Genomic DNA, 112,247 nt, shown 5'->3' with positions numbered 1-112,247 from the left:
TCAGCCTCACTCAGCGTTTCAACGACAGCGGCATCGCCGGCTGCCTGACCGTCACGCCGTATTACAACCGTCCGACCCAGGAAGGGCTGTTCCAGCATTTTAAAGCTATCGCGGAGCATACCGACCTGCCGCAGATCCTCTATAATGTGCCGTCCCGTACCGGTTGCGATATGCTGCCGGAAACCGTTGGCCGTCTGGCGAAGATTAAAAATATTGTCGGTATCAAAGAGGCGACCGGGAACTTAAGTCGCGTTCACTTGATCAAAGAGCTGGTCGCTGATGATTTCGTGCTGTTAAGCGGCGATGACGCCACGGCGATGGATTTCATGCAGCTTGGCGGTCATGGGGTGATTTCGGTCACCACTAACGTGGCGGCGCGCGATATGGCCGATATGTGTCGGCTCGCGGCAGAAGGGAAGTTTGACGATGCGCGCATCATCAACCGTCGTCTGATGCCTTTGCACCATAAATTATTTGTCGAACCCAATCCGATCCCGGTGAAATGGGCCTGTAAGGAGTTGGGACTTGTGGCGACCGATACGCTGCGCCTGCCAATGACGCCGATCACCGATATGGGTCGCGACGCTGTTGGTTCCGCGCTTAAGCATGCCGGCCTGCTGTAAAGTTTAGGGAGATTTGATGGCTTACTCAGTACAGAAGTCGCGTGTGGCGAAAGTAGCAACCGTATCGCTGGTGATGCTGCTTGCCGCCTGTAGTTCCGATTCGCGCTACAAGCGTCAGGTGAGCGGCGACGAGTCCTATCTGGACGCGGCTCCGCTGGCAGAACTGCATGCTCCGGCCGGGATGATCCTGCCGGTGCAGAACGGCGACTATAACATTCCGGCCACCCGTACCAACGGCCCGGTCGGCAAGCAGCTTGATATTCGCCCGCCGACGCAGCCGCTGGCGCTGGTGAGTGGCGCACGCACCCAGTTCACGGGCGACACCGCCTCGCTGTTGCTGGAAAGCGGCCGTAACGGTGCGCTTTGGCCGCAGGTCGTAAGCGTAGTGCAATCGCTCAATTACACCATTGAGAAACGCGACGACGCCTCCCAGACGCTCAACACCGACTGGGTACAGTGGAACCGCGCCGATGAAGACCAGCAGTATCGCGGTCGTTATCAGGTCAGCGTGAAGCCGCAGGGCTACCAGCAGGCGCTGGTCGTGAAGCTGGTGAATCTTGAGCAGGATGGCAAACCGGTCGCCGATACCGCGTCGCTGCAGCGTTACAGCGCGGAAATGCTGAACGCTATCGCCTCCGGGCTTGATAAAAACGACACCGCGCGTCAGAACGTCGCCGATAACCGTACCGCGTCGCAAATCGACGTGACCAGCGGCGCCGACGATGTCGGTCTGCCGGTGCTGGTGGTTCGCGCGCCGTTTAACGCCGTGTGGAACCGCCTGCCGGATACGCTCGCGAAAGTCGGTATGAAAGTGACCGATTCCACGCGTTCAACGGGCAGCGTCGCCGTGACCTACAAAGCGCTGTCTGACAGCGACTGGCAGGCGCTGGGCGCACGCGATCCGGGCCTCTCCAATGGCGATTACAAACTCCAGGTCGGCGATTTAGACAACCGCACCAGCCTGCAGTTTATCGACCCGAAAGGCCATACGCTGACCCAGTCGCAGAACGACGCGCTGGTCGCTGCCTTCCAGGCCGCATTCAGCAAGTAATACTCAAGGCCGGATCGCTCCGGCCTTTTTTTCTGACGTCGACGCAAACGTGTGCGTCGCCAGAATCTCGCGAATTTTGTGATAAATCATCAGGCCGCGCGAGCGGTCACCATACCTGGAGTAATAAAGATGCAAAAGCAAGCTGAGTTGTATCGTGGCAAAGCGAAAACCGTCTACAGCACCGAAAATCCGGATCTGTTGGTACTCGAATTCCGCAATGATACGTCAGCAGGCGACGGCGCCCGCATTGAGCAGTTTGACCGCAAGGGAATGGTGAACAACAAGTTTAACTATTTCATCATGAGCAAACTGGCCGAAGCGGGCATCCCGACGCAAATGGAACAGCTGCTTTCCGATACCGAAGCGCTGGTGAAAAAGCTCGACATGGTGCCGGTGGAGTGTGTTATCCGCAACCGCGCGGCGGGCTCGCTGGTCAAGCGTCTTGGCATTGAAGAGGGCATCGAGCTTAACCCGCCACTGTTCGACCTGTTCCTGAAAAACGACGCCATGCACGATCCGATGGTCAACGAATCCTACTGCGAAACCTTCGGCTGGGTAAGCCAGGAAAACCTCGCGCGTATGAAAGAACTGACCTACAAAGCCAACGACGTGCTGAAAAAGCTCTTTGACGACGCGGGTCTCATCCTGGTCGACTTTAAGCTGGAGTTTGGTCTGTTCAAGGGTGAAGTCACGCTAGGCGATGAATTCTCGCCGGACGGCGCGCGTCTGTGGGATAAACAGACCATGGATAAAATGGATAAAGACCGCTTCCGCCAGAGCCTCGGCGGCCTGATTGAAGCCTATGAAGAAGTGGCGCGCCGTCTTGGCGTAAACCTCGACTGATCCCCGTTTTGCTCGCCTCTTACGCAGGGTACGGCTTGTACCCTGCGCCTTCCCCCGTTTTCTTATGGTAAAGCGCGCCTGAACCACCTACGATCAATATCATAGCGATTGATAATGACGAGGTCAGAGTATGCGTTGGCAAGGACGTCGCGAAAGCGACAACGTCGAAGACAGACGAAACAGCAGTTCGCCGATGACGGGCGGACGTGGCTTGCGCCTGCCTGCCGGTAAGGGCGGGCTGGTGCTGCTGGTGATTGTCGTGGTGGCAAGCTATTACGGTGTGGATCTCACAGGGCTTATCTCCGGCGGCGCGCCGGTGAGCCAGCAGACGTCACGCTCCATCAGCCCGAACGAGGACGAGGCGGCGAAATTCACCTCGGTTATCCTGGCCACCACCGAAGAGAGCTGGGGCCAGCAGTTCCAGAAAATGGGGCGCACGTATCAGGACCCGAAACTGGTCATGTATCGCGGCGCGACCCGCACCGGATGCGGCACCGGCCAGTCGGTCATGGGGCCGTTCTACTGCCCTGCGGACAGCACGGTCTACATTGACCTCTCCTTCTATGACGAAATGAAACAGAAGCTTGGTGCCGACGGCGACTTCGCACAGGGCTACGTCATCGCGCACGAAGTGGGGCATCACGTCCAGAAGCTGCTCGGCATCGAGCCGAAGGTACGCCAGCTCCAGCAGAACGCGTCGCAGACTGAAGTGAACCGCCTGTCGGTGCGCCTGGAGTTACAGGCGGACTGCTTCGCGGGCGTCTGGGGCAACGCCATGCAGAAAGAGGGCGTGCTGGAAACCGGCGATCTCCAGGAGGCGCTGAATGCCGCGCAGGCTATCGGCGACGACCGTCTCCAGCAGCAGAGCCAGGGCCGCGTGGTGCCGGACAGCTTCACGCATGGCACCTCCGATCAGCGCTACAGCTGGTTTAAACGCGGTTTTGACAGCGGCGATCCGGCCCAGTGCAACACCTTCGGTAACGCGCTGTAACATAAGGCGATGGTCGTGAAAGAGAGTATCGCCGCGCTGACGGCGCAGATGGACGCGGCGGGCATTCGCCGCCTGCTGGTGTTAAGCGGCGATGAAGCGTGGAGTTCGCAGCAGGCGCAGCTGCTCGCGGGTAGCCTGCCGGGCGACTGGCTCTGGGTGGGTAGCGCGCCGGAAATGGCGCTCAACGTCGCACCGGGCGCTATCAACACCCTACTGGGTCGCGAATATCTGCATGCGGTGTTTGACGCCCGCAGCGGTTTTGACGCCGCCGCCTTCGCGGCGCTCGCAGGTACGCTGAAAGCCGGCAGCTGGCTGGTGCTTCTGGCGCCGCCGTGGGCGGCCTGGCCCACGCGCGTTGATAACGACGCCTGCCGCTGGAGCGACAGCCGCGAGCCTATCGCCACTCCACACTTTATTCATCATCTCCAGCGCCTTTTTGCGCACGACCCGGACGTGGTCTGCTGGCGGCAGGAGCAGCCGCTGCATATCGCGGCACGGCCCGAGCGCCCGGCATGGCGACCGGCCAGCGGCGAGCCGCAGCACGAACAGGCGCAACTGCTCAACGAACTGTTAACGACCCACAACGGCGTGACGGCGATCACCGCCGCGCGGGGGCGCGGGAAATCGGCACTGGCCGGTATGTTCATTCGCGCGCTGCCGGGCAGGGCGCTGGTTACCGCGCCGACCCGCGCGTCGGCGGACGTTATCGCCGCCCACGCGGGCGATAAATTCCAGTTTATGGCCCCGGACGCGCTGCTGGCGGCGCAGGAGGCGGGGACGCTCGCGCCCGGCGACTGGCTGGTGATTGACGAAGCCGCCGCGCTGCCCGGCCCGCTGCTGCAAAAGCTTATCCGGGCGTTTCCCGCCACGCTTCTGACCAGCACTATTCAGGGCTATGAAGGCACCGGGCGCGGTTTTTTACTGAAATTCTGCGCCGGTATCGACGGCCTGCGCTATCGCAGCCTGAACGCGCCGGTGCGCTGGGCGCAGGACGATCCGCTGGAGCGGCTGGTCAGCGAGGCGCTGCTGTTCGAGGACGACGATTTTGTCGTAACACCCGCGGGGCCGGTCAGCCTCTGTCGCGTTCAGCAGGCCGACTGGCAGACGGCGCCCGCCCGCGCGGCCTCGGTCTACCGGCTGCTTGCGGGCGCGCACTACCGCACCTCGCCGCTCGATCTGCGCCGTATGATGGATGCGCCCGGTCAGCGGTTTTTTGCGGCGTGCGCGGGTGACGACACCGTCGGCGCGCTGTGGCTGGTGGAAGAGGGCGGCCTTGAGGCGGCGCTGAGCCAGGCGGTGTGGGCCGGTTTCCGCCGTCCGCGCGGCAATCTGGTCGCGCAGTCGCTCGCGGCGCACGGCGGCGACCCACTCGCCGCCACGCTGCGCGGGTTGCGCGTCAGCCGCGTGGCGGTTCATCCAGGCCGCCAGCGCGAAGGGATTGGCCAGCGGCTGATTGCGCAGGCGCGTGAACAGGCCGCGGGCCGCGTTGATTATCTCTCCGTCAGTTTCGGGTATACGCCCGCGCTGTGGCGTTTCTGGCAGCGATGCGGTTTTACGCTGGTGCGTATTGGCAGCCACCGCGAGGCCAGCAGCGGCTGTTATAACGCGATGGCATTGCTGCCGCTGACAGACGCAGGCGCACGGCTCGCCGATGCCGAACATCAGCGCCTGGCGCGTGACGCAGACGCGCTTCAGCGCTGGGTGGACGAGCCTCTGCCGCTGTCGCCTGCCCACCAGGCTACCCTTAATGAGGATGACTGGTTAGCGCTCGCGGGTTTTGCGTTCGCCCATCGGCCGCTGGAAACCTCGCTCGGCCCGCTGTACCGGCTGCTTGACGCAAGCCCGCAGGCGTTACAGGCCCTGCGCGGGCGGCTGGAGCGGCAAACGCCGGTCGAGGCATTGTGCCGTCAGCTCAGGCTGTCCGGACGCAAAGCGCTACTGGCGGCGCAGCGACAGGAGACTGCGCTCGCGTTGCAGTCGCTCGATGGCGCGCGCGCCGCAGCGCTAAACGCGCAGATATTGCAATGGTAATTTTTCCACTAAGTCCATCAATACATTGCAATGGTCATCCGTTCAGGCCGGCGTAAACTGGCTGTAACCCATGAAGGAGAGTGCCATGAGACATGATCATTTTGTGGTTCAGAGCCCTGAACTGCCTGCCAGACAACTGCTGCTACTGTTCCACGGCGTCGGGGATAACCCGGTGGCGATGGGCGAGATAGGCAGTTGGTTCGCGCCGCTCTTCCCGGATGCGCTGGTGGTCAGCGTCGGCGGGCCCGCGCCGAGCGGCCCGGCACCTGGCCGCGAGTGGTTTCCCGTGCAGGGCGTCACCGAGACGAACCGCCAGCAGCGCGTGGATGAGATAATGCCCACGTTTATCGACACCGTGCGCCAGTGGCAGCGCGAAAGCGGCGTCAGCCCGGCGGCGACGGCGCTAATCGGGTTTTCGCAGGGCGCTATCATGGTGCTGGAAGGCGTGAAAGCCGAGCCGGGCCTGGCCTCGCGCGTGATAGCCTTTAACGGACGCTTCGCCGAGCTGCCCACGGCGGCAAGCACCGCGACCACCATACATCTCATCCACGGCGAGGATGACGAGGTCATTGACGCCCGTTACGCCCAGGCGGCGGCGGATGCGCTGCAGCGCGCTGGCGGTGACGTGACGCTGGATATCGTTGAGGATCTGGGCCATGCGATTGATAACCGCAGCATGCAGCTGGCGCTCGACCATCTGCGATATACCGTGCCGAAGCACTATTTCGATGAGGCGTTAAGCGGCGGTAAACCGGGCGATGACGACGTGATACCGATGATATAAGGCGGGATAAGGCGACGGAACGCTCCGTCAGGCGTCGCGCCTGACGGAGGGAGAAGAGAGAAGTAAGCAGGCGCTTACTTCTTCTTCGGCCAGTCGTCTTCGTCGTCCCACTTGTCGTTAAAATCGCGGTGGGGCGGCAGGTCCGGGCGGTTATCCATAAATTTCTTATGATCCACCCGTTTTAAGTCTTTAATCACGTTCAGCAGGACGCCGAGCAGAAACACCAGCACCAGCACCCACCAATATTTTCCAAGCCATTCCATGACGTCATCCTCGTTGGTGAAGCGCTCATCAGGCGACGAGCTGCTCCATAATGCGTTGATACATACGGGCCAGCAGCTGCAGATCGGACGCTTTCACGCATTCGTTGATTTTGTGAATCGTCGCGTTGACCGGTCCGAGCTCGACCACCTGCGCGCCCATGCGCGCGATAAAGCGCCCGTCTGACGTGCCGCCGGTCGTCAGCAGCTGCGGTTTAATTTCATTATAGTGGTGAACGGCATTAACGACCGCATCCACCAGTTTGCCGCGCGCGGTCAAAAACGGCTGGCCGGAGAGCCACCAGTCCAGCGTGTAGCGCAGCTGATATTTATCCAGCAGCGCCGCAACGCGCTGTTTAATCATCTCGTCGGTCAACTCGGTGCTGAAGCGGAAGTTAAACTGCACGTGGAGATCGCCCGGGATCACGTTATTGCTGCCGGTGCCCGCCTGAATATTGGCTATCTGCATGCTGGTCGGCGGGAAAAACTCGTTGCCGCGATCCCACTCGATAGCCACCAGCTCGTTGAGCATCGGCGCGGCGCGGTGCACCGGGTTATCTGCCAGATGCGGATACGCCACGTGCCCCTGCACGCCGTGGATGGTCAGGTTACAGGTCAGCGAGCCGCGACGGCCATTTTTCACCACGTCGCCCACCACTTCGCTGCTGGACGGCTCGCCCACGAGGCAGTAATCGAGACGCTCGCCGCGCGCCATTAACGTTTCCACCACTTTAACCGTGCCGTTCACGGCGCTCGCTTCTTCATCGGACGTTATCAGAAACGCCAGACGCCCGCGATGGTGCGGATGCTGCGCCACAAAGCGCTCGGCCGCCACAACCATCGCCGCCAGCGAACCTTTCATATCCGCAGCGCCGCGGCCAAACAGCATGCCGTCGCGAATAGTCGGTTCAAACGGCGGGTTTATCCAGCGATCGGTATCGCCTGCAGGCACCACATCGGTATGCCCGGCGAACGCCAGCGTTTCGCCGTTGCCGCGCCATGCCCAGAAGTTCTGCGTATCGCCAATAAGCATCGGCTCTACCGTGAACCCGACCGCGCGTAGCCGCTCAATCAACAGCGCCTGGCAACCCGCGTCATCGGGGCTAAGGGAAGGGCGACGAATAAGCTGCTGCGTCAGCTCAATAACCGGGCAAGACATAACACTAGACCTCGTTAAAATAGTGCTGGTACGTGGATTCGCTAAAACCAAGCAGCATAGGCTTACCCGGCGCGCAGAGCAATGGTCGTTTAATCATGGCGGGCATTTCCAGCATCAGCGCGCACGCGTGGTCGGCGTCGGTAATCGCCGCGCGGCGGGCATCGTCGAGCTTACGCCAGGTGGTGCCGCGCGTATTCAGCAGCGCCTCCCATCCCAGTTCAGCGATGAATTTATGCATCAGTTGTGCATCAAGGCCGTCGGTGCGGTAGTCATGAAACTGATAGGCAATCTGCTGGCTTTCTAACCAGCGTCGCGCTTTTTTAATGGTGTCGCAGTTCTTGATGCCGTACATTACGACCATATTTGAATCCTTTTGTCTGAAATCCGCTGACTTAAACAAATTATTAGAATAGATAACAGGTGAAACAGTAGCCTGCTAATATAACCCATCATTCACAAACATGCTTAACGTATATAACCCTGCTGATACATTTTGAATAATTTTTCATCGCTCGCGCAGACCATTCCGCTGGTCAATTCGCGGAATTGATATTTTTTATAAAAAGAGACTTTATCTAAAACGGCATAGATAAAAACTTTACCAAAAGGTAAAAGCTTTTCGAGAATGTCGTCCATTAACTGATTGCCAAAACCACGTCCCTGATAATCGGGATCGACAACAATATCCGCCACATAGCTCGACCAGGTCAGATCGCTAATCGCATGCGCCGTCGCTATCAGTTTTCCCTCGTAAAACCCATACCAGCAAAAGGTACTGTTGGTGTAAGAGCGCTCCACCTCGTGTGGCGCGCGCGCGCCAAGCCCGGCACGCTCAATCAGCGTGGCGAGCGCCTGCCAGTCGGGGTTTCCACTATTGTCGCGGGTCATAATAAGCATGCTTAGTTATTCCTCAATCGATAAAAATTTGTCGAATATTGCCTGGCGTCACATTACCGATAACTTATCCTCGTCATATTGAATTCAGTGCCGATAACAAATACATGAAGGGAGCTTATCAATTCGATTGGTTAAAGTATCTTCACTCCGGGCCGATATTTTTGTATCATGCAAACAATAATAAAGAGAGGTTATTATGATTGAACATGAACTGGGGAACTGGAAAGACTTTATTGAAGCAATGCTTCGTAAATAAATCCAGACATTAGCAAGAGCACATCGCTTTTATAGACACACAGCAGTGACTTCACTCACTGAAACTACCAAAAGGCGGCCTTCACAGGTCGCCTTTTTCTTTATAGCGCTTACTCCTCAGGCGCGGGGCGCAGCGGAAACCGCCTGCGGATCAACACAAAGAACAGCGGCACGAAGAAAATCGCCAGCAGCGTCGCCGAGATCATGCCGCCCATCACGCCGGTGCCGACCGCATGCTGGCTGGCGGAGCCCGCGCCGCTGCTGGTCACCATCGGCAGAACGCCGAAAATAAACGCCAGCGATGTCATCAGGATCGGGCGCAGACGCTGGCGGCACGCATCGAGCGTGGCGGCGATAAGCTCGTGGCCTTTACTGTTCATCTCGTTTGCGAATTCGACAATCAATATCGCGTTCTTGGCGGAAAGCCCAATCACGGTCAGCAGCCCCACCTGAAAATAGACGTCGTTTTCAAGCCCGCGCAGCCAGGTGGCGAGGAGCGCGCCGATAACGCCGAGCGGCACCACCAGCATCACCGAGAACGGCACTGTCCAGCTCTCATAGAGGGCGGCGAGACACAGGAACACCACCAGCAGCGACAGCGCGTAAAGCGCGGGGGCCTGTGCGCCGGAGAGCCGCTCCTGATACGACATCGCGGTCCATTCAAGGCCAAAGCCGGTCGGCAGCTGGCTGACCAGTTTTTCCATCACATCCATCGCGGTGCCGGTACTGACGCCAGGCGCTGCCTCGCCGACAATCTCCAGCGCCGAGTAACCGTTGTAGCGCTCAAGGCGCGGCGAACCGGTCTCCCAGCGCGACGTGGCGAAAGCCGAGAACGGCACCATCTCGCCCGCCTGATTACGCACATACCAGCGGTTGATATCGTCCGGCAGCATCCGGTATTTCGCGGCGGACTGCACATAGACCTTCTTCACGCGCCCGCGATCCATAAAGTCATTCACATAGCTTGAACCCCACGCCGTTTGTAGCGTGTCGTTAATATCGTCGATGGAAACGCCAAGCGCCTGCGCTTTGCGCTGGTCGATATCAATCTGCAACTGCGGGCTGTCATCGAGGCCGTTGTGGCGCACGCGGGTCAGCGCCGGATCTTTGCTCGCCATATCGAGCAGACGGTCGCGCGCCTGCATCAGCGCGTCATGGCCGAGCCCGGCGTGATCCTGCAGCTCCATATCAAACCCGGCGGAGCTCCCGAGGCCGCTGATGGCGGGCGGGCTGCTCGCAAACACGCGCGCCTCGTTAACGTGGCGAAAGGCGCGGGTGGCGCGCTCGATTATCGCGTCTGCGCTGCCCTGGTCTGCATCGCGCGCTTCCCACGGTTTCAGGCGGACAAATAGACGCGCCACGTTCTGGCCGTTGCCGCCAGGGCCGGAGCCGACGGTTGCGAACACCGAGGCGACGTTGGCTTTTTCTTTCTCAAAGAAATAGCGCTCCACCTTCTGCACTACTTTCAGCGTCTGCTGCTGGGTTGCGCCCGGCGGCAGCTGTACCGAGGTGATAAACATCCCGCGATCTTCCTGCGGCAAAAACGAGGTCGGCAGGCGCAGAAACAGAAACACCATACCGCCCAGTAGCAGCGCGTAAATCACTATCCAGCGCAGGCTACGGTGCACTATCTTCCCGACTGCCGATTCATAGCGCCGCGCGCTGCGCTCGAAGGAGCGGTTAAACCAGGCGAAAAAGCCGCGCGAGCCGTGATGCTCGCCTTTTTTTAGCGGCTTAAGCAGCGTGGCGCACAGGGCCGGGGTGAGGATCATCGCCACCAGCACCGACAGCACCATCGAGGAGACAATGGTGACAGAGAACTGGCGGTAAATCGCGCCGGTGGTGCCGCCGAAAAACGCCATGGGAATAAACACCGCCGACAGCACCATCGCGATGCCCACCAGCGCGCCCTGGATCTGGCCCATCGATTTGCGCGTGGCGGCGCGCGGCGACAGCCCCTCTTCGCTCATGATGCGCTCGACGTTCTCCACCACCACGATGGCGTCGTCCACCAGCAGCCCTATCGCCAGCACCATCGCGAACATCGTCAGCGTGTTGATGCTGTAACCGAAGCTGTAGAGCACCGCGAACGTGCCGAGCAGCACGACCGGCACCGCGATAGTCGGGATCAGCGTGGCGCGGAAATTCTGCAAGAAGAGATACATCACCAGAAACACCAGCGCGATGGCTTCGAGCAGGGTTTTGACGACGTCGGTAATAGAGGCTTTGACAAACGAGGTGGTCTCATAGGCCACCTTATATTCCAGCCCGTGCGGGAAATAATGCGACAGCTCATCAAGTCGGTTCAGCACCAGCTGCGCGGTTGCCATCTCGTTGGCGCCGGAGGCAAGCTTCACGCCGAGTCCCGACGCCGCTTTGCCGTTGTAGCGGCTCAGATTGTCATACTTTTCCGCGCCCATCTCGACGGTCGCGACATCGCCGAGCGTCACGGTCGAGCCGTCCTGATTCACGCGAAGCGTAATGGCGCGAAACTGTTCGGGGGTCTGCAACAGCGACTGGGCATTAATGGTGGCGTTCAGCGCCTGGTTATCCACCGACGGCGTGCCGCCAAGCTGGCCGACCGCTATCTGGCTGTTCTGGGATTTAATCGCCGCCACCACGTCGGCGGTGGTGAGCTGAAAGCTCGTGAGCTTGTCGGGGTCGAGCCAGATGCGCATCGCGTACTGCGAGCCGTAGGCGTCGATATCGCCCACGCCGTTGATGCGGCTCAGCGGCTCCTGAATATTGCTCGCCACATAGTCGGCGATATCCTGCTTATCCATGCTGCCGTCAGTGGAGACGAACGCGATGGTCAGGATATTGGTATCGCCGGTTTTGCGCACCGTCACGCCCTGCGTCTGTACGGCCTGCGGCAGCTTACGCAGCGCCGATTGCAGTTGGTTTTGCACCTGCTGCACCGCTTCATCCGGGTCGGTGCCGGCTTTAAAGTTCAGCGTGACCGACGCCTGACCGGTGGCGCTGCTCTGCGAGGACATATACATCAGGTTGTCGAGGCCGGTCATGTTCTGCTCGATGACCTGGGTGACGGTATTTTCCAGCGTCTGGGCGGAAGCGCCGGGGTAGTTGGCGGTAATGCGCACGTTAGGCGGCGCGAGTTCGGGATATTGCTCAACGGGCAGTGAAAAAATCGCCATCGTGCCGGTCAGGCAGATGAGGATCGCCAGCACCCACGCAAAAATCGGGCGATCGATAAAAAAATTCGCCATGCGAGTCAGGACCTCTTAAATGCTTCGCGTCGTTATTATTGGTAGCCGCAATCACTGTAGCCCCAGGCGGCGGGGCAAACGTGGAGAAAAAAAGGAGATAATGTAAATTATCTTGCGAATCATGCGCCCGCCGGGGCTTATGCGCCACGGGATTCGAAAAACAGAACCGTCGCCGCGACGCGTGAGCGCACGTTAAGTTTGCGCAGTAAATTACGAATGTGCACTTTTACCGTTTCTTCCGAGATGTGCAGCGTGGAGGCTATCTGTTTATTCGACAAACCGCGCGCCACCTCCTGCAATACGTCAAGCTCACGCTCCGTCAGCAGCGCGAACGGCGAGTGGGGTTTTTCGCCGGGCAGGCGCTGGCGCAGATAGGTCTCTACCTGCGCGCTGAATACGCCGTCGCCCGCTGCGCCGTCGCGTATGGCGGCAAGCAACATCTCCGGCTCGCTGTCTTTTAGCAGATAACCGTCAGCGCCCGCGTCCATCACCGCGTACACGTCGCTGCGCGCATCGGAGACCGTCAGCACGATAATCCGCGCGCTCACGCCGTCGCGGCGTAGCAGCGTCAGCGTATCCAGCCCGCTCAGGCCCCGCATATTCAGATCCAGCAGGATAATATCCGGCGTTAACTGATTCGCCAGCGCGATCGCCTCAGCGCCGCCGCTTGCTTCGCCCACCACTTTAAACTGCGCGTCGGTCTCCAGCAGTTGCCGGATGCCGCGGCGCATCAGCGGGTGGTCATCGACGATCATTACGTGCCAGGGGTCAGGTTGCGACATGCTCACTCCGGTTGGGTTATTTTCTTCTGCGCGCCTGCATAAACCATAGCCTGCGCGTCGGCTTTTCCGCCACGCGGTCGCTTTAGCCGCGGTTCCGGTAAGCGTATCGCCGGGCAGGCGCGCGCAATCCGCAGAATATCGTCCATTACGCGCCTGTTCCTGCCTTTACGCCGTCCGCCGGGGGCGACAAATGGCGTCGCGGGTCGTACTATTCACCCAATACCAGGCGTTTATGGAGTCGCTATGTCGTTAAATGTCGAACTGATTAAAGATAAAATTCTCTCGGAAAACTATTTCGTTCTGCGCAATATTACCTACGATCTGACGCGAAAAGATGGCGAAGTCGTGCGCCACAAGCGGGAAGTCTACGATCGCGGCAACGGTGCCGCCGTGCTGCTGTACAATCGCGAGAAAAAGAGCGTGGTGCTCATCCGCCAGTTCCGTGTCGCGACCTGGGTTAACGGCAACCCGGATGGCATGCTGATTGAGGCCTGCGCTGGTCTTCTGGATGACGATGAGCCGGAAGTCTGCATTCGTAAAGAGGCTATCGAAGAGACGGGCTATCGCGTCAACGCGGCGGAAAAAGTGTTTGAGCTTTATACTTCGCCCGGCGGCGTGACCGAGCTCATCCATCTGTTTATCGCCGAGTATGACGACGCCTCGCGTGCGAATGCGGGCGGCGGCGTGGAAGATGAAGAAATAGAAGTGCTGGAAATGCCGTTCCAGACGGCGCTTGAGCAGGTGAAGCAGGGCGTTATCCGCGATGCGAAAACGGTTCTGCTGCTTCAGTATCTGCAACTGCGCGGAATAATGGATTGATTTGACTCATAAATCAGAAGTGGTATTTCAGATAAATCTATCCGATAAATCCGATTGAGCCGCCCGCGCAGGGCAACGAAGATAGGCGCGTTTCTTCTTTTCGCTGTTAACGCCCGGGATACGCGCCGTCCATGCTTTTTCGTCTGCTGTCACTGCTTAGCTGTTCTCTGCTGTTCGCCTCGCCGCTTTATGCCGCGCCCGCGCAGAAGATCTTCAGCGACTGGCAGGTGACCTGCAATAACCAGAATTTCTGCTCTGCCCGTAATGTAGGCGATCATCAGGATCTCGTGATGACGGTCTCACGCAGCGCGGGTGCGAAAACCGACGCCACGCTTCGCATCGAAGCGGGCAAACCGGAAGCCGCCGTCAGTAAAGCGCCGCCGCTGGCGCCGCGCCTGCTGCTGGATGGCAAAACGCTGACGCCGGCGGGCCATAAGTGGCGCGACGCGCCGCGTCGCCTGTTCACCGACGATCCGTCCACCATCATCGATTTCCTCGATCAGATCAAAGAGTCTTCGGTCATTACGCTCAAAGACGGGCCGGGCCGCCTGTCGCTTGATGGGCTAAAAGCCGCGCTGCTGTTTATCGACGCCCAGCAAAAGCGCGTCGGCAGCGAAACCGCCTGGATTAAAAAGGGCAGTAACCCGCCGCTCAGCGTGCCGCCCGCGCCTGCGATAAAGGGCGTTAAGATAACCAATCCGACCCCGACGCCGCTCTCCCACGACGAGCTTAACGAGCTGCTGGATTACGGCACCTGGCGCATGACTAACAGCCAGTGCTCGCTGGATCCGATGCGCCGCGAAGTGCGTATCTCAGCGCTCTCCGACGACACGGCGCTGATGATAATCAGCTGCGAAGCGGGCGCCTATAACACGGTCGACCTCGCCTGGCTGGTGTCGCGCGAGAAGCCCTTCGCCTCGCGCATGGTGCGACTGCGCCTGCCGTTTGTGCCTGCCGATAAAGAGCAGGAGCTGGAGCTGATGAACGCGAACTTCGATGAAAAAACGAAGGAACTGACCACGCTTTCCAAAGGGCGCGGCCTCGGTGACTGCGGCGTGGCGACGCGCTGGCGCTTTGATGGCCAGCGGTTTCGCCTGGTGCGTTACGCCGAAGAGCCAAGCTGCGACGCCTGGCATGGCCCCGACGCCTGGCCGACGCTCTGGGTAACCCAATAATCGCGCTTCTGGCAGCGCGCGTTTTTGCGTATATTCCTCTGGCTTATCATAACCAAATATAACGGCAGGGAATTTATGGCATTAACACAGGGGCTGCGTGCGCTCTTCGGGCTGGCGCTGGCAGGGTTTACGTTGTCTGCGAGCGCCGTGATGACGCCGCAGGACGAACGCGACGCCAGCGCGCTGATCGCGCGCTGGAACGACTTTAAAAATCATCCCACCGCGCAGGCTGGCGCGTCGCTCTACGGCGAGCAGGTGAGCTGGTACGGCAAAGCGCTCGCGCCTGCGGCGGTCATTGCGGAAAATACCGCTTTCCTGCAAAAACACCCGCACTATACCCAGCGCATCGTCAGCAATATTACGCTTACCGAACAGGACGGGCAGCCGCTCGCCGTGCAGGCTACGTTCGTCAAGCAGGCGGGGCTGGAGGCGCAGACGCCGCGCAACTATCCGGCGCAGCTCACCTTAACGAAACAGGCCGCAGGCTGGCGCATCAGCGAAGAAACCGACTGGATAACCGAAGCCAACCGGCAGAAAACGCGCGATTACCGTCTGGCGGGCGGGCGCTTTAACGGCACGGCGAAAAGCTACGCCTGGCTGACGGCGCACGATCCGAAAACCAACGGCGTATGCGATGAGAGCGGCGACTGCGAGTGCCAGCTCTGGAACAGCGATCCGACGGTGAAACCGGCCTCCATTGCCTCGTGCATCGGCGGCGGCGTAGAGGCGCTCTCAACCCTTGACGACAGCGGGCGCGATCGCGTGCTTATCTACCCGGAGTGGTGGAGCAGCGCCTGGCGGGCGACCTACCTCTATGACGTGCAGCAACAGCAGTGGGTGGAAGCGATCCCTTCGTTTTCGATGAACCTGAACGTGCAGGAAGATGTCGAGGGCAAAACGCTGGTGGCGCGCGACCCGCAGCATCCGGGGCAGGTGATTGTGGCCGAGGCGAAATGGGATGAGAAAACGGAAGATATTGTTATCAGCAAAAGCGCGCAGCCGCTGAAGGTATTGAAGTAAGCCGTACCGCGCGAAATAAAAAAGCCAGCCCATTGGGCTGGCTTTTTTGCAGGCTTATTTGCCGAGGACTTTACGCGCTTTTTCCACGATGTTTTCGACCGTAAAGCCGAAGTACGGGAAGAGTTTCTCGGCAGGCGCTGATTCGCCATAGCCGGTCATGCCGACGATAGCGCCTTTCAGGCCGACATATTTGTACCAGTAGTCGGCGATGCCGGCTTCCACCGCCACGCGCGCGCTAACGTCAGACGGCAGCACCGATTCACGGTACGCCTCATCCTGCGCGTCAAACACGTCGGTCGACGGCAGTGACACCACGCGTACCGCCACGCCGTCACCGCGCAGCTGTTCCGCCGCCTGCACGGTAATCTCCACTTCCGAACCGGTGGCAATGAGGATCAGATCCGGTTTGCCGCCCGCGTCTTTCAGAATGTAGCCGCCGCGCGCCACATCTTTCAACTGCTGCGGCGAGCGCTCAATCTGCGCCAGATTCTGACGGGAGAGGATCAGCGCCGTCGGGCCGTTATGGCGCTCGATAGCGGCTTTCCACGCCACCGCGGTCTCGACCTGGTCGCACGGACGCCAGGTGCTGAAATTCGGCGTCAGGCGCAGGCTCGCGAGCTGCTCCACCGCCTGGTGGGTCGGGCCATCTTCGCCAAGGCCGATAGAGTCATGGGTATAAACCATGATCTGGCGCGCCTTCATCAGCGCCGCCATACGCGCCGCGTTACGGGCGTATTCGACGAACATCAGGAAGGTGGCGGTGTACGGCACAAAGCCGCCGTGGTGGGCGATACCGTTGGCAATCGCCGTCATGCCGAATTCGCGCACGCCGTAGTGAATGTAGTTACCCGCCGGATCTTCTTTGAGCGAGGTCGAACCGGACCAGATAGTCAGGTTGCTGGGCGCGAGATCCGCCGAGCCGCCAAGCAGCTCCGGCAGTACCGGGCCATAGACGTTAAGCGCGTTCTGGGAAGCTTTACGGGAGGCGATTTTCGCCGGTTCCGCCTGCAGTTTTTCAATGTACTGCTGGGTGGTCTGCTGCCAGTTTTCCGGCATCTCGCCGCCCATACGGCGATTAAACTCGGCCGCCAGCTCCGGGTGCGCCTGCTGGTAGGCGGCGAACTTCTCTTTCCAGCTCGCCTCGGCCTGCTGGCCTTTCGCTTTCGCGTCCCAGCCTTTATAGACCTCGTCCGGAATTTCAAACGGCGGGTAGTTCCAGCCGAGCTGTTTGCGGGTCAGCGCCACTTCTTCTTCGCCGAGCGCCGCGCCGTGCGACTCCTCTTTACCCGCTTTGTTCGGCGAGCCGAAGCCAATCACGGTGCGACAGATAATCAGCGACGGTTTATCGGTGACCTGTTTCGCTTCTTCGATGGCGCGCTTGATGGCCTGCGGATCGTGGCCGTCAATTTCATGCACCACGTGCCAGTGATAGGCTTCGAAGCGTTTGGCGGTGTCGTCGGTAAACCAGCCTTCGGTCTCGCCGTCAATGGAGATGCCGTTGTGATCGTAGAAGCCGATCAGCTTGCCGAGCCCCAGCGTTCCCGCGAGCGAGCAGACCTCATGGGAGATGCCTTCCATCAGGCAGCCGTCGCCCATAAACACATAGGTGTTGTGGTCGACGATCTCATGGCCCGGACGGTTAAACTGCGCCGCCAGGGTTTTCTCGGCAATGGCGAGGCCGACCGCGTTCGCGAGCCCCTGACCGAGCGGCCCGGTGGTGGTTTCCACGCCCGGCGTATAGCCGATCTCCGGGTGGCCCGGCGTTTTCGAGTGCAACTGGCGGAAGTTTTTCAGCTCTTCCATCGGCAGATCGTAGCCTGACAGGTGCAGCAGGCTATAGAGCAGCATCGAGGCGTGGCCGTTGGACAGAATAAAACGGTCACGATCATACCAGGTCGGGTTCGTCGGGTTGTGCTTGAGAAAACCGTTCCACAGCACTTCGGCGATATCGGCCATGCCCATCGGGGCGCCGGGGTGGCCGGATTTGGCTTTTTGTACCGCGTCCATGCTGAGCGCGCGGATGGCGTTGGCTAAAAGCTGATGAGACATATTTCTCTCCATGGCAAAAGTTAAAGTTTGGCGGCAAGCAGATCTTCAAGTGAACGCTGGTCGACCGCAAACTGGCGAATGCCTTCAGCCAGTTTTTCGACCGCCATCGGGTCCTGATTATGTTCCCAGCGGAATTCCGCTTCGGTCATCGGTGCCGGGCGGCTAAAGCCCTGCGAGGCCGGGATAAGCTTACGGTCAACCGGCGCGTCGCTCTCCTGGAGTTCTTTGAGCAGATTCGGGGAGATGGTCAGGCGGTCACAGCCCGCCAGCGCCAGGATCTGCTCGGTGCGGCGGAAGCTCGCGCCCATCACGATGGTCTGGTAGTTATGCTGCTTGTAGTAGTCGTAGATGTTACGCACTGACTTCACGCCCGGATCTTCATCCACGACATACGGGTCCATCGGTTTGCGGGTGTTGTACCAGTCGTAGATACGCCCGACGAACGGCGAAATGAGATAGACGCCCGCTTCGGCGCAGGCGCGCGCCTGGGCAAACGAGAAGAGCAGCGTCAGGTTGCAGTGGATGCCTTCTTTTTCCAGCTCCTCCGCCGCGCGGATGCCTTCCCAGGTCGAGGCGAGCTTGATCAGAATGCGTGATTTATCGATGCCCTGGTCCTGATAAAGCGCTACCAGATGGCGGGCTTTGGCGATGCTTTTTTCTTTATCGAACGACAGACGGGCGTCCACTTCGGTGGAGACGCGCCCCGGAATGCTTTTCAGAATTTCCGCACCCACATTCACTGCCAGTTTGTCGCTGGCCTGCGCCACGATTTCCTTCTGGGTGCTGCCGCGCTTCTTACCGTATGCCAGCGCGTCCTCGAACAGATGCTGGTAGTGCTCAAGGCTTGCGGCCTTCAACAGCAGCGATGGGTTGGTAGTGGCGTCTTCCGGCTGATAGCTGCGAATCGATTCAATATCGCCACTGTCGGCGACTACGGTGGTGAATTGTTTAATACCTTCGAGTTGGTTCATTTTGCTACTCCTTGAAAAGCAAAGATTTTGAGGGGCGCTGTCAATGTCGCCCGCCGGGATCTCATCAGGGACATAACAAAAAAGCATAGCAGACGCACATAGCAATGCTTTCCCGAACCAGCAACATGGCTGCTATAAATTGATAACATCAAGGGGTTGCATGACGCAGAGTTTAACGGTCTTCAAAGTTTGCCCGTCTGTTAAGGGCGATACTGTCGGCCTGGTTAAGCGAACGTGCGACCTGCCGCTTCGTACCCTGCAAAAAGAAAAAGGATCAGCACAATGGATGAACAACTCAAGCAAAGCGCCCTCGATTTTCACGAGTTTCCGGTTCCAGGCAAAATTCAGGTTTCCCCGACCAAACCGCTGGCGACCCAGCGCGACCTCGCGCTCGCCTATTCGCCAGGCGTCGCCGCGCCGTGTCTTGAAATCGCCGCCGACCCGCTGGCCGCCCACAAATACACCGCGCGCGGCAACCTGGTGGCGGTTATCTCCAACGGCACGGCGGTGCTGGGGCTTGGCAATATCGGCGCGCTGGCCGGCAAGCCGGTAATGGAAGGCAAGGGCGTGCTGTTTAAGAAATTCGCAGGCATCGACGTGTTCGATATCGAAATCGACGAGCACGATCCGGATAAAGTCATTGATGTGGTGGCGGCGCTGGAGCCAACCTTCGGCGGCATTAACCTTGAAGATATCAAAGCGCCGGAGTGTTTTTACATCGAGCAAAAGCTGCGCGAGCGCATGAATATTCCGGTGTTCCATGACGATCAGCACGGCACCGCCATTATCTGTACCGCCGCGGTGTTAAACGGCCTGCGCGTGGTGCAGAAAAATATCTCCGACGTGCGGCTGGTGGTCTCGGGCGCGGGCGCGTCCGCCATCGCCTGTATGAACCTGCTGGTGGCGCTCGGTATGCAGAAGCACAACATCGTGGTGTGCGACTCCAAAGGCGTTATCTACAAAGGGCGCGAAGAGAACATGGCGGAAACCAAAGCCGCCTACGCCATTGAAGATAACGGCAAGCGCACGCTCGGCGAGGTCATCGAAGGCGCGGATATTTTCCTCGGCTGCTCGGGCCCGAAAGTCATGACCCAGGAGATGGTCAAAAAGATGGCCGCCTCGCCGCTGATTCTGGCGCTCGCCAACCCGGAGCCGGAAATCATGCCGCCGCTCGCCAAAGAAGTGCGCCCGGACGCGATTATCTGTACCGGCCGCTCGGATTTCCCGAACCAGGTCAACAACGTGCTCTGCTTCCCGTTCATCTTCCGCGGCGCGCTGGACGTGGGCGCGACCGCCATTAACGAAGAGATGAAGCTCGCGGCGGTCCACGCCATCGCCGAGCTGGCGCACGCCGAGCAGAGCGAGGTGGTCGCCTCAGCGTATGAGGACCAGGAACTGTCGTTCGGCCCGGATTACATCATCCCGAAACCGTTCGACCCGCGTCTTATTGTGACCATCGCGCCAGCGGTGGCGAAAGCGGCGATGGACTCCGGCGTGGCGACTCGTCCGATTACGGATTTCGACGCCTATAAAGACAAGCTCACCGAATTTGTCTACAAAACCAACCTGTTTATGAAGCCGGTGTTTAACCAGGCGCGTAAGGATCCCAAACGCGTCGTGCTGACCGAAGGCGAAGAGCCGCGCGTGCTGCACGCCACCCAGGAGCTGATCACGCTGGGGCTCGCGAAGCCGGTGCTGATTGGGCGTCCGGGCGTTATCGAGATGCGCCTGAAAAAACTCGGTCTGCAAATGGAAGCCGGAAAAGATTTCGAGATTGTGAATAACGAATCGGACCCGCGCTACAAAGAGTACTGGAACGAGTACTACGCCATCATGAAGCGTCGCGGCATTACGCAGGAGCAGGCGCAGCGCGCTGTGATCGGCAACAGTACGGTCATCGGGGCCATCATGGTGCATCGCGGTGAGGCGGACGCGATGATCTGCGGCACGATAGGCGATTATCACGAGCATTTCAGCGTGGTTCAGCAGATTTTCGGCTACCGCGACGGCGTGAAGGCCGCGGGCGCGATGAATGCGCTGCTGCTGCCGAGCGGCAACACCTTTATCGCCGATACTTACGTGAACGACGATCCGACCCCGGAACAGCTCGCGGAGATAACGGTGATGGCGGCGGAAACCGTGCGTCGTTTCGGCATCGAGCCGAAAGTGGCGCTGCTGTCGCACTCGAACTTCGGTTCATCGGATTCGCCCGCCGCCAGCAAAATGCGTGAGACGCTGGCCCTGGTGCGCGAGCGCGCGCCGGATCTGATGATCGACGGCGAGATGCACGGCGACGCCGCGCTGGTGGAAAGTATTCGCAACGACCGTATGCCGGACAGCCCGCTGAAAGGGTCGGCGAATATCCTCATTATGCCGAACGTCGAGGCGGCGCGTATCAGTTACAACCTGCTGCGCGTTTCCAGCTCCGAAGGCGTGACCGTCGGGCCGGTGTTGATGGGCGTGGCGAAACCCGTGCATGTGTTAACGCCTATCGCCTCCGTGCGCCGTATCGTGAATATGGTCGCGCTCGCGGTGGTCGAGGCGCAAACCAACCCGCTGTAACCGGTTGATGGCGGGTGGCGCTTCGCTTACCCGCCCTACGGCGCTACGGTGCGATGGCTTTGTCATTCGTAGGGTGGGTAAGCGCAACGCACCCACCGTTTACCAAAGCGCACCCACTCTCCACTTCACCGCCGCCCGAGCGGCACCACCAGCGGCGTTCCGGCCACCGGATCGTCAATAATCATGCAGCGCAGCCCGTAAATCGCCTCGATAAGCGCTGGCGTCACTATCTCCTGCGGCGCGCCTTCCGCCACGATTTTCCCGTCCCGCAGCGCAATCAGGTGACTGGCGTAACGACACGCCTGGTTCAGGTCGTGCAGCACCGCGGCAAGCGTATATCCCTGCTCGCGGTTCAGCGCGCTCAACAGCTCCAGCAAATCAATCTGATGGCTGATATCAAGCCAGGTGGTCGGCTCGTCGAGCAGCAGAATCGACGTCTCCTGCGCCAGCACCATCGCAATCCACGCGCGCTGGCGCTGCCCGCCGGAGAGCGTGTCGACGCTCTGATCGGCAAGCGCCGTCACGCCGGTCGCGGCCATCGCCCGCTGCACCGCGCGCTCGTCCTCGTCCCGCCAGCGGGTAAACAGCGGCTGATGCGGATAGCGCCCGCGCGCCACCAGCTCCTGTACGGTGATATCCCCCGGCGCGCTGGCGTTTTGCGACAGCAGGCCGATGCGTCTTGCCACCTCTTTCGTGGCGAAGCGCTGAATAGCCTCGCCGTCGAGGCGCACCTGCCCGGCGACAGGCTTCATCAGGCGGCTTAACGTGCGCAGCAGCGTCGACTTGCCGCAGCCGTTCGGGCCGATAATCGCGGTGAACTTCCCGTCGGGAATGGCCACATTCAGCCCTTCCGCCACGCGGAAATCGCCATAGCCCAGCGTGAGCGCTTCACCGGTTAAACGCGAGGTTGTGGTCATCTCTTGCGTGACTCCTGTAGCAACAAGGCGATGAGGTAAATCCCGCCCAGACAGACGGTGACGGTCCCTACCGGTAACTGGTAAGGCTTAAAGAGATACTGCGCGCAGAGATCGGCGCCCAGCAGCAGCAGCGCGCCGCACAGCGCCGCCTGGGTGAGCCCGAAGCGCGCGGTACCGCTGACGCGACGGGCGATATGCGGGGCCACCAGCGCGATAAACGAAATCGGCCCGGCCATCGCCGTCGCGCCTGCGGTCAGGATCACGCCGGTCAGCATCAGCAGCAGACGCGAGCGCTCCACCGACACCCCGAGCGCGCAGGCGCTGTCATCACCCATCTCTAAAAGCCGCATTCGGCGTACCAGCAGCGCGCTCGCGAGCAACGCCAGCAGCAACAGCGGGGCGGCGGGGAGGGTTTTCCCCCAGGTGATGCCGTTCAGCGAACCCGCGTTCCAAAGACCCGCTGAGAGCGCCGTCTCAAGCGACGCCTGCAGCAAAAGCCAGATGTTGAACGCCACCAGCATCGCGCGCACGCCGATGCCGATAATAATCAGGCGGAAGGTATCAATGCCGTTGCGCCAGGCGAGCAGCCAGACGATAAACGCGGTCGCCATGCCGCCTGCGACGGCGGAAAACGCGATGGCGGTCTGATGCTGACCTGCCAGCACCATCGCTACCAGCACGCCGCTCCAGGCGCCGGTATTGAAGCCCATCACGTCCGGGCTGCCCAGGGGGTTGCGCATCAGCGACTGGAAAATCGCGCCGCTCACGCCGAGCGCCGCGCCCAGCAGCAGCGCCATCGTCACGCGCGGCAGACGCCATTCGGTCACGATAAGCGAGACGTTGCGCGGCGCGTGACCGCTGAGCGCCTCAACGACCTGCGAAGCGTCGAGCGTCACCGCGCCCTGCGTCAGCGCCCAGACGCCGAGCCCGGCGCACAGGCTTAACGTCAGCAGGCAAAACAACCACAGGCGAGGGGGTACCGGCCTCATAACGCCACCCCGCCGCGCCGCTGGCGCACCAGATAAATCAGCGCGGGCGCGCCGATAAACGCGCTCATCACCGATACCCGCAGCTCGCCCGGCACAATCAGGCGGCCGATGATGTCCGCCAGCAACAGCAGCGAGGGGGTGGCGAGCAACGTCACTGGCAGCGACCAGCGGTGATCTGTGCCCACCAGCCAGCGCGCCAGATGCGGCATCATCAGCCCGATAAAAGCGATGGGGCCGACCACGGCGGTGGCGCTGGCGCACAACAGCGTAATAGCGATAAGCCCGAGCGCCTGCGTGCGCGCCACCCGGCTGCCGAGCGCCGTGGCGGTGTCGCTGCCCATGCTCAGGCTGTTGAGACTGCGGCTTAGCAGCAGCGCGATAATCGTCCCCAGCGCAACGACCGGCGCGATAGCCTTCAGTGTGACCAGCGTGCGGATATCAAGCGAGCCCGCCTGCCAGAAGCGCAGCTGGTCATAAACCACCGGGTTTAACAACGCAATACCGTTCGAGAGCCCTTCCAGCACCGCCGCCAGCGCGACGCCCGCGAGCGTCAGCCGGACCGGGCTCAGCTGGCCGCCGCCCGCGCTGCCGGTAAAGGCCACCACAAGCGTCGCCAGCAGCGCGCCGCACAGCGCCAGCATCAGGATCTCCAGCGGATCGCTCACGCCCCACAGCGCCGCGCCGAGCACAATGGCGAAACTGGCGCCGGAATTCACGCCGAGCAGGCCGGGGTCGGCCAGTGGGTTGCGGGTCAGGGTTTGCATCAGCGCGCCGGCGAGCCCAAGCGACAGCCCTGCGACGAGGCCCGCGAGGGTCCGCGGCAGACGGGCGTCAAGCACGATGGTGCAGTCCGCGCCGCGGCAGGTGCCGGTCAGCGCGTTCATGACGAGAGAAAAGGGCAGGGATTTGGCACCCGCCAGCAGACTGAAGGCGACCATCAGCAGCAGCAATAAAAAGAGACACAGCAGGACAACCATCCTGGTGGAACAGCGAGAGGCCGACATAACGCACACCCTGGAACCGATAATGATAGTTATTATCACTCTTATCTGGCTATGTTAGCATGGCCGTCCCGTTATCCGGCAAGGAAAATTCGCGTTAAGGCCCTGTAATGAACCGACATTCGCTGCTGCTTAATCTCTCGTTATTGAAAACGCATCCCGCTTATCGTGCCGTCTTTCTGGCGCGGTTTATTTCCATTCTCGGCCTCGGCCTGCTCGGCGTGGCGGTGCCGGTACAGATCCAGACGCTCACCGGTTCGACCTTTCAGGTCGGTCTCGCGGTGACGCTCACCGGCGCTGCGATGTTTATCGGGCTGATGACCGGCGGCGTGCTGGCTGACCGCCACGAGCGCAAAAAGCTCATTCTGCTGGCGCGCTCCACCTGCGGCGTCGGGTTTATCGGGCTGTGGGTCAACGCCATGCTGCCCGCGCCGTCGGTGACCGCCATCTATCTGCTCGGACTGTGGGACGGCTTTTTCGGGGCGATCGGCGTGACCGCGCTACTGGCGGCGACGCCCGCCATCGTCGGACGGGAAAATCTGATGCAGGCGGGGGCTATCACCATGCTGACGGTACGGCTCGGGTCGGTGATTTCGCCGCTGCTCGGCGGGATGCTGCTCGCCTGGGGCGGTGTGGCCTGGAACTACGCGCTGGCGGCGCTCGGCACGTTTCTGACGCTCCTGCCTCTGCTTACGCTCCCGGCGCTGCCCGCGCCGCAGATGCAGCGCCAGCACCCGCTGCGCGCGCTGGCGGACGGCCTGCGATTTCTTGTCGCAAGCCCGATCGTCGGCGGCGTGGCGCTCATCGGCGCGCTGCTGACGATGGCGAGCGCGGTGCGCGTGCTTTATCCGGCGCTGGCCAGTCACTGGCAGATGGCGAGCGGTGAAATCGGTGTGCTTTACGCCGCCGTGCCGCTCGGCGCGGCGCTGGGCGCGCTTACCAGCGGCGGGCTGGCGCACTCCCTTCGTCCCGGCCGCACGATGCTTATCGCCTCGGTGCTGGGGCTGGCGGCGGTTGGCGTGTTCAGTCTGATGCCCTGGTGGCCGCTGGCATTTGTCTGCCTGGCGCTGTTCGGCTACCTGAGCGGCATCAGCTCGCTGATTCAATACCAGCTTATTCAGCTTCAGACGCCGGATCACATGCTCGGGCGCATTAACGGACTGTGGACCGCGCAAAACGTCACGGGCGACGCCATCGGCGCGGCGCTGCTGGGCGGCATGGGCGCGCTGCTCTCGCCGGTCAGCTCCGCGAGCGCGGGCGGGCTGGGGCTCGCGGTTATCGCTATCGTATTGACGCTGCTCTTTAGCGAGCTGCGTCGTCTGCGTCAGGCCCCGCCGCCACCGGCGCAGGCGTAACAAAAAGGGGCCAGGCGGCCCCTTTTTTATGCTTTAAACAGCGTCTCAAGCCTCTTCAGCAGCAGGCTGGCGCTGTAGTAGTCGAGACGGAAGGTTTCGGTGCCAAGCGCGTAGACCCGTTTGTGCTGCACTGCCGGAAGATGCGCCAGCAGCGGATCGCGCATTAGCGCCGCCGCGTCGTTATCATCGCCCGCGAACAACAGCAGCGTCTCGCCGTTAAGCCCTGCCGCCAGCGTCTCCCCGCCGAGCTGAATGATATCGTGGCGTTTGCCCATGCTGGTCAGGCCGTGCGCGGCGGGCGGTGGCGCGAGCGTAAAGCCGAGCTGGCCGAGCAGTTTTCCCTGCGCCGAATCTGCGGTCCAGAGATTCGCGCCGTGCGCCGCCGGGTTATAGACCAGCGCGCTCACGGGCTGCGGCGGCAGTGCCATGTGCGTTTTCGCCTGCGCGAGCTGTTTATCAAACTGCGCGATGCGCGCGGCCGCCTGTTTCTCATGGCCGGTGATCTCGCCAAGCTGGGTTAACAATTGCTGCCAGCTTTTGTCGTCGTAATTAATCACAAGCGTCGGGGCGATAGCGGAAAACTGCTCATAGAGCGCCAGCGCGGAATCGCCGCCGGTGGCGCTGACCAGAATGAGATCCGGCATCTGCGCGGCCACGGCTTCGGCGTTCGGCTCGCCGATATACAGCCGTTCTACGTGACGCGCTTTCGCCACTTCTCCCCACTGGCGCAGGAACCCCTGGCCGTCGGCGACGCGGTTGCCCGGCGAGGTGGCGCCGCTCGCCACGACCGGCGCGTCAATCGCCAGCAGCGACCCGGTCAGCGTGACGCTGGTCGAGACAATACGCTGCGGCGCTTTATCAAGCGTCTGCACGCCGCGGCTGTCGGTTATCTGGCGCGGCCAGTCCGCCGCCTGTGAAAGTGAGGAAATTCCTAAAACCAGCAGGCTGGCGGCGAGTATGGCGCGCAGGGAGAAAGTGAACGTCACGACAACATATCCTGTCAGAAGAGTTAATAATGCTTCTCATTTTCACCATTTGTCGACGGGATGCAAGCGACGCCGCCGCCCTGAATTCGCCTCTGCGGTTGACATGCCCGCCATTTCGCCTTAGGTTACGCCTCCAAATACAAATGATAACAATTATCAGTTCTCTTTTTTGGTACAGGAGGAGCGCATGGACACGTCACTGGCCGGGGAGTGCCGCAAGGCTACCGCATCCCTTTCATCTGACAGCTTTTTCTTCATGTCGCCTTATCACAGTTTCACGACCCGCGGCTGTTTCGCGCGGATCGATACGCCAGCCGTAGATGGCGAAGCCCGCCATGGTGTGTTTCAGACCGCGCTGCGCGACGCCTTTGACCGCGCCCGGCGTAGCGGCATTGCGCGCCCGATGGTGGTCGGGGCGATCCCGTTCGACACCCGCCAGCCTTCCGCGCTGTTTATTCCCGAAAGCCGCAGCGACTTCACGCCCGCCGGTTATGCGCTGCCCGAACGCGCCGCCGCGCCGCGCGTGAAAAGCCGTACAGAACTCCCGGAGCAGGAGGCGTTTATGGCGATGGTGGCGCGCGCCGCCGCGCTGACCGACACGCCTGAGGTGAGCAAAATCGTGCTCTCCCGGCTTATCGACCTTACCACCGACACACCGCCGGACAGCCTCGCGTTGCTGGCGCGGCTGGTGGCGCAAAACCCCGCGAGCTTTAACTTCCACGTGCCGCTGCCGGATGGTGGCACGCTGCTTGGCGCGAGCCCGGAACTGCTGCTGCGCAAAGATGGCAATACGTTCAGCTCGCTGCCGCTGGCGGGCTCCGCGCGCCGCCACGCCGACGCGCGTGAGGATAACGCGGCCGGGCAGGCGCTGCTTTGCTCCGCCAAAGACCGGCACGAGCATGAACTGGTGACGCAGGCGATGCGCGACCTCCTCGTGCCGCGCAGCCATCGCCTGGCGATGCCGGGCGCGCCGGAGCTTATCACCACGCCGACGCTCTGGCATCTCGCGACGCCGGTCGAGGGCGAGACGCGCTTTGCGGACGATAACGCGCTGTCGCTCGCCTGCCTGTTGCACCCGACGCCCGCGCTAAGCGGCTTCCCGCACGAGGCGGCGAAAGCGTCTATCGCCGAACTGGAGCCGTTCGATCGCGAGCTGTTCGGCGGCATCGTCGGCTGGTGTGATGCCGAGGGCAACGGCGAGTGGGTGGTGACCATCCGCTGTGCGCGGCTGTGCGGCAATCAGGTCCGGCTGTTCGCGGGCGCGGGCATTGTCCCGGCGTCCGACCCGCTTTCGGAGTGGCGCGAAACCGGCACCAAACTCTCCACCATGCTTCACGTTTTAGGGCTTCACTGAGGGCTGCGCATGACTATTCCTTATACCCGCTGGCCGGATGATTTCGCCGCGCGCTACCGCGCCAAAGGCTACTGGCTCGACCTGCCGCTCACCGATATTGTGAGCCGCCACGCGCAGAGCGCCGCGACCGCGGTTATCGACGGCGAGCGCCGCTTCAGCTATCGCGAACTGGACGCTGCCTCCAAGCGGCTTGCGGGCGCGCTGTCGCGCCGTGGCCTGAAAAACGGCGACACCGCGCTGGTGCAGCTTGGCAACGTGGCGGAGTTTTACATTGTCTTCTTCGCGCTCTTGAAAATCGGCGTCGCGCCGGTCAATGCGCTCTTCAGCCATCAGCGCACCGAGCTTGACGCCTACGCGCGCCAGATTGCGCCCGCGCTGCTCATTGCCGACCGCGAGCACGCGCTCTTTGCCGATGACGCTTACGCCGACGCGCTGGCCGCGAAAACGCCAACGCTGCGCCTGACGCTGCTGCGCGGCGATACCCTGGAGGCGCTTATCGCCGAGCCGCAGGCCGGTTTCACACCCGCGCCATCTGCCGCCGATGAAGTGGCGTTTTTCCAGCTCTCCGGCGGCAGCACCGGCACGCCGAAGCTTATTCCGCGCACGCACAACGACTACTACTACAGCATCCGCCGCAGCACAGAGCTCTGCGCCTTCAGCCGCGAGACGCGCTATCTCTGCGCGCTGCCCGCCGCCCATAACTACCCGTTAAGCTCGCCCGGCGCGCTCGGCGTGTTTTTCGCCGAAGGCTGCGTGGTGCTGGCGCGCGACCCAAGCGCGACGCTCTGCTTCCCGCTGATTGAACAGCACCAGATTAACGTCACCGCGCTGGTGCCGCCCGCCGTCAGCCTCTGGCTGCAGGCCATTCAGGAGTGGGGCACCAATCGCGCGCTGGCGTCGCTTAAGCTCCTGCAGGTCGGTGGCGCGCGGCTCTCCGACACGCTCGCCGCGCGTATTCCGGCGGAGATCGGCTGCCAGCTTCAGCAGGTGTTCGGCATGGCCGAGGGGCTGGTGAACTACACCCGCCTTGACGACCCGGATGCGCGCATTTTCACGACCCAGGGCTGTCCGATGAGCCCGGACGATGAAGTCTGGGTGGCCGATGAAGATGGCAATCCGCTGCCGCGCGGCCAGGTGGGGCGCCTGATGACGCGCGGCCCGTACACCTTCCGGGGCTACTACAACAGCCCGGCGCACAACGCCAGCGCCTTTGACGACAACGGGTTTTACTGCTCCGGCGATCTGATAGCGATTGACGAACACGGCTACATCACCGTTCAGGGCCGCGAGAAAGATCAGATCAACCGCGGCGGCGAGAAGATCGCCGCCGAAGAGATAGAAAACCTGCTGCTTGGACATGAGGCCATCGTCCACGCGGGGCTGGTCTCGATGGAAGACAGCCTGCTCGGCGAGAAGAGCTGCGCCTATATCGTCACTAACCGGGCTGTTAAAGCGGTGGAGATCCGCCGTTATCTGCGCGAGCTGGGCGTCGCCGATTTCAAACTGCCGGACCGCGTGGAGCGCGTCGATGCGCTGCCGCTCACGCCAGTCGGCAAAGTGGATAAAAAACAACTGCGTCTCTGGCTGGCGGCGCGCCAGTCTGCAACCGAGTAAGGAAAGAAAATGGCTATCCCTAAACTGAACGCCTATGCGCTGCCGGGCGCAGCGGATCTCCCGCAAAACAAAGTCAGCTGGGCCTTTGAGCCGCAGCGCGCGGCGCTGCTTATCCACGACATGCAGGAGTATTTCCTTAATTTCTGGGGCGAGAACTGCCCGATGATTGAACAGGTGGTGGCGAATATCGCCGCGCTGCGCCAGTACTGCAAAGCGCAGGGCATTCCGGTGTATTACACCGCGCAGCCGAATCAGCAGAGCGACGCCGACCGCGCGCTCTTAAACGACATGTGGGGGCCGGGGCTTAATAACCATCCCGATAAACAAAAAGTGGTGGCGGCGCTCGCGCCAGATGCCGACGACACGGTGCTGGTGAAGTGGCGTTACAGCGCCTTTCATCGCTCACCGCTGGAGCAGGCGCTGAAAGAGATGGGCCGCGACCAGCTGATCATTTGCGGCGTCTACGCGCATATTGGCTGCATGATCACCGCCACCGACGCTTTTATGCGCGATATCAAGCCGTTTATGGTGGCCGACGCGCTGGCCGATTTTAGCCGTGAAGAGCATCTGATGGCGCTGACGTATGTCGCGGGCCGCGCCGGGCGCGTGGTGATGACCGCCGACCTGTTGCCCGACGCTGAGCCTGACGTGCCGGACAGCAAAGCGGCGCTGCGTGCGCGGGTATTGCCGCTGCTGGATGAGTCCGACGAGCCGGAAGATGACGAGAACCTCATCGATTACGGGCTCGATTCCGTGCGCATGATGGCGCTCGCGGCGCGCTGGCGCAAAGTGCATGGCGATATCGACTTCGTGATGCTGGCGAAAAACCCGACCATCGACGCCTGGTGGGCGCTGCTTTCCAGGGAGCCGCAGGCATGACGCTGGATTTCAGCGGCCAGACGGTCTGGGTCACGGGCGCGGGCAAAGGCATCGGCTACGCCACCGCGCGGGCGTTTGCGCAGGCCGGTGCGACGGTGACCGGCTTCGACCTCGCGTTCCCGCATGCCGATTATCCGTTCGCCTGTGAGACGCTCGACGTGGCGGATGCCGCCGGAGTGGCGGCGGTCTGTCAGCGTTTGCTGCGGGACGACGCACGCCTCGACGTGCTGGTGAACGCGGCGGGCATTCTGCGCATGGGGGCCACGGACGCGCTCGCGCTGGACGACTGGCAGCAGACGCTCGCGGTGAACGTCGGCGGCGCGTTTAATTTTTTCCAGCAGACGATGGCAACATTCCGCGCGCAGAAGCGTGGGGCTATCGTGACGGTCGCCTCGGACGCCGCGCACACGCCGCGTATCGGGATGTCGGCGTATGGCGCGTCGAAGGCGGCGCTCAAGAGCCTGGCGCTGACCGTGGGGCTGGAGCTGGCGTCCTGCGGGGTGCGCTGCAATCTGGTGTCGCCGGGCTCGACCGATACCGATATGCAACGCACGTTATGGCACAGTGACGATGCCGAACAGCAGCGCATTCGCGGGTTCGCGGAGCAGTTTAAGCTCGGTATTCCGCTTGGAAAAATCGCGCAGCCGCAGGAGGTGGCGAACACGATTTTGTTCCTGGCCTCCGATCTGGCCAGCCACATTACGCTGCAGGATCTCGTTATCGACGGCGGCTCAACGCTTGGGGCATAAATGATCTGGAAACGTCACATGACGCTTGAGGCGCTCAACGCGACCAGCGTCGGCACGCTAGTGGAGCATCTCGGCATTATCTATACCCGCATCGGCGACGATTTGCTGGAGGCGACCATGCCAGTGGATACCCGCACCCATCAGCCGTTCGGTCTGTTGCACGGCGGGGCCTCGGCGGCACTCGCTGAAACGCTCGGCTCGATGGCGGGTTACCTCACCACCCGCGACGGGCAGTGCGTGGTGGGCACCGAGGTCAGCGCGTCGCATCACCGTGCGGTATCGCAGGGCCAGGTGCGCGGCGTCTGCCAGCCGCTGCATCTCGGGCGACAAAGCCAGTGCTGGGAAATCGTAATTTTCGACGAGCAAGGACGGCGCTGCTGCACCAGCCGGTTGAGCACGGCAATTCTGGGATAGCACTCATTGTCGGGTTTGTCGGTTCTGTTGATGTTGTAGGGTGGGTGCGCTTCGCTTACCCACCCTACGAAAATAACACCTTCCCCCCAACCTTCAGCACTGAGCGCGGATGCGAGGGGGTTATTGCGGCTTCGCTTACCCGCCCTACGGTTACGCGGGTTTTATAAGGCGTTTGCGATCCGCTTAACCGCCCCCGCGGCGTAACACCCCGCGCATCATTATCCCGTGATCCCGCTAACAGACTGGCGTAAATCCTGGCGGCTGGCGCGCGTTTCTCTGCACCCTACATTGTTAAATTCTTTTTAGTGATATAGAAACAAAATGTAACACCTCTGTTTCACTCATTGTTTCACTGAATGGATAACTATTATGACGAACTCAGGGAAATACCTTATCTGGGCGGGGCTCTCCGTGTTGGGTGCCTTCGCGCTGGGCTACATCGCGCTTAACCGCGGCGAGCAGATCAACGCGCTGTGGATAGTTGTCGCCGCCGTCTGTATTTATCTCATCGCTTACCGGTTCTATGGCCTGTTTATCGCGAAAAAGGTGCTCGCCGTCGACGGGACGCGCATGACGCCCGCGGTGCGCCATAACGACGGGCTCGACTACGTGCCTACCGATAAAAAAGTGCTGTTCGGTCACCATTTTGCGGCAATCGCGGGCGCCGGGCCGCTGGTAGGGCCGGTGCTGGCGGCGCAAATGGGCTATCTGCCCGGTATGATCTGGATCCTCGCGGGCGTGGTGCTGGCCGGTGCGGTGCAGGATTTTATGGTGCTGTTTGTCTCCACCCGTCGCGACGGGCGCTCGCTCGGCGAACTGGTAAAAGAGGAGATGGGCAACACGGCGGGCGTCATCGCGCTCGTCGCCTGCTTTATGATAATGATCATCATCCTGGCGGTGCTGGCGATGATCGTCGTGAAAGCGCTGACCCACAGCCCCTGGGGCACCTACACCGTCGCTTTTACCATTCCGCTCGCCCTTTTTATGGGCATCTATATTCGCTATCTGCGGCCAGGACGCATCGGCGAGGTCTCGGTCATTGGCCTCGTGATGCTGGTCTTTGCGATTATCTCCGGCGGCTGGGTGGCCGAAAGCGAAACCTGGGCGCCGTGGTTTGACTTCACGGGCGTACAGCTGACCTGGATGCTGGTGGGCTACGGCTTTGTGGCGGCGGTGCTGCCGGTCTGGCTGCTGCTGGCCCCGCGCGACTACCTCTCTACCTTCCTGAAAATCGGCACGATTGTCGGTCTCGCCATCGGCATTCTGATCATGCGCCCGACGCTGACCATGCCCGCGATGACCAAATTTATCGACGGCACCGGCCCGGTCTGGACCGGCAACCTGTTCCCGTTCCTGTTTATTACTATCGCGTGCGGCGCGGTATCAGGCTTCCACGCGCTGATTGCCTCCGGCACCACGCCAAAAATGCTGGCCAATGAAAATCAGGCCTGTTTTATCGGTTACGGCGGGATGCTGATGGAGTCGTTTGTGGCGATCATGGCGCTGGTGTCGGCCTGCGTGATTGACCCCGGCGTCTATTTCGCGATGAACAGCCCGATGGCGGTGCTGGCGCCTGCCGGTACGGCGGATGTGGTCGCCTCCGCCGCGCAGGTAGTCAGCGGCTGGGGCTTCCAGATAACGCCGCAGACCCTGAGCCAGATAGCGAATGAGGTCGGCGAGCAGACGATTATTTCGCGGGCGGGCGGCGCGCCGACGCTCGCGGTGGGCATGGCCTACATTCTCCACGGTGCGCTTGGCGGCCTGATGGACGTATCATTCTGGTATCACTTCGCTATCCTGTTCGAGGCGCTGTTTATCCTGACGGCGGTCGATGCCGGTACCCGCGCCGCGCGCTTTATGCTCCAGGATTTGCTGGGCGTAATCTCGCCTGGGCTTAAGCGTACCGACTCACTGCCCGCGAACCTGCTGGCGACGGCGCTATGCGTGCTGGCGTGGGGGTATTTCCTGCATCAGGGCGTGGTGGATCCGCTTGGCGGCATCAATACGCTGTGGCCGCTGTTCGGTATCGCCAACCAGATGCTCGCGGGCATGGCCCTGATGCTCTGCGCCGTAGTGCTGTTTAAAATGAAACGCCAGCGCTACGCGTGGGTGGCGCTGGTGCCGACTGCGTGGCTGCTGATTTGTACGCTGACGGCGGGCTGGCAGAAGGCGTTCAGCCCGGATAATAAAGTGGGCTTTCTGGCTATCGCTAATAAGTTTCAGGCGATCCTGGACAGCGGCACCCTTCCGGCGCAGTACACCGAGGCGCAGTTAAGCCAGCTGGTGTTTAATAACCGTCTCGACGCGGGCCTGACCATTTTCTTTATGGTCGTGGTGGTGGTGCTGGCGCTGTTTTCCATCAAAACCGCGCTGGCGGCGTTGAAGCACGATAAACCGACCGCCAGCGAAACGCCGTATGAGCCAATGCCTGCCGGTACGGAGCAGGTCGTCACGCAGGCGAAAAACGCGCATTGAGTGAGGTTGTCAGGTCTGGTGAATAACGGAAAGGTGGGTGCGCTGCGCTTACCCACCCTACGTGCGGTAATGCCATGTTTGTCATTGTAGGGCGGGTAAGCGAAGCGCACCCGCCGTCCAGCACCAGACCACAATGAAACACATCGGCTCTCTCTCCCCGCCGGGAGAAGGGGCAATGGATAAGGATAAAAAATGTTCGATACCCTTGCTAAAGCCGGGAAATACCTCGGCCAGGCCGCGAAGATGATGATCGGCGTGCCGGATTACGACAACTACGTTGAACACATGCGCGTTAATCACCCGGACCAGACGCCGATGACCTACGAAGAATTCTTCCGCGAACGCCAGGACGCCCGTTACGGTGCGAAGGGCGGCGCGAAATGCTGCTAAGCGCCCCTCAACGGTATTGCACGAGTTGTTCCGGCTGGCAGCCATAAAGCGCCGCCAGCTTTTCGCGGGTGCGTTTTTGCGGGCGCGAGTCAGGGGATTCGAGCTGAGACACGGCAGACTGACTGATGCCGAGTTTTTCAGCCACCTCCTGCTGCGACAGCCCGCGCCAGATACGCCACGCGGCCTGTAAACTCACGTTCTGCTCAACGCTAATACCCACCACCTCATGCGGCAGCGTGACGTCATCGTCGCTGTCGGCTTCATACGGCAATGACGCCAGCGCCTCGTCATCTTCGAGCTGCGCCAGCATTGAGAGGTAAAGTTCATAGGGGATAACCGCATATTCGGGGTTGCCCTGTTTATCATGAATAATTTGTGCATTGAGCATATCGATACCCCCATTAATTAAGGTAAGTGGTTGTGGTTCTGCGTTTAACGTCCAGAATGAGGCAGATAACCGGAACGCCCGCCACGCGCTCGTAAATCACCCGATAATTCCCCACCCGCAGCCGGTAGCGTGGCTTCAGCCCCGCCAGCTTTACGATATCCAGCCTGGCGTCTTCGGTGGCGAGCGCGGCGACTTTCTTACAGAGCATGAGCCTGTCGCTTTCCGGTACGGCGCCCAGTTGTTTGTACGCCCGCTTTGTCCATCTGATGTCCATTCAGTTCCCTCACTCTATCCATTTTCATTATATAAGTAAAATATAAGATTATAAGCTTTTATCTGAAAGTGATTTGCTTATATGGGGTACGCTAAACGGGGAACGGACAGGGGAAAAGCGGCAGCGGAAGGTTTCTCGTGACGTCTCGCAAAAACGCCTTCCGGGGGGAAGGCGTTGTGTATTCAGGCGGTCTGGGGCTTTGGCTCTTCGAGCCGCTGGCGTTTACGCAGCGACGGAAACAGGCGCATCCACAGGCCCACCACGACGAGCGTGCCGATGCCGCCGATAGCTGCCGCAGGCACGGTGCCGAGCAGGGCCGCCAGCATGCCGGACTCAAACTCGCCGAGCTGGTTCGAGGTGTTGATAAAAATCGAGTTCACGGCATTCACGCGGCCCAGCATCTCGTTCGGCGTGTCGAGCTGAACCAGCGCGCCGCGGATAACCATGCTCACCATATCAAACCCGCCTGTCGCGAAGAGCGCGATGAGCGACAGCCAGAGGTTGCTGGAGAGCGCAAACACCAGCGTCGCCACGCCAAAACCGGCCACCGAAAGAAACATAATCATCCCGACGTTTTTCTCAAGCGATCGGCGGCTTAACCAGAACCCAACCAGCAGCGCGCCGACCGCAGGCGCGGCCCGCAGCAGCCCGAGCCCCCACGGCCCGGTGTGGAGAATATCGTGCGCGTAAATCGGCAGCAGCGCGGTGGCCCCACCCAGCAGTACCGCAAAGAGATCGAGCGAAATCACGCCCAGCACGTCCGGGCGCTCGCGAATAAACTTCACGCCCGCGAAGAGCGTGGCGAGGCTCGCCGGCTGGCGCGTCGGGGGGGCCTGCTCATACCGCAGGCGGCTGACCATCACGACCGAAATCAGGTACAGCACGGCGGTGAGCGCGTACACCACCTGCGCGCCGAAGACATACAGCAGGCCGCCGAGCGCCGGGCCCATGATCATCGCCGCCTGGCTTGAGACCGCGCTTGCCGCCGTGGCGCGCGCCAGCAATGCGGGCGGCACCAGCGCCGGGAGCATCGACTGCAGCGACGGCGCCTCCATCACTTTGGCGACGGAGATAATAAAAATCAGTCCGAGGATAATTTTTACATCAGCGAGGTGCGCGACGGTCGCGGCGGCCAGCGCGCCGATGGCGAGCCACTCCACCAACTGACCAATCAAAACCACCCGACGGCGGTCGCGCTGGTCGGCGATATGCCCGGCCCAGAGCGCCAGCGTCACCGACGGCAGAAACTGCACCAGGCCTATCAGGCCGAGATAAAACGCGCTGTGGGTGAGGGCGTAAATCTGCCAGCCCACCACGATAGACAACATCTGGAAACCGAAGCCGGAGCAGGTGCGCGCCAGCCAGAAGGCGACGAACGAGCGATGCGCCAGCAGGGACGCGTCGCCGTCAGAGTGTACAGAAGCCATAAACCATCCCATTAACCCATGAAAAGCGGCGGCGCGAGTCATGTTTTATCGCCGCCAGGCAAGGTTTTAAGCCTACAGGGATTTCACATTAAGTGGCATCGCACCCTGTGCGATTTGCTTAGCGGGCGAAGGTTTCGACCTTTTCAAAGGCCGCACGCAGGACGGCGGGCGTCAGCGTCACCGGCAGGTAGTGAATGGATTCCACCGGGCGCAGGGTGTGAGCGATAACGCGCTCCAGCGCGTCGGCGTTGTGAATATCCACCTCCAGTTCGGCAAGCGTGGTGGGCAGATTAAAGCGCTGGTAAGCGCTAACCAGCTGCGCCAGCACGTCGTCCTGGCCGAGCAGGGCACTCTGCACCAGAATGCCGTACGCCACTTTAGTGCCGTGCAGGTATTTTTCGGTCTGCGGCAGTACCGTCAGGCCGTTATGCACCGCGTGCGCCGCCGCGACGCGCGTATAGCGCTCGCCAAGACCGCCCACCATGCCGCCGCCCGCAATAATGGCGTCGACCACGTCACGGAAATCTTGCGTCAGCGCGCCGCGTTTTTGACTGTCGAGCGCCGCCTCGCTCTGCGCAAGCAGCACGTCGCGAATGGCAAGCGCCGCGTTAAGGCCGAGCCGCACGGTGAGCGGCAGGTTGTCAGGCGCAGGAGCCAGCACGACCGCCTCATACCATTTGGCGAGCGTATCGCCGATGCCCGCCAGCAGATACTCCGCGGGCGCGCGCAGGATTATCTCGGGCTCCACCAGCACCAGATGGTTGGCGTCATCGAAAATCTCAAAATGCAGCGCCTGACCGGCGTCGTTATACCAGACGGAGAGCGGCGTCCAGGCCGCGCAGGTGGCGGCGATGGTCGGAATGGCGACCACCGGCAGGCCGAGACGGCGCGCCAGCGCTTTAGCCGTATCAAGCAGCGCGCCGCCGCCCACGCCAATCACCACGGCGCGATCGTCGCCCGCCTGCGCCGCCAGCGTGCTGACGTCGCGCTCGCTGCAATGCCCGCGAAACAGGATGTGTCGCGCGCCGGGCGCGTCGAACGCCTCCGGCAGGAAAGGGCGCGCGGCGGCGATGGCCCGCTCGCCATACACCCATACCGCGCGGGAGAGCTGCGCCGGGGTGTAGAGATCGCGCAGACGCGCCAGCGCGCCCGGATGAGAGTAGTAATTCGCAGGTCCTGGAACCACGCGGATATCGGTATCGCTCATGAGTGTCGTCCTTTTAGTGTTTATCCCATCCTGCCACAGAAAGCCGTCCGGACGTCTGATTATCCGCACTGCGGCGCATGCAATATTTTCATGTTGGCGCTAAACGCAGCGGTAAGCTGAAAAATATTAATGTTACGTCCAGACATCTGGACGGCTAATAATTTTTTGCTTTATCTTATGCCGATTCATTCATTGCCAGCGAATATATCCGCGTGAATGATTGCGTTTAATGATTATTCATTCCTGTGGAGATGGTCGGCTATGTCCCTGAACCCGCGTCTTGAGATGCGCGCGATATCCCTGGCCTTTAGCGGCTTCCCGGCGCTCACGCAGGTGGATTTCACCCTGCGCGCGGGCTCCGTACACGCGCTGACTGGCGCCAACGGCGCCGGAAAGTCGACGCTGATGGCGGTGCTCTCCGGTATCTGGGATCACTACCAGGGCCAGATCCTGCTTGACGGCGCGCCTGTCAGCCTTCGCTCGCCGCGCGACGCTAAAGCGCTCGGCATTCATCTGGTGCAGCAGGAAGTGGATGCCGCGCTGGTGCCGGGGCTGAGCATCGCGGAAAACATCATGCTTGATGCCCTGAGCGAAGGCGGCCTGCGCTATCGCTGGGGCGAAACGCGCCGCCGGGCACGCGCCGCGCTGGCGCAGCTCGACATCGCGCTGGACGTAAACCGCCGTATCGACAGCTGCACGCTGGCTGAAAAACAGCATGTGCTGCTGGCGCGGGCGCTCTCTCACCACTGCCGTTACCTGATCCTCGACGAACCCACCGCGCCGCTCGACCAGCACGAGAGCGAGCGTCTTTTCGCGGTCGTGCGCCGTCTGCAGGCGCAGGGCATGGGCGTGGTGTTTATCTCACATCGCATTCATGAGCTGAAAGCCATCTGCGACACCCTGACGGTGCTGCGCGACGGCAGGCTGATTGAGAGCGGGCCGATGGCGGCGCTCTCTGGCGAGCAGATCGTCGAGAAGATGCTGGGCCACGCGCTCGACACGCTCTATCCGCCGCGCCGTCCTGCGCCTTGCGATGACGTCCTGCTGGCGGTTGACGGACTGCATGACGACACGCTGCTGCACGATATTTCGCTGCGCCTGCATAAAGGCGAGATCCTCGGCATCGCCGGGCTGGCGGGCGCCGGGAAAACCGAGCTGTGCAAGGCGCTGTTTGGCGCGAGCAAAAGCACGCTGCGTCAGGGAGAGCTGGCGGGGCGTCCGTGGCGACCCACCGATCCTGCGGATTCCGTGGCGCGCGGGCTGGCGCTGGTGCCGGAAGAGCGGCGTAAAGAGGGCATTTTCATCGACGAGCCGATCGCCATGAATCTCGCCGCCAGCGCCGACGGCAGCTTTACCCGCTGGGGGCTGTTTGGTCGCCGCGATGCCTGGCGCTGGGCGCAGGAGGTTATCCAGCGTCTCGGTATTCGCGCCAGCGGGCCGGGGCAGCCGCTTCGCAGGCTTTCCGGCGGCAATCAGCAGAAAGTCGCCATCGGCAAATGGCTGCGCGGCGATAACGACGTGCTGATTTTCGACGAGCCCACCAAAGGCGTGGACGTGAAAGCCAAAACCGATCTGTTCAACCTGATTGACGGCCTTGCCCGCGAGGGCAAAGGCATTATTTACGCCTCCGGCGAATTCGCCGAGCTGGTGGGCCTGTGCGACCGCATCTGCGTGCTGTGGGACGGGCGCATCGTCGCGGAGCTGGAGGGCCGCGAGGCCAGCGAAGAAACCTTATTACTCTATTCCACCGGAGGAACCCCCGCGTGAGCAAGGCCGCAACCCTGAAGAGCACGCCGTCGGCGCGCCACCAGCTGTTTGAATTTTTCTATAAGTGGGGAATGTTGCTGACCGTCGTGGCGCTGGTCGCGCTGTTTGGCATCGCGTCGGACAACTTTCTCGATCCGTTTAACATCATCAACATTTTGCGCTCTATCGCCATCGTCACGGTAATCGCCATCGGCGTGTCGGTGTCGCTCACCATCGGCGGGTTCGATCTCTCGGTGGGTTCGACGGCGTCGCTCGCCAACGCGCTGGTGATTTCGCTGTTCGTCTGGCACGGCGTAGGCACAACGGAGGCGATTGTCATTACGCTTGCGCTCTGCACGCTGGTCGGGCTGTTTAACGCGTTTCTTATCGTGGTGCTGAAAATCCCGGACATGCTCGCCACGCTCGCCAGCCTGTTTGTTATCCAGGGCGTCGCGATGACTTACAGCTACGGCGGCTCTATCACGCAAAACATGGTGCTGCCGAGCGGCGACATGGCGGAAGGCGTGATCCCTGACACGTTCAGCCTGCTGGGCCAGGTGCCGGTTATCGTGATCGTGATGCTGGTGGTGACGGTGGTAGCGCAGCTCGCGCTATCGCTCACCACCCACGGTCGGCGTATGTACGCCATCGGCGGCAACCCGGAGGCGGCGCGCCTCTCCGGTATCCGCATCACGCGCTATAAAGTGGCCGCATATGTGATTGCCTCGCTGCTGGCGGGCCTCGGCGGCATCCTGCTTGCCTCGCGCATCGGCTCGTCGCAGGTGAATGCGGGCAGCGGCTACCTGATGGACGCCGTCGCGGCGGCCTGGATTGGGTTTTCGCTGGCGGGCTCCGGCAAGCCGAACGCGCTCGGCACGCTGGTGGGGGCGGTTATCCTCGGCGTGCTCTCCAACGGGCTGGTGATGCTCTCGGTGCCGTACTACGCAATGGACATTATCAAAGGGCTGGTGCTCGCTGGGGCGCTTGCCATCACTTATATCCAGCGACGTTAATCACAGACAGGGAAATAACAGAATGAAAAAACTGACGCTCTCTTTACTGGCGCTGGGCCTGCTCTGCGCCCTGCCGGGCCACGCGGCCACGCCTGCCCCGGTGCCGGACGCCATCGCAAACCACAACGGGCCGGTGCGCATCGCCGTTATCCGCAACCTCGGCTCGGATGACAACACCACGCAGTTTGTGGCGGGCGCGGTCCAGGAAGGCAAAAAGCTCGGCTTTAAGGTCAGTACCTTTTTAAGCAACGGCGACGACGCGAAATTCCAGGATTTCGTGAATCAGGCCATCAGCCAGAAATATGACGGCATTATTCTCTCCCAGGGCCGCGACCCGTACGCCACCGAACTGGTGAAGCGTATCGTTGACGCCGGTATTAAAGTCTCGGTGTTTGATACCGCCGTGAAGGGCGACATTCCGGGCGTCACCGTCACGCAGCAGGACGACGCGTCGCTCACGCAGCTTTCCGCAGGCCAGCTGGTGAAGGATTTCAACGGCAAGGCGAACATCATCAAACTGTGGGTCGCGGGCTTCCCGCCGATGGAGCGTCGCCAGGCGGCCTTCCAGGAGATCCTCAAGCAGAACCCCGGTATTAAAGAGCTGGAGTCTATCGGCGCGGTCTCGTCCGACGTGCAGGGCGACACCGCCAATAAAGTGGGCGCGGTGCTGGCGAAATACCCGAAAGGCAAAATTGACGCCATCTGGGGCACCTGGGATGCCTTCAGCCAGGGCGCGTATAAGGCGCTGAAAGAGAATGGCCGCACCGAGATAAAACTCTACAGCATCGATATCTCCAACCAGGATTTGCAGCTGATGCGCGAGGCTGGCAGCCCGTGGAAGGTGAGCGTGGCGGTGGATCCAAAGCTGATTGGCGCGACCAACGTGCGGCTTATCGCCAATAAGCTTGGGGGCGAGCCGACGCCTGCGACCTATGACTTCAAAGCGGCCGCCATTCCGCAGGCTGTGCTGGCAAGCCAGACCGGGCCGGTGAACGTGGCGGCGCTTGGCAAACTCATTCCGGGCTGGGGCCAGACGGAAGATTTCATCGCGCCGTGGTTTGCGACGCTTGAAGCGAAGTCAAAATAATCCCAAAGGCGCTGCGCTTGCCGGGTCTACGGTGCTGTAGGCCGGATAAGGCGTAGCAGTATCTGGCGTAAGGAGTTCAGGGTGACGCATTTACCGACCCCAGACTACAGCCGCAATATGCGGCTGATTGGCCACAGCGATCAGGGCGGTCGGCCGGACGGCGTGCAGCTGATGGTGCATCGCGGTTTCGCGTATATCGGCCATATGGTGTCGCAGGGGGTTTCGATTGTCGACGTGCGTGACCCGGCGCGCCCGAAAGCGGCAGGTTTTGTGCCCGCGCCGCCGGGCACCTGGAACGTGCATTTACAGGCGCATGACGATCTGCTGCTGGTTATCAACGCCCGCGACCTGTTCGCCGACGCGCGCTTTGCTGATGAGACGGTGTACTACACCCGCTCGGTGGGCGAGACGGTGCGCGATGTGGCGGATAAAGGCTGGAGCGCGGGGCTTCGGGTGTTTGATATCTCAATGCCCGATAAGCCGCGTGAAATCGGCTTTCTGTCGCTAAACGGTATCGGCATTCACCGCATCTGGTATGTGGGCGGGCGCTGGGCGTATGTCTCGGCGCTGATCGACGGCTTTCGCGATTATATTTTCCTGACCATCGATCTCGCCGACCCGCGCAAGCCCGAAGTGGCGGGGCGCTGGTGGCTGCCCGGCATGAACGAGGCGGCAGGCGAGCAGCCCACGTGGCCGGAAGGTAAACGCTATGCGCTGCACCACGCGATTATCGCGGGCGATACGGCGTATGGCAGCTGGCGCGACGGCGGGCTGACGCTACTGGATGTGAAAGACCGCCGCGAACCAAAGCTTATCGCGCACCGCAACTGGAGCCCGCCGTTTGGCGGCGGCACCCACACGGCGCTGCCGTTGCCGGACCGCTCCCTGCTGGTGGTGCTGGATGAAGCGGTGCTGGATAACCAGCAGGATGGCGAAAAGCTTATCTGGCTGTTTGATATTCGCGAGCCGTCGAACCCGGTGAGCATTTCGACATTCCCTCCGCCGGATGAAACGGATTACGTCGCGAAAGGCGCGCATTTCGGCCCGCATAACCTGCACGAGAACCGCCCAGGCAGTTTTGTGAGTTCGACGCTGATCTTCGCGACGTACCAGAACGCGGGTGTACGCGCTTACGATATCTCCAACCCGTATCGCCCGGTGGAGACCGGCGCGCTGGTGCCCGCCGCGCCTGCGAAGATGATGGATACGCGCCCCGGTCGCCCGCGGGTTATCCAGTCTTGCGACGTGTTTGTGGATGCGCAGGGGATCATTTACAGCACCGATTACAACGGCGGGTTGTCGGTGATTGAGTATCTGGGGTAGGGGTAAGTGAGTGGAATGGCGGGTGCGCTGCGCTTACCCGCCCTGCAAACCCAACGTTGACCTTATCCCTTGTAGGGTGGGTAAGCGAAGCGCACCCACCACTGGCAATGCGTTAACCGTACTGCCGCACGCGGGCGATGAGCTCGTCGGCGCTCTCAATACGCGGGGCGAGCAGGATAAGCGCCTTGCCGAGCCCGATGGCGTGACGCAGGCATGAATGCTGCATCTCTGCATCACGAATGGTGTCGATATCTGCCACGTGTGAAAGCCCGACGCTGCGGCGAATCAACTCGGTGCCGGCAAAACCGATAGCGTCCGCCCAGACTTTCTGTAAAAACGCACTGGCGTAACCGGGCTCGGCCAGCGCTGCGTCGCGGGTTTTCTCGCGCGCCAGCGCCTGGAAACGTTCGGCGAAGGTGTGCCACAGCGCGGCGATATCAATAAGGCGCTGCTCGCGCGCGGCGGCGGCTTCGCGGATGCCGAGCTGGCCGGGCGCGCCGCAGTAGTTCAGCAGCAGATTGCCGATGGCTGTCCCGACGTCAAAGCCCACCGGGCCGAAATAACCGAACTCCGCGTCAATCGCCTTCAGACTGCCGTCGGCGACGAAAATCGAACCGCTGTGAATATCGCCGTGCAGCAACGCCTCGGCGTGAGAGAAAAAGCGGTGCTTGAGCGCGGCGACGGCGCATTTCAGCGCCGCGTCGTCACGCAGCGCGGCGGCTTCGGGCTCAAGCTCTGCCGGGTAGTTATTGCGCTCATGAATCTGATACGGATCGTTGAAGAAAAGATCTTCGGTGATTTCACACATCTCCGGGTTAATAAAGCGCGCCACTTCGGCCTTTTTCGCATGCGGGTGCAGATAGAAATCGCTGGTGTGGAACAGCGTCTGCGCCAGGTATTCGCCGAGCTGCTGTGCGGCCTGCGGATAGTGCGCGCCCCGGATAAGCTCGCCGCGCCAGATGCGGTGATCGGAGAGATCTTCCATCACCATCACGGCAAGCGCCGGATCGTAATGGTGAATTTTGACGGTATGTTGCGGGCAGTGCTGGTAGTGCGTCACCAGCGTCTGCGCTTCGAGACGCGCGCGGTCAAGCGTCAGCGGCCAGGATTCGCCCACGCAACGCACATAGGGCAGGGCCTGTTTAACGATAACCCGGCTGACGCCCTGCTTATCAAAGATTTTAAACACCAGATTGAGATTGCCGTCGCCGACCTCCTGCGCGCTGACCAGTTCGTCGGGCGCGCTGAGTCCGCCAAATTGTTGCGCATAAGCCACCGCATCGCTGGCCGTAAAGGTTCGGTATTGCGACATTGCTGATATCCTCATTCAATCTGGTTATAAGGCCGTACAGACGTCTATACATCTGGATTTCATCCTGACACAATAGAACACAATAACGCAACAGGGATTTAACGCATGCAGACACTTCAGACAACCAGCCTGCGGGTGGTGGATAACACACTCTGGATCCTCGACCAGCAGGCGCTGCCGCAGCAGAAAAACTGGCTGCCCGCCGATACTGTCGACGCGCTGATCGGTCATATTCACGCCTTAAGGGTGCGCGGCGCGCCGCTGATTGGCCTGTCGGCGAGCCTGCTGCTGGCGCTGCTGGCGGAACACGGTATGACGCGCGACGCGCTCGGCCAGGCGCTGGAGGTGCTGCGCGCGGCGCGCCCGACGGCGGTAAACCTGATGAACAATCTCGACCGTATGAAACAGGCGCTCGCGCAGCCGGATTACGCGACGGCGCTGGGCGCGGAGGCGCTGCGCCTGGTACAGGAAGATCGCGAACTGTGCGAGCGTATCGCGCGGGCCGGAAGCGCGCTGGTGACGCCCGGCAGTCGTCTGCTGACCCACTGTAATACCGGCGGGCTTGCGACGGCGGGCGTCGGTACGGCGCTCGGCGTGATTGCGCGCGCGCATGAAGAGGGCAACGTGGCGAACGTCTGGGTGGATGAAACCCGACCCCTGTTGCAGGGCGGGCGCTTAACCGCCTGGGAGCTTGGCGAGCTTGGCGTGCCGTATCAGCTCATCACCGATTCGATGGCCGCAAGCCTGATGGCGCAGGGGCTGGTAGATGCCGTCTGGGTCGGCGCGGACAGAATTGCGGCGAACGGCGATGTGGCGAACAAAATCGGCACTTATTCACTCGCCGTGCTGGCAAAGTTTCATCACGTGCCCTTTTACGTGGCGGCCCCGCAGACTACGCTCGATCCGGCCTGCCCGAACGGCGCGGCCATCCCGATTGAACAGCGCGCGGCGGCGGAAGTGACCGGCGTGGCGGGCAGTTTCGGCGCGGTGCAGTGGGCGCCGGAAGAGGCGCGGGTGTATAACCCGGCGTTTGACGTCACGCCTGCTTCGCTGATTAGCGGCTGGGTGCTGGATGGTGGCGTCGTCACGCCAGAGGAAGTGGCGAAGGGCCGTTTCGCCGGGTAAAAGCGGCGTCCGCGCAGGGCGGACGCCGGTGCGTCACACCCAGTCGCGTACCGGCAGGAAGTCCCGGTACAGCGCCGCTTCCGGGCTGTTCTCTTCTGGCTGGTAGCCATATTCCCAGCGCACCAGCGGCGGCATCGACATCAGAATCGACTCGGTTCGCCCGCCGGTTTGCAGCCCGAAGAGCGTGCCGCGGTCCCATACCAGGTTGAACTCCACATAGCGTCCACGACGGTAGAGCTGGAATTCGCGCTCGCGCTCGCCCCAGGGCAGCGCTTTACGGCGCTCAACGATGGGCAGATACGCGTCGAGATAGCCGTCGCCTACCGCCTGCATAAACGCAAAGCAGGTATCGAAATCGGGCGTGTTGAGATCGTCAAAGAACAGCCCGCCAATGCCGCGCGCCTCCTGGCGATGCTTCAGGTAGAAGTAGTCGTCGCACCATTTTTTATAGCGCGGGTAGACGTCATCGCCGAAGGGCGCGCAGAGATCCCGTGCGGTGCAGTGCCAGTGGATGGCGTCCTCTTCGAAGCCGTAAAACGGCGTTAAGTCAAAGCCGCCGCCAAACCACCAGACCGGATCGGCGCCCGGTTTTTCGGCGATAAAAAAGCGCACGTTGGCGTGGCTCGTCGGCACATAGGGGTTGCGCGGATGCACGACCAGCGAGACGCCCATCGCCTCAAAGCTGCGGCCCGCGAGCTCCGGGCGGTGCGCCGTGGCGGAAGCGGGCATCGCATCGCCATGCACGTGGGAGAAGTTAACGCCCGCCTGTTCAAAGACCATGCCGTCGCGCAGGACGCGGCTGCGCCCGCCGCCGCCGCCTTCGCGCTCCCAGGCGTCTTCGACAAAGCGATCGCCGTCAACGGCGGCCAGCTGCTGGCAGATACGGTCCTGTAAATCGAGCAAAAACGCTTTTACGCGCTGAATATCCGGTGCCATCGTTAGCCTCGTTTCGAGTGGGCTTTGTGGTTATCAAACCAGTTGAAATAGCTTATCACCCCGTTGGCGATGGCCGTCGCTATCTTCTGGCGAAAGGCGGCGGTGCCGAGCAGTTTCTCTTCCTGCGGGTTGGTGATAAAGGACGTTTCCACCAGCACGGACGGGATCGACGGCGATTTCAGCACCACGAACGCTGCCTGCTCGGTGTTGCGGCTGTGCAGGCGGTGCACCGGTTTTATCTGGCGCAGAATATGCGAGCCGAGCGTCAGGCTGTTTTTAATGGTGTCGGTCTGGACCAGGTCGAACAGCACCTGTTGCAGATAGTGATCTTTATTTTTGACCTTGCTGCCCGCCACGTCATCGGCGGCGTTTTCGCGCTCGGAGAGGTATTTCGCCATGGCGCTACTGGCGCCGCGGTTCGAGAGCGCGAAGACGGACGCGCCGGCGGCGCTGGGGCTGGTAAAGCCGTCGGCGTGAATCGACATAAAGAGATCCGCGCCGTGCTGATGCGCGATTTCGACGCGATCGTAGAGCGGAATAAAGGTGTCGTTGCTGCGCGTCAGTTTGGCGTCGATACCGTTTTTACGCAGGATCGCGCGGACGTTTTTCGCGATGGCGAGCACCACATGCTTTTCTTTCGAGCCGTTATGGCCGATAGCGCCGGTGTCGATGCCGCCGTGGCCCGGGTCGAGCATCACGAGACGGCGCGCGCCCGCTTTTTTCGCCTTCGGTTTGCTGTGGCTGTTACTGGTTTTCAGCGCCGGGCTCTTTTCTTCTTTCGCCAGCGCCTGATTAAGACCCGTGAGCGCCAGCGCGGCAAGACCGGTGCGCAGCAGCTGACGGCGCGAGGTGAGTTTTTTTAAGGGTTTGAAAGTGCTCATGCGTCCTGACTTCTGATTTTACTGTCCTGGAGTGTTATAACCTGGCGTAACGGGGTGGAACGACACCCTGTTGCAACAAAAGTTTTACGATTCATTTCAGGGCGTGATGATTCCCCAGTATGCCATTTTCAACGAACTTTTGCCGGAGATATTGGCTATTGAGGCCGATAGCGCCATAATCTCGTTTTTTACGCCTTAAAACACGGGGAATACCATGGAGATACGCGTTTTTCGTCAGGCCGACTTTGAAGAAGTCATCACCCTGTGGGAGCGTTGCGATCTGCTGCGTTCGTGGAACGATCCTGAAATGGATATCGAACGTAAACTCAACCATGACCCGGATCTCTTCCTGGTGGCGGAAGTGAGCGGCGAAATCGTCGGCTCGGTGATGGGCGGCTATGACGGCCATCGCGGTTCGGCGTATTACCTGGGCGTTCACCCGGAGTTTCGCGGGCGCGGCATTGCCAACGCGCTGCTTAACCGGCTGGAGAAGAAGCTCATCGCGCGCGGCTGCCCGAAAATCAATATCCAGATCCGCGAAGAGAACGACATCGTGCTCGGCATGTACGAGCGGCTTGGCTATGAACATCAGGATGTGATTAGCCTCGGCAAACGGCTCATCGAGGATCAGGAATACTGACAGCGCGTCACCCGGCCGCTGCCGGGTGAGCCTGGCGTTAGCCTTTGGTGAGTTTCTTCACGTCGATTTCGACGGAATTCCAGTCTTTATCCACTTCGCCTTCAAGGCGCACTTTATCTTTCGGCGTGACCGTCGCGCCGTTCCAGACGTGGTCATCAATGTCTACGTTGATGCTGCCGCTTTTGTCACGGAACTCATAAAGCTCTTTGCCGAGCTTACGAACGATATTGCCTTCCAGCACCACCCACGCGTCGTCGCGCAGATTTTTCGCTTCGTTAACGGTCGTGCTGGCGGCATCCGGCCCCTGAAAACCGCCTTTGGCGGCGTTAGCGCTGGCGCTGTTATCCGGGCCTGAGAAGCCGCCTTCCTGCGCCATGACGGGCATAGCGGACAGCGCGGACGCGGCGATACACAGAGCGATAAGCTGTTTTTTCATTTCCATCTCCTTGGGTTGTGCACGACGAAGACCTTTCTTCGTCTTGTTATACAGTGACATAATTCTGGACCCGATGCGGGCGTAGTCCAGGATTTATACATGTTTTTACCTTCTGATTATGATAACCGTGGCTGGCTGAAGCTCCCGGCCCTGTTCTGGGCGGTGCTGTTGCTGCAGGCGCGCACCTGGGCGCTGTTCGTGCTGGCGGGCGCGTCGCGCGGGCAGGGCGAGGCGCTGCTCGGGCTGTTTTACCCCGACCGCCAGGGCTTCTGGATGGGCCTTGCGGCGGGAATACCCGCGATGCTGACGTTTTTATTAAGCGGGCGGCGGCACGATCGCCCGCGCCTGTGGCGCTACGCCCGTTATGTATTGATGCTGACGCAGGCGCTGATGCTGGCTTCGCAGGCGCTGCTACTGTGGCGCGACGCGCCGGGCGGCATCGCGCTGGCCCTGCTGGCGCTGGACGCCTGGGCGCTGTGGCTGCTGGCCTCGCATCGCCGCCTGCGCGCCTGTTTTGATACGCCGCAGCCCTGAGCGGCACTTTTCGCCGTCTTTGCGCTCCAACGAGACGTTGTCGACTGATTAAAGGAACCGTTATGAAGAAATTGCCTCTGCTGCTGTGCGGGACGTCGTTATTACTGGGCGGATGTTCAACGCTTTCCAGCGTCAACTGGTCGGCGGCGGCCCCGTGGCACTGGTTTGACTGGTGGGGCTCCTCGCTGGAAGTGACGGAAAAAGGGGTCGGCGATATCACCGCCGATACGCCGCTCCAGGAAGCCGCGATAAGCGAAGCGCTGGGCGACGATTATCGCCTGCGCAGCGGGATGCGCGCTGAAGGCAGCAACATCGTGCGTTATTTCGAAGCGATGAAAGAGAGCCAGCTGGCGCTGGTGGTGGACGGCGAGAATGGCAAGGTGAGCCGCATCGACGTGCTCGATAAAGCGATTCCCGCCGACAGCGGTGTGGCCATCGGCACCCCGTTTGGCGATCTCTTCAAACAGGCCCAGGGCGCGTGCCAGAAAGCCAGCGCGCCGGATGACGGGGCGGTGGAGTGTAAGGCACCCGGCAGCGAACATATCAGCTACGTCTTTAGCGGCGACTGGCGCGGCCCGCAGGAGCTGATGCCGCCGGATGACACGCTCAAAGGCTGGACGCTGAAAAAGATAATCTGGCGTCGCTGAGCCTTGCGTAAACGCAACGCCTGAGCCGTTAAATCGGGTACAATACGCCCGGTTTTGCCACCCCGGTGGCAGCGGTTTATCAGGAGGAGTGATGTCTGTGGTTCAAAGCGGCATTCTGCCGGAGCATTGTCGCGCGGCTATCTGGCTGGAAGCGAGCGTTGATGAAAGCCAGCGCGAGGCGCTGCGCGCGGCGAGCAAAATTTTCGCCGATAAAGTAGCGACCTTTCAGGCGCAGTTTCCTGAGGCGAATCTCGGTGTGGTCGTGGCGTTTGGTCACACGTTGTGGCGGTCGCTGGCGAATGATGAGAGCGCGGCAGAGCTGAAAGACTTTGCGCCACTCGGCAAGGGGCTCGCGCCTGCCACGCAGCGCGATGTGCTGATCCACATTCTGTCGCTGCGTCACGACGTTAACTTTTCGGTCGCCCAGGCGGCGCTGGAAGCCTTCGGCGATGCCCTGAACGTTGAAGAAGAAACCCACGGTTTCCGCTGGGTGGAAGATCGCGACTTAAGCGGCTTCGTGGACGGCACCGAAAACCCGGCGGGCGAAGAAAAACGCCGCGACGTGGCGGTTATCCAGGACGGCATCGACGCGGGCGGCAGTTACGTGTTCGTCCAGCGCTGGGAGCATAACCTGAAACAGCTCAATCGTATGAGCGTGCCGGATCAGGAGATGATGATTGGCCGCACGAAAGCCGCAAACGAAGAGATTGACGGCGACGCGCGCCCGGTAACCTCTCATCTTTCGCGCGTCGATCTTAAAGAAGACGGCAAAGGGCTGAAGATTGTGCGCCAGAGCCTGCCTTACGGCACCGCGAGCGGCGTACACGGTCTGTACTTCTGCGCCTACTGCGCGCGCCTCTATAACATCGAACAGCAGCTCCTGAGCATGTTTGGCGACGCGGACGGCAAGCGCGACGCGATGCTGCGTTTTACCCGTCCGGTGACGGGAGGCTACTATTTCGCGCCGTCGCTGACCCGCCTGCTTAACCTCTGACCCCTACGCGCGCGGCCTTGCGGGCCGCGCCGTCACGCCTTTCGTCTTATATCCTTTTGCGCTTGCAAATCACTAAACGGTATATAAAAGCGGTATAGCTTTCTCACCCGTATAAATACACTGATGGCTCGATCGTTATCACATTTATAAGGTGCAAAATGGCCGTGAAATCAGTGAAAAAAGCATGGGGCGCGCTGGCGATTTCTCTGCTGATGGCGGGGTCCGCGCAGGCGACTGAACTGCTTAACAGCTCTTATGATGTTTCGCGCGAGCTGTTCGCTGCCCTCAACCCGCCGTTCGAACAGCAGTGGGCGAAGGATAACCACGGCGATACGCTGACGATCAAACAGTCTCACGCGGGCTCCTCGAAGCAGGCGCTCGCGATTTTGCAGGGCTTAAAAGCAGACGTTGTAACTTATAACCAGGTGACCGACGTCCAGATCCTGCATGATAAAGGCCAGCTTATCCCGGCTGACTGGCAGGCGCGCCTGCCGAACAACAGCTCCCCGTTCTACTCCACGATGGCGTTCCTGGTGCGTAAAGGGAACCCGAAAAACATTCACGACTGGAATGACCTGGTGCGCCCGGACGTGAAGCTGATTTTCCCGAACCCGAAAACCTCCGGCAACGCGCGCTATACCTATCTGGCGGCCTGGGGCGCGGCGGATAAAGCCGACGGCGGCGATAAAGTCAAAACCCAGCAGTTTATGACCCAGTTTTTGAAAAACGTTGAGGTGTTCGACACCGGCGGTCGCGGCGCGACCACGACGTTTGTCGAGCGCGGCCTCGGCGACGTGCTGATTAGCTTTGAGTCGGAAGTGAATAACATCCGTAACCAGTACGCCAAAGACGGTTACGAGGTCGTGGTGCCGAAGGTGAATATCCTGGCGGAGTTCCCGGTGGCGTGGGTAGATAAAAACGTTAAGGCTAACGGTACGGAAAAAGCGGCCAAAGCCTACCTGAACTGGCTTTACAGCCCGCAGGCGCAGCAGATTATCACCAGCTACTACTACCGCGTGAACAATCCACAGGTGATGGAGACGCTGAAAGATAAGTTTCCGCAGACGGAGCTGTTCCGCGTGGAAGACGCCTTCGGCAAATGGCCGGACGTGATGAAAACCCATTTTGCCAGTGGCGGTGAGTTCGACAAGCTGGTGGCGGCGGGGCGTCAGTGATGTTTGCAGTTCCGAAACGTGTACTGCCCGGGTTCACCCTGAGCCTCGGCACAAGTTTATTGTTTGTGTGCCTGATACTGCTGCTGCCGCTGAGTGCGCTGGTGATGCAAGTTTCCCAGATGAGCTGGGCGCAGTACTGGGAGGTGATTTCTAACCCGCAGGTGGTGGCGGCGTATAAAGTGACGCTGCTGTCGGCGGCGGTCGCTTCGCTGTTTAACGGCGCGTTCGGCCTGCTAATGGCCTGGATTTTAACCCGCTACCGCTTTCCTGGCCGCACGCTGCTGGACGCGCTGATGGATTTACCCTTCGCGCTGCCGACCGCCGTTGCGGGCCTGACGCTCGCCTCGCTGTTCTCGGTGAACGGCTTTTACGGCGAGTGGCTGGCGAAATTCGATATCAAAGTGACGTATACCTGGCTTGGCATCGCGGTGGCGATGGCGTTTACCAGCATTCCTTTTGTGGTGCGAACCGTGCAGCCGGTGCTTGAAGAACTGGGCCCGGAATATGAAGAGGCGGCGGAAACGCTCGGCGCCACGCGCCTGCAAAGCTTTCGTAAGGTGGTGCTGCCGGAATTGTCGCCTGCTCTGCTGGCGGGCGTGGCGCTGTCGTTTACCCGCAGTCTCGGCGAGTTCGGCGCGGTGATTTTTATCGCGGGCAATATCGCCTGGAAAACCGAAGTGACGTCGCTGATGATTTTTGTTCGTTTGCAGGAGTTCGATTACCCGGCCGCGAGCGCGATAGCCTCCGTGATCCTGGCCGCGTCGCTGCTGCTGCTGTTTGCCATTAACACGCTGCAAAGCCGTTTTGGACGCCGGGTGGTGGGGCACTGATGACGATGATGACACAGGCGCGCCTTGGCGCGCGCATAAACTGGGGCAAATGGGCGCTTATCGGCATCGGGATGCTGTTGTCGGCGTTTATTCTCGTGGTGCCGATGGTCTACATCTTCGCCAAAGCCTTCTCTGATGGCCTGATGCCGGTGCTGGAAAATATCGCCAACCCCGATATGTTGCACGCCATCTGGCTGACGGTGCTGATTGCGCTGATTACCGTGCCGGTGAATCTCGTGTTCGGCACGCTGCTCGCCTGGCTGGTGACGCGCTTTGACTTCCCGGGCCGTCAGTTGCTGCTCACACTACTGGATATTCCTTTTGCCGTGTCGCCGGTGGTGGCGGGGCTGGTGTATCTGCTGTTTTACGGCTCCAACGGCCCGCTCGGCGGCTGGCTGGACGCGCATGATATGCAGATTATGTTCGCCTGGCCTGGCATGGCGCTGGTGACAATCTTCGTGACCTGTCCGTTCGTGGTGCGCGAGCTGGTGCCGGTGATGTTAAGCCAGGGCAGCCATGAAGATGAGGCGGCGATTTTACTGGGGGCGTCCGGCTGGCAGATGTTCAGACGCGTGACGCTGCCGAATATTCGCTGGGCGCTGCTCTACGGCGTTGTGCTAACCAACGCCCGCGCCATCGGCGAGTTCGGCGCGGTATCCGTGGTGTCCGGCTCAATTCGCGGCGAGACGCTCTCGCTGCCGTTGCAGATTGAGCTGCTGGAGCAGGACTACAACACCGTCGGCGCGTTTACCGCCGCCGCGCTGCTGACGCTGATGGCGATTCTGACCCTGTTTTTAAAGAGTGCGTTGCAATGGCGTCTGCATAATCAGGAAAAACGCGTGCAACAGGAGGGAAATCATGAGCATTGAGATTGCCAATATTAAGAAATCTTTTGGTCGCACCCAGGTGCTGAATGATATCTCTCTGGATATCCCTTCCGGCCAGATGGTGGCGCTGCTGGGGCCGTCCGGCTCCGGGAAAACTACGCTGCTGCGCATTATCGCCGGGCTCGAACACCAGACCAGCGGGCAGATCCGCTTTCACGGTACTGACGTGAGCCGCCTGCATGCCCGCGAGCGTAAGGTAGGCTTCGTGTTCCAGCATTACGCGCTGTTTCGCCATATGAGCGTGTTCGACAATATCGCGTTTGGCCTGACCGTACTGCCGAAGCGCGAGCGTCCGAACGCGGCGGCTATCAAACAAAAAGTGATGAAACTGCTGGAGATGGTACAGCTGGCTCATCTTGCCGACCGCTACCCGGCGCAGCTTTCCGGCGGGCAGAAACAGCGCGTGGCGCTGGCCCGCGCGCTGGCGGTGGAGCCGCAAATCCTGCTGCTGGATGAGCCGTTCGGCGCGCTCGACGCCCAGGTGCGTAAAGAACTCAGGCGCTGGCTGCGTCAGCTGCATGAGGAGCTGAAATTCACCAGCGTCTTCGTGACGCACGATCAGGAAGAGGCGATGGAAGTGGCCGACCGCGTAGTGGTGATGAGCCAGGGCGATATCGAACAGGCCGACGCGCCGGAACAGGTGTGGCGCGAGCCAGCGACCCGTTTCGTGCTGGAGTTTTTAGGCGAAGTGAACCGGCTTCAGGGCACCGTACGCGGCGGACAGTTTCACGTCGGCGCGCACCGCTGGCCGCTTGGCTTTACCCCGGCGCATCAGGGGCCGGTCGATCTCTTCCTGCGCCCGTGGGAAGTGGACGTGAGCCGCCGCACCAGCCTCGATTCTCCGCTGCCGGTACACGTGCTGGAAGTAAGTCCGAAAGGTCACTATATGCAGCTCGTGGTGCAGCCGCAGGGCTGGTATGACGAACCGCTGACGGTGGTGCTGCGTGAAGATTACGTGCCGCATCGCGGCGAGCGGCTGTTTGTCGGCCTTCAGCATGCGCGGATTTACCACGGCAACGAGCGTATCGAGACGCGCGCGGATATTGCTCTCGCGAAGTCCGCCTGATAGCTTAATGCACAGTTTATCGCCCGGTGGCGCGACGCCTGCCGGGCGTGTCGTCATCACTGCGTCTTTCAGGCCGGGTAAACGAACGCTACCCGGCTTTTTTATTGAGTAAACATCGTGAATACACTCGAACATACCATCGGCAATACGCCGCTGGTCAGACTCCGACGTCTGGGGCCGGACAACGGCAGCGAAATCTGGGTCAAACTCGAAGGCAACAATCCGGCGGGCTCGGTCAAAGACCGGGCGGCGCTGGCGATGATCTCCCGTGCCGAGGCGCGCGGCGAGATTAAACCTGGCGACACGCTGATTGAAGCCACCAGCGGTAATACGGGGATCGCGCTGGCGATGATCGCTGCGGTGAAGGGCTATCAGATGACGCTCCTGATGCCCGACAACATGAGCATGGAGCGCAAAGCGGCGATGCAGGCCTACGGCGCGAAGCTCGTGCTGGTGAGCCGTGAGCAGGGCATGGAGGGCGCGCGTGATCTCGCGGCGCAGATGGCGCAGCGCGGCGAAGGCATTATTCTCGATCAGTTCAATAACCCCGATAATCCGTGGGCGCATTACACGACTACGGGACCGGAGATCTGGCGTCAGACCGACGGGCGCCTGACGCATTTCGTCTCCAGCATGGGCACCACCGGCACCATCACCGGCGTCAGCCGCTTTCTGCGCGAACAGGCCCGGCCGGTGACCGTGGTCGGGCTTCAGCCGGAAGAGGGCAGCAGCATTCCGGGCATTCGCCGCTGGCCCGCCGCCTATTTACCGGGCATTTTCGATGCGTCGCTGGTGGACGAGGTGCTGGATATTCACCATCGCGATGCGGAAAACACGATGCGCGACCTCGCGCGTAAAGAGGGGATTTTCTGCGGCGTGAGCTCCGGCGGCGCGGTCTGCGGCGCGCTGCGGGTAGCGCAGGCGAACCCGGGCGCGGTCGTGGTGGCGATTATCTGCGACAGAGGCGACCGCTATCTCTCAACGGGCGTTTTCAGCGAAGAGAGCTACAGCCAGGGCGCGGGGATTTAACATGCGAGCGGCGTGCGTGCGCGCGACGGTTCAGATGTCGCGCGGGATCTCCGCTGCGGCGTCTTCAATCAGCACATCCAGGCTCGACGGCGAGAGGTAACGCTTTACCGGCTTACTCACCTTGTGCAGCGCCTGACCGGGGGTAGCGGGCATCGCATAAAGGCGGACCTCGTCAGGCTGATGCTCGTAGATAAGCAGCCCATCCACTTTATAGCCATCTTTATCTTCAAACGCCGCCAGCTTCTGCTGCATCTGGTTGCGCGCGGCTTTATCGCCGTTTACGGCTTTGCGCAGCGCATCGACCGACAGGCCCGGCGGCAGACGATACAGATAGAGTATTTCCACCTGCTCGCTCTCTTCACATAAAAAACAGGTTCCGCGTCCGGGTACGGTCAGCGCTTTACGAAGCGCGGCGGTCAACGCCTGGCCATCGTTGAGCGGTGGGGCGGAAATATCGATAAACGCCAGCACATAAGGGCCAGGCGAGCCCGCGTAGAGCGGTGTGGTCGGCAGCAGCAGCGCCGTGAAAAAGAGGCAGAGTGAACGCCAGCGGCGCATAGGGCGTGTCCATAATGATGGTCTGGATAAAAAAATGGCGCCTTGCGGCGCCATTTTTGAACACGAGTCGGTCTTATTTCTTGATACGGATAACCGGCGTTTCACCGACGGTCACGCTACCAGAAAGCTTGGTCAGCTCTTTGATTTCGTCCATATTGGAAATGACAACCGGCGTCAGCGTGGATTTTGCTTTTTCTTCCAGCAGCGGCAGATCGAATTCGATAACCGGATCGCCTTTCTTCACGCGCTGGCCTTCTTCAGCGATGCGTTTGAAACCTTCGCCTTTCAGCTCAACGGTATCAATACCGAAGTGGACGAACAGTTCGATGCCGCTGTCCGATTCGATAGAGAAAGCGTGGTTAGTTTCGAAAATTTTACCGATGGTGCCATCAACCGGCGCAACCATTTTGTTACCGGTCGGTTTGATAGCGATGCCATCACCAACGATTTTCTCTGCGAACACTACATCCGGCACGTCTTCGATATTAACGATTTCACCAGACAGTGGAGCAACGATCTCAATGGTTCCGGTGTCGCTATTGCCTTTATCACCGAACAGTTTACTAAATAACCCCATTAGCCTTCTCTCCTAAGCAGTAATTTGGGCCGCATCTCGTGGATTAGCAGATTGTTTTTTCTTCAATGAACTTGTTAACCAGCGTCATTAACTCGTCCGTTGTCGGTTGAGCAAGAGCCTGCTCTGCTAAAACCTTCGCATCTTCGAAGTTCGTGTTACGGATAATCTTCTTAATGCGCGGGATAGAAATGGCACTCATACTGAATTCATCCAGACCCATCCCCAGCAACAGAAGTGTAGCACGTTCGTCGCCAGCAAGCTCACCACACATGCCGGTCCACTTACCTTCAGCATGAGATGCATCAATAACTTGCTTGATGAGGTTCAGGACAGACGGTGACATTGGCTGGTAAAGATGCGATATCATATCATTACCGCGGTCAACCGCCAGGGTGTACTGCGTCAGATCGTTGGTACCAATACTGAAGAAATCAACTTCTTTAGCAAGGTGACGCGCAATCGTCGCGGCCGCCGGTGTTTCCACCATGACGCCGATTTCAATCGTTTCGTCGAAAGCTTTGCCTTCGTCACGCAGTTCTTGTTTGAAAATGTCGATCTCTTTTTTCAGCGCGCGTACTTCTTCAACCGAGATGATCATCGGGAACATGATACGCAGCTTGCCGAACGCCGAGGCGCGCAGGATGGCGCGCAGCTGATCGCGCAGGATCTCTTTACGATCCATCGCGATACGAATCGCACGCCAGCCGAGGAACGGGTTTTCTTCTTTCGGAAAGTTCATGTACGGCAGCTCTTTATCGCCGCCAATGTCCATGGTACGCACGATAACCGCCTGCGAGCCACACGCTTCAGCCACGGCTTTATACGCCTGGAACTGCTCTTCTTCAGTCGGCAGGGAGTCGCGGTCCATGAACAGGAATTCGGTACGGTAGAGGCCTACGCCTTCTGCGCCGTTACGCTCGGCGCCTGCGACATCGCGCACGGTGCCGATGTTCGCGCAAACTTCTACCTGGTGGCCGTCAAGGGTGATGGCCGGCAGATCTTTAAGTTTCGCCAGTTCCGCTTTTTCTTCAGCGACCTGGGTTTGAATCGCGCGCAGCGACTCGATCTCTTCGTTAGTCGGGTTAACGTAAACTTTGTTGTTAACCGCATCGAGAATCAGATAATCGTCGTTTTTCACCTGCGTGGTGACGCTACCGGTACCCACAATCGCGGGCAGCTCAAGCGAGCGCGCCATGATGGAGGTGTGGGAGGTACGCCCGCCCAGATCGGTGATAAAGCCCAGCACCTTTTTCAGGTTCAGCTGTGCGGTTTCCGACGGGGTCAGATCGGCTGCAACCAGGATGACTTCATCCTGAATGGCGCTCAGATCGATAATGGCCAGGCCCAGAATGTTGCGCAGCAGACGCTTACCGATGTCGCGCACGTCAGCGGCGCGCTCTTTCAGGTATTCGTCGTCGAGCTCTTCCAGGGCGGTCGCCTGACCTTCGATAACCTCATGCGCTGCCGCGTCGGCAGTGATGTGCTTATCTTTAATCAGGGCTATGATTTCCTGCTCCAGCTCTTCATCTTCCAGCAACATGATGTGGCCTTCGAAGATAGCTTCCTTCTCTTCACCGAAAGTTTCGCCGGCTTTGATCTTGATAGCTTCGAGCTGAGTGGAGGCTTTGGCGCGACCACTCAGGAAACGTTCAACTTCCTGATCAACCTTATCGGCAGAAATTTTTTTCCGGTCGATGACAATCTCATCTTCTTTCAGCAACAGTGCTTTGCCAAAAGCGATACCCGGAGACGCTAAAATGCCTGAAATCATAACCCTACCTTACTTGTGACTGATTTTAATAAGAACCCGGAACTTACTCGAGTTCAGCCATCAGTTTTACCAGATGTTCTACTGCTTTCTGCTCATCTTCGCCTTCAGCGGAGATGGTCACAACGGTGCCCTGAGTCAGGCCCAGAGTCTGCAGTTTGAACAGGCTTTTTGCGCTGGCGCTTTTGCCGTTGGAAGTCACAGTGATCTCGGAAGTGAAGCCTTTCGCTTCTTTCACAAACTGAGCAGCAGGGCGGGTATGCAGACCGTTCGGAGCGGTAATAGTAACTTCTTGCTGGAACATTGTATTTCCCCAACTTATAGGTTTAGTGTTGTGGAACTAAAGTCTAGCCTGGCGGCGGGACTTTAGCCTGTATAGTTAGCGCCGGCGTAACGGAACGCAGCACGGATGCCTGAATCACGAAAAACGCATGGCATCATTGCTCCATGCGGCTCGCGTTTCGCTCGTCATTAATCATTATGACGCGATCGAAGTAGCATGACCAAATCGTTAAATCGATTCAGCACACATCAATTCGCCTCAGGATTAATTTCACGCATCGAAATAATTGCTGGTTAAATACCAGACCCAACCAATCCAGGCAATGCCAAACAAGGCAAAAGTTTGATGCATGCCACAAAAAAGCACCCCTTTGGGTGCTTTTTTGCGCATATTTAACAATCTGGCATCACTGTTGCAATTCTTTCTCAGTGAAGAGATCGGCGAACAGCGCGGTGCTTAAATATCGCTCACCCGAGGACGGCAGGATAACCACAATGTTCTTGTTGGTAAAGGTTTCGTCTTCCTGCAGCTTCAGCGCGGCGGCAACGGCGGCGCCGGAAGAGATACCCGCCAGAATGCCCTCTTCTTCCATCAGGCGGCGCGCGGTAGAAATCGCCTCTTCATTGGTGATGCCGATAACTTTATCGATTAGTTTCAGATCCAGGTTGCCAGGGATAAAGCCCGCGCCGATGCCCTGAATTTTGTGCGGGCCAGGTTTTAATTCCTGACCTGCGATCGCCTGAGCGATAACCGGTGAATCGGTCGGTTCAACCGCGACGCTAATCAGCTCGGTTTTACCTTTGGTGTTCTTGATATAGCGGCTCACGCCGGTCAACGTGCCGCCGGTGCCGACACCTGCGATAAACACGTCAACCTGACCGTCGGTATCTTCCCAGATCTCAGGCCCGGTGGTCTTTTCGTGGATTTCCGGGTTGGCCGGGTTGCTGAACTGCTGGAGCAGCAGATATTTGGACGGGTCGCTTGCCACAATTTCTTCGGCTTTCTGAATCGCGCCTTTCATGCCCTTAGCGCCTTCGGTGAGCACCAGATTGGCACCCAGCGCTTTCAGCAGCTTACGGCGCTCAACGCTCATGGTTTCCGGCATAGTCAGCGTCAGCTTATAGCCGCGCGCCGCGGCGACATAGGCCAGCGCGATACCGGTGTTGCCGCTGGTCGGCTCGACCAGTTCCACGCCTGGCTTCAGAACGCCGCGCTTTTCTGCATCCCAAATCATATTGGCACCGATACGGCACTTAACGCTGAAGCTTGGGTTACGCGACTCAACCTTCGCCAGAATGCGTCCGTTACCGATACGGTTCAGTCGAACCAGCGGCGTATGGCCAATAGTCAACGAGTTGTCTTCAAAAATCTTGCTCATAGCCCGTCCTTAACTGTATGAAATTTGGGAACCGCACCAGCATACCCGCTCACCGCGTGTGAGGAAGTAAGGTTTTCGTATATCGTTATGCCCGTGCGAAATAATGCCTAAGAGTATGGAATAAGCCGCGATATATGCCAGCGCGTCTAGCGCCAGCTGGCATGTTTGCCGCGATAGCAATCCACCCACATAGCCGTTGCGCCGCAGACCGCCACTGGCATAATCGCCAGATTCAGCACCGGCACTAGCGTAAAGAGGCTTACCAGCGCGCCGAACTGCATGTTCAGCCCTTTACGCTCGCGCAGCGCGACGCGCATGGTTTTAAACGGCACTTTATGGTTGTCGAACGGGTAGTCGCAATACTGAATGGAGAGCATCCAGGCGCTGAACAGGAACCACAGCACGGGCGCGACGGTCTGCCCGATGCCGGGAATAAAGTAGAGCAGCAGCAGCACCAGCGCGCGCGGCAAATACCAGGCGAGCTTTTGCCATTCGCGCTTCATGATGCGCGGTACGTCTTTCATAATGCCGAAAATGCCGGTGTCCGGCGGCGTAGCCCCGGTCAGGCGCGCTTCTAACTGCTCGGCAAGCAGTCCGTTGAACGGCGCGGCGATCCAGTTCGCGATAGTAGAAAAGAAGTAGCCGAAGATAAGCACGATAGAAACGACCGCCAGCGGCCAGAGTAAATAGTTGAGCCACTGTAGCCAGTCCGGCACATGGGACATGAACCGTGGGATCCAGTTATCCAGCCGGGTAAAGAGCCACCAGAACGCGCCGCCCATCAGCAGGAAATTGACGAGCAGGGGGAGAATGACGAAGCGCCGGATACCCGGCTGGCTTATCAGCTTAAATCCCTGCGAAAGGTAGTACAGACCGCTGCGCGAACCCGCGCCAGTGTTCGAAACCATATTCCTGCAAAGCTCCTTGTCAGACCTGCCCGGACCCGGGCTCGGTTATCTTAACCGAGAGGGAAAATTGCGCCACCCAGGAAATGGTCGAAAAAACAGCAAAAAGCACGATTTCTTTCATCTTTCTGTCCGGAAAACCGAGCGCGCACTTGCACTTGCCGTAATGGGCAAATACTCTTAGTGAGTAAATGTTTGCCGTCATGGCAAGGTGTTAGAACAACAGAGAATATAATGATGCAGGATTTGCGTCTGATATTAATCATTGTTGGCGCGATCGCCATAATCGCCTTACTGGTACATGGTTTGTGGACCAGCCGTAAGGAGCGTTCTTCCATGTTCCGCGATCGTCCGATGAAGCGCATGAAATCAAAGCGCGATGAGGATGAAGACGAAGACGACGTCGATGAGCTGGATGACGACAGCGTAGGCGAAGTTCGCGTGCGTCGTACCGCACCGGCGCCAGAAAGCGCGCCTGCGCGTCAGCCTCAGCATAACTATCAGCCGCCTTACGCGCCGTCGCAGACGCGTCAGCCTGCTCGCGAGTCCGTCGAACCCGTAGAGCCCGCGCCGGTGGCCCCGTATGGCGAGGCGCCTCAGACGCCGGCACATCAGCCGCAACAGCCGCAGCCGGTTCGCCAGACGGCGCCGCAACCGCAGCAGCCCGCACCAGCACAACCTGCAATGCACCAGCCCGCGCCGCAGCCGTTGGCTGAACCTGCAATGCAGCCAGAGCCGGTTTCCGAGCCTGCGCCAGTGAGCGCGCCGGAAAAACCGCAGCCGAAAGAAACCGTGATCGTGATGAACGTGGCGGCTCACGCTGGCAGCCAGCTTAACGGCGACGTGCTGTTCAACAGCATCCAGCAGGCTGGCTTTAAGTTCGGTGATATGAATATTTTCCATCGTCATCTGAGCCCGGACGGCAGCGGCCCGGTGTTGTTCAGCCTGGCGAATATGGTGAAACCCGGCTCGTTTGACCCCGAAATCATGACCGATTTCACGACGCCTGGCATTACCATCTTTATGCAGGTGCCAGGGTTTGGCGACGAACTGCAAAACTTCAAGCTGATGCTACAGTCGGCGCAGCATATCGCCGATGAAGTGGGCGGTGTGGTGCTGGACGACCAGCGCCGTATGATGACCCCGCAGAAGCTGCGCGAATATCAGGACAGAATTCGCGATGTAAAAGAGGCGAACGGCTGACAGGTCGGCGCGCGAAAATTTCTTTCACTAACCCCCGCCTGTCGGGGGTTTTTTATCATTGATGGTGCGTTATGGACTCTATCGAAGAAAAACTGACTCAACTGCGAACCACGCTTCGCCATCATGAATTTCTCTACCACGTCATGGACGCGCCGGAAGTGCCGGATGCGGAGTATGACCGCCTGATGCGTGAACTGCGCGCGCTGGAAGAGGCGCATCCTGAACTGGTGACGCCGGACTCTCCCACCCAGCGCGTTGGCGCAGCGCCGCTTACCGAGTTCAGCCAGGTGCGCCATGAGGTCCCGATGCTCTCGCTGGATAACGTCTTTGACGAGGCGAGTTTTCTGGCATTCAACAAGCGCGTAAAGGACAGGCTCAAAAGCACCGATGCGCTGGTCTATTGCTGCGAGCTGAAACTCGATGGTCTGGCGGTCAGCCTGCTCTATGAAAATGGGCTGCTGGTGCGTGCCGCCACGCGCGGTGACGGTACGACCGGTGAGGATATTACGCTTAACGTGCGCACCATCCGCGCCATTCCGCTGAAACTTCGCGGCGACAACATCCCGGCGCGTCTTGAAGTGCGCGGCGAAGTGTTCCTGCCACAGGCGGGTTTTGAAAAGATTAACGACGAGGCCAGACGTACCGGCGGGAAAGTGTTCGCCAACCCGCGTAACGCGGCGGCGGGCTCGCTGCGTCAGCTCGATCCGCGCGTGACGGCGAAGCGCCCGCTGACCTTTTTTTGCTACGGCGTCGGTCTGCTGGAAGGCGGCGAGCTGCCGCGCAGCCATATGGGCCGTCTCCAGCAGTTTAAAGACTGGGGCCTGCCGGTGAGCGATCGCATTCGTCTGGTGGAAACGCCGGAAGACGTGCTGGCGTTTTACCATCAGGTGGAAGCCGACAGGCCGACGCTCGGTTTTGACATCGACGGCGTAGTTATCAAAGTCGACTCGCTGGAATTGCAGGAACAGCTGGGCTTTGTGGCGCGCGCGCCGCGCTGGGCCGTGGCCTTTAAATTCCCGGCGCAGGAGCAGATGACGACAGTGCGCGACGTGGAGTTCCAGGTCGGGCGTACCGGCGCGATTACGCCGGTGGCGCGTCTGGAGCCGGTACAGGTAGCAGGCGTGCTGGTCAGCAACGCGACGCTGCATAACGCGGATGAGATTTCCCGCCTTGGGCTGCGTATCGGCGATAAAGTGGTTATTCGTCGCGCGGGCGATGTCATCCCGCAGGTAGTGAATGTGGTGCTCTCTGAAAGGCCGGAAGAGACGCGGCCCGTGGTGTTCCCGGCCCAGTGTCCGGTATGCGGGTCAGACGTCGAGCGCGTTGAAGGCGAGGCGGTGACGCGCTGCACCGGCGGGCTTATCTGCGGCGCGCAGCGTAAAGAGGCGCTAAAGCATTTTGTCTCGCGCCGCGCGATGGATGTGGACGGCATGGGCGATAAAATCATCGACCAGCTGGTGGAAAAAGAGTACGTCCATACGCCTGCCGATCTGTTCCGTCTGACCGCCGGTAAACTGACCGGGCTCGATCGTATGGGGCCGAAATCGGCGCAAAATGTGGTTAATGCGCTGGAGAACGCGAAAGAAACGACGTTTGCGCGCTTTCTCTACGCGCTGGGTATTCGTGAAGTTGGCGAAGCGACCGCTTCCGGGCTGGCCGCGCATTTCGGCACGCTTGAGGCGCTGATCAACGCCTCGATTGACGATCTGCAAAACGTGCCGGACGTCGGGATTGTCGTCGCAACGCACGTGTTTAACTTCTTTGAAGAAGAGAGTAACCGGGCGGTTATTCGCGATCTCACTGAAAACGTGGGCATTCACTGGCCCGCGCCGCAGGTGGTGAAAGCGGAAGAGATAGACAGTCCTTTCGCCGGGAAAACGGTGGTGCTGACCGGGACGCTGAGTCAGATGTCTCGCGATGACGCTAAAGCGCGCCTTGCCGCGCTGGGGGCGAAGGTAAGCGGTAGCGTGTCGAAGAAAACCGATTTGCTGATTGCCGGTGAAGCGGCGGGCTCCAAACTTGCGAAAGCGCAGGAGCTGGGCATTGAGGTAATCGACGAGGCGGAAATGCTGCGCCTGTTGGGTGAGTAAAATGGAAAAAGAGCAGCTTATCGCTATCGCCAATACGGAAATGCCGTTTGGCAAATACAAAGGCCGCAGGCTTATCGACGTGCCGGAAGAGTATCTGCTGTGGTTTGCCCGCAAGGATGAATTTCCGGCGGGCAAGCTTGGGGAACTGATGGCGATGACACTGCTTATTAAAACCGAAGGGCTCACGCACCTCGTTTCGCCGCTGAAAAAACCGTAACAAAAACGGCGCGAATATTCGCGCCGTGGTTTAACTTTCCTGCCATTTCACCTTGCCCTGACAGGGCAGGGGATATCGTTCTTATACGTAGACATCAATCTGATGGTCACCGGAAGCTTGCTTCACGGATTCCACCTGTTTGCTTTCCTGCTTTTGCTGCGCTTTTTCAGCCTGCTCGCGCTGCAACTGCGCCAGCTGAGCCTGCAGCATTTTGATCTGGTTCTGGATAAGCTGCTGCTGTTTCTGCTTTTCTTCCGTCGTGCCCTCGCTGGCAGCAAGATCTTTAAGCTTGGTGGTGAGCTTATTGATTTGCTGCGTCAGGCGAGCAATCTGTGAAGCCAGATCGTTGCCTGTTGGCGCGCTGCTGCTACTCGTCTGGACAGACGGGGTGGAAGCGGTAATGGTAGTCGACATCATGTCCTCCTTTTTTATAAGTCCGCAAAAATTATCGGCAGTGTGGCGAAAAAGCTGAGTGCGACCGGAAGAAAAGAGGGGTAAGAAGAAGGATAAGCGCGGCCGAAAGACGGCGAAGTAGAATAACGCCCATAGCAAAAAGGCGTCGCCAGCACCCTTTTTACACTGGTGGGTCGTGCAGGATGACTCGCTTCGCTCGCTCTTGGGGCCGTCGCCGTAAACGACTTCGGTGTCTCGCCATGAATGGCTCGACTCGAACCTTCGGCAGGTTCGAATCTTCCTGGCATACAGATAGCAAAAAGGCGCCTTTAGGGCGCCTTTTTACATTGGTGGGTCGTGCAGGATTCGAACCTGCGACCAATTGATTAAAAGTCAACTGCTCTACCAACTGAGCTAACGACCCGAAGTGGTGGGTGATGACGGGATCGAACCGCCGACCCCCTCCTTGTAAGGGAGGTGCTCTCCCAGCTGAGCTAATCACCCACTTCGGTACTTCTGTTACTGCATGACAAGAAATTCGCTGGCGAGAAAGTGGTGGGTGATGACGGGATCGAACCGCCGACCCCCTCCTTGTAAGGGAGGTGCTCTCCCAGCTGAGCTAATCACCCACTTCTCATTTCTTGTCTACACGGCGGAAGCCACTTGTTTAGAGTGGTGGGTGATGACGGGATCGAACCGCCGACCCCCTCCTTGTAAGGGAGGTGCTCTCCCAGCTGAGCTAATCACCCCCGCTGTGTGGAGTCGCATTATAGGGAGAGTTGGAAATGAGTCAACGCCTTTTCCAAAGTTTTTGTTTGTTCGTCGTAAAATTAGACAGCGCGCTGGTTTTATGGGCGTTAAGGTATGATTTATCAACAGATAACGCCTGAAAAGCGGGGCCGAAAGGTATCAAGATTGAGGAATCAGCACAGGGTGGTAGAATATTGCCCACTTTGTCACTCCCTGGCATGTGCCGCTTAATGGCATTGTTAAACACTAAGGCCAATCAATGAAAATCAAAACCCGCTTCGCGCCCAGCCCGACAGGCTATCTGCATGTCGGCGGCGCCCGTACCGCGCTCTATTCCTGGCTTTTCGCTCGCCATGAGGGCGGCGAATTCGTGCTGCGTATTGAAGATACCGATCTTGAGCGCTCCACGCCGGAAGCCATTGAAGCCATTATGGATGGTATGAACTGGCTGAGCCTGGAGTGGGATGAGGGTCCGTATTTCCAGACCAAACGCTTCGATCGCTATAACGCGGTGATTGATGAGATGCTGGCGGCGGGTACTGCCTATAAATGCTACTGCTCGAAAGAGCGTCTTGAAGCGCTGCGTGAAGAGCAGATGGCGAAGGGCGAGAAGCCGCGTTACGACGGTCGCTGCCGTCACGGCCATGAACATCACGCTGATGATGAGCCTTGCGTCGTGCGTTTTGCTAACCCGCAGGAAGGCTCCGTGGTGTTCGACGACCAGATTCGCGGCCCTATTGAGTTCAGCAACCTTGAACTCGACGATCTGATCATTCGCCGTACTGATGGTTCCCCGACCTATAACTTCTGTGTTGTGGTCGACGACTGGGATATGGAAATCACCCACGTTATTCGTGGTGAAGATCATATCAACAACACCCCGCGTCAGATTAACATTCTGAAAGCGCTGGGCGCGCCGGTGCCGCTGTACGCGCATGTTTCGATGATCAACGGCGATGACGGTAAAAAACTCTCCAAACGTCACGGCGCGGTCAGCGTGATGCAGTATCGCGACGACGGCTATCTGCCGGAGGCGCTGCTGAACTATCTGGTGCGTCTGGGCTGGTCCCACGGCGATCAGGAGATCTTCTCTCGTGAAGAGATGATCGAGCATTTCTCGCTGGGAGCGGTCAGCAAATCGGCGAGCGCGTTCAACACCGATAAACTGCAGTGGCTGAACCATCACTACATCAATACGCTGGCGCCGGAATATGTGGCGACGCACCTGCAGTGGCACATCGAGCAGGAAAACATCGACACCCGCAACGGCCCGCAGCTGGCGGAGTTGGTGAAACTGCTGGGTGAGCGCTGCAAAACGCTGAAAGAGATGGCGCAGACCTGCCGCTACTTCTATGAAGATTTCAGCGAATTCGACGCCGACGCGGCGAAAAAACATCTGCGCCCGGTTGCGCGTCAGCCGCTGGAAGTCGTGCGCGATAAACTCGCCGCGCTCACCGACTGGACTGCCGAAAATGTGCACCATGCCATTCAGGCAACCGCCGATGAGCTGGAAGTGGGCATGGGTAAAGTCGGTATGCCGCTGCGCGTCGCCGTCACCGGGGCAGGGCAGTCGCCGGGCCTGGACGTGACCGTCCACGCGATCGGTAAATCCCGAAGCGTAGAACGTATCAATAAAGCGCTGGCCTTTATCGCGGAGCGCGAAAACCAGCAGTAATAAAAAAGCCGGCGCATGCCGGCTTTTATTTTTCCTCGCTAAGCCCCAGCCTTTTCACCAGCCCTGCCTTACCTTCCTGATTAATCAGCTCGCTTAAGCGCGCCTGCTCCTGCGGCGACATCATCTCCAGCGTGCGAATAAACTGGGCCATGATTTCGTTATCCCAGGTCACGTAAGGCGTTTCACTCTCTTCGGCGCGGCTGTAGAGATGAGCGCTATAGCGCAGCTTATCGGTGGAAAGAAAATAGTCATAGACCTGCTGCGTGATGAGGATTAACAACGCGCCGCCTTTACGGCCTTTTAGCGGAATGCGCTTCCAGCCATTTTTGCGCGCCCAGCCGCTGATGGTCTGGGCCGTGTATCCGGACAGCTCACCCAGTTCGCCTGCCGTCATCCAGCGTGTAAATCTGTTCATGGCTTAATCCGTATGGCGAATATCCAGACGCTGCAACATTCCGGCGATGCCTTCGCGCAGCAGGAGAGAAGTCAGCTGTTTCTGCTCGGACTGGCTCATTTCTCGCAGGGAGTTCAGCAGCAGATTCTCAAGCGGCGCTTCGACGGTGGCCGTATAGGTCGCGACATTTTCAGCGGCGCGACGGGCGCTGCGAATAAACGTCAGCACCTGCTCGTCCACATGAATAACCCGTGCTTTCCCACCCTGCACGCCGGGTTTCGGCGAGGTCTGCCAGCCTTCTTTACGTACCCATTTATTGATCGTCTGACGACTGTACCCGGTGTAATGCGCCAGTTCGTCCGGGGTCATCCGGTCCTTGACCATGGCTAATCCTTTTCAAAATGTAAGCCTATTAGGGGTTCATCTTACGAGATCATATTACGGGAAACTGTGACGCGAATAACTAGCGTATTTGGAGAACGGGATTTTGGGAACCTTTTTGCTGGCTTTTTCGGCACTTGAAAGGCAAAGATCAATTTGGCGTTGACACTGTCCGGTGGAATTCTTATTATCCCGCCCGTCAACGCGACAAGGTGTTCCGACGGGGCTATAGCTCAGCTGGGAGAGCGCTTGCATGGCATGCAAGAGGTCAGCGGTTCGATCCCGCTTAGCTCCACCAAACCTTTATCCCAACAGGTTTGGTCAGTAACACCAGAATCTCGTGGGGCTATAGCTCAGCTGGGAGAGCGCTTGCATGGCATGCAAGAGGTCAGCGGTTCGATCCCGCTTAGCTCCACCAAAATTAAAACCCTCGCCTCATGGCGGGGGTTTTTGCTTTCTGACGTATAAAAAAAGCAGTCGCGCCCGGCATCCTCTGCTTTATTCCTCGCGAGCGGGCATTTCCTTGCCACTCTGGCGAAAGGTTTTTATGATAAAAGCCTGTTGAACACGCCGCCATGCCTGTAAGAAGCGCCTTATGAATTATCGCCACGGTTTGCGTAAGTCAGGCCTCGCGTTATTGCTGTGCGTCCTGTTGTTGCCGCTAGCGCGATGGTTATCCCCGAAAGCCGTCGTTGATGGCGAGGGGATATATTTAACGTATTTACCGCTCAGCCTGATGCTGGCGATGATTTATCTTTTCGGCCGTTATGCCATTATCCCACTAGCGCTCTCTTTATTGCTGTTCTACGGCTGGTATTTTCCGCTAAATAGCTTGCAACTGCTGGCGTTTGTATTTTGTTTCCTGGGGCCATTAGTTGTGGTCTGTGGTATTAGCCGCGTGTGGCAGGGCCCGCGCTGGCGCTTTGCTGTGGCCCGAAAAGGCACCGGGTTGCGCTTGTTGCTGATGGGGCTCATCGTGCCTTGCCTGATCAAGGCGCTGATGATTTTTTCAGGCTATTACCTTGATTATCCAGACGCTATCGCGTCCTACTTTGGCGAGAGCTCATCGTTTTACAGCATCGTCACCGTGCAGGGGCTAATGGCGGCGTCGGCGATTTTTGTCGATATCTTTTATTATCCGGTGCGCATAGCATTAAGCCCCACCTTTGCCCGCGCCTTGTGGCGCCGCTGCGTTATTCCGTTAATGGCGCCTGAAAAGAAACTGCCCGTGATGTGCTGGTTCGCGGCCATTTTCGTGCTGCTGATCTTATTCACGCTGCCGTTTAAATTATTCTTAATTTCCATCTATACCCTGCCGGTGATTTTCGTTTTATTTACCGCCGGGATATTTCTCATCGGGCCGGTACTGATTACGCTGCTCTGGTCGGTGTCGTTATTATTATTGCTTGCCAGCAATCACAGTTTTTTACCGCCGGACAAAACCGGTTTTCTGCTGGCTTTTATGCTCTCCATTTTTATTTCCTTTACCGTATCCATGCGCTTTATGACCGTCATTTTCAATAAGAATGAGTGGATGAAGCGCCAGTACCGCATGCTCGCCTTAACCGATCCGCTGACCCGGCTGCCCAATCTGCGCGCGCTGGAGCGGCACTTGCAAAGCGCGCCAGCCGGAGCATTGTGCTGTCTGCGCGTGGCGAACCTCGAATTTCTCAGCCGTCATTACGGCCTGATGATGCGTATTCAGTGCAAAAAAGAGGTGACTGCCCTGCTGCAACCCTGGCTGAACACGGAGGAAAAAATCTTCCAGCTGCCGGAAAGCGATTTACTTATCTGTTTGTCTGGCCCCGAGCCGCAGGCCCGGCTGCGGCACATGGTGGATATGCTGAACAGCAAGCGCATTCAGTGGAATGGCGCGCAGCTTGAGCTCGATTACAGCGCCGCCTGGGCGCCGCTGCATCAGGCGCAGGTGCCTGATGAACTCTACCGCACCATTGGGCAGCTGAGCTATCTGGCGGAGTACGCCAGCCCCAGTGAACCTGTGGTGGCGCTGGAGAGCCGCGGCAAAGGGATTTCCGGGCAAACCAGCGAGCCGGTGCTGATGCTGCAGAAGGTAAAACGCGCGCTGGCGGGCGACGGCGTCACGCTGTTCGCACAGCCGATACGCAACGCGCAGGGCGAGGGCTATGCTGAGATCCTGGCGCGTCTGCACTACGACGGCGAGCTCATCATGCCCGATAAATTCATTCCGCTGATTGCCCGCTTTAACCTCAGCGCGCGCTTTGATATGCAGGTGCTGGAAAAACTCCTTCGCTACCTTCACGCGCACCCGCAAACGTGTCCCGGCGCGCGCTTTTCCGTTAACCTGATGCCGCTGACCCTGCAACAGCAGGGCATCGCGCAGCAGGCTATCGCGCTGTTTGAGCGCTACCGTGTGCCGGTGAGCGCGGTCATTCTGGAAGTGACGGAAGAGCAGGCGCTCTCTGGCTCGGAAAACACCATGCAAAATATCGCGCTGTTGCAGGCGCGGGGATTTTGCATCGCGATTGACGATTTCGGCACCGGCTATGCCAACTTCGAGCGGCTTAAAAATTTACAGGCCGACATCATTAAAATCGACGGCTGTTTTGTGCGGAATGTGGTGAGTAATACCTTTGACGCGCTGGTGGTGAAATCGATCTGCGATCTGGCGAAGGCCCGCTCGCTGACGGTCGTGGCGGAATTTGTCGAAACCCCGGCGCAGCGCGATCTGCTCTTTTCGCTCGGCGTGGAGTATATCCAGGGTTACCTGCCAGGGCGGCCGGAACCGCTTGAGCGCGAGGCATAAAAAAACCGGAGCCAGGCTCCGGTTTTTTATGTTGAGGTTAGCGCTTACAGCACGAGGGCTGCAATCGACGCAGAGAGGATGCTCACAAGCGTCGAGCCATACACCAGCTTCAGGCCGAAGCGGGATACCACGTTGCCCTGTTCTTCATTCAGACCTTTGATAGCGCCCGCGATGATGCCGATGGAAGAGAAGTTCGCGAAGGATACCAGGAACACCGACAGAATGCCTTCCGCGCGCGGGGAGATAGTGCCTGCCAGTTTTTGCAGATCCATCATCGCCACGAATTCGTTGGACACCAGTTTGGTCGCCATAATACTGCCCACCTGCAGCGCTTCGCTTGCCGGCACGCCCATCACCCAGGCCACCGGGTAGAAGATATAACCCAAAATGCCCTGGAAGGAGATACCGAGTACAGCGGCGAACAGCGCGTTCAGACCAGAGATCAGCGCGATAAAGCCAATCAGCATCGCAGCCACGATAATCGCGACTTTAAAACCGGCCAGAATGTACTCGCCCAGCATTTCGAAGAAGCTCTGACCTTCGTGCAGGTTCGACATCTGCAGGTCTTCTTCATTCTCAACGCGGTACGGGTTAATGATAGAGAGCACGATAAAGGTACTGAACATGTTCAGCACCAGCGCGGCCACCACATATTTGGGCTGCAGCATGGTCATGTACGCGCCAACAATCGACATGGACACGGTAGACATGGCGGTTGCGGCCATGGTGTACATGCGGTTGCGCGACATTTTGCCGAGAATATCTTTATAGGCGATAAAGTTTTCTGACTGTCCCAGAATCAGCGAGCTTACCGCGTTAAAGGATTCAAGCTTGCCCATACCGTTGACTTTAGAAAGCACGGTACCGATAGCGCGGATAACAATCGGCAGCACGCGAATATGCTGCAGAATACCGATCAACGCAGAGATGAAGACGATAGGGCAGAGCACTTTCAGGAAGAAGAATGCCAGGCCTTCGTCGTTCATTTTACCGAACACAAAGTTGGTGCCTTCGTTTGCGAAACCCAGCAGTTTCTCAAACATCTCGGAGAAGCCCTTCACAAAACCCAGGCCCACGTCGGAAGTTAAGAAGAAATAAGCAAGTAAGACTTCAATAACTAAAAGCTGTATGACGAAACGAATGCGAATTTGTTTGCGATTGCTGCTAACGAGCATCGCAAGGAGCGCTACAACGGCGAGCGCCAAAACGAAATGAAGAACGCGGGACATATGTGCTCCAAATATTATGAGGCAGGTTTAATTTCCGTGCACATTCTATGCAACAACCATTTAGAAAACGAGATCTGCAACACACTATAGTTACGTCATGTGACGAAACGCGAAAAGAGTGATCGAACATACAAAAATGTTATGTTGCGTAAAGCAGTGAAAGGTTATCTTTTACTGCTACACTTTTAACATACGTGGGCGCATTTTAGTGTGTTTTGCTCGCGTTCCTCGACCTTAACCCGCCTTTCATTGATTTCAGCTATCAGAACCATCAGAGATTATCCGGCTTAATGAACTTGATAATCATTCTCATTTTGATAGCATGAAACATAGCAAAGGCTATATTTCAGAGGCAGAGCATGAATCACAGTCGCGTTGAGCAACGTCGTGACCGAACAGCGCGGAAGTTAAGACTGGCCCTGATGGGACCGGCTTTCATCGCTGCCATTGGCTATATCGATCCGGGCAACTTCGCCACCAATATCCAGGCCGGGGCCAGTTTCGGCTACCAGCTGCTGTGGGTGGTGGTCTGGGCCAACCTGATGGCGATGCTGATACAGGTGCTCTCCGCCAAGCTTGGCATCGCGACCGGCAAAAACCTTGCCGAGCAGATCCGCGATCACTATCCGCGTCCGGTCGTCTGGTTCTACTGGGTGCAGGCCGAGATCATCGCGATGGCGACCGATCTCGCGGAATTTATCGGCGCGGCGATAGGCTTTAAGCTTATCCTCGGCGTTTCGCTGTTGCAGGGCGCGGTGCTGACCGGTATCGCCACCTTCCTGATTCTGATGCTGCAAAAGCGCGGGCAAAAGCCGCTCGAAAAAGTCATTGGCGGACTGCTGCTGTTTGTGGCGGCAGCGTATATCGTCGAGCTTTTCTTCTCGCAGCCTAAGCTCGCGGCGCTCGGCAAAGGGATGCTTATTCCGAGCCTGCCGACGTCGGAAGCGGTTTTCCTGGCGGCGGGCGTGCTCGGCGCGACTATCATGCCGCACGTGATTTATCTGCACTCGTCGCTCACGCAAAACCTGCATGACGGCTCGCGCAAAGAGCGCTATTCCGCCACCAAATGGGACGTGGCGATCGCCATGACTATCGCGGGCTTTGTAAATCTGGCGATGATGGCGACGGCGGCGGCCGCGTTTCACTTCAGCGGACATACCAAAGTGGCCGAGCTCGATCAGGCGTATCTGACGCTCGAACCGCTGTTAAGCCATGCGGCGGCCACGATTTTCGGCCTGAGTCTGGTGGCGGCGGGGCTCTCCTCGACGGTGGTCGGCACGCTCGCGGGGCAGGTGGTGATGCAGGGGTTTGTGCGCTTCAGCATTCCGCTGTGGGTGCGTCGCTCGGTCACGATGGCGCCGTCGTTTATTGTCATCCTGATGGGGCTGGATCCGACGCGCATTCTGGTCATGAGCCAGGTACTGCTGAGCTTTGGTATCGCGCTGGCGCTGGTGCCGCTGCTCTTCTTTACCAGCGATAAAAACCTGATGGGCGATCTGGTCAATACGCCGTGGGTCAAGAGAACCGGCTGGGCGATTGTGGCGCTGGTGGTGGCGCTCAATATCTGGCTGCTGGTCGGCACGGCGCTCGGGTTATAACCGACGTAAAAAAGGCAGGCGCGAGGCCTGCCTTTTTGTTATCTCAGTTAGCTGTCAGTGGTGATGCCCGTGGCCGCGGCCATGTTTACCCCACCCGCGACGGTCGTCGCGATCGTTCCAGCCTTCGCGATAGCCGCGCTCATAAGCGCGACGGTCGTCCCAGCCGCGATGTTTATCCCAGCCGCGATGACGGCCATTGTCATGACGCCACCAGCGGTCGCCGCGCCACTCATAATGGTTACGCCAGTAATCACGGTCGCGCCAGCGGCCGCCGTCCCAGTAGTTACCGTAATTGTCGCGATCGCCAATTTGTAATTTGATGGATGGCAACAGGGTGATTTCACCAGCGCTCGCGATAAGCGGTGCTGTACCCGCCAGTAACGCGGCTGCAAGAATCAGTGACCTGAACATACTTATCTCCTTCACGATCGGGGCCGTAATGGCCTGTTGCAGTAATATTACGGACGTGTAAATCGCTGCAGCATCGCTCCGACTCTGAAAACAGGTATGACCGCACTTTTTGCTAAAGCCGCGTGGTCTCGTGCGCTATGCCAGAATCGCTTCGATCGCCGCGCGTTCCTGCGCCGAAAAATCGCGTTTCGCCAGCATGCCCACGGCGTCGTCGATCTGACTGGTTTTGCTGGCGCCAATCAGTACCGACGTCACTTTTTCATCGCGCAGCACCCAGGCGAGCGCCATCTGCGACAGCTTCTGCCCGCGCTGCGCTGCAAGCGCGTTCAGCTGGCGGACCTTTTCGAGCTTCGCATCGGTGATTTGATCAGGATTCAGGAAACGGCTGCCGCTGGCGGCACGGGAGTCCGCCGGAATGCCGTTCAGGTAGCGGTCAGTGAGTTGTCCGCCCGCCAGCGGCGAAAACGCTATGCTCCCGACGCCTTTCTCCCGGAGCAATTCCAGCAGGCCATCTTCCACCCAGCGCTCGAACATCGAATATTTCGGCTGGTGGATAACGCACGGCGTGCCGAGTTCCGCCAGCAGGTCAATCGCCTCGCGGGCGCGATCCGCCGGGTAGTTGGAAATACCAACGTACAGCGCCTTACCCTGTCGCACGATATGGTCCAGCGCGCGCATGGTTTCTTCAAGCGGCGTCTCCGGGTCCGGGCGGTGGTGATAGAAAATATCGACATACTCAAGGCCCATACGCCTGAGGCTTTGATCGAGGCTCGAAATCAGGTATTTGCGTGAGCCCCAGTCGCCGTAAGGCCCGTCCCACATGGTGTAGCCCGCTTTGGTGGAGATAATCAGTTCGTCGCGATACGCCACGAAATCTTCTTTCAGGATGCGGCCAAAATGGCTTTCGGCGGAGCCCGGCGGCGGCCCGTAGTTATTGGCGAGATCGAAATGGGTAATGCCGAGATCGAATGCGCGGCGCAGTAACTGGCGGCTGGTGTCGACCCGGGTCGCATCGCCGAAGTTATGCCACAGGCCCAGTGAAATGGCCGGAAGCTTCAGGCCGCTGCGTCCGCAGCGGCGATATTCCATCGTGGTGTAGCGCGCAGGATCTGCCTGATAAACCATGCTTATTCACCTCTGTACGTGGTTGCTACCCTGTTGGGGGAGCGGGTCGGAGTAAAAAGCGATACCGCCAGTGTATACGGTTACACAAAATGTGAAAGCCAACAGCCTACACGCCCGGCGCGCGTAAATCTTGCTTGCCACCGCTTTTTGCTGCCGCATTCTGGACAGCGATCACACTTGCCCGATACTCACTACAGGCCCCCGAAAAAGGATGGCGAATATGCCAGACCACTACTGTATTGCCGACTATCTGTTGGATCGCCTGGCGGGATGTGGCGTTAAACACCTGTTTGGCGTGCCCGGAGATTACAATCTGCTGTTTCTTGATAACGTCATCGCCCACCCGCGCATCACCTGGGTCGGCTGCGCTAACGAGCTCAACGCCGCCTACGCCGCCGACGGCTACGCGCGCTGTACCGGTATTGGCGCGCTTCTCACCACTTACGGCGTGGGAGAGCTCAGCGCGCTCAACGCCATCGCGGGCAGCTACGCCGAAGCGGTGCCGGTGCTGCATGTGGTCGGCGCGCCCTGCCAGTCGGCGCAGCGCAAGGGCGAAGTGCTGCACCACACGCTCGGCGACGGCGATTTTCACCACTTTATGCGTATCGCCAGAGAGGTCACTGCCGCCCAGGGCTGGCTCACGCCCGCCAATGCCTGTAGCGAAATCGACCGTGTGATGGCGGAAATGCTGCGCACCCGCCGTCCTGGTTATCTGGTACTGCCAACCGATGTGGCAAGCGCGCCTGCCACCCCGCCTGTAAACGCTATCACCGTGCCGCGCCCGCAGGCGGATGACGCGCAGCTGGCCGCCTTTCGCGAAGCCGCACAGGCGCGTTTCGCGAGAAGCGAGCGTGTGGCGCTGCTGGCGGATTTTCTGGCACAGCGCTTCGGTGTGCAGAAGGCGCTGCACCAGTGGCTGGACGACACGCCGATGCCGCACAGTTCGCTCCTGATGGGCAAGGGCGTGCTGGATGAAACCAGGGCAGGCTTTACCGGCACCTACAGCGGAGCGGCGAGCTCGCCTGAAGTCTGCCGGGCGATAGAAGAGGCGGATCTCGTTATCTGCGTCGGCGTGCAGTTCTCCGACACCATTACCGCCGGTTTTACCCAGCGTCTGACTCGCGACCAGACCCTCGACGTGCAGCCCTGGGCGACACGCGTCGGCGACCGCTGGTTCAGCGGCATCGCAATGGATCAGGCGGTCGCCATCCTGCACGACATCGCGAAACGCCACAGCGCGCGCCTGGCATTGCCCGAGATAACGCCGCCTGCCGCCACGCCGCCTGTCTCCGGCGCGCTCAACCAGAATAACTTCTGGACGCTGATGGCGGCGTTTGTGCAGCCTGGCGATATTCTCGCCGTCGATCAGGGGACGGCCGCGTTCGGCGCCGCCGCGCTGCGACTGCCCGCCGGGTGCGATTTCCTGGTGCAGCCGCTCTGGGGCTCGATAGGCTACGCCTTGCCGGCGGCGTTTGGCGCGCAGACCGCCTGCCCAAACCGCCGCGTGGTGCTGATAACGGGCGACGGCGCGGCGCAGCTCTCGATTCAGGAGCTGGGATCGATGCTGCGCGACGGCCAGGCGCCGGTCGTCATCGTGCTTAATAATGATGGTTATACGGTCGAGCGCGCCATTCACGGCGCGACGCAGCGTTATAACGATATCGCCCCGTGGCAGTGGACCCAGCTACCGCACGCGCTGCATGCCGACAGCCAGGCGCAAAGCTGGCGGGTGAGCGATACGGCGCAGCTCAGAGAGGTGCTGGAACGCCTCGCCAGACCCGAGCGGCTGTCGCTGATTGAGGTGATGCTGCCGCGCGATGACGTGCCGCCGCTGCTTGACGCGGTCAGCCGGGCGCTGGAGGCGCGCAACGGCGCGAAGGAGGAATAACCGCCGCTGGTACAGAAGATGCTGAAACGTGCAAGGTAATCTGTGATGTAAGTCTCTAAACCCGGGGCACTTATGCTATGGTCATTGTTGTTCTGGCGCCGGGAATTTAGAGTGTGCCGAGATTATTTTGAATTGAGCGGAGCAGCAACAGAATGACCAAATATGCTTTGGTGGGAGACGTGGGCGGCACCAACGCACGCTTAGCGCTGTGCGACGTCGACAGCGGCGAGATACTCAAGGCCAAAACCTATTCCGGCCTTGATTATCCGAGCCTGGAAGCGGTGGTGCGGGTGTATCTGGATGAACATAATGCCACGGTCACGGATGGCTGTATCGCCATTGCCTGTCCGATTACCGGCGATTGGGTGGCGATGACCAACCACGTCTGGGCATTTTCTATCGCCGAAATGAAAAAGAACCTCGGCTTCGATCATCTGGAAATTATTAACGATTTCACCGCCGTTTCGATGGCGATCCCGATGCTCAAAACCGAACACCTGATCCAGTTCGGCGGCGGCGAGGCGCAGCCCAATAAACCGATCGCCGTTTACGGCGCGGGCACCGGTCTTGGCGTCGCGCACCTCGTTCACGTCGATAAACGCTGGGTAAGCCTGCCGGGCGAGGGCGGTCACGTCGATTTCGCGCCAAACAGCGAAGAAGAAGCGATTATCCTTGAGCAGCTGCGCGCTGAGGTCGGGCATGTTTCCGCCGAGCGCGTGCTTTCCGGTCCAGGGCTTGTGAATCTCTATCGCGCGATTGTCAAAGCCGATGGGCGTCTGCCGGACAACCTGCGCCCGAAAGACATCACCGAACGTGCGCTCGATGACAGCTGCACTGACTGCCGTCGCGCGCTGTCGCTCTTTTGCGTCATCATGGGGCGCTTTGGCGGCAACCTGGCGCTGACCCTCGGCACCTTTGGCGGCGTTTATATCGCAGGCGGCATCGTGCCGCGCTTTCTGGATTTCTTCACCGCCAGCGGTTTTCGCGGCGGGTTTGAAGACAAAGGCCGCTTTAAGGCTTACGTTCAGGATATTCCGGTCTATCTCATCGTTCACGACCAGCCGGGCCTGCTGGGCGCCGGCGCGCATTTGCGCCAGACGCTCGGTCAGATCCTCTGACGAAAAAGGCGCCGCAGGGCGCCTTTTTGTTATCTCCTACAACCGCATCAGTTGGCGGAATTCCTTCACCCGGCTGCGGCTCACCGGCACCTGAAAATCGAGATCGCGCAGGCGCAAAATATAGGTGTTATTAAACCACGGCTCGATTTCGCGGATTTTATTCAGGTTGACGCAATAGGAGCGGTGGCAGCGGAAGAAATGCGCCTCCGGCAGGCGGCTGCAAAACTCGGTGATATTCATCGGCATCACATAAGCCTCTTTGCGCGTATAGACGAACGTCATTTTCTCGTGCGCTTCGGCGTAATAGATATCGTTAATATCGGTCACGATAATCCGCTCATCCTTGATGAGGTTAATCGTCGCGTTTTCACGGCCCGCTGGCGCGGCGGCGTGCGGCGCGTTCTGCTGCGCGAAGGCGGCCTCCAGCTTTTGCAGCATGCCGATAATGCGCGACTCCTGATACGGTTTCAGAATGTAGTCGAACGCTTCCAGTTCGAACGCCTCCACCGCATGCTCTTTCCACGCGGTGATAAACACGATAAACGGCTTACGGGCGAATTTACTGATGTTCTGCGCCAGCAGCACGCCGTCCAGTGAGGGAATATTGATATCCAGGAAAATGGCGTCTACATCGTGCTGCTGCACATATTTCAGCACGTCCAGCCCGTCTTCAAAGGTGGCGACCACCTCCATCTGACTGTGCGTTTTAATCAGCCAGTTCAGCTCCTGCTGCGCGAGGACTTCATCCTCGACGATAATCACTTTCATCGCATTCTCTCTCTACAACAGTATGGCGGCGTCAGGGCGCGCAGGCTGATCCGGTATGTAAAACGCAATCTCCGTGCCGGGCTCCAGGCGGCGGATATGCAGCCCTTCGCCATACAGCAGCTTCACGCGGTGATGAACGTTGATAAGCCCGATTTTATTCACCGGCATCTCGTTGGTATCGAGTTGTTCGACAATGTGCGGGTCGATGCCGTGGCCGGTATCACGCACCGCGATCCGCACCCGACTGCCGCTCCGCGCAATGCTTATCGTCACCACGCCTTTGCCGCGACACGGCTGGATACCATGTACGATAGCGTTCTCCACCAGCGGCTGGATCAGCAGACTGGCGACGCGGCAGTTCACCTCTTCGTCAATATCATAAATCACGGTCAGCTTGTCGCCGAAGCGCGCCTGCTCAATCGCAATGTAATCTTTAATCTGGTAGAGCTCTTTTTTGATGTCGATCTGCTCGTCGTCTTTCAGCTCAATGTTGTAGCGCAGGTAGCGCGAGAGATTGAAAATCAGCTGGCGTGCGGTGTCCGGGTTAAGGCGGATGGAAGACGAAATCGCGTTCAGCGCGTTAAACAGGAAGTGCGGGTTGATTTTGCTCTGCAAGGCGCGAAGCTCCGCTTTGTTCGCCATCTCGCGCAGCTGCTCGGCGCGCGACACCTCAAGCTGGGTGGAGATAATCTGCGAAAGCCCGATGGCCATCTCCTGTAGCGATGACGTTATCTGGTGCGCGTGGCAGTAGTAGATTTTAAGCGTGCCGGTCACCACGCCTTTCTCCCACAGCGGGATCACCAGCATTGAGTGAATCTCCGGCGTGCGGTGCGCCTCGTCATTGTTTTTGATAATGATTTTGCCGTAGTGGATCGCCTGCTGCGTGGTGGGGCTCAGGGCGTCGCTATTGTCCTGATAATTATGCTCGCCCACGCCGACATATGCCTGCACCGTCTCGGTATTGGTGATCGCGACCGCGTCGGCGTTGATATCGCGGCGGATGATGTCGCACACCTGGCGCAGCGATTCACTGTTCACATGGCGAAACAGCGGCAGCGTCTTGTTGGCGATATCCAGCGCCAGTTTGGCCTGGCGCGCGGCGCTGGCCTCTTTTTCGCCCTCGACGCTGCGCACCAGCAGCACAATTAATCCAATAGAGACGGTGCCTAAGATCATCGGCACGCCGATTTTCGACACGATATCGAGCCCCAGCGCGGTAGTCGGCGCCCAGACCACCACTAAAATCATGGTCAGCGTTTCGCACAGCATCCCGCCGATGATCCCGGCGCGCCAGTGCTGCGCTTTCGGCACCCGACGGCTGATGAGGCCCGACAGCCCGCCGGCGACAATACTGGTGATAAAACAGGGGATCGCGGTGATGCCGCCGATATCAATCAGGTAACGGTGCAGCCCGGCGATAGCGCCCGTAATGAGACCGACCCACGGGCCGAAAAGAATACCGCCGGACATCACGGCGATAATACGCACATTGACCAGCGAACCCTCCACCGGCACGCCGGACCAGGTGCTGAACAGCGCGAACAGCGAGAAGATCGCGGTCACCGCCAGCAGCTCTCTGGGCGTGTGGGCGCTCTTGTGCAGCAGCTCCCGGAACAGGCGGATGCGAATCAGAAAAAAGAGGCAAATCAGCATTAGCGCCGCGCGGTCAAAGACCGCCAGCAGCATGTCGAAAATCTCGTGCACGGATAACCCGGATGTCTGGCAGGAAAGGGGACATGATAGAAAACCTGGCGGCCCTTGACCAGCCGCCAGGTTTTGCCGGTCACGCGCCTTTAAGTTGTTCGCGCCCGGCAGGCGTCAGCGCAGCCTCGGTGGCGCGACCGCTGAAATCCATTTCGAAATTGTCCGGGGCGAAGTCTGGCGGCGAGCGGCCTTCCACGAACGCGGGCCACTGGCGCTTCAGATAGGCGTCATTCTTCTCACACCACGGCGCGGCGGCGATATACATCACGTTGCTGTCAAATTCGCCCTGATGCTCGTTTTCCACCGCATGAATGACATCGCAGTGCCAGAAAACCGTGTCGCCTGGTTCCATATCGGGAATTGAGGAAATCCCGGTCAGTAAAAGGGGATGCCAGCGTTCGTTAATGGATAACGCGCGGCCCGGCTTCGCGTCGCACAGCGAATCGTCCGGCACATCATCCTGCAGGGCGCGCAGCAGAATATACGCCATCGCATTGGCGACCGGCAGCAGCGTCAGCGTGCCGCCGTGCTTGCGTTGCTCCGAGAGCGCCGTCCAGCCCTGGAAAGTGCGAAACACAGAGCAGACGGCGGGCGAGGGGATTTCACGCGCCTCGACGCGCCCTTCGGCGTCAAACGGGTTATAACGCTGCCACTCGCCGCTGAACACGTGACGGTAGACGTGACGGAAGTTTTCATCGAGCCAGCGCTCCACCGAGCCGCCGTCGACGTGCGGCGACAGCCCCAGCGACGATGAGCGCGGCGGGCGGCGGCGGGTGCGGTCGGCATAGGTCACCACGCGGTTCGGGTCGAAGTGCTGTTTGCCGTGGCTTTCGGTCTGCCACAGATTATTGAGAAACACCTGAGCGGCTTTCATGCGCGCGTCCTGGCGGGCCTCCACCTGCGGCTTCGACCAGTAAATGCCGTAAATCTGCGGCTTGCTGTCGGCAAGCGTGCCGAAATAGTTATCTTCCGCCGCATTTTTGAGTTTCTCAACGAAGTTATTGCGCTCCAGATACTCGCCCACTTCGTGGTTCCAGGCGCGCGCCTGAGTTTCCGGGAATACGCCTTTAATCACGCAGCAGCCGCGCTCGCGGATACGCGCTTTTTGTTGCTCGCTGATACGGCCATTGACGATGTCGTCGGCATCGATTTGCGGCACCGGATGCTCGCCGCGCGCGGTTTCGCGCTGGATTGCCGCAATCTGGCGCTGAATATCCGCTTCAAGCTCCGCAAACACGGCCTGATAGTTCGGCAGCGCCTGACGCAGCTGCTGTTTAATCTCACGGATAGCGGCGGGAATATCGTTAATTTGTAGGCTCATCTCGCTGACTCCAGCTGTCGTGAACAGGGGTTATTGTTTTGTTGCATCGACGTTAATATAACCACTGCGCATCAAATAAAACAGGGTTAGCTTTCAAATGAAAGTTCCCGTTTTTTGTTCCGTAAACTATTTTTTCGCTGGCCTCTCGACAGCGGAAAATTTTCCAGGCTATGTTCTTAGAGCCGCAGCAGCGGCAGCGTCGCTCGGACGGTCCGGGCGCTTACGTCATTTCGAGGAACCTATGGCTGATTTCAGTCCCAAACGCCGTTTTTCGCGTATCGAACGTCTTCCCCCTTACGTTTTCAATATTACTGCTGAACTGAAGATGGCTGCGCGTCGGCGCGGCGAAGATATCATCGACTTCAGCATGGGTAACCCTGACGGCCCCACGCCGCCCCACATCGTCGAAAAACTCTGCACCGTGGCCCAGCGCCCGGACACGCACGGCTACTCCACCTCGCGCGGCATTCCCCGCCTGCGCCGCGCCATTTCGCGCTGGTATCAGGAGCGCTACGAGGTAGAGATCGACCCGGAAACCGAAGCCATTGTCACCATCGGCTCGAAAGAGGGGCTGGCGCACCTGATGCTCGCCACGCTCGATCACGGCGACACGGTGCTGGTGCCAAACCCGAGTTACCCGATCCACATTTACGGCGCAGTGATCGCTGGCGCGCAGGTGCGTTCGGTGCCGCTGGTGGAGGGCGTTGATTTCTTCAACGAGCTGGAGCGCGCTATCCGCGAAAGCTACCCGAAGCCGAAAATGATGATTTTAGGCTTCCCGTCGAACCCGACGGCGCAGTGCGTGGAGCTGGAATTCTTTGAGAAAGTCGTGGCGCTGGCGAAGCGTTATGACGTGCTGGTGGTGCACGATCTCGCCTATGCCGATATCGTCTATGACGGCTGGAAAGCGCCGTCGATCATGCAGGTGCCAGGCGCGCGCGAGGTGGCGGTAGAGTTCTTCACGCTCTCCAAAAGCTACAACATGGCGGGCTGGCGCATCGGTTTTATGGTGGGGAATCAGGAGCTGGTGAGCGCGCTGGCGCGGATTAAAAGTTATCACGACTACGGCACCTTTACGCCGCTACAGGTGGCGGCCATCGCCGCGTTGGAAGGCGATCAGCAGTGCGTGCGCGAGATAGCCGAACAGTACAAACGCCGTCGCGATGTCCTGGTAAAAGGGCTGCACGAGGCGGGCTGGATGGTGGAGTGCCCGAAAGCGTCGATGTACGTCTGGGCGAAAATCCCGGAACCCTACGCGGCGATGGGCTCGCTCGAATTCGCGAAAAAGCTGCTGCAGGACGCGAAGGTCTGCGTCTCGCCAGGTGTGGGGTTTGGCGACTACGGCGACACGCACGTGCGCTTCGCGCTGATTGAAAACAGCGATCGTATCCGCCAGGCGGTGCGCGGCATTAAAGCGATGTTCAGGGCGGATGGACTGCTGCCGGCGGGCATAAAACACGCCGCCACGCAGGATGACGAATAAAAAAACAGGAGCCGCTGGCTCCTGTTTTTTTTACTCAGGTGTTTTACTAAATCATCAGGGCAAACGTGCCGGCCCACAACAGTAAAATCACCGATACGCCCATAAAGAAATATTTCACGTTACATCGCTCCGCATGCCTGAAAACACGCCTGAATCAATACGCAAGGTCACAGTATAGAGAGATGAAGCCGCGGCCAAATCACTTTGGGATTATTCCCCTCTCGTGGCCCCATGGGCGGCTACCGCTCTCTGGAAATCGTGCGCGTCAAATGACGTCTGCGGGCGCTAATGTAAACCTTTATTTTTGGGGTGACAAGCGACGCGCGGCCTGGCGAGATAATTTTTTTCATCCCGTTTTTTTCCTTAAAAAACAATTAAAAAGAAATTAATTACCGGGCGTAATTCCTGATTCCTGGTGGTTGCGAACCGCTGCGTTTACTGCGACGCTTGCGGTTTAACAAAACGGGAGGATGCATGAAAGTCAGCAAGGCGAATGCGGAACATTATCTGTGGGGCGGCGACTGCGATGGCTGGCATCTGGTAAAAAGCGGCGGGCTTAGCGTCATTCACGAGCGTATGCCCGCCGGGCGCGCCGAGCAGCGCCACTACCACGAACAGTCGCGGCAATGCTTTTTCGTGTTGCATGGCGAACTGACGATGGAGCTTAACGGCGAGCGCGTCACGCTTTCCCCCGGCGAAGCGATTGAAATTCCGCCGCTGGCGCCGCATCAGGCGCGCAACGACGGGCTACACGAGGTGGAGTTTTTGGTTATCTCCCAGCCGACGACGCGCGGCGACCGGGTCAATCTTACAGCCAGCCCGAACGCTTAAGCTTCCAGTAAAGCAGATAACAGACCGCGATGGTGCCGCCTATCGTCACGGGATAACCGAATGCCGAGCGGATCTCCGGCATGTTCTCGAAGTTCATGCCGTACATGCTGAAAATCACCGTCGGCACGACCAGAATCGCCCCCCAGCCGGCGAGCTTTTTCACCACTTCATTCTGCTGCACCGTGACCAGCGCCAGGTTGACATGCATGGCGCTGGTGAGCATCTCGCGCATATCTTCGGCGTCCATCACCACATGGTGGGCGTGATCCTGGACGTCGCGCAGGTACGGGCGCAGCGTCTTCGGCACGATATCTTCATGCAGGCGGATCAGCTGATTGCAAATCTCATCCACCGGCAGCGCGGCGTTGCGGATAGCCAGCAGCTGACGACGCAGCGTATAGACCTGTTGCACCGCCTGTTTATCAAATTCGGTGCGAAACATCGTATTTTCCATCTCGCCGATGCGATTGGTCAGCGACGAGGTGATTTCCAGATAGTTATCGACGATGAAATCGAGAAGGCAGTAAAGCGCGTAACCCGGCCCGAGTGCCAGCATATCGGGCTTTTCTTCGGCGCGGGCGCGGATGGGCGCGTAGCTCTCCGACGCGCCGTGGCGCACCGTTATCAGAAAGTTTTTGCCGATAAACAGGTGCGTTTCGCCAAACTCAATCTGCTCCTGCGGGTTCATCCAGGCGGTTTTCACCACCATAAACAGTGATTCGCCATACTGCTCGATTTTCGGGCGCTGGTGGGCGGTGAGGGCGTCTTCAATAGCGAGTTCGTGCAGGCCAAACTCCTGCTGGATAATGTGCATAAACGGCGCATCGGGCTGCCACAGCCCGAGCCAGATAAACGCGTCAGGATCTTCAATCGCCTCGCTGATATCTTCAAGGTTAATCACTTCCGGCGCTTTATCGCGGCGGTACACCATGCTGTTCACAATCATTTTTCTTCGTCCCTGCGGTATCGCTTATCGGGTAACTATAAACAGCGTGGGCGCAGGCTTCCTCTTTTTTGCGGCAATTCAGGCGATTCTGGCGCGCTAAAACATCTCCACCAGGCGACGCACGGACGGCGAGCGTTCAAATTTACGCCACGCCAGCGCGATGTCGGTTTTGAGCGTCTGGTCGCTCAGTCTGTGAAACGTCACCTGCGGATGCGCGATGCACTGCATCGACACTGGCACCAGCGCGAAGCCGAACCCGGCTGCCACCATGCTGAGTGACGACGAGAGCTGCGAGGCCTGCTGGCTGTCGGCAGGCGCGAGCCCTGCGCGCAAACAGGCGTTATAGACCAGTTCATACAGGCCTGGCGCCACCTCGCGCGGGAACAGCACCAGCGGCGTCCCGACAAGATCGCTTAACGCCAGTTCATCCCGTGCGCTCAGCGGATGATTGCGGTGCAATGCCGCCACCATCGGCTCTTCGTCAATGAGGCGCAGGTTGAACGCTTTACTGCTCTCGCAGGGCAGGCGGACAAACGCGGCGTCCAGCAGACCTTCCTGCAAATCGTGCATCAGCGCGGCCATATTGGCCTCTTGCTGTAGCAGCGTAATGGCCGGGTAACGACGCTGAAAATCATGCAGCAGCGAGAAGACGCGTGAGTGAAAGGCGTTGGAGCTGCTGATGCCGACAGAGAGCGAGCCATTTACCCCGCGGGCGATACCGCGCGTCTTTTCCAGCGCCGCATCGCTCAGCGCCAGAATCTGGCAGGCGTCCTGATAAAAGGCTTCTCCCGCTTCGGTCAGCTCCACGCCGCGCGTCAGGCGACGCAGCAGCGGTGTGCCCACTTCACGTTCAAGTCTCTGGATCTGCTGGCTGAGGGGCGGCTGGGAAATTCCCAGTAATTCAGCGGCTCGCGTGAAGTGCCGCGTCTGGGCTACCGCTACGAAATAGCGTAAATAACGAAGTTCCATATCAAAAACGTCTCAAACCGGGATGCTTTCTATATTGGAACCTCACGCTGAATCGGGTCAACATTTGATTAATGTTTCTTACGGAATATGAGTGAGGATTTGTGCAATGAGCCATGCAACCGATTGTTCTTGCGAGGAAAGCTTGCTGGAAACCGTGCGGGCGCTGCGGGATAAAGATACAGAATGTGTGATATATCAAACATCCATGATGAGCGCCTTATTGAGCGGCGTTTATGAAGGAAATACCACCATCGCGGATCTTCTGACCAAAGGCGATTTTGGTCTCGGCACCTTTAACGAGCTCGACGGCGAGCTTATTGCCTTCAGCCATGAAGTCCATCAGCTGCGCGCCGACGGCAGCGCCCGCGAAGCGCGGCCCGATCAGAAAACGCCGTTCGCCGTCATGACCTGGTTTAAACCGCACTATCGCCAGCGTTTCGACCGGCCGATGAGCCGCCAGCAGATCCATGACGTGATTGACCGCCAGGTGCCGTCCGACAACATTTTCTGCGCGCTGCGCATCGACGGCCATTTCCGCCACGCCCATACCCGCACCGTACCGCGCCAGACGCCGCCGTACCGCGCCATGACCGACGTGCTCGACGACCAGCCGGTGTTCCGCTTCGATGGTCGCGACGGCGTGCTGGTGGGCTTTCGCACGCCGCAGCATATGCAGGGCATCAACGTCGCGGGTTACCACGAACACTTCATTACGGACGACCGCCAGGGCGGCGGGCATCTGCTCGATTACCAGCTGGAAAACGGCGTGCTCACCTTTGGCGAGATCCACAAGCTGATGATCGACCTGCCGTCAGACCCGGCGTTTCTTAACGCCAATCTGCATCCCGACAATCTCGATGCCGCCATCCGTTCGGTTGAAAACTAACAGTCTGAAAGGGGAAAAAACATGGATAACGAAAACCGGGTGCGCCAGTGGGCGCACGGTGCCGACATGGTGGTTAGCCAGCTTGAAGCCCAGGGCGTAAAACAGGTCTTCGGCATTCCCGGCGCGAAGATCGATAAGGTCTTCGACTCCCTGCTGGATTCCACTATCCAGATTATCCCGGTGCGCCACGAAGCCAACGCCGCGTTTATGGCCGCCGCCGTCGGGCGTATTACCGGCAAAGCGGGCGTGGCGCTGGTCACCTCAGGGCCAGGGTGCAGCAACCTCATTACCGGCATGGCGACCGCCAACAGCGAAGGCGACCCGGTCGTGGCGCTCGGCGGCGCCGTGCGTCGTGCCGATAAAGCGCGCCAGGTGCACCAGAGCATGGATACCGTGGCGATGTTCAGCCCGGTGACGAAATACGCCGTGGAGGTCTCTTCCTCTGACGCCATTGCGGAAGTGGTTTCCAACGCGTTCCGCGTGGCGGAGCATGGCCGACCGGGCAGCGCGTTTGTCAGTCTTCCGCAGGACATCGTCGACCTGCCCGCGACGGGCAACATTCTGCCCGCAGGCAACGCGCCGAAGCTTGGGCCCGCGCCGGAGGCGTCGATAGACCATGTCGCCGCGCTGATTCGTGAGGCCAAAAATCCGGTCATTCTGCTGGGACTGATGGCAAGCCAGCCGGAGAACAGCCGCGCGCTGCATCGCCTGCTTGAGAAAAGCCACATTCCGGTCACCAGTACCTACCAGGCGGCGGGCGCGGTGAATCAGGAGCACTTCACCCGCTTTGCAGGCCGCGTCGGGCTGTTCAACAACCAGGCGGGCGACCGGCTGCTGCATCTGGCTGATCTCATCATCTGCGTCGGCTACAGCCCGGTGGAATATGAGCCCGCGATGTGGAATAGCGGCAACGCGACGCTTGTGCATATCGACGTGCTACCTGCGTATGAAGAGAGCCATTACGCGCCGGAAATCGAGCTGGTGGGCGACATCGCCGGTACGCTGGAAAAACTCGCTGAACGCATCGCGCAGCCGCTGGTGTTAAGCGACCGCGCGTCAGAAATTCTCATCGACCGCCAGAACCAGCGCGAGCTGCTGGCGCGCCGGGGGGCGCAGCTTAACCAGTTCGCGCTACATCCGCTGCGCATCGTGCGCGCCATGCAGGACATCATCAACAGCGACGTGACGCTGACGGTCGATATGGGCAGCTTCCATATCTGGATTGCCCGCTACCTTTATAGTTTCCGCGCGCGTCAGGTGATGATCTCCAATGGTCAGCAGACGATGGGCGTGGCGCTGCCCTGGGCCATCGGCGCCTGGCTGGTGGAGCCGGGCCGTAAAGTGGTGTCGGTATCCGGCGATGGCGGCTTCCTGCAATCGAGTATGGAGCTTGAAACCGCGGTGCGCCTGAAAGCCAACGTGCTGCACATCATCTGGGTGGATAACGCCTACAACATGGTGGCTATTCAGGAAGAGAAAAAATACCAGCGTCTCTCCGGCGTTAACTTCGGACCGGTGGACTTCAAAGTCTATGCCGAAGCCTTCGGCGCCGCCGGGTTCGCGGTAGAAAGCGCCGAAGCGCTTGAGCCGACGCTGCGCGCCGCGATGGATGTCGACGGACCGGCGGTGGTCGCCATTCCGGTCGACTACAGCGATAACCCGCTGCTGATGGGCCAGCTCCATCTCAGCCAGATTCTCTGACTTACCAAAAGGAACGTATTATGAAAAAAGTAGCACTGGTGACAGGCGCAGGACAGGGTATTGGCAAAGCCATCGCGCTGCGTCTGGTGAAAGATGGTTTCGCGGTCGCGATTGCCGATTACAACGCGGAAACCGCCAATGCCGTGGCGCAGGAAATCAACGAGCAGGGCGGCAGCGCGGTAGCAGTGACCGTCGATGTGTCTAAACGCGATCAGGTCTTCGCGGCGGTGGAACAGACCCGCAAAGCGCTTGGCGGCTTTGACGTTATCGTCAATAACGCGGGCATCGCGCCGTCAACGCCGATTGAAACGATCACCGAAGAGGTGATCGACAGGGTGTATAACATCAACGTCAAAGGCGTTATCTGGGGTATGCAGGCTGCCATTGAGGCTTTCAAAGCCGAAGGCCACGGCGGGAAAATCATCAACGCCTGCTCGCAGGCAGGCCACGTCGGCAACCCGGAGCTTGCGGTCTACAGCTCCAGTAAATTCGCGGTGCGCGGCCTGACCCAGACCGCCGCGCGCGATTTAGCGCCGCTTGGTATTACCGTTAATGGCTTCTGCCCCGGTATTGTGAAAACCCCGATGTGGGCGGAAATCGACCGTCAGATCTCTGAAGCTGCGGGCAAACCGCTTGGCTACGGCACGGAAGAGTTCGCCAAACGCATCACGCTGGGCCGCCTCTCCGAGCCGGAAGATGTCGCCGCGTGCGTTTCGTTCCTTGCAGGCCCTGACTCGGACTACATGACCGGCCAGTCGCTGCTTATCGACGGCGGTATGGTATTCAGTTAATCCTTATCATCTACCTTTTTCGGCTCGTCCGAAAACCCACCGTTAATGCGGTGGTTTTTTTTATGGAGACGCAAAGCAGGATTATTAGCGGTATTTTACGATGTCACCGTGGCTGTCTGTTTGCCAGGTTTCATTATTAATATCGAACTGCGTATGACCATCTTTGCGTTCGCGGACAATCATCAGGATGTGTTTATCGAGGCAATTATCAGGGGCTTTGATTCCGGCAAAGCAGAGACGGTCTTCTTTACCCAGCGGCTGATAACCTTTGCCGAAATCGTAAATATAAAAGTTTCTGACAATCGCAGCGGACTTATTTTTCAGCGAATAGCGAGCCAGAATATCCGGGCTTTGCTTAACCCACCATGTGATTTTTTCTTCAGGCGATGAGGGGAAGTTTTTAACCACTATCACAGGCGCAAAATCGTCGCGATGCACGTCCACAACGTCAACTTTCTCGTTACCTTGCACGGAATACAAGACGATAGCCAGTATTACTATGAAAATGAGTACAAGTGTTGCCTTTAATTTCATCTTGACGATCCTTCAAGCGTAACAGTGGCTTGCATATCAGTGAAAAATGGCCGATAAGCAAAACGCTCATAACGTCGAAGGATAAACCAGGCTTTAAAGAATTGAAACTGGCTAAATTTCTTGTTGTTGATGTCCGTATCATCTAGTCCAAAATGGTCTTGCGCAGTAAATTTAATTTCTGCCCGCCACTTGAGTTTAGAAACTTCAATATTGAGTAAATCAATTTTTGTCGCATGTACGTCGTGGATAGAGATTGCCATTCCATTGAACTTATCAGAGAAGGCATCAAATTTCGGCAGGACTGATTTTTTCAGGTTACTACTCAAAGCATCAACTAAGAAGTATTCTTCATCAGTATTTATTAAAGTGATATACTGGTTAATTGTATCTTTGATGGCATAAAAAGCGCTTGTTTTTGTAATGTTATTCAAAATGAGATTCTTGTAAGCTTTATGCAGAATGCTATCTTCAAAATTTTCACCTGTGTTTTTCTGTAGATGAGTAAACATTTTATTAATTAAGTGACGATACTGCCCATAAAATGCAAAAGGAAGAGATGTTGCTCTCAACTCATCAAACAATAAGTCTGCACATTGTTTTTTGTTAACAAAATTTTGATGATTGTTTCCATAAACGCCAGCAAACATAGATTGAGGGTTGTTAAACCCAGTCTTTTTTGAAAGGGTAAAAGGGTCAACTATATTTGATACGTCATAAATAAAATATGAATTTTTTAATTGATATTCTGTGAGATCACCACATTTCATGTCATCTGCATTGTGGTCATTAAACTTGCGTTGTGATGTAAATAAATTAATCGGGAAAGATGTCAACCTTGTCATGTATATTCCTTTATATTAATAAATAAAACATTTTTATATTAATGGATGTCGGGTCTTTTTCAACTATTAAATTTGTTAGAAAAGTACAGATTTGAATTTCATGTGTTTATTTCAAAGCACTTATCAAGATATAAACATGCAATATTGATATCAATTATGATTTAATGTTATGTGGGCGAGGTACTTATGATAAAGATAAAAGCCCCTTTCGGGGCTTTAAAATAAAAACGTGTAGTGTTTCTACCGGGCTGTCGCTAACGCGGACATACCCGCAGCAGTGAATATGAATCAGTCTTTACTCTGCAACAGATAACGATAAATCAGGCCGCCCACGACGCCGCCCACCATCGGGACTATCCAGAACACCCACAATTGCTGTAAAGCCCAGCCGCCCTGGAAAATAGCGACTGCCATGCTTCTCGCAGGGTTCACCGACGTATTGGTGACGGGAATGCTGATGAGATGAATCAGCGTCAGGGCCAGGCCAATCGCCAGCGGCGCAAATTTCGCCGGTGCGTTTTTATCGGTGGCGCCGTGGATAATCAAAAGGAAGAAGGCCGTCAGCACCAGTTCAGTCAGGATGGCTGCCGTAAGGCTATAACCAGCCGGTGAGTGTTCGCCGTAGCCGTTGGCGGCGAAACCGCAGGCGACGGCGTCAAAGCCCGCTTTGCCGCTCGCGATGGCATAGAGTACGCCTGCCGCGGCAATCCCCCCAATAACCTGGGAAAGGATGTAAGGAATGACGTCATTAAAGGTAATGCGTCCGCCTGCCCATAAGCCCAGCGTGACGGCAGGGTTAAAATGCCCGCCGGAAATATGCCCTACGGCATAGGCCATCGTTACGACGGTCAGACCAAACGCAAGCGCTACTCCTGTAAAACCAATGCCCAGTTCAGGGAAAGCGGCGGCCAGTACAGCGCTCCCGCAGCCACCGAATACCAGCCAGAATGTGCCGAAAAACTCAGCCGCATTTTTTCTCAACATTTTTATCTTCCTTGTATTCACTATCATTATTACGTGGTTATATAACGGCGGACATCATATCTTCTGAACGTAATAAATAAACCGGGCACTGTTCTTAAACAGGACGAGAATGTTATATCCTGTATGAATATGCTTAAGTTATGTGAGTAAATTTAATTTTCTGTGAGGGCATTGTTTGGTTTGCGTTGAACACAAGCGAGGCAAGTCTGCTTTTGTGATTAAGTTCTTTTTTCAATAATGCCCATTAAGGATAAGCTTTACAGAAAGCATGATATTCTTCAGTTAATTCGGAGAGTTCATTATCGGTTAAGATTTCAAACGCAGAAACACTCCGATAACGAGATGCCGGGTTCTCTTCTATAATTTTTTTGTAGCGATTTTTCATACCTGCGATTAACTGCGCGGGAACAACATCATGATCGCAAGGATCGTTTTTAGCGCAAAACAAATAGAACATTGCCGCTTTCAGAGGCTCTGACAGTAAATGGTGGTGGTTTTCAATTAAATAGTCCATCGCCCAGGCTCTGTGTTTATCCGATAAAAGCAGATCGCCCAGGCAATGCGCTTTGAATAATCCATTTTGAATAAAGGTCGATTCCACTATCTGTTTCCTGAAAAAAGCAGAGGCCTTTTCATCGATCGCATCAAGCTCACTCAGGTAACGGGCAGCCTCTTCTGCGCCTTCATCCATACAGTCACTATTGATATAATAAGGGTTTATATAACCTTGTCTGAGATAGAGGGCCAAACCATCAATCAGTTTATTTTTTAGTTCCTGAGAGGTTTCGCGCATCGTGAATCTGTACGGATTATTAATCGCTAAATGAGTATAGTAATAAAAATAACGTAAATATATGCACATTTTTTAAATTCGGTACAGTATCCATAAAACCAGTATATCCTGAAAAAGATGTACTTTCATAATCGTTGTGACTTTTTAAAATGCGTGTCATTTCAGAAGATGTCTATCCTGGAACCAGCATCAGAAATCGTCTTTAACGTCTCAGGTATACCAGAACGATGGATGATTTTTCTTATCTGAAATTCCCGGGATAAAGGTCTGACGCTCACAGCACGAGCACAAACGTACATGAAGGCGAACGGGATGCAAAGTGAGCGTTCAGGAGGGTAACAAAGGCCAAAATGGCGTCAAAGGCCGCTGCGTTGTCACAACTGCCGACTTTGTGCATGAACTGGGCACCGTTAACTGGAACTGGACACTTAAGCAGGCTAACGAATGGATGGATGCTTGCCTGACCACGTTCAAAGACATATCGACCGAGGAAGGCGAAAATCGCACCCTGGCGATGTACAACCCGAACGGGGGGATCTGATTATGGGCTTTCCATCTCCCGCCACCGACTTTATCGAGCGCCGCGTAACTCTCGATGGGATATGCGCTATTAGCATGAATTGCCGGATCGTGGAGACGCCCACCGGCTACGCAGTGATAGATATCAGCATAATGGCGACCATCGGCGCGACCGTTCTTTTCTCTTGATATGGGAATGTGCAATTTGGGTTTATCACCCAACACGGGATCATTACTGATGATGGGGAATCGCAGGATGGCTCGGCGCTGGATGATGTGGAGATCGCCGGAGTGGTTACGCATACCATTCACAGCGCAGATAGTATCACGGATCAGCGGCCAATAATTTGATTGGCGCATCACACTTTACACACAAAAAAGAATCATTACTAAACTCTCAAATTAAATAAAAAACTGTTCTTTTTAATATTATCCTCGTCTTATGATATTGATCTTTTTTGTTGCATGCACAGGAGTGTAACGGATGCCCCAGTATGATAAAGCTACTCAAACAGCAGGCTTGGTTCGTATAACCAAACAACTTGAGTCTGTTTACGGCCTATTTATTGACATGAAAGATGTTAAATCTGTTGGCGAACATAGAAATGAAACTCTTATAACTCGCTGTGTGGCTGCTCATGCGGTAAGCCTGTATGGCGATGAACCAGATCCTGAACTTGCAGCTAACGCCGTGTGCGACGGAAAAGATGATGGCGGGATTGATGCTGTCTATGTTAATAAAAACTCTAAAAAAATAGTTATAGTGCAGTCAAAGTATATTAAAAATGGTGAGGGTTCTATCACCACAAGAGAATTTGGAAGGTTTAAGGATGCCTGTGTTAAAGTAATAGCTGGAGATTTTACTACTTTCAATGAAAGATTCTTAAAAAACAAAGATGCTATTAGCGAAGCGATATCAGGATTCACATATAAATGCATTTGTGTATTTATTTATACGGGTGTACACCAGCCCAGCGACGAGGTTAAGGCAGATATATCTTTTTGGGAGCAAGTTCAAAATAGATCTCTACTTTTTAAAGATATTCAAGATCGTGAGGAGTACTCAGTTCTTTTTGAGCCAGCAGATATACAAGTTATAATGGATGGTCTTTCAACTGAGCGCTCTGGTTCAATCAATGTCGAGAATGTGCATTTGGAAAGCTATGGGGAAATAGCAAATCCTTATAAGGCAATATATGGAACTATCTCGGCAAGGCTCTTATATGAATGGTGGAGGAAATATAAATATTCATTATTTGAAAAAAATATTAGAAGCGTGCTTGGAAGTTCAACAATAAATACAGGAATTAAAAGAACACTTCAAGAACAGCCAAGTAATTTCTGGTATTATAATAACGGTATCACTGCTGTATATAGTGAAGTAGAAGAGAGTATGGTCAATCTTAGTACTAGCAGGAGATATGGCCTTTTTAGCTTTAAAAACCTCAGCATTATAAACGGAGCTCAAACCGTTAGTACAATCGGTGAAGTTTTTCATTCGTTACCTGAGGAGAAAAAAGATTTAATTAAAGTCAATATTAGATTTATCAATGCAGCTGAAGATGATTTTTTGACATCTGTAACAAAATTCAATAATACACAAAATAGAGTTACAGGAAGGGATTTCTCTTCTCAAAGACCTGAGCAACAAAGAATACAGCGAGAAATAAATTTTATTGGGGGATATAGCTACAAACTCCTAAGGCAAGAGGATTCCGGCCCGACTAGTAGTAATACAATAGACATCGATGATGCTTTAAATGCCTTAGTATGTTCATCTAAGGATGAGACGTTACTATCATCATTGAAATTAAATAGAGGCCGTTTCTTTGAAAGTTGGGGTGGACTGTATGAGAAAGTTTTCCCTGTTGAAAATGGCCCCACAGGACTGGAGATTATAAACAAAGTTAATGCTTATAGAATGTCAAATGATATTCTACAAGAAAGCATAGTCAGGCTTCTTTCATTAGATAAAGAAAATCAAAAACAAATTCACCAAGTAATGATTCATGGAAATTATGTCTTAATATCCATTTTGATGGATAGATTAAAAATTGCATCAATAGAAAACCATTTAATATCATATGAAAGGAATATGTCATTGGATGATTGTATTGATATGGCTTCTGAAACTTACAACTACATACAAAGAAGATTTCCAACTAGTTATATTGCAAGGTTTTTCCAGAATAGAGAGAAGGTATTAAGTGTAATTAGTTATCTACTAGGTGCGGAAGAAGTTTCTGAGAATATGGGGTGAAAGAAAATGCCGCCTCCGGGCGGCATATTTTTGTTTCTCGGCCTATAAAATATATTTAATTCAAGAAATTAAATGTGTATATAAGGCGAGTATGTAAATTGCCTAATTTATTGTTTTGTACATTACTTAATAATTCCATCTAGCCAATCAGCCCACCATTGCATCATTTCCCGCCGTTTATCCAAATATTGAGCATGATTGTATATGCCGCGAATGTTATTGCGATCAATGTGAGCTTGCTGGCGTTCTATAGCATCCTGAGGCCAGCTATGCTCGTTAAGAATGGTACTGAACTGGTGTCGAAAGCCATGACCGCTTGCCAAACCCTCGTACCCGATTTGGCGGATAACCTGTAAAACGGTGTTCTCGCTCATAGGTTTACGCTTATCGTTACGGCCGGCAAACACGAACGGCGAAAGCGAAGTAATGGGTTGAAGATGCTTTAAAAGATCGTAGACCTGCTGCGACATTGGAACCAAATGTTGTTTGCGATTTTTCATTACTTCCGCATCGATTAAGATAAGCCAGCTTTCAAAATCAACGTTCTGCCACAGCATAGAGCGCAACTCTTTAGTACGCATGGCCGTATATTGAAGCACCTGAGTAGCAATGCGAGAAACCACGCTCCCACCATAGCCTGCAAGCGCTTGGTTGAAAGCAGGGATCTGATCAGCTGGAAGAAACGGGAAATTCTTTTTCCCGTATCCCTTCATAGCATCAGCCAGATCAGGCGCAGGATTATATTTAGCTCTACCGGTTACTACGGCATATCGAAACACCTCTCCGCAGCGCCGACGTGCCTTATTGGCCAGCTCCATTGCACCACGGTCTTCGAACCGGCGTAGCACCGCTAAAAGCGTCATGGGTTTTATTTCTTCTAAAGCCATGCCGCCAGGAAACGGCAAAATATCTGCATCAAATATTCGGCGTAGTTCAGTCGCATATCCTTCTGATTACATTTGCCGGGCCGATCTCAGGGTATTTGCCGACAGTATGGATTTTTTCTTTCCCGCCAATGTGATAACGAACCTGCCAAACCTTTTTTCCGCTCACTGGCACGTAAAGATATAGCCCATTCCCATCGGCTAAACGGTAGGGCTTTTCTTTAGGTTTGGCTGCGTCGATCTGCTTGATAGTAAGCATTGGGTAAAACCCAACTGGGTAAAAATTTGATGGGTAAAACTATTTTACCCAAAATTTACCCAAGAAAAAAATGAGGCTTTCAACGAACCGACGCGAACAAGAACGAACGTTGGAATGGCTTGTGGACTGGGTTTAAGTAAGATTTGCGAACTTTAACGGAGGCGGGCAAACATCAAAATGGCGTCCCCTGCAGGAATCGAACCTGCAACTAGCCCTTAGGAGGGGCTCGTTATATCCATTTAACTAAGGGGACGAGGCGGCGTCAGTATACCGATTTTTACACCGCCGTTAAGGGCTCCGCCGCCTGTTTGTTCAATTCCTCGCCATACTTAGCGCGCGGCGCGTCGTGCTTCTTCCTCTTTTTGCGCGATCACCTTCTCGCTTTTCGCCTGCGCCGTGGCCTGTTCCTTTTTCTGCGCCGCCATATCATTACGGATCTGCGCGTGGCTCAATAGTGCGAAGATAAACGTCCCGCCGATGATATTGCCCGCAAGCGTCGGCAGGGCGAAAGGCCAGAAAAACTCGCTCCAGTGGATCGTGCCGTTAAACACCAGATAGAGAATTTCGACGGTGCCGACCACAATATGCGTGGTATTGCCGAGCGCGATAAGCCAGGTCATGAGGATAATCACCACGATTTTGGCCGACCCCGCGGAGGGAAACATCCAGACCATCGTCGCGATGATCCACCCGGAGATAATCGCGTTAGAGAACATTTCGCCCGGTGAGTTGTGCATCACTTCCATGCCGATGGTCACAAAGGCGTCGCGCGTGGCTTCATCGAAAATGGGCATAAATTCAAACGCCAGCGCCGCAAGCCCGGTGCCGACGAGATTCCCGAGCAGCACCACGCCCCAGAGCCGCAACAGCAGGCGCAGGTTGGTGCCGGTAGGGTTGTGCATCACCGGCAGGACCGCCGTTACGGTGTTTTCAGTAAAGAGCTGCTGGCGCGCCATGATGACGATAATAAAGCCGAAGGTGTAGCCGAGGCTTTCCAGCAAAAAGCCGCCCGGAATGCCTTCCAGATGCACATGGAAAATCCCCTTCGCCAGCAGCGACGCGCCCATCGACAGACCGGCGGCGATAGCCGACCAGAACAGCGCCATCGCATCGCGCTCCAGCTCTTTTTCGCCATCCTGGCGGATGTGTTCGTGAATGGCCATCGCGCGCGACGGCAGGGCCTCTTCATCCACTTCTATCTCTTTACCGCTTTTTTTCTCTTCGCTTTCGACTTCCAGCTCATCCGCGTCGTCGATTTTTTCCTCGCCAATCTTGTCCATATGGGGCTCCTGTCAGATAAGGGGGCTGCGTTAAGCGTAGCGCGTCGGTAGCGGTTATCCGCAAAAACAGACAATTCGGCTTTCAGAGGACGATGTCGCGCGCGATTGCACAGGGTTTCGCCGCCTGCGCGGCGCGTGAGGTGGCCGCGTCATGCCCCTGTGTTACTATTCCCGACTCGCCTGAAAGGAGCCGTCCATGTTAGAAGCCCGCAATCTCGCCTGCCTGCGTGACGAGCGCCTGCTGTTTCGCGCGCTGTCGTTTCGCGTCCCGCCGGGCGAGGTGGTGCATCTGGTCGGCGCGAACGGCGCCGGGAAGACCTCGCTCCTGCGTCTGCTGGTCGGGCTGACGCGCCCTGAGCAGGGCGACGTGCTCTGGCGCGGCGAACTGCTTGCGCATCAGCGTTCTGCTTTTCATCAGGAATTGTTGTGGCTCGGCCACCTGCCGGGCATCAAAGCGGCGCTGACCGCCGATGAAAATCTGGCGTTTTATCACCCTGACGCGGCGCGCGACGCGCGCTGGCAGGCGCTGGCGGCCATCGGGCTTGGCGGCTATGAAGATCTGCCGGTCGCGCAGCTCTCGGCAGGCCAGCAGCGCCGGGTCGCGCTGGCGCGGCTGTGGCTTAGCGATGCGCCGCTATGGGTGCTGGATGAGCCGCTGACAGCGCTCGACGCCGCGGGTGTCGAGGCCTTCACGCGCCGTCTTGAACACCACGCGGCGCGCGGCGGCGCGATAATCCTCACCACGCATCAGCCGCTGCGCGCGCTACACTGTCCGCTGCGCACGCTGAGCCTGACGGCGGAGCGCGCGACATGATGAGGCGCATTATCCGCCGCGAGCTGCGCCTGTGCGCGCGTCACGCCGCCGAACTGCTTAACCCGCTGTGGTTCTTTCTGGTGGTGATTGTGCTGTTCGCGCTCGGCATCGGCCCTGAGCCGCAGCTGCTGGTGCGCATCGCGCCGGGCGTGGTGTGGGTGGCGGCGCTGCTCGCCGCGCTGATGGCGATGGACCGGCTGTTTCACGACGACTGGCGCGACGGCGCGCTCGAACAGCTGATGCTGCTGCCCGCGCCGCTGCCGCTGGTGGTTCTCGCGAAAGTGACCGCTCACTGGGTGGTGACCGGGCTGCCGCTGGTGGCGCTGTCGCCGCTGGCGGCGTTGTTGCTTGGGCTCAGCGGGCATGCGGCGCTAACGCTGATGCTGACGCTGCTGCTCGGCACGCCGACGCTGAGCCTGCTCGGCGCGCTCGGCGCGGCGCTCACGGTCGGGCTGCGCCGCGGCGGCATGCTGCTGAGCCTGATTATTCTGCCGCTGGCGGTTCCGCTGCTGATTTTCTCTACCGCTGCGGTGGACGCCGCCGTGATGCAGCTGCCGGTGGGCGGGTTTTTCGCGCTGTCCGGCGCGTTTTTGACGGGAAGCGTCACGCTGATGCCGTTCGCGACCGCGGCGGCGCTACGAATATCGACGCAGTAAGCCTGCCTGCGCGGGCGCTAACGTTTATGTGAGCAACAACATGTGGAAATTCTTACACCCGTGGGCCCGGCCTGAGCGGCTTTACGGGCTCTGCCGAAGGCTGACGCCCTGGTTTGCGTGGCTGAGCGCCGTGACGCTTGCCACCGGCTGCATCTGGGGATTTGTCTTCGCGCCGCCCGACTACCAGCAGGGCGACAGCTACCGGATCATGTATCTGCACGTGCCAGCGGCAATGGGGTCGATGGGGATTTACGCCGCGATGGCGATAGCGGCATTTGGCGGGCTGGTCTGGCAGCACAAAGCCGCCGATCTGGCCGTGATGGCGATGGCGCCGGTGGGGGCGGTCTACACCTTTATCGCGCTGGTCACCGGCTCGGCCTGGGGCAAACCGATGTGGGGCACCTGGTGGATCTGGGATGCGCGGCTCACCTCCGAGCTGGTGCTGCTGTTTTTATACGCGGGCGTGATTGCGCTGTGGCACGCCTTTGACGACCGTCGCCTGGCGGGGCGAGCCGCGAGCGTGCTGGTGCTGGTGGGCGTGGTGAATCTGCCCATCATTCACTACTCGGTGGAGTGGTGGAACACGCTGCATCAGGGCTCGACGAATATGCAGCAGAGCATCGACCCGAGCATGCGCGCGCCGCTGCGCTGGAATATCGCCGGGTTTGCGTGCCTGTTTATCACCCTCACGCTGATGCGTCTTGGCAACCTGGTGCTGTTCCAGGAGCGTCACCGCCCGTGGGTCGCCGCCGTGTTAAATCGCTCCGGGAGAACGCCATGCCTGCCGCGTTAACCGCGTTTTTCCTGATGGGCGGCTACGCCTTTTATGTCTGGCTGGCGGTGGCGATGACTGTCCTGCCGCTGGCGCTGCTGATGGCGCATACGTTTTACGCGCGCCGTGCGCTGCGTCGGGATATCGCCAGGCGCGAAGCGCGCGAGCGTCGCCGCCAGCAGGCGCAGGCGGATGCGGAGACACCGTTATGACGCCGCGCCGTAAAACCCGCCTCTGGCTGACGCTTGCCGTGCTGGCGGGGCTCGGGCTGACGCTTACGCTTGTGCTCTACGCGCTGCGCGCCAACATCGATCTCTTCTACACGCCGGGCGAAATCCTCTACGGCAAAGGGGACACGCAGGCGAAGCCCGAGCCTGGGCAGCGGCTGCGCGTCGGCGGCATGGTGATGCCGGGGAGCGTGAAGCGCGACAGCCAGAGCCTGAAGGTGAGCTTCCGGCTGTATGACGCGCGCGGCGTGGTGGATGTCGATTACGACGGCATTCTGCCCGACCTGTTCCGTGAAGGGCAGGGCGTAGTGGCGCAGGGCACGCTTGGCGACGATCGTCGCATTCACGCCCGTGAAGTGCTGGCGAAGCATGACGAAAACTACACGCCGCCGGAGGTGAAAGCGGCGATGGATGCAAACCATTCGCGCCCGCCGCAGGCCTGGAAGGATAACCGCCCATGATGCCGGAACTCGGTAACTTTTTGCTCTGCCTCGCCGCCGGGCTGGCGCTGCTGCTTACGCTCTGGCCGCAGTGGGGCGCAATGCGTCAGGCTCCCCGGCTGATGGCGCTGGCGCGACCGCTCGCCTGCGCGCTTTTCGCCTGCCTGCTCGGCGCGTTTCTTATTCTGGTGCACGCCTTTGTCGTGAATGATTTCACGGTGCTGTATGTGGCGAGCAACTCCAACACCGCGTTGCCGGTCTGGTATCGCGTGGCCGCGACCTGGGGCGCGCATGAGGGATCGCTGCTGCTGTGGGTGCTGCTGATGGGCGGCTGGACGCTGGCGGTGGCGCTCTTTAGCCGCAACATGCCGCAGGAGGCGATAGCGCGGGTGCTCTCGGTGATGGGCGGCATTAACGTCGGTTTTCTGCTGTTTATTCTGCTCACCTCGAATCCGTTTGCCCGCACGCTGCCGGAATATCCGATTGAAGGGCGCGATCTCAATCCGCTGCTCCAGGATATCGGGCTGATTTTCCATCCGCCGCTGCTGTATATGGGGTACGTCGGGTTTTCGGTCGCGTTTGCGTTTGCCGTGGCGTCGCTGTTAACCGGGCGGCTCGACACCGCCTGGGCGCGCTGGTCGCGGCCCTGGACGCAGGCGGCGTGGGTGTTTCTGACCATCGGCATTGTGCTCGGCTCGGCCTGGGCTTATTACGAGCTGGGCTGGGGCGGCTGGTGGTTCTGGGACCCGGTCGAAAACGCCTCGCTGATGCCGTGGCTCGCGGGCACCGCGCTGATGCATTCGCTGGCGGTGACGGAAAAGCGCGGCAGCTTCCGCGCCTGGACCGTGCTGCTCGCCATTACCGCGTTTTCGCTCTGCCTGCTCGGCACGTTCCTGGTGCGCTCCGGGGTGCTGGTGTCGGTACACGCGTTCGCCTCCGACCCGGCGCGCGGCATGTTTATTCTGGCGCTGCTGGTTATCGTCATCGGCGGCTCGCTGCTGCTCTATGCCATCAAAGGCGGCAGCGTCCGCGCACGGATCGGCAATGCGCTCTGGTCGCGTGAGAGCTTTCTGCTCGGCAACAATATTCTCCTTATTACCGCCATGCTGGTGGTGCTGCTCGGTACGCTGCTGCCGCTGGTGCATAAAGCGCTCGGACTGGGATCTATCTCCGTCGGCGCGCCATTTTTTAATCTGCTGTTTGGCGCGCTGATGGCGCCGTTCGCGCTGCTGCTGGGCGTCGGGCCGCTGGTGCGCTGGCGTCGCGACGAGCCGCAGAAACTGCGCCGTCGCCTGCTGGCGGCGCTGGCGGTGACGCTTGCGGCCTCGCTGCTGCTGCCGTGGCTATTACAGGACAGCGTCAAAGGGATGACGGTGGCCGGGCTGATGATGGCGGTGTGGGTGCTGGTATTAACGCTGATGGAGCTGCACGAGCGCGCCACGCACCGCCATCATCTGTGGCGCGGGATGCTGTCATTAAGCCGCAGCCACTGGGGCATGACGCTCGGCCACGTGGGGCTTGCGGTAACGGTTATCGGCATCGCGTTCAGCCAGAACTACAGCGTGGAGCGCGACGTGCGCATGAAGGCGGGCGACCATGTTGAAATTCATCACTACCGGTTTGTTTTTCGCGAGGTGCGCGACGCGCAGGGGCCAAACTGGCGCGGCGCGGTTGGGATTATCGACGTGCTGCGCGACGGCAGGCCCGAGGCGACGCTGCGCGCCGAAAAGCGCGCCTATAATAGCAACGGCGTGGTGATGACCGAAGCCGCCATCGACGGCGGGCTGACGCGCGATCTCTACGCGGCGCTCGGCGAACCTCTCGACGACGGCAGCTGGGCGGTGCGGCTCTATTACAAACCGTTTGTGCGCTGGATCTGGTACGGCGGTCTGCTGATGGCGTTGGGCGGACTGCTGTGTATGCTCGACCCGCGCTACCGGCTGAAAAAATGGCAGGAGGCCGCATGAAACGCCGTCTGTTACTCATCCCGCTGGCGCTGTTTCTGCTGCTGGCGGCGGCGCTGTTCTGGCAGCTCACGCGCAACGCCACGGGCGACGACCCGTCGCAGCTGGAATCGGCGCTCATCGGCAAACCGCTGCCCGCGTTCCGGCTCGCCGCGCTGGACGATCCGAACGTCACCTATGACCGCGCGGCGCTCTTAAACGGCAAGCCGCTGCTGCTGAACGTCTGGGCGACCTGGTGCCCGACGTGCCGCGCCGAGCATCAGTTTCTCAACGGGCTCGCCGCCGGTGGCGTGCGGGTGGCGGGGCTCAATTATAAAGACGATCGCGCCAAAGCCGTGGCGTGGCTTAATCATCTCGGCAACCCGTACGCGCTGAGCCTGTTTGACGGCAGCGGTATGCTGGGGCTGGATCTCGGCGTCTATGGCGCGCCGGAGACGTTTGTTATCGACGCGCGCGGGGTTATTCGCTATCGCCACGCGGGCGCGCTGAACGATGAAGTCTGGCGCGAAGAGATAGCGCCGCTGTGGAACACGCTAAACCGGGAGGGCGCGCCGTGAAACACCTGTTAACCCTGCTGGTCGGCCTGCTGCTGGCGTGTCAGGCGCTGGCGGCGAGCGACGCGTATCCTTTTCAGAACGCGGCGCAGGAGCAGCAGTTCCGTACCCTGATAAGCGAGCTGCGCTGCCCGAAGTGTCAGAACAACAGCATCGCCGATTCCGGCTCGATGATTGCCGCCGATATGCGCCAGAAGGTCTATGAGCTGACGCTCCAGGGGCAGAGCCGCGAGCAGATCGTGGCGTATATGGTGGCGCGCTACGGCAACTTCGTGACCTACGAGCCGCCCGTCACGCCCGGCACGATCTTGCTCTGGCTGCTGCCCGCGCTGTTTGCCGCAGGCGGCGCGGGCGTAATTATTCGCCGCGCGCGTGGAGCCCGCCGGGAGCCTGCGCCGCTCGATGACGAAGAACAGCAGCGCCTGCGCGCGTTGCTCGATGAAAAAGGAAAACGCCCGTGAGCGCGATAATCATTTTTATCGTCGTCCTGCTGGCAGGCGTCGCGGCGCTGGTGTTCTGGCCGTGGCGCGACCGGCGCGCGGCCAATCGCGACGCGCTCAACCGGGCGCTCTACCATTCACGGCTGCGCGAACTCGACGACGAGCCGCCCGACGCCCGCGACGCGCTGGCGCTGGATCTGCAGCGCAGCCTGCTGGCGGATATCCCGGCAGGCCGCGCGCCAGACGCTGTCACCGCCGGGCGCGGGATGCTGCTGGCGGGCGCGCTGCTGGTGGCCGTGGTCAGCCTCGGGTTGTTTCTTTGTACCAACAGCCTGAAGGCAGTCGGCGAGTGGCAGGCGGCCACGCGCGAGACGCCGGGGCTTGTGGCGCGCGTCATGGATCCGCACGCCGCGCCGCTGAGCGTGGCTGAGCTGACGCGCCTTGGTCTCGGGCTGCGCACACGCTTGCAGGACGAGCCGCAGAACCGCGCGGGCTGGGCAATGCTCGGGCGCATCGGCAGGGTGCTGGATAACGCCGATACCGCAACCGGGGCCTTTAAACGCGCCTGGCAACTCGATTCGCAAAACATCGGGGCGCGGCTCGACTATGCTGAAGTGCTGGTGCGCTCAGCGCAGCCGACAGATATCGATGCGGGCGAGCAGATGCTCAAAGAGGTCGCCGCGCAGGCGCCGGGTAATCTGCGCGCGCCTGAGCTGCTGGCCCTGAGCGCGTTTCGCCAGCAGCGCTATGCGCAGGCGATCGCGTACTGGCAGACGATGCTTTCGCAGCTGCACGCGGGCGATCCGCGCCGGGCGGCCGTCGCGCGCGGCATTCAGCAGGCGAGGGTGGAGAGCGGCATGGACAACGCGAAACTGGCTGTTAAAATCACGCTCTCACCCGCAACCAAAAAAGCCTTGCCGAATAAAGGGATACTCTTTATCAGCGTGACGGATGGCGTATCAAACGTGCCGGTAGCGGTGAAAAAATTGCCGCTGGGCCATTTTCCGCTGACAATTACTCTGGATGACGCTGACGCCATGCTCCCCGAACGGGGGCTGGGGCAGGTGTCGCAAGGCATCGTGAAGGTACATCTTTCCCGGGACGGCAACGCCGCCGTGCAGCCCGGAGACTGGACAGGAGAGCGGCGTTTCACCACGCTCAGCCCGGCTTCGCCGGTGGACGTCCTGGTTGCGCCTTCGCCATCAGGAGCGGGTTAGTTACCATTTACAGGGAGACTGCTATGAACTTTCGCCTTACCGGGCTTGCGCTGGCGGCCACGCTTTTAGTGGGCTGCGCCAGCTCGTCAGACCCGCAGCAGGGGCGCTCCGACCCCTTCGAAGGGTTCAACCGCACCATGTATACCTTCAACTTTGAGGTGGTGGACCCTTATGTGCTGCGCCCGGTGGCTGTCGCCTGGCGCGACTATGTGCCGCAACCGGCGCGCAACGGACTGGGCAACTTCACCAGCAACCTTGAAGAACCCGCCTCGATGCTCAATAAATTTATCCAGGGCGACCCCTACCAGGGGATGGTGCATTTCACCCGTTTCTTCCTGAATACCCTGTTGGGGATGGGCGGCTTTATCGATGTGGCCGGTATGGCGAACCCGAAACTGCAGCGCGAAGAGCCGCACCGTTTCGGCAGTACGCTTGGCCGCTACGGCGTGGGTTATGGTCCGTATCTGCAACTGCCGTTCTACGGCAGCTTCACGCTGCGTGAGGATGTCGGCGATATGGCGGATACCACCTATCCGGTGCTCTCCTGGCTGACCTGGCCGCTGTCGCTCGGCAAATGGGCGGTGGAAGGCGTGGAAACTCGTGCGCAGTTGCTGGATTCTGACGGCCTGCTGCGCCAGTCGTCCGATCCTTACATCATGGTGCGCGAGGCGTATTTCCAGCGCCACGATTTCATCGCTAACGGCGGTAAGCTCAAGCCGAATGAAAACCCGAACGCGCAGGCGATTGAGGGTGACCTGAAAGATATCGATTCGGAATAAAATGGCCGGATGCGTTCATCCTGAAGGCAAATAAATAAAAGAAGGCGGGCATTCAGGCTCGCCTTCTTTATTTGTCGCACCATTAACACCGGCAATAAAAAAGGCGAGCCGCAGCCCGCCTCTTCATTAAGACGGTTATCAGAACCGGTAGTTAAAGTTCACGCCATAGAGCCAGGCTTTACCTTCAGATTTAAAGGTGTACGGGCCTTCGGTGAACTCCACGTGCTGACCGTGCATGTAAGACACACCGGCATCCACAGAGGCGTCTTCATTGAAGGCGTAGGTCGTACCGGCGCTCAGCCACAGGCGATCCTGGTCCGGAATAGAGATGGAGCGCTGCTGCGCGGGAACCGGGCTGTCATCAAAGGCGATACCGGTACGGAAGGTCCAGTTATCGTCCATGTAATAGGTGGTGCCGAGCGCGATACGGTACGCGTCTTTAAATTTCTCTTCTTTCTTGAACAGGGTGTCGCCGTTGCTGTTGGTGGCTTTCAGCTCCTGGAACTGGCTCCAGCTGGTATAAGTCAGGCTATAGTGCACGGCCCACTGCGGCGCGACGCGGTTATAACCGGAGACTTCCCACATTTCAGGCAGGTTCAGGGTCAGAGAACCGCCCGTGGTGCTGCCGCCGGTGCCGTAAGGCAAGCCCAGGCCGAGGGCGGCGTTGATCGGGTTAATAGCGGCAGGAAGGCTGCTCTTATAGTCGCCATCGAAGTCGATTTTTACTTCTGAGCGATAGGTCAGCGCGTAGCGGTTGTTTTTATCCAGCTCATACAGGATGCCCGCGTTCCAGCCAAAGCCCCACTCGTCGCCTTTCAGGTGTGCAATCTGGGTATCCCTGTTGATGCCGCCAGCCGCTGCGGCAATCTGCCCTGCGGTCTGGGGATCAATCTGACCAGACTGTACCAGCGCCGGAAGGCCGCCTGCGATGATTTGCGGCAGATCGCCCGCGTTACGTTCAATCTTCGCGCGCGCATAGACGGCATCGAAGCCCAGGCCGAAGCTCCAGTTGCTGTCGAGACGATACGCACCGCTGAGGTTCAGGTTCAGCGTTTCAAGGTCGGTTTTACCGCCTACAGAGCCCGCCGCGTAAGAGTCGCCATATTCTGTGGCGAGACCATAGTTGGAGGTGACGGAAGCGCCCCAGCCAAACTGCTCGTTAATCGGCGCCACAAAGTGCAGGTTCGGCACCCACGCGGTCGGCGCGATGTTATCGGCGTTCAAGCTGTTGCCCGCGCGGGAGCGACCAGAGACATTCACATCCGGGTCGACGAAAATCGCCCCGCCGGAGAAGGTCGGGCGGTCAAACATGGTGATCAGCGCCGGGTTACGGCTGACGTTGCCTGCGTCATCTGCAATAGCGCCTTCCCCGGAATAGGCGCGGCCCAGACCAGAAGAAGAGAATTCGTTTAACTGGAAACCTGCAGACCAGGCCTGAGAAGAGACGATTGCCACTGCGACTGCCAGAGCAGATTTGGTAAACAGGGTTTTCTGGCTCATGACCATAACCTCATCCATTATTTTTATTCAAATAGTGTTACGTGACGTAACAGGAGCGCGGAGTGTAGGGTCTGAGGTACGGCAGGGAAATCAGACCAGTGGCGAGAGTATAGGTCCGACCAGCAGATATGTTGCAAGTATGTTTATAAGTTTTTTCAATTGTGATCTAAGAAACGCGATCCGTTTAGCAAAATTGCGCGGTATGACCAGCCGTAAAGCTGGTGATTATTGCGTTAGATCATTTTTAAGTGTGATTTCGGTCACTTATGGGCGCAATCCGGAAGAACAGGTAGAGAGGGGACCGGGGCGGGCGTAAAATAAGCGTATCCCTTTCCAGTAAATACAGAGGAAATCACGATGACGAAATGCAGTGCTGATGAAACCCCGGTTTGCTGCTGTATTGATGTTGGCACCATTATCGATAATACCGACTGCGTGGCGTCCTACAGCCGCGTGTTCACAAGCCGCGCCGAGGCCGAAGAAACGCTCGCAGCGTTAACCGCCAGAGCGCGTGAAGTGGAGTCTGAGCCGTGCAAGATTACGCCGCGCTTTACGGAAGAAGCCGACGGCGTGCGTCTTGATATCGATTTTGTTTTCGCCTGCCAGGCCGAAACCGTTATTTTCCAGTTAAGTCTGCGTTAATCCCGCCTCTCACGCCCCGGTGCCGCCGGGGCGTATTTCTTGTTACGTAATTCGTGTTTTGCTTCGCACTTTTTCCTTTATGTGATTGGCTGAATGTAAAATTCTGGTTAAAACTGTTATCAGGTCAGACCACTTAATCATTATTTAGCCTTTTACAGGGGAACGTTATGAGTCAGGCATTACCGCTGGTCACCCGGCAGGGGGATCGTATTGCCATTGTCAGTGGGTTGCGCACCCCATTCGCCCGTCAGGCGACGGCGTACCACGGCGTTCCGGCGGTCGATCTCGGGAAAATGGTGGTCGGCGAACTGCTGGCCCGCAGTGAAATTCCGCCTGAGGTCATTGAACAGCTGGTGTTCGGCCAGGTGGTGCAGATGCCAGAGGCGCCAAACATCGCGCGTGAAATTGTGCTCGGCACCGGTATGAGCGTGCGCACCGACGCCTACAGCGTCAGCCGCGCCTGCGCCACCAGTTTCCAGGCGGTGGCGAACGTCGCCGAAAGCCTGATGGCGGGCACCATCCGCGCCGGGATCGCCGGCGGCGCCGACTCCTCTTCCGTTCTGCCCATTGGCGTGAGTAAAAAACTCGCGCGCATCCTGGTGGACGCCAACAAAGCCCGCACCACCGGGCAGCGTCTGAAACTCTTTTCACGCCTGAGGCTGCGCGACCTGCTGCCGGTGCCGCCCGCCGTAGCGGAATACTCCACCGGATTACGCATGGGCGACACCGCAGAACAGATGGCGAAAACGCACGGCATCACCCGCGAACAGCAGGACGCGCTGGCGCACCGTTCGCACCAGCTGGCGGCGCAGGCGTGGGCTGAAGGTAAGCTGCGGGATGAAGTGATGACGGCCTACACGCCGCCCTACCGCGATCCGCTGAGCGAAGATAACAATATCCGTAAAACGTCGTCGCTTGCCGATTACGCCAGACTGCGCCCGGCCTTTGACCGTAAACACGGCACCGTGACGGCCGCCAACAGCACGCCGCTCACCGACGGCGCGGCGGCAGTGATCCTGATGACCGAATCGCGCGCCCGCGAGCTGGGGCTCACGCCGCTCGGCTACCTGCGCAGCTACGCCTTTACCGCCATTGATGTCTGGCAGGATATGCTGCTGGGCCCGGCATGGTCGACGCCGCTGGCGCTGGAGCGCGCCGGGCTCTCGATGGCCGATCTGACGCTCTTTGACATGCATGAGGCGTTCGCCTCGCAGACGCTCACCAACCTCAAGCTGCTGGCAAGCGACCGTTTCGCCCGCGACGTGCTGGGCCGCAGCCAGGCGACCGGCGAGGTGGATGACAGCAAATTTAACGTGCTCGGCGGCTCTATCGCCTACGGGCACCCGTTCGCCGCCACCGGCGCGCGAATGATAACCCAGACGCTTAACGAACTGCGCCGCCGCGGCGGCGGTTTCGGGCTGGTGACCGCCTGCGCGGCGGGCGGGCTTGGCGCGGCAATGGTACTGGAGGCCGAATAATGGAATCGACATCCGCATTCACTTTACAGATGCGCCCGGACAACGTGGCGGTAGTCACTATCGACGTGCCGGGCGAGAAAATGAACACGCTCAAGGCGGCGTTCGCCCGCGACGTGCGCGCGATTGTCAAAACGCTGCGTGAAAACCGCGATCTCGCGGGCGTGGTGTTTATCTCCGCTAAGCCCGATAACTTTATTGCGGGCGCAGATATCAACATGATTGCGCACTGCAAAAGCGCGCAGGAGGCCGAAGCGCTGGCAAGCCAGGGTCAGCAGATCATGGCGGAGATCCGCGCGCTGCCGGTGCATGTCGTGGCGGCTATCCACGGCGCGTGCCTGGGCGGCGGGCTTGAGCTGGCGCTCGCCTGCCACAGCCGCGTCTGTACCGATGACCCTAAAACCCTGCTCGGGCTGCCGGAAGTGCAGTTAGGGCTGCTGCCGGGCTCCGGCGGCACGCAGCGGCTGCCGCGCCTTATCGGCGTCAGCACCGCGCTTGAGATGATCCTGGCCGGCAAACAGTTGCGTGCGCGTCAGGCGCTGAAAGCCGGGCTGGTGGATGACGTGGTGCCGCACACCATTTTGCTGGAGGCCGCCGCGGCGCTTGCTAAAAAAGGCCGTCCCGCGCCGCGTCGTTTGCCGGTGCGTGAGCGCGTGCTGGCAGGCCCGCTCGGTCGCGCGCTGCTGTTTCGTATGGTCAGCCAGAAGACTCATCAGAAAACGCACGGCAACTACCCGGCGGCGCAGCGCATTATCGATGTGGTGCGCACCGGGCTTGAGCAGGGGAGCGCCAGCGGCTATCAGGCCGAGGCGCGCGCCTTTGGCGAACTGGCGATGACGCCGGAATCAGCGGCGCTGCGCGGTCTCTTTTTCGCTACTACTGAGCTTAAAAAAGAGACCGGCAGCGGCGTGGCGCCGCGCGCGCTGCATTCGGTCGGCGTGCTGGGCGGCGGGCTGATGGGCGGCGGAATTGCGTATGTGACCGCCACCAAAGCCCGTTTGCCAGTGCGTATTAAAGACATCAGCGAAAAGGGCATTAACCACGCCCTGAAATACAGCTGGGATCTGCTGGAGAAAAAGGTGCGCCGTCGTCACCTGCGCGCCAGCGAGCGCGACGCTCAGATGGCGCTGATTTCGGCTGGCACCGATTATCGCGGGTTCCACCAGCGCGATATCGTCGTGGAAGCCGTTTTCGAAGAGTTAACCCTGAAGCAGAAGATGGTGGCGGAGATCGAGGCAAGTACCGCGCCGTACACTATTTTCGCGTCTAACACGTCCTCGTTGCCTATCGGCGATATCGCCGCCGGGGCCGCGCGCCCGGAGCAGGTGATTGGGCTGCATTATTTCAGCCCGGTCGACAAAATGCCGCTGGTGGAAGTGATCCCCCATGCGGGCACCAGCCCGGAAACCATTGCCACGACCGTGCTGCTTGCGAAAAAGCAGGGTAAAACGCCGATCGTGGTAGCCGACTGCGCCGGGTTTTACGTCAACCGCATCCTGGCACCGTACATTAACGAGGCGATGCGCTGCCTGATGGAAGGGGAGAGCATTGAGAAAATCGACGACGCGCTGGTGAAAAGGGGATTCCCGGTCGGCCCTATCCAGTTGCTGGATGAAGTCGGCATTGATGTTGGCACCAAAATTATGCCTGTGCTGGAGCGCGCTTACGGGCCGCGATTCAGCGCGCCCGATGAAGCCGTTGCAGCAATTTTGAACGACGATCGCAAAGGCAGAAAAAATGGTCGCGGTTTCTATCTTTATCCAGCGAAAGGGCGTAAAAGCAAAAAACAGGTTGACCCTGCGGTTTACGGGCTTATTGGCGTAAAACCGGGCGGTAAACTGAGCGGCGAAGAGATAGCCGAGCGCTGCGTCATGATGATGCTGAACGAGGCGGCGCGGTGTCTTGATGAGGGTGTGGTGCGCTCGGCGCGCGACGGCGATATCGGCGCCGTTTTCGGCATCGGTTTCCCTCCGTTCCTGGGCGGTCCGTACCGTTATATGGACACGCTCGGCGCGGCGCAGGTGGTGGCGACGCTCACCCGTCTTTCCACCCGTTATGGAGAGCGTTTTACCCCGTGCGACAGGCTGTTGCGCATGGCGCAGACCGCGCAAACTTTCTGGCCCACGGGGAACCCGCAGGCTGAAATCGCGGTCTGATAAAGCGTAGTTCCTGTTATCGAAAACGCAGCGCTGGTTATTTTGTAAACACTGATTGACTATACTTACGTCAATAGGGTAAAAAACAGCGTTTCATTCGATGTACGGATCAGGCACAATGCCCGACCGCCAGCCGATACCCGTAAAAAGCGTGATGCATTTTCGGGGTTGCGCTGGCGCTTCTGGTCAACAAAAGCGGTGCAATATGCAAGTTTTTATCATGCGTCACGGCGACGCAGCACTCGATGCCGCCAGTGATTCGGTTCGTCCTCTGACCGCGTGCGGTTGTGACGAATCCCGTCAAATGGCGACCTGGTTAAAAGGTCAAAAGGTGGATATCGAACGTGTTCTGGTGAGCCCTTTCCTGCGAGCCGAACAGACACTGGACGTCGTGAAAGAGGCCATGAGCCTGCCTGTCAAAACCGAAGTCCTGCCGGAGCTCACGCCTTGCGGCGATATCGGCCTGGTGAGCGACTACCTCCATGTCCTGGCCCGTGACGGCGTCAGCGCGGTGATGGTTATCTCCCACCTGCCGCTGGTGGGGTATCTGG

106 protein-coding genes, 7 tRNA genes and 1 pseudogene (2 of these 114 running past the window's edge) are annotated in these 112,247 nt (G+C 58.7%); 64 read left to right on the top strand and 50 right to left on the bottom strand.

The annotated features are described in order from the left end of the window. The 6 genes from dapA to ypfH form a co-directional block, all read left to right on the top strand. Positions 1–623 carry the 3' portion of a 4-hydroxy-tetrahydrodipicolinate synthase gene (dapA, locus tag AFK67_RS14995; protein ID WP_007721236.1) on the top strand. Its footprint begins 256 nt before the window's first position, so the window shows 623 of its 879 coding nt (coding positions 257–879); its start codon lies beyond the left edge, outside the window; the stop codon is at positions 621–623. Between the two features lie 16 nt (positions 624–639). Continuing rightward, positions 640–1,674, top strand: coding sequence for an outer membrane protein assembly factor BamC (gene bamC, locus AFK67_RS14990; protein ID WP_007721238.1), 1,035 nt, complete (start codon positions 640–642; stop codon positions 1,672–1,674). 129 nt (positions 1,675–1,803) lie between these two features. Continuing rightward, positions 1,804–2,517, top strand: coding sequence for a phosphoribosylaminoimidazolesuccinocarboxamide synthase (purC, locus tag AFK67_RS14985; protein WP_007721240.1), 714 nt, complete (start codon positions 1,804–1,806; stop codon positions 2,515–2,517). 130 nt (positions 2,518–2,647) lie between these two features. Continuing rightward, positions 2,648–3,508, top strand: a complete 861-nt coding sequence (gene ypfJ, locus AFK67_RS14980; protein WP_032967183.1) for a KPN_02809 family neutral zinc metallopeptidase — start codon at positions 2,648–2,650, stop codon at positions 3,506–3,508. Positions 3,509–3,517: 9 nt separating this feature from the next. Next, positions 3,518–5,539, top strand: coding sequence for a tRNA(Met) cytidine acetyltransferase TmcA (locus AFK67_RS14975; RefSeq protein ID WP_038883080.1), 2,022 nt, complete (start codon positions 3,518–3,520; stop codon positions 5,537–5,539). Between the two features lie 85 nt (positions 5,540–5,624). Continuing rightward, positions 5,625–6,323 carry an esterase gene (ypfH, locus tag AFK67_RS14970; RefSeq protein ID WP_038883083.1) on the top strand — a complete coding sequence of 233 codons (699 nt, stop codon included), beginning with the start codon at positions 5,625–5,627 and terminating at the stop codon, positions 6,321–6,323. Between the two features lie 74 nt (positions 6,324–6,397). On the opposite strand, the gene AFK67_RS14965 is transcribed toward ypfH, so the two are convergent. The 4 genes from AFK67_RS14965 to AFK67_RS14950 form a co-directional block, all read right to left on the bottom strand. Further along, complete coding sequence (locus AFK67_RS14965) at positions 6,398–6,586, bottom strand: YpfN family protein (RefSeq protein ID WP_007717584.1); 189 nt, start codon at positions 6,584–6,586, stop codon at positions 6,398–6,400. A gap of 28 nt (positions 6,587–6,614) precedes the next feature. Beyond that, positions 6,615–7,742 carry a succinyl-diaminopimelate desuccinylase gene (dapE, locus tag AFK67_RS14960; protein WP_007717587.1) on the bottom strand — a complete coding sequence of 376 codons (1,128 nt, stop codon included), beginning with the start codon at positions 7,740–7,742 and terminating at the stop codon, positions 6,615–6,617. A 4-nt stretch (positions 7,743–7,746) separates the two neighbouring features. Further along, positions 7,747–8,103 carry an ArsC family reductase gene (locus tag AFK67_RS14955; RefSeq protein WP_007717588.1) on the bottom strand — a complete coding sequence of 119 codons (357 nt, stop codon included), beginning with the start codon at positions 8,101–8,103 and terminating at the stop codon, positions 7,747–7,749. Positions 8,104–8,207: 104 nt separating this feature from the next. Further along, entirely contained in the window at positions 8,208–8,639 is a 432-nt protein-coding gene (locus AFK67_RS14950; protein ID WP_038883085.1) for a GNAT family N-acetyltransferase, read from the bottom strand. 196 nt (positions 8,640–8,835) lie between these two features. Here AFK67_RS14950 and ypfM point away from each other — a divergent pair, with 196 nt between their 5' ends. Beyond that, on the top strand, positions 8,836–8,895 hold the full coding sequence (gene ypfM / locus AFK67_RS22945; protein ID WP_100207200.1) for a protein YpfM: 60 nt from the start codon (positions 8,836–8,838) through the stop codon (positions 8,893–8,895). 109 nt (positions 8,896–9,004) lie between these two features. Here the strand turns inward: ypfM and acrD are convergent, their stop codons facing one another. Together acrD and narP are read right to left on the bottom strand one after the other, a co-directional pair. Continuing rightward, on the bottom strand, positions 9,005–12,121 hold the full coding sequence (gene acrD / locus AFK67_RS14945; RefSeq protein ID WP_038883087.1) for a multidrug efflux RND transporter permease AcrD: 3,117 nt from the start codon (positions 12,119–12,121) through the stop codon (positions 9,005–9,007). 137 nt (positions 12,122–12,258) lie between these two features. Beyond that, positions 12,259–12,903 carry a nitrate/nitrite response regulator protein NarP gene (gene narP, locus AFK67_RS14940; RefSeq protein ID WP_032966894.1) on the bottom strand — a complete coding sequence of 215 codons (645 nt, stop codon included), beginning with the start codon at positions 12,901–12,903 and terminating at the stop codon, positions 12,259–12,261. Positions 12,904–13,146: 243 nt separating this feature from the next. Here narP and nudK point away from each other — a divergent pair, with 243 nt between their 5' ends. The 3 genes from nudK to AFK67_RS14925 all read left to right on the top strand — a co-directional run bounded on the left by nudK (position 13,147) and on the right by AFK67_RS14925 (position 15,917). Beyond that, on the top strand, positions 13,147–13,722 hold the full coding sequence (gene nudK, locus AFK67_RS14935; protein WP_007717622.1) for a GDP-mannose pyrophosphatase NudK: 576 nt from the start codon (positions 13,147–13,149) through the stop codon (positions 13,720–13,722). 131 nt (positions 13,723–13,853) lie between these two features. Next, positions 13,854–14,897 carry a DUF1176 domain-containing protein gene (locus AFK67_RS14930; RefSeq protein ID WP_007717624.1) on the top strand — a complete coding sequence of 348 codons (1,044 nt, stop codon included), beginning with the start codon at positions 13,854–13,856 and terminating at the stop codon, positions 14,895–14,897. 75 nt (positions 14,898–14,972) lie between these two features. Continuing rightward, positions 14,973–15,917: a hypothetical protein gene (locus AFK67_RS14925; RefSeq protein ID WP_032966896.1), complete on the top strand. Its 945-nt coding sequence runs from the start codon at positions 14,973–14,975 to the stop codon at positions 15,915–15,917. A 54-nt stretch (positions 15,918–15,971) separates the two neighbouring features. Here AFK67_RS14925 and tkt read toward each other — a convergent pair whose 3' ends face one another. Together tkt and tal are read right to left on the bottom strand one after the other, a co-directional pair. Further along, a complete protein-coding gene (tkt, locus tag AFK67_RS14920) occupies positions 15,972–17,966 on the bottom strand; it encodes a transketolase (RefSeq protein WP_007717630.1) in 1,995 nt (664 codons plus the stop codon). A 20-nt stretch (positions 17,967–17,986) separates the two neighbouring features. Continuing rightward, positions 17,987–18,937: a transaldolase gene (gene tal, locus AFK67_RS14915; protein ID WP_007717634.1), complete on the bottom strand. Its 951-nt coding sequence runs from the start codon at positions 18,935–18,937 to the stop codon at positions 17,987–17,989. Between the two features lie 282 nt (positions 18,938–19,219). On the opposite strand from tal, the gene maeB reads away from it, so the two are divergent. Further along, positions 19,220–21,499 (top strand): NADP-dependent oxaloacetate-decarboxylating malate dehydrogenase, encoded by a 2,280-nt coding sequence (gene maeB, locus AFK67_RS14910; protein WP_007717636.1) that lies wholly within the window; start codon positions 19,220–19,222, stop codon positions 21,497–21,499. A 125-nt stretch (positions 21,500–21,624) separates the two neighbouring features. Here maeB and fepC read toward each other — a convergent pair whose 3' ends face one another. The 3 genes from fepC to fepD are packed head-to-tail and all read right to left on the bottom strand — an operon-like array spanning position 21,625 to position 24,409. Continuing rightward, the gene (fepC, locus tag AFK67_RS14905) at positions 21,625–22,416 is read right to left on the bottom strand and encodes an iron-enterobactin ABC transporter ATP-binding protein (RefSeq protein WP_007717639.1); all 792 of its coding nucleotides are present in this window, start codon (positions 22,414–22,416) and stop codon (positions 21,625–21,627) included. Continuing rightward, entirely contained in the window at positions 22,413–23,405 is a 993-nt protein-coding gene (fepG, locus tag AFK67_RS14900; RefSeq protein WP_038883091.1) for an iron-enterobactin ABC transporter permease, read from the bottom strand. Before fepG ends, fepC begins: the two co-directional genes overlap by 4 nt. Then, the gene (gene fepD, locus AFK67_RS14895; protein WP_032966898.1) at positions 23,402–24,409 is read right to left on the bottom strand and encodes a Fe(3+)-siderophore ABC transporter permease; all 1,008 of its coding nucleotides are present in this window, start codon (positions 24,407–24,409) and stop codon (positions 23,402–23,404) included. Before fepD ends, fepG begins: the two co-directional genes overlap by 4 nt. Before the next feature lie 107 nt (positions 24,410–24,516). On the opposite strand from fepD, the gene entS reads away from it, so the two are divergent. Next, positions 24,517–25,761, top strand: a complete 1,245-nt coding sequence (gene entS / locus AFK67_RS14890) for an enterobactin transporter EntS (protein WP_007717645.1) — start codon at positions 24,517–24,519, stop codon at positions 25,759–25,761. Between the two features lie 26 nt (positions 25,762–25,787). Here entS and fepB read toward each other — a convergent pair whose 3' ends face one another. Beyond that, positions 25,788–26,729: a Fe2+-enterobactin ABC transporter substrate-binding protein gene (gene fepB, locus AFK67_RS14885; protein WP_193352263.1), complete on the bottom strand. Its 942-nt coding sequence runs from the start codon at positions 26,727–26,729 to the stop codon at positions 25,788–25,790. 205 nt (positions 26,730–26,934) lie between these two features. Between fepB and entC the strand changes: the two genes are divergently transcribed. From entC to AFK67_RS14850, 7 genes are all read left to right on the top strand, one after another. Next, positions 26,935–28,101: an isochorismate synthase EntC gene (entC, locus tag AFK67_RS14880; RefSeq protein ID WP_007717656.1), complete on the top strand. Its 1,167-nt coding sequence runs from the start codon at positions 26,935–26,937 to the stop codon at positions 28,099–28,101. A 9-nt stretch (positions 28,102–28,110) separates the two neighbouring features. Next, positions 28,111–29,715 carry a (2,3-dihydroxybenzoyl)adenylate synthase gene (locus AFK67_RS22940; RefSeq protein WP_007717659.1) on the top strand — a complete coding sequence of 535 codons (1,605 nt, stop codon included), beginning with the start codon at positions 28,111–28,113 and terminating at the stop codon, positions 29,713–29,715. 9 nt (positions 29,716–29,724) lie between these two features. Further along, the gene (locus AFK67_RS22935; protein ID WP_007717662.1) at positions 29,725–30,594 is read left to right on the top strand and encodes an isochorismatase; all 870 of its coding nucleotides are present in this window, start codon (positions 29,725–29,727) and stop codon (positions 30,592–30,594) included. Beyond that, positions 30,591–31,343, top strand: a complete 753-nt coding sequence (gene entA, locus AFK67_RS14865; RefSeq protein WP_007717664.1) for a 2,3-dihydro-2,3-dihydroxybenzoate dehydrogenase EntA — start codon at positions 30,591–30,593, stop codon at positions 31,341–31,343. The genes AFK67_RS22935 and entA overlap by 4 nt, the downstream gene beginning before the upstream one ends. After that, positions 31,344–31,757 (top strand): proofreading thioesterase EntH, encoded by a 414-nt coding sequence (gene entH / locus AFK67_RS14860; protein WP_032966900.1) that lies wholly within the window; start codon positions 31,344–31,346, stop codon positions 31,755–31,757. It abuts the gene before it with no gap. A gap of 369 nt (positions 31,758–32,126) precedes the next feature. Beyond that, on the top strand, positions 32,127–34,232 hold the full coding sequence (gene cstA, locus AFK67_RS14855) for a pyruvate/proton symporter CstA (protein ID WP_007717674.1): 2,106 nt from the start codon (positions 32,127–32,129) through the stop codon (positions 34,230–34,232). Between the two features lie 192 nt (positions 34,233–34,424). Further along, positions 34,425–34,622 carry a YbdD/YjiX family protein gene (locus AFK67_RS14850; RefSeq protein WP_007700351.1) on the top strand — a complete coding sequence of 66 codons (198 nt, stop codon included), beginning with the start codon at positions 34,425–34,427 and terminating at the stop codon, positions 34,620–34,622. 7 nt (positions 34,623–34,629) lie between these two features. Here AFK67_RS14850 and AFK67_RS14845 read toward each other — a convergent pair whose 3' ends face one another. From AFK67_RS14845 to AFK67_RS14830, 4 genes are all read right to left on the bottom strand, one after another. After that, a complete protein-coding gene (locus AFK67_RS14845; RefSeq protein ID WP_007717676.1) occupies positions 34,630–35,010 on the bottom strand; it encodes a helix-turn-helix domain-containing protein in 381 nt (126 codons plus the stop codon). 13 nt (positions 35,011–35,023) lie between these two features. Next, complete coding sequence (locus AFK67_RS14840; protein ID WP_032966901.1) at positions 35,024–35,284, bottom strand: type II toxin-antitoxin system RelE family toxin; 261 nt, start codon at positions 35,282–35,284, stop codon at positions 35,024–35,026. A 182-nt stretch (positions 35,285–35,466) separates the two neighbouring features. After that, complete coding sequence (locus AFK67_RS14835) at positions 35,467–36,711, bottom strand: MFS transporter (protein ID WP_032966903.1); 1,245 nt, start codon at positions 36,709–36,711, stop codon at positions 35,467–35,469. A 118-nt stretch (positions 36,712–36,829) separates the two neighbouring features. Then, positions 36,830–37,918, bottom strand: coding sequence for an oxidoreductase (locus AFK67_RS14830; RefSeq protein WP_032966904.1), 1,089 nt, complete (start codon positions 37,916–37,918; stop codon positions 36,830–36,832). Between the two features lie 261 nt (positions 37,919–38,179). Between AFK67_RS14830 and AFK67_RS14825 the strand changes: the two genes are divergently transcribed. The 4 genes from AFK67_RS14825 (at position 38,180) to AFK67_RS14810 (ending at position 43,087) form a co-directional block, all read left to right on the top strand. Next, positions 38,180–39,685 (top strand): sugar ABC transporter ATP-binding protein, encoded by a 1,506-nt coding sequence (locus tag AFK67_RS14825; protein WP_038883093.1) that lies wholly within the window; start codon positions 38,180–38,182, stop codon positions 39,683–39,685. Next, positions 39,682–40,677 (top strand): ABC transporter permease, encoded by a 996-nt coding sequence (locus tag AFK67_RS14820; protein WP_007717690.1) that lies wholly within the window; start codon positions 39,682–39,684, stop codon positions 40,675–40,677. Before AFK67_RS14825 ends, AFK67_RS14820 begins: the two co-directional genes overlap by 4 nt. Before the next feature lie 22 nt (positions 40,678–40,699). Continuing rightward, the gene (locus AFK67_RS14815; RefSeq protein WP_007717693.1) at positions 40,700–41,764 is read left to right on the top strand and encodes a sugar ABC transporter substrate-binding protein; all 1,065 of its coding nucleotides are present in this window, start codon (positions 40,700–40,702) and stop codon (positions 41,762–41,764) included. 81 nt (positions 41,765–41,845) lie between these two features. Further along, complete coding sequence (locus AFK67_RS14810; RefSeq protein ID WP_007717701.1) at positions 41,846–43,087, top strand: LVIVD repeat-containing protein; 1,242 nt, start codon at positions 41,846–41,848, stop codon at positions 43,085–43,087. A 112-nt stretch (positions 43,088–43,199) separates the two neighbouring features. Here the strand turns inward: AFK67_RS14810 and mtnK are convergent, their stop codons facing one another. Next, the gene (gene mtnK, locus AFK67_RS14805) at positions 43,200–44,399 is read right to left on the bottom strand and encodes an S-methyl-5-thioribose kinase (RefSeq protein WP_007717704.1); all 1,200 of its coding nucleotides are present in this window, start codon (positions 44,397–44,399) and stop codon (positions 43,200–43,202) included. A 105-nt stretch (positions 44,400–44,504) separates the two neighbouring features. Here mtnK and mtnA point away from each other — a divergent pair, with 105 nt between their 5' ends. Beyond that, a complete protein-coding gene (mtnA, locus tag AFK67_RS14800) occupies positions 44,505–45,524 on the top strand; it encodes an S-methyl-5-thioribose-1-phosphate isomerase (protein ID WP_007717707.1) in 1,020 nt (339 codons plus the stop codon). A 33-nt stretch (positions 45,525–45,557) separates the two neighbouring features. On the opposite strand, the gene hemF is transcribed toward mtnA, so the two are convergent. Together hemF and amiA are read right to left on the bottom strand one after the other, a co-directional pair. After that, a complete protein-coding gene (hemF, locus tag AFK67_RS14795; protein WP_038883096.1) occupies positions 45,558–46,460 on the bottom strand; it encodes an oxygen-dependent coproporphyrinogen oxidase in 903 nt (300 codons plus the stop codon). A 2-nt stretch (positions 46,461–46,462) separates the two neighbouring features. Beyond that, the gene (gene amiA / locus AFK67_RS14790; RefSeq protein ID WP_007712926.1) at positions 46,463–47,341 is read right to left on the bottom strand and encodes an N-acetylmuramoyl-L-alanine amidase AmiA; all 879 of its coding nucleotides are present in this window, start codon (positions 47,339–47,341) and stop codon (positions 46,463–46,465) included. 214 nt (positions 47,342–47,555) lie between these two features. On the opposite strand from amiA, the gene AFK67_RS14785 reads away from it, so the two are divergent. Beyond that, complete coding sequence (locus tag AFK67_RS14785; RefSeq protein ID WP_007751001.1) at positions 47,556–47,981, top strand: GNAT family acetyltransferase; 426 nt, start codon at positions 47,556–47,558, stop codon at positions 47,979–47,981. Positions 47,982–48,018: 37 nt separating this feature from the next. Here the strand turns inward: AFK67_RS14785 and AFK67_RS14780 are convergent, their stop codons facing one another. Next, the gene (locus tag AFK67_RS14780) at positions 48,019–48,417 is read right to left on the bottom strand and encodes a YgiW/YdeI family stress tolerance OB fold protein (protein ID WP_038883098.1); all 399 of its coding nucleotides are present in this window, start codon (positions 48,415–48,417) and stop codon (positions 48,019–48,021) included. A gap of 99 nt (positions 48,418–48,516) precedes the next feature. Here AFK67_RS14780 and AFK67_RS14775 point away from each other — a divergent pair, with 99 nt between their 5' ends. The 8 genes from AFK67_RS14775 (at position 48,517) to cysM (ending at position 55,579) form a co-directional block, all read left to right on the top strand. Further along, positions 48,517–48,951 carry a DUF2919 domain-containing protein gene (locus AFK67_RS14775; protein WP_007712920.1) on the top strand — a complete coding sequence of 145 codons (435 nt, stop codon included), beginning with the start codon at positions 48,517–48,519 and terminating at the stop codon, positions 48,949–48,951. Positions 48,952–49,013: 62 nt separating this feature from the next. Beyond that, entirely contained in the window at positions 49,014–49,598 is a 585-nt protein-coding gene (locus tag AFK67_RS14770; RefSeq protein WP_007712918.1) for an RpoE-regulated lipoprotein, read from the top strand. A 91-nt stretch (positions 49,599–49,689) separates the two neighbouring features. Then, the gene (locus AFK67_RS14765; protein ID WP_007712916.1) at positions 49,690–50,592 is read left to right on the top strand and encodes a Dyp-type peroxidase; all 903 of its coding nucleotides are present in this window, start codon (positions 49,690–49,692) and stop codon (positions 50,590–50,592) included. Between the two features lie 158 nt (positions 50,593–50,750). Continuing rightward, positions 50,751–51,767, top strand: a complete 1,017-nt coding sequence (locus AFK67_RS14760; RefSeq protein WP_007712914.1) for a sulfate ABC transporter substrate-binding protein — start codon at positions 50,751–50,753, stop codon at positions 51,765–51,767. Beyond that, the gene (gene cysT, locus AFK67_RS14755; protein WP_007750987.1) at positions 51,767–52,597 is read left to right on the top strand and encodes a sulfate/thiosulfate ABC transporter permease CysT; all 831 of its coding nucleotides are present in this window, start codon (positions 51,767–51,769) and stop codon (positions 52,595–52,597) included. Before AFK67_RS14760 ends, cysT begins: the two co-directional genes overlap by 1 nt. Then, complete coding sequence (cysW, locus tag AFK67_RS14750) at positions 52,597–53,466, top strand: sulfate/thiosulfate ABC transporter permease CysW (protein WP_007712909.1); 870 nt, start codon at positions 52,597–52,599, stop codon at positions 53,464–53,466. The genes cysT and cysW overlap by 1 nt, the downstream gene beginning before the upstream one ends. Continuing rightward, the gene (cysA, locus tag AFK67_RS14745; protein WP_038870425.1) at positions 53,456–54,550 is read left to right on the top strand and encodes a sulfate/thiosulfate ABC transporter ATP-binding protein CysA; all 1,095 of its coding nucleotides are present in this window, start codon (positions 53,456–53,458) and stop codon (positions 54,548–54,550) included. The genes cysW and cysA overlap by 11 nt, the downstream gene beginning before the upstream one ends. Positions 54,551–54,667: 117 nt before the next feature. Then, a complete protein-coding gene (cysM, locus tag AFK67_RS14740; RefSeq protein WP_007724511.1) occupies positions 54,668–55,579 on the top strand; it encodes a cysteine synthase CysM in 912 nt (303 codons plus the stop codon). Between the two features lie 30 nt (positions 55,580–55,609). On the opposite strand, the gene AFK67_RS14735 is transcribed toward cysM, so the two are convergent. From AFK67_RS14735 to cysZ, 6 genes are all read right to left on the bottom strand, one after another. Then, positions 55,610–56,137: a hypothetical protein gene (locus tag AFK67_RS14735; RefSeq protein WP_007724510.1), complete on the bottom strand. Its 528-nt coding sequence runs from the start codon at positions 56,135–56,137 to the stop codon at positions 55,610–55,612. A 73-nt stretch (positions 56,138–56,210) separates the two neighbouring features. After that, positions 56,211–56,714, bottom strand: a complete 504-nt coding sequence (crr, locus tag AFK67_RS14730; protein WP_004385842.1) for a PTS glucose transporter subunit IIA — start codon at positions 56,712–56,714, stop codon at positions 56,211–56,213. A gap of 43 nt (positions 56,715–56,757) precedes the next feature. Then, complete coding sequence (gene ptsI, locus AFK67_RS14725; protein WP_007724509.1) at positions 56,758–58,485, bottom strand: phosphoenolpyruvate-protein phosphotransferase PtsI; 1,728 nt, start codon at positions 58,483–58,485, stop codon at positions 56,758–56,760. A 43-nt stretch (positions 58,486–58,528) separates the two neighbouring features. Then, a complete protein-coding gene (ptsH, locus tag AFK67_RS14720; protein ID WP_000487600.1) occupies positions 58,529–58,786 on the bottom strand; it encodes a phosphocarrier protein Hpr in 258 nt (85 codons plus the stop codon). 385 nt (positions 58,787–59,171) lie between these two features. Continuing rightward, positions 59,172–60,143 (bottom strand): cysteine synthase A, encoded by a 972-nt coding sequence (cysK, locus tag AFK67_RS14715; RefSeq protein ID WP_007724508.1) that lies wholly within the window; start codon positions 60,141–60,143, stop codon positions 59,172–59,174. A gap of 146 nt (positions 60,144–60,289) precedes the next feature. Continuing rightward, the gene (gene cysZ, locus AFK67_RS14710; protein WP_007724507.1) at positions 60,290–61,051 is read right to left on the bottom strand and encodes a sulfate transporter CysZ; all 762 of its coding nucleotides are present in this window, start codon (positions 61,049–61,051) and stop codon (positions 60,290–60,292) included. Between the two features lie 231 nt (positions 61,052–61,282). Here cysZ and zipA point away from each other — a divergent pair, with 231 nt between their 5' ends. From zipA to AFK67_RS14695, 3 genes are all read left to right on the top strand, one after another. Next, positions 61,283–62,251: a cell division protein ZipA gene (gene zipA / locus AFK67_RS14705; RefSeq protein ID WP_007724505.1), complete on the top strand. Its 969-nt coding sequence runs from the start codon at positions 61,283–61,285 to the stop codon at positions 62,249–62,251. Positions 62,252–62,322: 71 nt separating this feature from the next. After that, positions 62,323–64,341: an NAD-dependent DNA ligase LigA gene (ligA, locus tag AFK67_RS14700; RefSeq protein ID WP_007724503.1), complete on the top strand. Its 2,019-nt coding sequence runs from the start codon at positions 62,323–62,325 to the stop codon at positions 64,339–64,341. Between the two features lies 1 nt (position 64,342). After that, positions 64,343–64,558 carry a DUF3820 family protein gene (locus AFK67_RS14695; protein ID WP_007724499.1) on the top strand — a complete coding sequence of 72 codons (216 nt, stop codon included), beginning with the start codon at positions 64,343–64,345 and terminating at the stop codon, positions 64,556–64,558. A gap of 81 nt (positions 64,559–64,639) precedes the next feature. On the opposite strand, the gene AFK67_RS14690 is transcribed toward AFK67_RS14695, so the two are convergent. The 5 genes from AFK67_RS14690 to AFK67_RS14670 form a co-directional block, all read right to left on the bottom strand. Then, entirely contained in the window at positions 64,640–64,972 is a 333-nt protein-coding gene (locus AFK67_RS14690; RefSeq protein ID WP_007724497.1) for a FlxA-like family protein, read from the bottom strand. 327 nt (positions 64,973–65,299) lie between these two features. Then, a tRNA-Lys gene (locus AFK67_RS14685) sits at positions 65,300–65,375 on the bottom strand. A 4-nt stretch (positions 65,376–65,379) separates the two neighbouring features. Further along, positions 65,380–65,455: transfer RNA gene (locus tag AFK67_RS14680), tRNA-Val, on the bottom strand. Positions 65,456–65,504: 49 nt separating this feature from the next. Beyond that, positions 65,505–65,580, bottom strand: a tRNA-Val gene (locus AFK67_RS14675). Between the two features lie 44 nt (positions 65,581–65,624). Then, positions 65,625–65,700 (bottom strand) — tRNA-Val (locus AFK67_RS14670). Between the two features lie 260 nt (positions 65,701–65,960). Here AFK67_RS14670 and gltX point away from each other — a divergent pair. Further along, positions 65,961–67,376, top strand: a complete 1,416-nt coding sequence (gene gltX / locus AFK67_RS14665) for a glutamate--tRNA ligase (protein ID WP_038883103.1) — start codon at positions 65,961–65,963, stop codon at positions 67,374–67,376. A 25-nt stretch (positions 67,377–67,401) separates the two neighbouring features. Here the strand turns inward: gltX and AFK67_RS14660 are convergent, their stop codons facing one another. Both AFK67_RS14660 and AFK67_RS14655 read right to left on the bottom strand, forming a co-directional pair. Continuing rightward, positions 67,402–67,791, bottom strand: coding sequence for a YfeC-like transcriptional regulator (locus AFK67_RS14660; RefSeq protein WP_007750897.1), 390 nt, complete (start codon positions 67,789–67,791; stop codon positions 67,402–67,404). Positions 67,792–67,794: 3 nt separating this feature from the next. Beyond that, positions 67,795–68,154 carry a YfeC-like transcriptional regulator gene (locus tag AFK67_RS14655; protein WP_007722422.1) on the bottom strand — a complete coding sequence of 120 codons (360 nt, stop codon included), beginning with the start codon at positions 68,152–68,154 and terminating at the stop codon, positions 67,795–67,797. 219 nt (positions 68,155–68,373) lie between these two features. Between AFK67_RS14655 and AFK67_RS14650 the strand changes: the two genes are divergently transcribed. From AFK67_RS14650 to AFK67_RS14640, 3 genes are all read left to right on the top strand, one after another. Then, positions 68,374–68,449: transfer RNA gene (locus tag AFK67_RS14650), tRNA-Ala, on the top strand. A 44-nt stretch (positions 68,450–68,493) separates the two neighbouring features. Continuing rightward, a tRNA-Ala gene (locus tag AFK67_RS14645) sits at positions 68,494–68,569 on the top strand. Positions 68,570–68,746: 177 nt separating this feature from the next. Then, on the top strand, positions 68,747–70,936 hold the full coding sequence (locus AFK67_RS14640; protein ID WP_007722421.1) for an EAL domain-containing protein: 2,190 nt from the start codon (positions 68,747–68,749) through the stop codon (positions 70,934–70,936). Between the two features lie 44 nt (positions 70,937–70,980). Here the strand turns inward: AFK67_RS14640 and AFK67_RS14635 are convergent, their stop codons facing one another. Beyond that, positions 70,981–72,165: a NupC/NupG family nucleoside CNT transporter gene (locus AFK67_RS14635; RefSeq protein ID WP_032966763.1), complete on the bottom strand. Its 1,185-nt coding sequence runs from the start codon at positions 72,163–72,165 to the stop codon at positions 70,981–70,983. 359 nt (positions 72,166–72,524) lie between these two features. Between AFK67_RS14635 and AFK67_RS14630 the strand changes: the two genes are divergently transcribed. Beyond that, positions 72,525–73,763, top strand: coding sequence for an Nramp family divalent metal transporter (locus tag AFK67_RS14630; RefSeq protein WP_032966741.1), 1,239 nt, complete (start codon positions 72,525–72,527; stop codon positions 73,761–73,763). A 54-nt stretch (positions 73,764–73,817) separates the two neighbouring features. Here AFK67_RS14630 and AFK67_RS14625 read toward each other — a convergent pair whose 3' ends face one another. After that, positions 73,818–74,174 (bottom strand): DUF2502 domain-containing protein, encoded by a 357-nt coding sequence (locus tag AFK67_RS14625; protein WP_007715746.1) that lies wholly within the window; start codon positions 74,172–74,174, stop codon positions 73,818–73,820. Positions 74,175–74,309: 135 nt separating this feature from the next. Next, positions 74,310–75,299: an L-glyceraldehyde 3-phosphate reductase gene (gene mgrA, locus AFK67_RS14620; RefSeq protein WP_007715744.1), complete on the bottom strand. Its 990-nt coding sequence runs from the start codon at positions 75,297–75,299 to the stop codon at positions 74,310–74,312. Positions 75,300–75,519: 220 nt separating this feature from the next. Here mgrA and AFK67_RS14615 point away from each other — a divergent pair, with 220 nt between their 5' ends. Further along, positions 75,520–77,187, top strand: a complete 1,668-nt coding sequence (locus tag AFK67_RS14615) for an alpha-keto acid decarboxylase family protein (protein WP_038883105.1) — start codon at positions 75,520–75,522, stop codon at positions 77,185–77,187. Between the two features lie 152 nt (positions 77,188–77,339). Then, complete coding sequence (gene glk / locus AFK67_RS14610) at positions 77,340–78,305, top strand: glucokinase (protein ID WP_007715738.1); 966 nt, start codon at positions 77,340–77,342, stop codon at positions 78,303–78,305. A 36-nt stretch (positions 78,306–78,341) separates the two neighbouring features. Here glk and AFK67_RS14605 read toward each other — a convergent pair whose 3' ends face one another. The 3 genes from AFK67_RS14605 to AFK67_RS14595 all read right to left on the bottom strand — a co-directional run bounded on the left by AFK67_RS14605 (position 78,342) and on the right by AFK67_RS14595 (position 82,098). Next, on the bottom strand, positions 78,342–79,073 hold the full coding sequence (locus tag AFK67_RS14605) for a LytR/AlgR family response regulator transcription factor (RefSeq protein WP_007715736.1): 732 nt from the start codon (positions 79,071–79,073) through the stop codon (positions 78,342–78,344). A 12-nt stretch (positions 79,074–79,085) separates the two neighbouring features. Further along, the gene (locus AFK67_RS14600) at positions 79,086–80,777 is read right to left on the bottom strand and encodes a sensor histidine kinase (RefSeq protein WP_007715734.1); all 1,692 of its coding nucleotides are present in this window, start codon (positions 80,775–80,777) and stop codon (positions 79,086–79,088) included. A 79-nt stretch (positions 80,778–80,856) separates the two neighbouring features. After that, positions 80,857–82,098 (bottom strand): DUF1479 domain-containing protein, encoded by a 1,242-nt coding sequence (locus tag AFK67_RS14595; RefSeq protein WP_007715732.1) that lies wholly within the window; start codon positions 82,096–82,098, stop codon positions 80,857–80,859. 241 nt (positions 82,099–82,339) lie between these two features. Here AFK67_RS14595 and alaC point away from each other — a divergent pair, with 241 nt between their 5' ends. After that, positions 82,340–83,581: an alanine transaminase gene (gene alaC, locus AFK67_RS14590; RefSeq protein WP_007715730.1), complete on the top strand. Its 1,242-nt coding sequence runs from the start codon at positions 82,340–82,342 to the stop codon at positions 83,579–83,581. A gap of 46 nt (positions 83,582–83,627) precedes the next feature. Here the strand turns inward: alaC and ypdK are convergent, their stop codons facing one another. Beyond that, positions 83,628–83,684 (bottom strand): membrane protein YpdK, encoded by a 57-nt coding sequence (gene ypdK, locus AFK67_RS23675; RefSeq protein ID WP_097566156.1) that lies wholly within the window; start codon positions 83,682–83,684, stop codon positions 83,628–83,630. A 371-nt stretch (positions 83,685–84,055) separates the two neighbouring features. Here ypdK and AFK67_RS14585 point away from each other — a divergent pair, with 371 nt between their 5' ends. Continuing rightward, complete coding sequence (locus AFK67_RS14585; protein WP_007715727.1) at positions 84,056–84,412, top strand: cupin domain-containing protein; 357 nt, start codon at positions 84,056–84,058, stop codon at positions 84,410–84,412. Here AFK67_RS14585 and AFK67_RS14580 read toward each other — a convergent pair. Continuing rightward, on the bottom strand, positions 84,390–85,358 hold the full coding sequence (locus AFK67_RS14580; RefSeq protein ID WP_032966738.1) for a magnesium and cobalt transport protein CorA: 969 nt from the start codon (positions 85,356–85,358) through the stop codon (positions 84,390–84,392). The genes AFK67_RS14585 and AFK67_RS14580 overlap by 23 nt on opposite strands. A gap of 96 nt (positions 85,359–85,454) precedes the next feature. Next, complete coding sequence (locus AFK67_RS14575; RefSeq protein WP_007715720.1) at positions 85,455–86,327, bottom strand: LysR family transcriptional regulator; 873 nt, start codon at positions 86,325–86,327, stop codon at positions 85,455–85,457. A gap of 106 nt (positions 86,328–86,433) precedes the next feature. Here AFK67_RS14575 and budA point away from each other — a divergent pair, with 106 nt between their 5' ends. The 3 genes from budA to AFK67_RS14560 are packed head-to-tail and all read left to right on the top strand — an operon-like array spanning position 86,434 to position 89,705. After that, positions 86,434–87,213 carry an acetolactate decarboxylase gene (budA, locus tag AFK67_RS14570; RefSeq protein WP_032966735.1) on the top strand — a complete coding sequence of 260 codons (780 nt, stop codon included), beginning with the start codon at positions 86,434–86,436 and terminating at the stop codon, positions 87,211–87,213. A 21-nt stretch (positions 87,214–87,234) separates the two neighbouring features. After that, positions 87,235–88,914 carry an acetolactate synthase AlsS gene (gene alsS, locus AFK67_RS14565; RefSeq protein ID WP_007715714.1) on the top strand — a complete coding sequence of 560 codons (1,680 nt, stop codon included), beginning with the start codon at positions 87,235–87,237 and terminating at the stop codon, positions 88,912–88,914. A 20-nt stretch (positions 88,915–88,934) separates the two neighbouring features. After that, complete coding sequence (locus tag AFK67_RS14560; RefSeq protein ID WP_007700187.1) at positions 88,935–89,705, top strand: (S)-acetoin forming diacetyl reductase; 771 nt, start codon at positions 88,935–88,937, stop codon at positions 89,703–89,705. Positions 89,706–89,789: 84 nt separating this feature from the next. On the opposite strand, the gene AFK67_RS14555 is transcribed toward AFK67_RS14560, so the two are convergent. The 4 genes from AFK67_RS14555 to AFK67_RS14540 all read right to left on the bottom strand — a co-directional run bounded on the left by AFK67_RS14555 (position 89,790) and on the right by AFK67_RS14540 (position 92,858). Next, positions 89,790–90,239 (bottom strand): DUF943 family protein, encoded by a 450-nt coding sequence (locus AFK67_RS14555; RefSeq protein WP_071602698.1) that lies wholly within the window; start codon positions 90,237–90,239, stop codon positions 89,790–89,792. Beyond that, on the bottom strand, positions 90,236–91,081 hold the full coding sequence (locus tag AFK67_RS14550) for a DUF3289 family protein (protein ID WP_038883108.1): 846 nt from the start codon (positions 91,079–91,081) through the stop codon (positions 90,236–90,238). Before AFK67_RS14550 ends, AFK67_RS14555 begins: the two co-directional genes overlap by 4 nt. A gap of 288 nt (positions 91,082–91,369) precedes the next feature. After that, a complete protein-coding gene (gene aqpZ / locus AFK67_RS14545; RefSeq protein ID WP_038883110.1) occupies positions 91,370–92,065 on the bottom strand; it encodes an aquaporin Z in 696 nt (231 codons plus the stop codon). A 244-nt stretch (positions 92,066–92,309) separates the two neighbouring features. After that, on the bottom strand, positions 92,310–92,858 hold the full coding sequence (locus AFK67_RS14540) for a hypothetical protein (RefSeq protein ID WP_071602699.1): 549 nt from the start codon (positions 92,856–92,858) through the stop codon (positions 92,310–92,312). A 319-nt stretch (positions 92,859–93,177) separates the two neighbouring features. Between AFK67_RS14540 and AFK67_RS14535 the strand changes: the two genes are divergently transcribed. After that, positions 93,178–93,399, top strand: a complete 222-nt coding sequence (locus AFK67_RS14535; protein WP_007715700.1) for a hypothetical protein — start codon at positions 93,178–93,180, stop codon at positions 93,397–93,399. A 462-nt stretch (positions 93,400–93,861) separates the two neighbouring features. Continuing rightward, positions 93,862–95,637, top strand: a complete 1,776-nt coding sequence (locus tag AFK67_RS22135) for an AIPR family protein (protein WP_007715696.1) — start codon at positions 93,862–93,864, stop codon at positions 95,635–95,637. Between the two features lie 122 nt (positions 95,638–95,759). Here AFK67_RS22135 and AFK67_RS14520 read toward each other — a convergent pair. The 3 genes and pseudogenes from AFK67_RS14520 to AFK67_RS14510 form a co-directional block, all read right to left on the bottom strand. After that, a pseudogene (locus tag AFK67_RS14520) lies at positions 95,760–96,780 on the bottom strand (tyrosine-type recombinase/integrase). Between the two features lie 178 nt (positions 96,781–96,958). Continuing rightward, a tRNA-Arg gene (locus tag AFK67_RS14515) sits at positions 96,959–97,033 on the bottom strand. Between the two features lie 76 nt (positions 97,034–97,109). Next, the gene (locus AFK67_RS14510; protein WP_007715692.1) at positions 97,110–98,060 is read right to left on the bottom strand and encodes a formate/nitrite transporter family protein; all 951 of its coding nucleotides are present in this window, start codon (positions 98,058–98,060) and stop codon (positions 97,110–97,112) included. A 196-nt stretch (positions 98,061–98,256) separates the two neighbouring features. Here AFK67_RS14510 and ccmA point away from each other — a divergent pair, with 196 nt between their 5' ends. Genes ccmA through mlaA form a run of 10 tightly spaced genes read left to right on the top strand, consistent with a single transcriptional unit; the run spans position 98,257 to position 105,923 of the window. Beyond that, positions 98,257–98,874, top strand: coding sequence for a cytochrome c biogenesis heme-transporting ATPase CcmA (gene ccmA / locus AFK67_RS14505; protein ID WP_007715689.1), 618 nt, complete (start codon positions 98,257–98,259; stop codon positions 98,872–98,874). Then, positions 98,871–99,530, top strand: coding sequence for a heme exporter protein CcmB (gene ccmB, locus AFK67_RS14500; protein ID WP_007715687.1), 660 nt, complete (start codon positions 98,871–98,873; stop codon positions 99,528–99,530). The genes ccmA and ccmB overlap by 4 nt, the downstream gene beginning before the upstream one ends. Before the next feature lie 40 nt (positions 99,531–99,570). Next, positions 99,571–100,323 (top strand): heme ABC transporter permease, encoded by a 753-nt coding sequence (locus AFK67_RS14495; protein WP_032966729.1) that lies wholly within the window; start codon positions 99,571–99,573, stop codon positions 100,321–100,323. Beyond that, a complete protein-coding gene (ccmD, locus tag AFK67_RS14490; protein ID WP_007715671.1) occupies positions 100,308–100,514 on the top strand; it encodes a heme exporter protein CcmD in 207 nt (68 codons plus the stop codon). Before AFK67_RS14495 ends, ccmD begins: the two co-directional genes overlap by 16 nt. Then, on the top strand, positions 100,511–100,990 hold the full coding sequence (gene ccmE, locus AFK67_RS14485; RefSeq protein ID WP_007715668.1) for a cytochrome c maturation protein CcmE: 480 nt from the start codon (positions 100,511–100,513) through the stop codon (positions 100,988–100,990). The genes ccmD and ccmE overlap by 4 nt, the downstream gene beginning before the upstream one ends. Beyond that, positions 100,987–102,936 carry a heme lyase CcmF/NrfE family subunit gene (locus AFK67_RS14480; RefSeq protein ID WP_007715665.1) on the top strand — a complete coding sequence of 650 codons (1,950 nt, stop codon included), beginning with the start codon at positions 100,987–100,989 and terminating at the stop codon, positions 102,934–102,936. Before ccmE ends, AFK67_RS14480 begins: the two co-directional genes overlap by 4 nt. Next, complete coding sequence (locus AFK67_RS14475; RefSeq protein WP_007715661.1) at positions 102,933–103,490, top strand: DsbE family thiol:disulfide interchange protein; 558 nt, start codon at positions 102,933–102,935, stop codon at positions 103,488–103,490. Before AFK67_RS14480 ends, AFK67_RS14475 begins: the two co-directional genes overlap by 4 nt. Beyond that, complete coding sequence (locus AFK67_RS14470) at positions 103,487–103,948, top strand: cytochrome c-type biogenesis protein (protein ID WP_007715659.1); 462 nt, start codon at positions 103,487–103,489, stop codon at positions 103,946–103,948. The genes AFK67_RS14475 and AFK67_RS14470 overlap by 4 nt, the downstream gene beginning before the upstream one ends. Beyond that, positions 103,945–105,144: a c-type cytochrome biogenesis protein CcmI gene (ccmI, locus tag AFK67_RS14465; protein ID WP_007715657.1), complete on the top strand. Its 1,200-nt coding sequence runs from the start codon at positions 103,945–103,947 to the stop codon at positions 105,142–105,144. Before AFK67_RS14470 ends, ccmI begins: the two co-directional genes overlap by 4 nt. A gap of 23 nt (positions 105,145–105,167) precedes the next feature. Further along, entirely contained in the window at positions 105,168–105,923 is a 756-nt protein-coding gene (mlaA, locus tag AFK67_RS14460; protein WP_007750799.1) for a phospholipid-binding lipoprotein MlaA, read from the top strand. 138 nt (positions 105,924–106,061) lie between these two features. Here the strand turns inward: mlaA and fadL are convergent, their stop codons facing one another. After that, positions 106,062–107,423 carry a long-chain fatty acid transporter FadL gene (gene fadL, locus AFK67_RS14455; RefSeq protein WP_038883164.1) on the bottom strand — a complete coding sequence of 454 codons (1,362 nt, stop codon included), beginning with the start codon at positions 107,421–107,423 and terminating at the stop codon, positions 106,062–106,064. Positions 107,424–107,780: 357 nt separating this feature from the next. Between fadL and AFK67_RS14450 the strand changes: the two genes are divergently transcribed. From AFK67_RS14450 to sixA, 4 genes are all read left to right on the top strand, one after another. Then, positions 107,781–108,065: a YfcZ/YiiS family protein gene (locus AFK67_RS14450; protein WP_007715650.1), complete on the top strand. Its 285-nt coding sequence runs from the start codon at positions 107,781–107,783 to the stop codon at positions 108,063–108,065. A gap of 167 nt (positions 108,066–108,232) precedes the next feature. After that, positions 108,233–109,543: an acetyl-CoA C-acyltransferase FadI gene (gene fadI / locus AFK67_RS14445; protein WP_007715648.1), complete on the top strand. Its 1,311-nt coding sequence runs from the start codon at positions 108,233–108,235 to the stop codon at positions 109,541–109,543. After that, positions 109,543–111,696 carry a fatty acid oxidation complex subunit alpha FadJ gene (fadJ, locus tag AFK67_RS14440; protein WP_007715647.1) on the top strand — a complete coding sequence of 718 codons (2,154 nt, stop codon included), beginning with the start codon at positions 109,543–109,545 and terminating at the stop codon, positions 111,694–111,696. Before fadI ends, fadJ begins: the two co-directional genes overlap by 1 nt. 205 nt (positions 111,697–111,901) lie before the next feature. Then, positions 111,902–112,247, top strand: partial view of a phosphohistidine phosphatase SixA gene (gene sixA, locus AFK67_RS14435; RefSeq protein WP_032966724.1) — the 5' portion only. 143 nt of this gene lie beyond the right edge of the window; only the first 346 of its 489 coding nucleotides appear in the window; it begins with the start codon at positions 111,902–111,904; its stop codon lies off the right edge, out of view.

The organism is Cronobacter dublinensis subsp. dublinensis LMG 23823 (assembly GCF_001277235.1).
GTDB classification, from domain to species: Bacteria; Pseudomonadota; Gammaproteobacteria; order Enterobacterales; family Enterobacteriaceae; genus Cronobacter; species Cronobacter dublinensis.
This window is presented reverse-complemented; position numbering and strand designations above follow the sequence as displayed.

Bases quoted from the DNA above. Each gene is read 5' to 3' on its own strand.
- bamC (WP_007721238.1), top strand. From the start codon at position 640: ATGGCTTACTCAGTACAGAAGTCGCGTGTGGCGAAAGTAGCAACCGTA.
- purC (WP_007721240.1), top strand. From the start codon at position 1,804: ATGCAAAAGCAAGCTGAGTTGTATCGTGGCAAAGCGAAAACCGTCTAC.
- ypfJ (WP_032967183.1), top strand. From the start codon at position 2,648: ATGCGTTGGCAAGGACGTCGCGAAAGCGACAACGTCGAAGACAGACGA.
- AFK67_RS14975 (WP_038883080.1), top strand. From the start codon at position 3,518: ATGGTCGTGAAAGAGAGTATCGCCGCGCTGACGGCGCAGATGGACGCG.
- ypfH (WP_038883083.1), top strand. From the start codon at position 5,625: ATGAGACATGATCATTTTGTGGTTCAGAGCCCTGAACTGCCTGCCAGA.
- AFK67_RS14965 (WP_007717584.1), bottom strand. From the start codon at position 6,586: ATGGAATGGCTTGGAAAATATTGGTGGGTGCTGGTGCTGGTGTTTCTG.
- dapE (WP_007717587.1), bottom strand. From the start codon at position 7,742: ATGTCTTGCCCGGTTATTGAGCTGACGCAGCAGCTTATTCGTCGCCCT.
- AFK67_RS14955 (WP_007717588.1), bottom strand. From the start codon at position 8,103: ATGGTCGTAATGTACGGCATCAAGAACTGCGACACCATTAAAAAAGCG.
- AFK67_RS14950 (WP_038883085.1), bottom strand. From the start codon at position 8,639: ATGCTTATTATGACCCGCGACAATAGTGGAAACCCCGACTGGCAGGCG.
- acrD (WP_038883087.1), bottom strand. From the start codon at position 12,121: ATGGCGAATTTTTTTATCGATCGCCCGATTTTTGCGTGGGTGCTGGCG.
- narP (WP_032966894.1), bottom strand. From the start codon at position 12,903: ATGTCGCAACCTGACCCCTGGCACGTAATGATCGTCGATGACCACCCG.
- nudK (WP_007717622.1), top strand. From the start codon at position 13,147: ATGTCGTTAAATGTCGAACTGATTAAAGATAAAATTCTCTCGGAAAAC.
- AFK67_RS14930 (WP_007717624.1), top strand. From the start codon at position 13,854: ATGCTTTTTCGTCTGCTGTCACTGCTTAGCTGTTCTCTGCTGTTCGCC.
- AFK67_RS14925 (WP_032966896.1), top strand. From the start codon at position 14,973: ATGGCATTAACACAGGGGCTGCGTGCGCTCTTCGGGCTGGCGCTGGCA.
- tkt (WP_007717630.1), bottom strand. From the start codon at position 17,966: ATGTCTCATCAGCTTTTAGCCAACGCCATCCGCGCGCTCAGCATGGAC.
- tal (WP_007717634.1), bottom strand. From the start codon at position 18,937: ATGAACCAACTCGAAGGTATTAAACAATTCACCACCGTAGTCGCCGAC.
- maeB (WP_007717636.1), top strand. From the start codon at position 19,220: ATGGATGAACAACTCAAGCAAAGCGCCCTCGATTTTCACGAGTTTCCG.
- fepC (WP_007717639.1), bottom strand. From the start codon at position 22,416: ATGACCACAACCTCGCGTTTAACCGGTGAAGCGCTCACGCTGGGCTAT.
- fepG (WP_038883091.1), bottom strand. From the start codon at position 23,405: ATGAGGCCGGTACCCCCTCGCCTGTGGTTGTTTTGCCTGCTGACGTTA.
- fepD (WP_032966898.1), bottom strand. From the start codon at position 24,409: ATGTCGGCCTCTCGCTGTTCCACCAGGATGGTTGTCCTGCTGTGTCTC.
- entS (WP_007717645.1), top strand. From the start codon at position 24,517: ATGAACCGACATTCGCTGCTGCTTAATCTCTCGTTATTGAAAACGCAT.
- entC (WP_007717656.1), top strand. From the start codon at position 26,935: ATGGACACGTCACTGGCCGGGGAGTGCCGCAAGGCTACCGCATCCCTT.
- AFK67_RS22940 (WP_007717659.1), top strand. From the start codon at position 28,111: ATGACTATTCCTTATACCCGCTGGCCGGATGATTTCGCCGCGCGCTAC.
- AFK67_RS22935 (WP_007717662.1), top strand. From the start codon at position 29,725: ATGGCTATCCCTAAACTGAACGCCTATGCGCTGCCGGGCGCAGCGGAT.
- entA (WP_007717664.1), top strand. From the start codon at position 30,591: ATGACGCTGGATTTCAGCGGCCAGACGGTCTGGGTCACGGGCGCGGGC.
- entH (WP_032966900.1), top strand. From the start codon at position 31,344: ATGATCTGGAAACGTCACATGACGCTTGAGGCGCTCAACGCGACCAGC.
- cstA (WP_007717674.1), top strand. From the start codon at position 32,127: ATGACGAACTCAGGGAAATACCTTATCTGGGCGGGGCTCTCCGTGTTG.
- AFK67_RS14850 (WP_007700351.1), top strand. From the start codon at position 34,425: ATGTTCGATACCCTTGCTAAAGCCGGGAAATACCTCGGCCAGGCCGCG.
- AFK67_RS14845 (WP_007717676.1), bottom strand. From the start codon at position 35,010: ATGCTCAATGCACAAATTATTCATGATAAACAGGGCAACCCCGAATAT.
- AFK67_RS14840 (WP_032966901.1), bottom strand. From the start codon at position 35,284: ATGGACATCAGATGGACAAAGCGGGCGTACAAACAACTGGGCGCCGTA.
- AFK67_RS14835 (WP_032966903.1), bottom strand. From the start codon at position 36,711: ATGGCTTCTGTACACTCTGACGGCGACGCGTCCCTGCTGGCGCATCGC.
- AFK67_RS14830 (WP_032966904.1), bottom strand. From the start codon at position 37,918: ATGAGCGATACCGATATCCGCGTGGTTCCAGGACCTGCGAATTACTAC.
- AFK67_RS14825 (WP_038883093.1), top strand. From the start codon at position 38,180: ATGTCCCTGAACCCGCGTCTTGAGATGCGCGCGATATCCCTGGCCTTT.
- AFK67_RS14815 (WP_007717693.1), top strand. From the start codon at position 40,700: ATGAAAAAACTGACGCTCTCTTTACTGGCGCTGGGCCTGCTCTGCGCC.
- mtnK (WP_007717704.1), bottom strand. From the start codon at position 44,399: ATGTCGCAATACCGAACCTTTACGGCCAGCGATGCGGTGGCTTATGCG.
- mtnA (WP_007717707.1), top strand. From the start codon at position 44,505: ATGCAGACACTTCAGACAACCAGCCTGCGGGTGGTGGATAACACACTC.
- hemF (WP_038883096.1), bottom strand. From the start codon at position 46,460: ATGGCACCGGATATTCAGCGCGTAAAAGCGTTTTTGCTCGATTTACAG.
- amiA (WP_007712926.1), bottom strand. From the start codon at position 47,341: ATGAGCACTTTCAAACCCTTAAAAAAACTCACCTCGCGCCGTCAGCTG.
- AFK67_RS14785 (WP_007751001.1), top strand. From the start codon at position 47,556: ATGGAGATACGCGTTTTTCGTCAGGCCGACTTTGAAGAAGTCATCACC.
- AFK67_RS14780 (WP_038883098.1), bottom strand. From the start codon at position 48,417: ATGAAAAAACAGCTTATCGCTCTGTGTATCGCCGCGTCCGCGCTGTCC.
- AFK67_RS14775 (WP_007712920.1), top strand. From the start codon at position 48,517: ATGTTTTTACCTTCTGATTATGATAACCGTGGCTGGCTGAAGCTCCCG.
- AFK67_RS14770 (WP_007712918.1), top strand. From the start codon at position 49,014: ATGAAGAAATTGCCTCTGCTGCTGTGCGGGACGTCGTTATTACTGGGC.
- AFK67_RS14765 (WP_007712916.1), top strand. From the start codon at position 49,690: ATGTCTGTGGTTCAAAGCGGCATTCTGCCGGAGCATTGTCGCGCGGCT.
- AFK67_RS14760 (WP_007712914.1), top strand. From the start codon at position 50,751: ATGGCCGTGAAATCAGTGAAAAAAGCATGGGGCGCGCTGGCGATTTCT.
- cysT (WP_007750987.1), top strand. From the start codon at position 51,767: ATGTTTGCAGTTCCGAAACGTGTACTGCCCGGGTTCACCCTGAGCCTC.
- cysW (WP_007712909.1), top strand. From the start codon at position 52,597: ATGACGATGATGACACAGGCGCGCCTTGGCGCGCGCATAAACTGGGGC.
- cysA (WP_038870425.1), top strand. From the start codon at position 53,456: ATGAGCATTGAGATTGCCAATATTAAGAAATCTTTTGGTCGCACCCAG.
- AFK67_RS14735 (WP_007724510.1), bottom strand. From the start codon at position 56,137: ATGCGCCGCTGGCGTTCACTCTGCCTCTTTTTCACGGCGCTGCTGCTG.
- crr (WP_004385842.1), bottom strand. From the start codon at position 56,714: ATGGGGTTATTTAGTAAACTGTTCGGTGATAAAGGCAATAGCGACACC.
- ptsI (WP_007724509.1), bottom strand. From the start codon at position 58,485: ATGATTTCAGGCATTTTAGCGTCTCCGGGTATCGCTTTTGGCAAAGCA.
- ptsH (WP_000487600.1), bottom strand. From the start codon at position 58,786: ATGTTCCAGCAAGAAGTTACTATTACCGCTCCGAACGGTCTGCATACC.
- cysK (WP_007724508.1), bottom strand. From the start codon at position 60,143: ATGAGCAAGATTTTTGAAGACAACTCGTTGACTATTGGCCATACGCCG.
- cysZ (WP_007724507.1), bottom strand. From the start codon at position 61,051: ATGGTTTCGAACACTGGCGCGGGTTCGCGCAGCGGTCTGTACTACCTT.
- zipA (WP_007724505.1), top strand. From the start codon at position 61,283: ATGATGCAGGATTTGCGTCTGATATTAATCATTGTTGGCGCGATCGCC.
- ligA (WP_007724503.1), top strand. From the start codon at position 62,323: ATGGACTCTATCGAAGAAAAACTGACTCAACTGCGAACCACGCTTCGC.
- AFK67_RS14695 (WP_007724499.1), top strand. From the start codon at position 64,343: ATGGAAAAAGAGCAGCTTATCGCTATCGCCAATACGGAAATGCCGTTT.
- AFK67_RS14690 (WP_007724497.1), bottom strand. From the start codon at position 64,972: ATGTCGACTACCATTACCGCTTCCACCCCGTCTGTCCAGACGAGTAGC.
- gltX (WP_038883103.1), top strand. From the start codon at position 65,961: ATGAAAATCAAAACCCGCTTCGCGCCCAGCCCGACAGGCTATCTGCAT.
- AFK67_RS14660 (WP_007750897.1), bottom strand. From the start codon at position 67,791: ATGAACAGATTTACACGCTGGATGACGGCAGGCGAACTGGGTGAGCTG.
- AFK67_RS14655 (WP_007722422.1), bottom strand. From the start codon at position 68,154: ATGGTCAAGGACCGGATGACCCCGGACGAACTGGCGCATTACACCGGG.
- AFK67_RS14640 (WP_007722421.1), top strand. From the start codon at position 68,747: ATGAATTATCGCCACGGTTTGCGTAAGTCAGGCCTCGCGTTATTGCTG.
- AFK67_RS14635 (WP_032966763.1), bottom strand. From the start codon at position 72,165: ATGTCCCGCGTTCTTCATTTCGTTTTGGCGCTCGCCGTTGTAGCGCTC.
- AFK67_RS14630 (WP_032966741.1), top strand. From the start codon at position 72,525: ATGAATCACAGTCGCGTTGAGCAACGTCGTGACCGAACAGCGCGGAAG.
- AFK67_RS14625 (WP_007715746.1), bottom strand. From the start codon at position 74,174: ATGTTCAGGTCACTGATTCTTGCAGCCGCGTTACTGGCGGGTACAGCA.
- mgrA (WP_007715744.1), bottom strand. From the start codon at position 75,299: ATGGTTTATCAGGCAGATCCTGCGCGCTACACCACGATGGAATATCGC.
- AFK67_RS14615 (WP_038883105.1), top strand. From the start codon at position 75,520: ATGCCAGACCACTACTGTATTGCCGACTATCTGTTGGATCGCCTGGCG.
- glk (WP_007715738.1), top strand. From the start codon at position 77,340: ATGACCAAATATGCTTTGGTGGGAGACGTGGGCGGCACCAACGCACGC.
- AFK67_RS14605 (WP_007715736.1), bottom strand. From the start codon at position 79,073: ATGAAAGTGATTATCGTCGAGGATGAAGTCCTCGCGCAGCAGGAGCTG.
- AFK67_RS14595 (WP_007715732.1), bottom strand. From the start codon at position 82,098: ATGAGCCTACAAATTAACGATATTCCCGCCGCTATCCGTGAGATTAAA.
- alaC (WP_007715730.1), top strand. From the start codon at position 82,340: ATGGCTGATTTCAGTCCCAAACGCCGTTTTTCGCGTATCGAACGTCTT.
- AFK67_RS14585 (WP_007715727.1), top strand. From the start codon at position 84,056: ATGAAAGTCAGCAAGGCGAATGCGGAACATTATCTGTGGGGCGGCGAC.
- AFK67_RS14580 (WP_032966738.1), bottom strand. From the start codon at position 85,358: ATGATTGTGAACAGCATGGTGTACCGCCGCGATAAAGCGCCGGAAGTG.
- AFK67_RS14575 (WP_007715720.1), bottom strand. From the start codon at position 86,327: ATGGAACTTCGTTATTTACGCTATTTCGTAGCGGTAGCCCAGACGCGG.
- budA (WP_032966735.1), top strand. From the start codon at position 86,434: ATGAGCCATGCAACCGATTGTTCTTGCGAGGAAAGCTTGCTGGAAACC.
- alsS (WP_007715714.1), top strand. From the start codon at position 87,235: ATGGATAACGAAAACCGGGTGCGCCAGTGGGCGCACGGTGCCGACATG.
- AFK67_RS14560 (WP_007700187.1), top strand. From the start codon at position 88,935: ATGAAAAAAGTAGCACTGGTGACAGGCGCAGGACAGGGTATTGGCAAA.
- AFK67_RS14555 (WP_071602698.1), bottom strand. From the start codon at position 90,239: ATGAAATTAAAGGCAACACTTGTACTCATTTTCATAGTAATACTGGCT.
- AFK67_RS14550 (WP_038883108.1), bottom strand. From the start codon at position 91,081: ATGACAAGGTTGACATCTTTCCCGATTAATTTATTTACATCACAACGC.
- aqpZ (WP_038883110.1), bottom strand. From the start codon at position 92,065: ATGTTGAGAAAAAATGCGGCTGAGTTTTTCGGCACATTCTGGCTGGTA.
- AFK67_RS14540 (WP_071602699.1), bottom strand. From the start codon at position 92,858: ATGCGCGAAACCTCTCAGGAACTAAAAAATAAACTGATTGATGGTTTG.
- AFK67_RS22135 (WP_007715696.1), top strand. From the start codon at position 93,862: ATGCCCCAGTATGATAAAGCTACTCAAACAGCAGGCTTGGTTCGTATA.
- AFK67_RS14510 (WP_007715692.1), bottom strand. From the start codon at position 98,060: ATGGACAAGATTGGCGAGGAAAAAATCGACGACGCGGATGAGCTGGAA.
- ccmA (WP_007715689.1), top strand. From the start codon at position 98,257: ATGTTAGAAGCCCGCAATCTCGCCTGCCTGCGTGACGAGCGCCTGCTG.
- ccmB (WP_007715687.1), top strand. From the start codon at position 98,871: ATGATGAGGCGCATTATCCGCCGCGAGCTGCGCCTGTGCGCGCGTCAC.
- AFK67_RS14495 (WP_032966729.1), top strand. From the start codon at position 99,571: ATGTGGAAATTCTTACACCCGTGGGCCCGGCCTGAGCGGCTTTACGGG.
- ccmD (WP_007715671.1), top strand. From the start codon at position 100,308: ATGCCTGCCGCGTTAACCGCGTTTTTCCTGATGGGCGGCTACGCCTTT.
- ccmE (WP_007715668.1), top strand. From the start codon at position 100,511: ATGACGCCGCGCCGTAAAACCCGCCTCTGGCTGACGCTTGCCGTGCTG.
- AFK67_RS14480 (WP_007715665.1), top strand. From the start codon at position 100,987: ATGATGCCGGAACTCGGTAACTTTTTGCTCTGCCTCGCCGCCGGGCTG.
- AFK67_RS14475 (WP_007715661.1), top strand. From the start codon at position 102,933: ATGAAACGCCGTCTGTTACTCATCCCGCTGGCGCTGTTTCTGCTGCTG.
- mlaA (WP_007750799.1), top strand. From the start codon at position 105,168: ATGAACTTTCGCCTTACCGGGCTTGCGCTGGCGGCCACGCTTTTAGTG.
- fadL (WP_038883164.1), bottom strand. From the start codon at position 107,423: ATGAGCCAGAAAACCCTGTTTACCAAATCTGCTCTGGCAGTCGCAGTG.
- AFK67_RS14450 (WP_007715650.1), top strand. From the start codon at position 107,781: ATGACGAAATGCAGTGCTGATGAAACCCCGGTTTGCTGCTGTATTGAT.
- fadI (WP_007715648.1), top strand. From the start codon at position 108,233: ATGAGTCAGGCATTACCGCTGGTCACCCGGCAGGGGGATCGTATTGCC.
- fadJ (WP_007715647.1), top strand. From the start codon at position 109,543: ATGGAATCGACATCCGCATTCACTTTACAGATGCGCCCGGACAACGTG.